The sequence below is a fragment of the Ureibacillus terrenus genome, from assembly GCF_006569205.1.
Classification (GTDB): domain Bacteria; phylum Bacillota; class Bacilli; order Bacillales_A; family Planococcaceae; genus Ureibacillus; species Ureibacillus terrenus.
This window is the reverse complement of record NZ_VIGD01000013.1, coordinates 1-104,630: the sequence shown is the minus strand read 5'-3', so window position 1 is coordinate 104,630 and position 104,630 is coordinate 1. Positions and strand designations below refer to the sequence as shown.

The 104,630-nt window shown below is 42.9% G+C and carries 107 protein-coding genes, 1 rRNA gene and 1 riboswitch; of the genes, 77 read left to right on the top strand and 31 right to left on the bottom strand.

Annotated elements, in window-relative coordinates; translation table 11 throughout:
* Positions 1-114 precede the first annotated feature (114 nt).
* The 6 genes from FKZ59_RS10895 to FKZ59_RS10870 all read left to right on the top strand — a co-directional run bounded on the left by FKZ59_RS10895 (position 115) and on the right by FKZ59_RS10870 (position 5,726).
* Entirely contained in the window at positions 115-696 is a 582-nt protein-coding gene (locus tag FKZ59_RS10895) for a hypothetical protein (protein WP_141602785.1), read from the top strand.
* A 269-nt stretch (positions 697-965) separates the two neighbouring features.
* Entirely contained in the window at positions 966-2,012 is a 1,047-nt protein-coding gene (locus FKZ59_RS10890; protein WP_141602784.1) for an iron-siderophore ABC transporter substrate-binding protein, read from the top strand.
* Positions 2,013-2,093: 81 nt separating this feature from the next.
* Complete coding sequence (locus FKZ59_RS10885) at positions 2,094-3,056, top strand: FecCD family ABC transporter permease (protein WP_408057493.1); 963 nt, start codon at positions 2,094-2,096, stop codon at positions 3,054-3,056.
* Positions 3,053-4,081: a FecCD family ABC transporter permease gene (locus FKZ59_RS10880; protein ID WP_141602783.1), complete on the top strand. Its 1,029-nt coding sequence runs from the start codon at positions 3,053-3,055 to the stop codon at positions 4,079-4,081. The genes FKZ59_RS10885 and FKZ59_RS10880 overlap by 4 nt, the downstream gene beginning before the upstream one ends.
* Entirely contained in the window at positions 4,081-4,896 is an 816-nt protein-coding gene (locus tag FKZ59_RS10875; protein WP_141602782.1) for an ABC transporter ATP-binding protein, read from the top strand. Before FKZ59_RS10880 ends, FKZ59_RS10875 begins: the two co-directional genes overlap by 1 nt.
* 251 nt (positions 4,897-5,147) lie before the next feature.
* The gene (locus FKZ59_RS10870; RefSeq protein ID WP_141602781.1) at positions 5,148-5,726 is read left to right on the top strand and encodes a nitroreductase family protein; all 579 of its coding nucleotides are present in this window, start codon (positions 5,148-5,150) and stop codon (positions 5,724-5,726) included.
* A 127-nt stretch (positions 5,727-5,853) separates the two neighbouring features.
* Here the strand turns inward: FKZ59_RS10870 and FKZ59_RS10865 are convergent, their stop codons facing one another.
* The 5 genes from FKZ59_RS10865 to bioD all read right to left on the bottom strand — a co-directional run bounded on the left by FKZ59_RS10865 (position 5,854) and on the right by bioD (position 10,265).
* Positions 5,854-6,132, bottom strand: coding sequence for a hypothetical protein (locus FKZ59_RS10865; RefSeq protein WP_141602780.1), 279 nt, complete (start codon positions 6,130-6,132; stop codon positions 5,854-5,856).
* Positions 6,133-6,651: 519 nt separating this feature from the next.
* The gene (bioB, locus tag FKZ59_RS10860) at positions 6,652-7,650 is read right to left on the bottom strand and encodes a biotin synthase BioB (protein WP_141602779.1); all 999 of its coding nucleotides are present in this window, start codon (positions 7,648-7,650) and stop codon (positions 6,652-6,654) included.
* Entirely contained in the window at positions 7,647-8,225 is a 579-nt protein-coding gene (locus tag FKZ59_RS10855; protein ID WP_141602778.1) for a biotin transporter BioY, read from the bottom strand. Before FKZ59_RS10855 ends, bioB begins: the two co-directional genes overlap by 4 nt.
* Complete coding sequence (gene bioA, locus FKZ59_RS10850) at positions 8,222-9,592, bottom strand: adenosylmethionine--8-amino-7-oxononanoate transaminase (protein WP_141602777.1); 1,371 nt, start codon at positions 9,590-9,592, stop codon at positions 8,222-8,224. Before bioA ends, FKZ59_RS10855 begins: the two co-directional genes overlap by 4 nt.
* Positions 9,564-10,265, bottom strand: coding sequence for a dethiobiotin synthase (bioD, locus tag FKZ59_RS10845; RefSeq protein WP_141602776.1), 702 nt, complete (start codon positions 10,263-10,265; stop codon positions 9,564-9,566). The genes bioA and bioD overlap by 29 nt, the downstream gene beginning before the upstream one ends.
* Positions 10,266-10,583: 318 nt before the next feature.
* On the opposite strand from bioD, the gene FKZ59_RS10840 reads away from it, so the two are divergent.
* Together FKZ59_RS10840 and FKZ59_RS10835 are read left to right on the top strand one after the other, a co-directional pair.
* Complete coding sequence (locus tag FKZ59_RS10840; RefSeq protein WP_141602775.1) at positions 10,584-11,264, top strand: DUF554 domain-containing protein; 681 nt, start codon at positions 10,584-10,586, stop codon at positions 11,262-11,264.
* Positions 11,265-11,342: 78 nt separating this feature from the next.
* The gene (locus tag FKZ59_RS10835; protein WP_246045873.1) at positions 11,343-12,566 is read left to right on the top strand and encodes a multidrug effflux MFS transporter; all 1,224 of its coding nucleotides are present in this window, start codon (positions 11,343-11,345) and stop codon (positions 12,564-12,566) included.
* Positions 12,567-12,692: 126 nt separating this feature from the next.
* Here FKZ59_RS10835 and FKZ59_RS10830 read toward each other — a convergent pair whose 3' ends face one another.
* Complete coding sequence (locus FKZ59_RS10830; RefSeq protein ID WP_141602773.1) at positions 12,693-14,447, bottom strand: B12-binding domain-containing radical SAM protein; 1,755 nt, start codon at positions 14,445-14,447, stop codon at positions 12,693-12,695.
* Positions 14,448-14,541: 94 nt separating this feature from the next.
* Complete coding sequence (locus FKZ59_RS10825) at positions 14,542-15,024, bottom strand: hypothetical protein (protein WP_141602772.1); 483 nt, start codon at positions 15,022-15,024, stop codon at positions 14,542-14,544.
* 262 nt (positions 15,025-15,286) lie between these two features.
* Between FKZ59_RS10825 and FKZ59_RS10820 the strand changes: the two genes are divergently transcribed.
* From FKZ59_RS10820 to FKZ59_RS10810, 3 genes are all read left to right on the top strand, one after another.
* Positions 15,287-16,051: a metallophosphoesterase family protein gene (locus FKZ59_RS10820; protein ID WP_141602771.1), complete on the top strand. Its 765-nt coding sequence runs from the start codon at positions 15,287-15,289 to the stop codon at positions 16,049-16,051.
* Between the two features lie 150 nt (positions 16,052-16,201).
* Positions 16,202-18,187 (top strand): ABC1 kinase family protein, encoded by a 1,986-nt coding sequence (locus FKZ59_RS10815; RefSeq protein WP_141602770.1) that lies wholly within the window; start codon positions 16,202-16,204, stop codon positions 18,185-18,187.
* A 121-nt stretch (positions 18,188-18,308) separates the two neighbouring features.
* On the top strand, positions 18,309-19,199 hold the full coding sequence (locus FKZ59_RS10810; protein ID WP_141602769.1) for a 5'-3' exonuclease: 891 nt from the start codon (positions 18,309-18,311) through the stop codon (positions 19,197-19,199).
* A gap of 31 nt (positions 19,200-19,230) precedes the next feature.
* Here the strand turns inward: FKZ59_RS10810 and FKZ59_RS10805 are convergent, their stop codons facing one another.
* Complete coding sequence (locus FKZ59_RS10805; RefSeq protein WP_141602768.1) at positions 19,231-19,749, bottom strand: C39 family peptidase; 519 nt, start codon at positions 19,747-19,749, stop codon at positions 19,231-19,233.
* Between the two features lie 290 nt (positions 19,750-20,039).
* Here FKZ59_RS10805 and FKZ59_RS10800 point away from each other — a divergent pair, with 290 nt between their 5' ends.
* The 3 genes from FKZ59_RS10800 (at position 20,040) to FKZ59_RS10790 (ending at position 23,787) form a co-directional block, all read left to right on the top strand.
* Complete coding sequence (locus tag FKZ59_RS10800; RefSeq protein WP_141602767.1) at positions 20,040-22,139, top strand: MMPL family transporter; 2,100 nt, start codon at positions 20,040-20,042, stop codon at positions 22,137-22,139.
* 142 nt (positions 22,140-22,281) lie between these two features.
* Positions 22,282-23,295, top strand: coding sequence for an NAD(P)H-dependent flavin oxidoreductase (locus tag FKZ59_RS10795; RefSeq protein WP_141602766.1), 1,014 nt, complete (start codon positions 22,282-22,284; stop codon positions 23,293-23,295).
* A 78-nt stretch (positions 23,296-23,373) separates the two neighbouring features.
* Complete coding sequence (locus FKZ59_RS10790; protein ID WP_141602765.1) at positions 23,374-23,787, top strand: hypothetical protein; 414 nt, start codon at positions 23,374-23,376, stop codon at positions 23,785-23,787.
* Between the two features lie 48 nt (positions 23,788-23,835).
* Here FKZ59_RS10790 and FKZ59_RS10785 read toward each other — a convergent pair whose 3' ends face one another.
* The gene (locus tag FKZ59_RS10785; RefSeq protein ID WP_141602764.1) at positions 23,836-24,156 is read right to left on the bottom strand and encodes a thioredoxin family protein; all 321 of its coding nucleotides are present in this window, start codon (positions 24,154-24,156) and stop codon (positions 23,836-23,838) included.
* Positions 24,157-24,471: 315 nt separating this feature from the next.
* Between FKZ59_RS10785 and FKZ59_RS10780 the strand changes: the two genes are divergently transcribed.
* The 10 genes from FKZ59_RS10780 (at position 24,472) to FKZ59_RS10735 (ending at position 34,875) form a co-directional block, all read left to right on the top strand.
* Positions 24,472-26,856: a 3-hydroxyacyl-CoA dehydrogenase/enoyl-CoA hydratase family protein gene (locus FKZ59_RS10780; protein ID WP_141602763.1), complete on the top strand. Its 2,385-nt coding sequence runs from the start codon at positions 24,472-24,474 to the stop codon at positions 26,854-26,856.
* Positions 26,857-26,883: 27 nt separating this feature from the next.
* Positions 26,884-28,059 (top strand): acetyl-CoA C-acetyltransferase, encoded by a 1,176-nt coding sequence (locus FKZ59_RS10775; RefSeq protein WP_141602762.1) that lies wholly within the window; start codon positions 26,884-26,886, stop codon positions 28,057-28,059.
* Positions 28,060-28,091: 32 nt separating this feature from the next.
* The gene (locus FKZ59_RS10770; protein WP_141602761.1) at positions 28,092-29,873 is read left to right on the top strand and encodes an acyl-CoA dehydrogenase family protein; all 1,782 of its coding nucleotides are present in this window, start codon (positions 28,092-28,094) and stop codon (positions 29,871-29,873) included.
* A gap of 498 nt (positions 29,874-30,371) precedes the next feature.
* Complete coding sequence (locus FKZ59_RS10765) at positions 30,372-30,728, top strand: arsenate reductase family protein (protein WP_141602760.1); 357 nt, start codon at positions 30,372-30,374, stop codon at positions 30,726-30,728.
* A gap of 67 nt (positions 30,729-30,795) precedes the next feature.
* Positions 30,796-31,176, top strand: a complete 381-nt coding sequence (gene gcvH, locus FKZ59_RS10760) for a glycine cleavage system protein GcvH (protein ID WP_141602759.1) — start codon at positions 30,796-30,798, stop codon at positions 31,174-31,176.
* A 114-nt stretch (positions 31,177-31,290) separates the two neighbouring features.
* Positions 31,291-31,632 carry a toprim domain-containing protein gene (locus FKZ59_RS10755; protein ID WP_141602758.1) on the top strand — a complete coding sequence of 114 codons (342 nt, stop codon included), beginning with the start codon at positions 31,291-31,293 and terminating at the stop codon, positions 31,630-31,632.
* Between the two features lie 17 nt (positions 31,633-31,649).
* Positions 31,650-31,952: a thioredoxin family protein gene (locus tag FKZ59_RS10750; protein WP_141602757.1), complete on the top strand. Its 303-nt coding sequence runs from the start codon at positions 31,650-31,652 to the stop codon at positions 31,950-31,952.
* A 51-nt stretch (positions 31,953-32,003) separates the two neighbouring features.
* A riboswitch (SAM riboswitch) is annotated at positions 32,004-32,115 on the top strand.
* Between the two features lie 160 nt (positions 32,116-32,275).
* A complete protein-coding gene (locus tag FKZ59_RS10745) occupies positions 32,276-33,298 on the top strand; it encodes a methionine ABC transporter ATP-binding protein (protein WP_141602756.1) in 1,023 nt (340 codons plus the stop codon).
* Positions 33,295-33,963, top strand: a complete 669-nt coding sequence (locus tag FKZ59_RS10740) for a methionine ABC transporter permease (RefSeq protein WP_141602755.1) — start codon at positions 33,295-33,297, stop codon at positions 33,961-33,963. Before FKZ59_RS10745 ends, FKZ59_RS10740 begins: the two co-directional genes overlap by 4 nt.
* A 57-nt stretch (positions 33,964-34,020) precedes the next feature.
* Positions 34,021-34,875, top strand: coding sequence for a MetQ/NlpA family ABC transporter substrate-binding protein (locus FKZ59_RS10735; RefSeq protein WP_141602754.1), 855 nt, complete (start codon positions 34,021-34,023; stop codon positions 34,873-34,875).
* Positions 34,876-34,912: 37 nt separating this feature from the next.
* Here the strand turns inward: FKZ59_RS10735 and FKZ59_RS10730 are convergent, their stop codons facing one another.
* A complete protein-coding gene (locus FKZ59_RS10730; protein ID WP_141602753.1) occupies positions 34,913-35,815 on the bottom strand; it encodes a LysR family transcriptional regulator in 903 nt (300 codons plus the stop codon).
* A 539-nt stretch (positions 35,816-36,354) separates the two neighbouring features.
* Here FKZ59_RS10730 and sufC point away from each other — a divergent pair.
* From sufC to sufB, 5 genes are read left to right on the top strand one after another with little or no spacing between them, the layout of a single operon-like run.
* The gene (gene sufC / locus FKZ59_RS10725) at positions 36,355-37,143 is read left to right on the top strand and encodes a Fe-S cluster assembly ATPase SufC (RefSeq protein WP_141602752.1); all 789 of its coding nucleotides are present in this window, start codon (positions 36,355-36,357) and stop codon (positions 37,141-37,143) included.
* Positions 37,144-37,161: 18 nt separating this feature from the next.
* Complete coding sequence (gene sufD, locus FKZ59_RS10720; RefSeq protein ID WP_141602751.1) at positions 37,162-38,469, top strand: Fe-S cluster assembly protein SufD; 1,308 nt, start codon at positions 37,162-37,164, stop codon at positions 38,467-38,469.
* Positions 38,466-39,692 carry a cysteine desulfurase gene (locus FKZ59_RS10715; protein WP_141602750.1) on the top strand — a complete coding sequence of 409 codons (1,227 nt, stop codon included), beginning with the start codon at positions 38,466-38,468 and terminating at the stop codon, positions 39,690-39,692. Before sufD ends, FKZ59_RS10715 begins: the two co-directional genes overlap by 4 nt.
* Positions 39,679-40,125, top strand: coding sequence for a Fe-S cluster assembly sulfur transfer protein SufU (sufU, locus tag FKZ59_RS10710; protein ID WP_141602749.1), 447 nt, complete (start codon positions 39,679-39,681; stop codon positions 40,123-40,125). Before FKZ59_RS10715 ends, sufU begins: the two co-directional genes overlap by 14 nt.
* 20 nt (positions 40,126-40,145) lie before the next feature.
* Positions 40,146-41,543 carry a Fe-S cluster assembly protein SufB gene (gene sufB / locus FKZ59_RS10705; RefSeq protein WP_141602748.1) on the top strand — a complete coding sequence of 466 codons (1,398 nt, stop codon included), beginning with the start codon at positions 40,146-40,148 and terminating at the stop codon, positions 41,541-41,543.
* Positions 41,544-41,913: 370 nt separating this feature from the next.
* Here sufB and cysC read toward each other — a convergent pair whose 3' ends face one another.
* From cysC to FKZ59_RS10690, 3 genes are read right to left on the bottom strand one after another with little or no spacing between them, the layout of a single operon-like run.
* The gene (cysC, locus tag FKZ59_RS10700; RefSeq protein ID WP_141602747.1) at positions 41,914-42,513 is read right to left on the bottom strand and encodes an adenylyl-sulfate kinase; all 600 of its coding nucleotides are present in this window, start codon (positions 42,511-42,513) and stop codon (positions 41,914-41,916) included.
* 12 nt (positions 42,514-42,525) lie between these two features.
* Entirely contained in the window at positions 42,526-43,665 is a 1,140-nt protein-coding gene (sat, locus tag FKZ59_RS10695) for a sulfate adenylyltransferase (protein WP_141602746.1), read from the bottom strand.
* 11 nt (positions 43,666-43,676) lie between these two features.
* On the bottom strand, positions 43,677-44,381 hold the full coding sequence (locus FKZ59_RS10690) for a phosphoadenylyl-sulfate reductase (RefSeq protein ID WP_141602745.1): 705 nt from the start codon (positions 44,379-44,381) through the stop codon (positions 43,677-43,679).
* A 380-nt stretch (positions 44,382-44,761) separates the two neighbouring features.
* On the opposite strand from FKZ59_RS10690, the gene FKZ59_RS10685 reads away from it, so the two are divergent.
* From FKZ59_RS10685 to FKZ59_RS10590, 20 genes are all read left to right on the top strand, one after another.
* Positions 44,762-45,826: a sulfate ABC transporter substrate-binding protein gene (locus tag FKZ59_RS10685; protein WP_141602744.1), complete on the top strand. Its 1,065-nt coding sequence runs from the start codon at positions 44,762-44,764 to the stop codon at positions 45,824-45,826.
* Positions 45,827-45,929: 103 nt separating this feature from the next.
* Complete coding sequence (gene cysT, locus FKZ59_RS10680) at positions 45,930-46,763, top strand: sulfate ABC transporter permease subunit CysT (RefSeq protein WP_141602743.1); 834 nt, start codon at positions 45,930-45,932, stop codon at positions 46,761-46,763.
* Positions 46,764-46,779: 16 nt separating this feature from the next.
* Complete coding sequence (gene cysW, locus FKZ59_RS10675) at positions 46,780-47,655, top strand: sulfate ABC transporter permease subunit CysW (RefSeq protein ID WP_141602742.1); 876 nt, start codon at positions 46,780-46,782, stop codon at positions 47,653-47,655.
* 10 nt (positions 47,656-47,665) lie between these two features.
* Positions 47,666-48,736, top strand: a complete 1,071-nt coding sequence (locus FKZ59_RS10670; RefSeq protein WP_141602741.1) for a sulfate/molybdate ABC transporter ATP-binding protein — start codon at positions 47,666-47,668, stop codon at positions 48,734-48,736.
* Between the two features lie 38 nt (positions 48,737-48,774).
* Positions 48,775-49,977, top strand: coding sequence for an acyl-CoA dehydrogenase family protein (locus tag FKZ59_RS10665; RefSeq protein WP_141602740.1), 1,203 nt, complete (start codon positions 48,775-48,777; stop codon positions 49,975-49,977).
* A 14-nt stretch (positions 49,978-49,991) separates the two neighbouring features.
* Positions 49,992-51,323, top strand: coding sequence for an LLM class flavin-dependent oxidoreductase (locus FKZ59_RS10660; RefSeq protein ID WP_141602739.1), 1,332 nt, complete (start codon positions 49,992-49,994; stop codon positions 51,321-51,323).
* A gap of 116 nt (positions 51,324-51,439) precedes the next feature.
* Positions 51,440-52,237 (top strand): ABC transporter ATP-binding protein, encoded by a 798-nt coding sequence (locus tag FKZ59_RS10655; protein ID WP_141602738.1) that lies wholly within the window; start codon positions 51,440-51,442, stop codon positions 52,235-52,237.
* Positions 52,238-53,323, top strand: a complete 1,086-nt coding sequence (locus FKZ59_RS10650; protein ID WP_141602737.1) for an ABC transporter substrate-binding protein — start codon at positions 52,238-52,240, stop codon at positions 53,321-53,323.
* Positions 53,324-53,337: 14 nt separating this feature from the next.
* Complete coding sequence (locus FKZ59_RS10645) at positions 53,338-54,102, top strand: ABC transporter permease (RefSeq protein WP_141602736.1); 765 nt, start codon at positions 53,338-53,340, stop codon at positions 54,100-54,102.
* Between the two features lie 28 nt (positions 54,103-54,130).
* The gene (gene resA / locus FKZ59_RS10640; RefSeq protein WP_141602735.1) at positions 54,131-54,652 is read left to right on the top strand and encodes a thiol-disulfide oxidoreductase ResA; all 522 of its coding nucleotides are present in this window, start codon (positions 54,131-54,133) and stop codon (positions 54,650-54,652) included.
* Positions 54,653-54,900: 248 nt separating this feature from the next.
* A complete protein-coding gene (locus FKZ59_RS10635) occupies positions 54,901-55,347 on the top strand; it encodes a riboflavin kinase (protein ID WP_141602734.1) in 447 nt (148 codons plus the stop codon).
* Positions 55,313-55,609 (top strand): hypothetical protein, encoded by a 297-nt coding sequence (locus FKZ59_RS10630; protein ID WP_141602733.1) that lies wholly within the window; start codon positions 55,313-55,315, stop codon positions 55,607-55,609. Before FKZ59_RS10635 ends, FKZ59_RS10630 begins: the two co-directional genes overlap by 35 nt.
* Before the next feature lie 79 nt (positions 55,610-55,688).
* A complete protein-coding gene (gene ssuE / locus FKZ59_RS10625; RefSeq protein ID WP_141602732.1) occupies positions 55,689-56,225 on the top strand; it encodes an NADPH-dependent FMN reductase in 537 nt (178 codons plus the stop codon).
* 37 nt (positions 56,226-56,262) lie between these two features.
* Positions 56,263-56,412, top strand: a complete 150-nt coding sequence (locus FKZ59_RS10620) for a YezD family protein (protein WP_141602731.1) — start codon at positions 56,263-56,265, stop codon at positions 56,410-56,412.
* A 117-nt stretch (positions 56,413-56,529) separates the two neighbouring features.
* Positions 56,530-57,384, top strand: a complete 855-nt coding sequence (locus tag FKZ59_RS10615; RefSeq protein WP_141602730.1) for a DUF72 domain-containing protein — start codon at positions 56,530-56,532, stop codon at positions 57,382-57,384.
* Positions 57,384-58,205, top strand: a complete 822-nt coding sequence (locus FKZ59_RS10610; RefSeq protein ID WP_141602729.1) for a sulfite exporter TauE/SafE family protein — start codon at positions 57,384-57,386, stop codon at positions 58,203-58,205. The genes FKZ59_RS10615 and FKZ59_RS10610 overlap by 1 nt, the downstream gene beginning before the upstream one ends.
* 21 nt (positions 58,206-58,226) lie before the next feature.
* Positions 58,227-59,591, top strand: a complete 1,365-nt coding sequence (locus FKZ59_RS10605; RefSeq protein ID WP_141602728.1) for a bifunctional metallophosphatase/5'-nucleotidase — start codon at positions 58,227-58,229, stop codon at positions 59,589-59,591.
* A gap of 82 nt (positions 59,592-59,673) precedes the next feature.
* Complete coding sequence (gene yunB, locus FKZ59_RS10600; RefSeq protein WP_246045872.1) at positions 59,674-60,450, top strand: sporulation protein YunB; 777 nt, start codon at positions 59,674-59,676, stop codon at positions 60,448-60,450.
* Positions 60,451-60,560: 110 nt separating this feature from the next.
* Entirely contained in the window at positions 60,561-61,460 is a 900-nt protein-coding gene (gene lipA / locus FKZ59_RS10595; protein WP_141602727.1) for a lipoyl synthase, read from the top strand.
* A gap of 28 nt (positions 61,461-61,488) precedes the next feature.
* Positions 61,489-61,827, top strand: a complete 339-nt coding sequence (locus FKZ59_RS10590) for a YutD family protein (protein ID WP_141602726.1) — start codon at positions 61,489-61,491, stop codon at positions 61,825-61,827.
* A gap of 58 nt (positions 61,828-61,885) precedes the next feature.
* On the opposite strand, the gene FKZ59_RS10585 is transcribed toward FKZ59_RS10590, so the two are convergent.
* Positions 61,886-62,152, bottom strand: coding sequence for a DUF3055 domain-containing protein (locus FKZ59_RS10585; protein WP_141602725.1), 267 nt, complete (start codon positions 62,150-62,152; stop codon positions 61,886-61,888).
* 85 nt (positions 62,153-62,237) lie between these two features.
* Between FKZ59_RS10585 and FKZ59_RS10580 the strand changes: the two genes are divergently transcribed.
* Positions 62,238-62,690 (top strand): DUF86 domain-containing protein, encoded by a 453-nt coding sequence (locus tag FKZ59_RS10580; RefSeq protein ID WP_141602724.1) that lies wholly within the window; start codon positions 62,238-62,240, stop codon positions 62,688-62,690.
* Positions 62,687-63,451, top strand: a complete 765-nt coding sequence (locus FKZ59_RS10575) for a TIGR01457 family HAD-type hydrolase (protein ID WP_141602723.1) — start codon at positions 62,687-62,689, stop codon at positions 63,449-63,451. The genes FKZ59_RS10580 and FKZ59_RS10575 overlap by 4 nt, the downstream gene beginning before the upstream one ends.
* Before the next feature lie 58 nt (positions 63,452-63,509).
* Here FKZ59_RS10575 and FKZ59_RS10570 read toward each other — a convergent pair whose 3' ends face one another.
* The gene (locus tag FKZ59_RS10570; protein ID WP_141602722.1) at positions 63,510-63,746 is read right to left on the bottom strand and encodes a YuzB family protein; all 237 of its coding nucleotides are present in this window, start codon (positions 63,744-63,746) and stop codon (positions 63,510-63,512) included.
* Between the two features lie 177 nt (positions 63,747-63,923).
* Here FKZ59_RS10570 and FKZ59_RS10565 point away from each other — a divergent pair, with 177 nt between their 5' ends.
* On the top strand, positions 63,924-64,994 hold the full coding sequence (locus tag FKZ59_RS10565; protein ID WP_141602721.1) for an NAD(P)/FAD-dependent oxidoreductase: 1,071 nt from the start codon (positions 63,924-63,926) through the stop codon (positions 64,992-64,994).
* 63 nt (positions 64,995-65,057) lie between these two features.
* Here FKZ59_RS10565 and FKZ59_RS10560 read toward each other — a convergent pair whose 3' ends face one another.
* Complete coding sequence (locus FKZ59_RS10560; RefSeq protein WP_141602720.1) at positions 65,058-65,387, bottom strand: YuzD family protein; 330 nt, start codon at positions 65,385-65,387, stop codon at positions 65,058-65,060.
* 85 nt (positions 65,388-65,472) lie between these two features.
* Here FKZ59_RS10560 and FKZ59_RS10555 point away from each other — a divergent pair, with 85 nt between their 5' ends.
* The 5 genes from FKZ59_RS10555 to FKZ59_RS10530 all read left to right on the top strand — a co-directional run bounded on the left by FKZ59_RS10555 (position 65,473) and on the right by FKZ59_RS10530 (position 69,554).
* Complete coding sequence (locus tag FKZ59_RS10555; protein WP_141602719.1) at positions 65,473-65,709, top strand: NifU family protein; 237 nt, start codon at positions 65,473-65,475, stop codon at positions 65,707-65,709.
* A 319-nt stretch (positions 65,710-66,028) separates the two neighbouring features.
* Positions 66,029-66,400 (top strand): HesB/IscA family protein, encoded by a 372-nt coding sequence (locus tag FKZ59_RS10550; protein ID WP_141602718.1) that lies wholly within the window; start codon positions 66,029-66,031, stop codon positions 66,398-66,400.
* 224 nt (positions 66,401-66,624) lie between these two features.
* Complete coding sequence (locus FKZ59_RS10540) at positions 66,625-67,122, top strand: NUDIX domain-containing protein (protein ID WP_141602716.1); 498 nt, start codon at positions 66,625-66,627, stop codon at positions 67,120-67,122.
* A gap of 173 nt (positions 67,123-67,295) precedes the next feature.
* Positions 67,296-69,098, top strand: a complete 1,803-nt coding sequence (locus FKZ59_RS10535; RefSeq protein WP_141602715.1) for a carbon starvation CstA family protein — start codon at positions 67,296-67,298, stop codon at positions 69,096-69,098.
* A 126-nt stretch (positions 69,099-69,224) separates the two neighbouring features.
* Entirely contained in the window at positions 69,225-69,554 is a 330-nt protein-coding gene (locus FKZ59_RS10530; protein ID WP_141602714.1) for a YuiB family protein, read from the top strand.
* A 46-nt stretch (positions 69,555-69,600) separates the two neighbouring features.
* Here the strand turns inward: FKZ59_RS10530 and FKZ59_RS10525 are convergent, their stop codons facing one another.
* Positions 69,601-70,086 (bottom strand): divergent PAP2 family protein, encoded by a 486-nt coding sequence (locus FKZ59_RS10525; protein WP_141602713.1) that lies wholly within the window; start codon positions 70,084-70,086, stop codon positions 69,601-69,603.
* A gap of 183 nt (positions 70,087-70,269) precedes the next feature.
* Here FKZ59_RS10525 and FKZ59_RS10520 point away from each other — a divergent pair, with 183 nt between their 5' ends.
* The 11 genes from FKZ59_RS10520 (at position 70,270) to FKZ59_RS10470 (ending at position 82,750) form a co-directional block, all read left to right on the top strand.
* The gene (locus FKZ59_RS10520; RefSeq protein WP_141602712.1) at positions 70,270-72,039 is read left to right on the top strand and encodes a helix-turn-helix domain-containing protein; all 1,770 of its coding nucleotides are present in this window, start codon (positions 70,270-70,272) and stop codon (positions 72,037-72,039) included.
* 204 nt (positions 72,040-72,243) lie between these two features.
* Positions 72,244-73,101 (top strand): 3-hydroxyacyl-CoA dehydrogenase family protein, encoded by an 858-nt coding sequence (locus FKZ59_RS10515; protein WP_141602711.1) that lies wholly within the window; start codon positions 72,244-72,246, stop codon positions 73,099-73,101.
* A complete protein-coding gene (locus tag FKZ59_RS10510) occupies positions 73,085-73,900 on the top strand; it encodes an enoyl-CoA hydratase/isomerase family protein (RefSeq protein WP_141602710.1) in 816 nt (271 codons plus the stop codon). The genes FKZ59_RS10515 and FKZ59_RS10510 overlap by 17 nt, the downstream gene beginning before the upstream one ends.
* A 5-nt stretch (positions 73,901-73,905) precedes the next feature.
* Positions 73,906-75,084, top strand: a complete 1,179-nt coding sequence (locus FKZ59_RS10505) for an acetyl-CoA C-acetyltransferase (protein WP_141602709.1) — start codon at positions 73,906-73,908, stop codon at positions 75,082-75,084.
* A gap of 13 nt (positions 75,085-75,097) precedes the next feature.
* Complete coding sequence (locus FKZ59_RS10500; RefSeq protein WP_141602708.1) at positions 75,098-76,663, top strand: class I adenylate-forming enzyme family protein; 1,566 nt, start codon at positions 75,098-75,100, stop codon at positions 76,661-76,663.
* 26 nt (positions 76,664-76,689) lie between these two features.
* A complete protein-coding gene (locus FKZ59_RS10495) occupies positions 76,690-77,115 on the top strand; it encodes an acyl-CoA thioesterase (protein WP_141602707.1) in 426 nt (141 codons plus the stop codon).
* Positions 77,108-78,763 (top strand): acyl-CoA dehydrogenase family protein, encoded by a 1,656-nt coding sequence (locus FKZ59_RS10490; protein WP_141602706.1) that lies wholly within the window; start codon positions 77,108-77,110, stop codon positions 78,761-78,763. Before FKZ59_RS10495 ends, FKZ59_RS10490 begins: the two co-directional genes overlap by 8 nt.
* A gap of 87 nt (positions 78,764-78,850) precedes the next feature.
* Positions 78,851-80,170 carry an MFS transporter gene (locus tag FKZ59_RS10485; protein ID WP_246045870.1) on the top strand — a complete coding sequence of 440 codons (1,320 nt, stop codon included), beginning with the start codon at positions 78,851-78,853 and terminating at the stop codon, positions 80,168-80,170.
* A gap of 139 nt (positions 80,171-80,309) precedes the next feature.
* Positions 80,310-81,815, top strand: coding sequence for a leucyl aminopeptidase (locus FKZ59_RS10480; RefSeq protein WP_141602705.1), 1,506 nt, complete (start codon positions 80,310-80,312; stop codon positions 81,813-81,815).
* Between the two features lie 61 nt (positions 81,816-81,876).
* Complete coding sequence (locus FKZ59_RS10475) at positions 81,877-82,086, top strand: hypothetical protein (RefSeq protein WP_141602704.1); 210 nt, start codon at positions 81,877-81,879, stop codon at positions 82,084-82,086.
* A 100-nt stretch (positions 82,087-82,186) separates the two neighbouring features.
* Positions 82,187-82,750, top strand: a complete 564-nt coding sequence (locus tag FKZ59_RS10470; RefSeq protein WP_141602703.1) for a DUF5366 family protein — start codon at positions 82,187-82,189, stop codon at positions 82,748-82,750.
* A 25-nt stretch (positions 82,751-82,775) separates the two neighbouring features.
* Here the strand turns inward: FKZ59_RS10470 and FKZ59_RS14970 are convergent, their stop codons facing one another.
* Together FKZ59_RS14970 and FKZ59_RS14965 are read right to left on the bottom strand one after the other, a co-directional pair.
* Positions 82,776-83,840, bottom strand: a complete 1,065-nt coding sequence (locus tag FKZ59_RS14970; RefSeq protein ID WP_246045869.1) for a transglycosylase domain-containing protein — start codon at positions 83,838-83,840, stop codon at positions 82,776-82,778.
* 41 nt (positions 83,841-83,881) lie between these two features.
* Complete coding sequence (locus FKZ59_RS14965; RefSeq protein ID WP_246045868.1) at positions 83,882-84,625, bottom strand: transglycosylase domain-containing protein; 744 nt, start codon at positions 84,623-84,625, stop codon at positions 83,882-83,884.
* A 210-nt stretch (positions 84,626-84,835) separates the two neighbouring features.
* Here FKZ59_RS14965 and FKZ59_RS10460 point away from each other — a divergent pair, with 210 nt between their 5' ends.
* The gene (locus FKZ59_RS10460) at positions 84,836-85,426 is read left to right on the top strand and encodes a peptidylprolyl isomerase (protein WP_141602786.1); all 591 of its coding nucleotides are present in this window, start codon (positions 84,836-84,838) and stop codon (positions 85,424-85,426) included.
* Between the two features lie 18 nt (positions 85,427-85,444).
* Positions 85,445-85,666, top strand: a complete 222-nt coding sequence (locus FKZ59_RS10455) for a hypothetical protein (RefSeq protein ID WP_141602702.1) — start codon at positions 85,445-85,447, stop codon at positions 85,664-85,666.
* A gap of 103 nt (positions 85,667-85,769) precedes the next feature.
* On the opposite strand, the gene FKZ59_RS10450 is transcribed toward FKZ59_RS10455, so the two are convergent.
* The 9 genes from FKZ59_RS10450 to FKZ59_RS10415 form a co-directional block, all read right to left on the bottom strand.
* Complete coding sequence (locus FKZ59_RS10450) at positions 85,770-86,708, bottom strand: MFS transporter (RefSeq protein ID WP_246045874.1); 939 nt, start codon at positions 86,706-86,708, stop codon at positions 85,770-85,772.
* A complete protein-coding gene (locus tag FKZ59_RS14960; RefSeq protein ID WP_246045867.1) occupies positions 86,681-86,965 on the bottom strand; it encodes a hypothetical protein in 285 nt (94 codons plus the stop codon). The genes FKZ59_RS10450 and FKZ59_RS14960 overlap by 28 nt, the downstream gene beginning before the upstream one ends.
* Before the next feature lie 64 nt (positions 86,966-87,029).
* Positions 87,030-88,301 (bottom strand): TRAP transporter large permease, encoded by a 1,272-nt coding sequence (locus tag FKZ59_RS10445; protein WP_141602701.1) that lies wholly within the window; start codon positions 88,299-88,301, stop codon positions 87,030-87,032.
* Entirely contained in the window at positions 88,282-88,779 is a 498-nt protein-coding gene (locus FKZ59_RS10440) for a TRAP transporter small permease (RefSeq protein WP_141602700.1), read from the bottom strand. The genes FKZ59_RS10445 and FKZ59_RS10440 overlap by 20 nt, the downstream gene beginning before the upstream one ends.
* Positions 88,780-88,884: 105 nt before the next feature.
* Positions 88,885-89,922, bottom strand: a complete 1,038-nt coding sequence (locus FKZ59_RS10435; RefSeq protein ID WP_141602699.1) for a TRAP transporter substrate-binding protein — start codon at positions 89,920-89,922, stop codon at positions 88,885-88,887.
* Between the two features lie 60 nt (positions 89,923-89,982).
* Positions 89,983-91,026, bottom strand: a complete 1,044-nt coding sequence (locus tag FKZ59_RS10430; RefSeq protein ID WP_141602698.1) for a DctP family TRAP transporter solute-binding subunit — start codon at positions 91,024-91,026, stop codon at positions 89,983-89,985.
* A gap of 182 nt (positions 91,027-91,208) precedes the next feature.
* Entirely contained in the window at positions 91,209-91,877 is a 669-nt protein-coding gene (locus FKZ59_RS10425; RefSeq protein ID WP_141602697.1) for a response regulator, read from the bottom strand.
* Positions 91,874-93,358, bottom strand: coding sequence for an ATP-binding protein (locus FKZ59_RS10420; RefSeq protein WP_141602696.1), 1,485 nt, complete (start codon positions 93,356-93,358; stop codon positions 91,874-91,876). Before FKZ59_RS10420 ends, FKZ59_RS10425 begins: the two co-directional genes overlap by 4 nt.
* Positions 93,359-93,633: 275 nt before the next feature.
* Positions 93,634-94,821, bottom strand: coding sequence for a MalY/PatB family protein (locus tag FKZ59_RS10415; protein WP_141602695.1), 1,188 nt, complete (start codon positions 94,819-94,821; stop codon positions 93,634-93,636).
* A 107-nt stretch (positions 94,822-94,928) separates the two neighbouring features.
* Between FKZ59_RS10415 and FKZ59_RS10410 the strand changes: the two genes are divergently transcribed.
* On the top strand, positions 94,929-95,174 hold the full coding sequence (locus FKZ59_RS10410; protein ID WP_141602694.1) for a DUF1871 family protein: 246 nt from the start codon (positions 94,929-94,931) through the stop codon (positions 95,172-95,174).
* 196 nt (positions 95,175-95,370) lie between these two features.
* The gene (yugI, locus tag FKZ59_RS10405) at positions 95,371-95,739 is read left to right on the top strand and encodes a S1 domain-containing post-transcriptional regulator GSP13 (protein ID WP_141602693.1); all 369 of its coding nucleotides are present in this window, start codon (positions 95,371-95,373) and stop codon (positions 95,737-95,739) included.
* 36 nt (positions 95,740-95,775) lie between these two features.
* Here the strand turns inward: yugI and FKZ59_RS10400 are convergent, their stop codons facing one another.
* Positions 95,776-97,077: an AAA-type ATPase lid domain-containing protein gene (locus tag FKZ59_RS10400; RefSeq protein ID WP_141602692.1), complete on the bottom strand. Its 1,302-nt coding sequence runs from the start codon at positions 97,075-97,077 to the stop codon at positions 95,776-95,778.
* Positions 97,078-97,220: 143 nt separating this feature from the next.
* On the opposite strand from FKZ59_RS10400, the gene pruA reads away from it, so the two are divergent.
* The 3 genes from pruA (at position 97,221) to FKZ59_RS10385 (ending at position 101,524) form a co-directional block, all read left to right on the top strand.
* Positions 97,221-98,774, top strand: a complete 1,554-nt coding sequence (gene pruA / locus FKZ59_RS10395; RefSeq protein WP_141602691.1) for an L-glutamate gamma-semialdehyde dehydrogenase — start codon at positions 97,221-97,223, stop codon at positions 98,772-98,774.
* Positions 98,775-99,010: 236 nt separating this feature from the next.
* Positions 99,011-100,249 (top strand): Glu/Leu/Phe/Val family dehydrogenase, encoded by a 1,239-nt coding sequence (locus FKZ59_RS10390; protein WP_141602690.1) that lies wholly within the window; start codon positions 99,011-99,013, stop codon positions 100,247-100,249.
* A 111-nt stretch (positions 100,250-100,360) separates the two neighbouring features.
* Complete coding sequence (locus tag FKZ59_RS10385) at positions 100,361-101,524, top strand: iron-containing alcohol dehydrogenase (protein ID WP_141602689.1); 1,164 nt, start codon at positions 100,361-100,363, stop codon at positions 101,522-101,524.
* Positions 101,525-101,603: 79 nt separating this feature from the next.
* On the opposite strand, the gene FKZ59_RS10380 is transcribed toward FKZ59_RS10385, so the two are convergent.
* Both FKZ59_RS10380 and FKZ59_RS10375 read right to left on the bottom strand, forming a co-directional pair.
* Positions 101,604-102,572 carry a cation diffusion facilitator family transporter gene (locus tag FKZ59_RS10380; RefSeq protein WP_141602688.1) on the bottom strand — a complete coding sequence of 323 codons (969 nt, stop codon included), beginning with the start codon at positions 102,570-102,572 and terminating at the stop codon, positions 101,604-101,606.
* Positions 102,573-102,586: 14 nt separating this feature from the next.
* Positions 102,587-103,291: an MgtC/SapB family protein gene (locus tag FKZ59_RS10375; protein ID WP_141602687.1), complete on the bottom strand. Its 705-nt coding sequence runs from the start codon at positions 103,289-103,291 to the stop codon at positions 102,587-102,589.
* Positions 103,292-103,373: 82 nt separating this feature from the next.
* Here FKZ59_RS10375 and FKZ59_RS10370 point away from each other — a divergent pair, with 82 nt between their 5' ends.
* The gene (locus FKZ59_RS10370) at positions 103,374-104,273 is read left to right on the top strand and encodes a DMT family transporter (protein WP_141602686.1); all 900 of its coding nucleotides are present in this window, start codon (positions 103,374-103,376) and stop codon (positions 104,271-104,273) included.
* A 242-nt stretch (positions 104,274-104,515) separates the two neighbouring features.
* Positions 104,516-104,630: ribosomal RNA gene (locus FKZ59_RS10365) — 16S ribosomal RNA — on the top strand; the annotation flags it as partial.

The following is a 104,630-nucleotide window of genomic DNA, read 5'->3' as shown; positions in this document are numbered from 1 at the left end:
AATAATGTGCAAATGTTCGGAAATAATCTGCAAAACCTGGAATAATTCGCAAAGATTTTGCACATTATTTCAGAATCCGTCCGAAATAATTTGAAAAAGGGATTCTGAAATAATGTGCTAATTTACAGGAAGCGGCCGGATGTGATTTTCGAAGAGCATAACCATCATTATATCCGGATGGATACTTCCATTGAAAAGAATCCCGAATATCCCATCATCCATGGCTGGTCAAATATTAACCGTTTGAATGAAATTCAGGAAACGGTTGGATATTTTCATTTTAAAATTTATAATTCCTTTTTCGCCGCCCCGGCAAAAATGTTATCGATGGCAAAAGGTTTTTCCCGCGAAGATTATCTGCTGATGGTTTCCTTCCTGAAACATTTTGAAAAAGAATTGAATGAATCCTACATTAAATTTCTTGTGGTGAATGAAATCTCTTTAAACGATCCGTATCAGAACAAAGGCATTGAAATCAAGGCACTGATCGAGCTGATTGAGTTGTGCCGCATTTTAGATGTGGATTATATCATTTTGAAAGCTTCCCCTTCGTTAAATGAAAATTTAAATGATATGGACAGAAGAAACAAAAAACAAGCGTCCAAATTGGCTTTTCCGCAGAACCGCATGATGTTTGATGTATATGCTTTGGAAGGCCGCGAACCCGTCATTGTCATCGATATCGGCCGCACATGAAGGAAGTAAAAATCGTTGCATTCATAAATAAAAACACTTTGCCGCAAGGAAACAGAGGCAAAGTGTTTTTATTATTGGATATTTTCTTACATATAATTTTTGAACAATGCCATCAATGCATAACTCTTCCGCAATCGAGATTATTTCGGGATGATTAAAAAATTTTCGTTATTAATTAAAAAAAGGGAATTGACAATCGTTTTTGCAAAATATATATTTACAATGAAAATGATAATTATTATCAAATACATAGTGAGAGGTGCAAACTTGTGAATAAAAAACATGTTTCCTTTTTATTGAAGATATTTGCGGCAATTTTAGTGTTTATTCTGGCAGCCTGCTCGGATCAATCTGCCGGCAAAGATTCCGGACAGAACAAATCGGACAATGAAAACGGTGGTTCAACATCAGAATATCCAATCGTCATCAAACATGCTTTTGGTGAAACGGTAATTGAGAAAAAACCGGAACGCGTCGCGACAATTGCCTGGTCGAACCATGATGTAGCCCTCGCTTTGGGGGTCGTCCCTGTCGGTTTTTCGGCTGCCAACTATGGCGTCCAGGATGACAGCGGCATGCTCCCATGGACGAAAGAAAAATTAAAAGAACTTGGTGTGGAAAATACAAATATTTTCCATGATACAGATGGTCTTGATTTCGAAGCGATTGCGGACAGTCAGCCGGATGTCATTCTTGCGGCATATTCAGGCATTACGAAAGAAGAATACGATCTATTAAGCCAAATTGCACCGGTTGTGGCTTATCCCGAAAAGCCATGGGTCATTTCCTGGAGGGATCAAATTTTATATAATGCCAAAGGAATGGGGATGGAAAAAGAAGGAAAGCGGTTGATTCAAGACACTGAGAACTTGATTAAGGAAAAGGTAAGCCAATATCCTGAACTCAAAGGTAAAAAAGCGGCTTTCGCTTCCATCGATGCAACGGATTTATCAAAATTCTACATTTATACGACACAAGACCCGCGCGGTGAATTTCTTGAAGAGTTGGGAATGGAATATTCTTACAGTCTGAAAAAACATATTGGCGACCAAGACAGCTTCTACATTGAAGTGAGCGCGGAAAACGCGGATGTGCTGAATGATTTGGACATCATCGTGACATATGGAACAGAAGAAACATTAAAAGCTCTTCAAAAAGATCCGATTTTAGGCAAAGTGCCAGCCATTCAAAAAGGAGCTGTTGCAGTGATTGGCGATAATACACCATTGGCTGCAGCAGGCAATCCGAATCCGCTTTCCATTGCGTACACCATTGACGAATATTTGAGTTTGCTTGCGGAAGCGGCAAAAAAATAAATTAATATGAAGAAAACCGCAGCATTTAAAGACAAACCGCAGCGTTTCATCCCCAAAAAGTTTTTTGCCCTGCTCACAGTAATGGTGCTTTTATTGGGAGGTTGCATCATTTCTTCTTTATTATTTGGTTCCAGGGTCATCAGTTGGGAGGATCTCGTGGATGGGCTGTTCCATTCCCAGGTGGACAGTCATGAAGCGAATGTCGTACGGCAAAGGGTGGTTCGGACTATTTTCAGCCTGATGACGGGAGCGGCTCTGGGGGTTTCCGGGGCCTTGATGCAATCGGTGACCCGCAATCCGATTGCGGACCCGAGCATTTTGGGCGTCAATACGGGAGCATCCCTTTTTGTCGTCAGCGGAATCGCTTTCTTGCATATCAGTGCTCCAAGCCAATATATTTGGCTTGCGATTGCCGGGGCAATGGTTACTGCCATCTTGGTATATTCGATTGGTTCCATGGGAAGCGGCGGGGCCACACCATTGAAACTTGTTTTGGCAGGGGCTGCGACAAGCGCCATTTTCTCTTCCCTTGTTTCTGCCATCATGATTCCCCGCACCAATGTGATGGACCAATTCCGTTTTTGGCAAGTCGGCAGCACAGGTTCCGGCACATGGGATTCCGTTTGGACTTTCCTTCCATTTCTTGTGGCGGGGTTCCTAATTGCCATCTTTACAGCTCCTGCCTTAAATGCGATGCTTTTGGGGGATGAAGTTGCGGCCAGTTTGGGTGTACGGATTGGCTTCATTCGGCTGCTTGCTGCATTCGGGGCGATCGTTTTATGCGGTGCTGCCACAGCCCTGGCAGGCCCGATCGGCTTTGTCGGATTGCTTGCCACTCATGTGATACGCTTAATAATCGGGCCGGATATGCGATATCTCATTCCGATGTCCGCCCTTGCCGGAGCGGCAGTTTTAACCTTGTCGGATGTGTGCGGAAGGCTTCTGGGCAGCCCCGGAGAATTGGAAGTCGGGGTGGTGACCGCCTTTATCGGCGCTCCTATTTTAATTTTCATTACCATGAAAGCGAAAGTTCGTGAACTATGATGGAGACATTGCAGTTAATTCGGAAAGCCCGATCAAGAAAACGTCGTCGTTATGCATTATTGACATTGCTACTATGCCTCATTTCCTTTGCCCTATGTTTTTTGTCGCTGATGCTGGGCAACACGATTTATCCAGTTCAAGATGTGTTGCGGGTTCTATTCGGGGAGGAAGTAAAGGGTGCCTCCTTTGCGGTAGGTACGATCCGGCTTCCCCGGATGGTGGCAGGAGTATTTGCGGGGTTTGCCTTCGGGGCGGGGGGATATGTGTTTCAAACGATGCTTCGCAATCCCCTTGCCAATCCGAATGTCATCGGAATTACAACCGGTTCCAGTGCCGCAGCAGTATTTTCCATCCTGATTCTGCACGGAAGTCTTATGGTCACTTCCATTGCCGCGGTAATTGGCGGACTGGTGACGGTTTTCGTTATTTATTTGTTGGCAAAGGGCAGCTCTTTTTCCATCGGACGGCTGATTTTAATCGGCATCGGCATTCAGGCGATGCTCAATTCCGTCATTTCCTATCTGCTTTTGATCGGAAACCAGCATGATTTGCCTGCAGCAATGCGATGGCTCAGCGGCAGTTTGAATGGCCTGAAGATGGAAACCCTTTACCCGCTGCTCATCATTGTGATTCTTTTTACGCCCATTTTGCTGGTTTATGGAAAGCATTTGGAGATGATGGAATTGGGCGATCAGACGGCGACTTCCCTTGGCGTGAATGTGAATAAAGCCAGAATCATGCTGATGCTTAGCTCCGTTTTGATGATTGCCTTGGCGACGGCAACAACAGGTCCGATTGCTTTTGTCGCGTTTCTGTCAGGTCCCATTGCCAACCGGATCATGGGTTCCGGCTATTCCAACATCGTTCCTTCAGGGCTTGTCGGAGTGATCTTGGTGCTGGCGGCGGATCTGATTGGCCAACATGCCTTTGAAGCCCGCTATCCTGTCGGGGTCATCACCGGAATCCTGGGCGCGCCTTATTTGCTCTATTTATTAGTCCGATTGAATCGAAAGGGTGGATTGTAATGAAACCTGCACACGTGCTGAAAGCTGAAAATCTTTATGCGGGGTATGAGAAAAAAAACGTTTTGCAAGATGTGACCATCACCATTCCAAGCAACAAGATCAGCGTCATCATCGGGGGGAATGGATGCGGAAAATCGACGTTGTTGAAAACGATGGCCAGATTAATCAAGCCGACCAGCGGCCAAGTACTGTTGGATGGAAAACCCCTCCATCAATTTCCGACAAAGCAATTGGCTCGTGTGTTAGGGTATTTGCCGCAATCACCCGTTGTTCCGGAAGGGATTACGGTCGCCGATTTGGTGGGACGCGGCAGATTTCCGCACCATTCGTTTCTAAAAGGATGGACCGCTAAAGACGATGAAGCAATCAGCGAAGCGATGGAAATCATGAACATTTCCGATTTGGCTGATTGTTATCTCGATGAACTTTCAGGCGGACAAAGACAGCGGGTATGGATTGCAATGGCCCTCGCCCAGCAGACCGATATTTTATTTTTGGATGAACCGACGACATATTTGGATATCACATATCAGGTGGAAATTTTGGATATGTTGACGGATTTGAACAGAAAGCGCGGCACGACGATCGTCCTGGTGCTTCATGACATTAATCTGTCAGCCCGATATGCAGACTATATTTTTGCCTTCCAAAAAGGGAAGCTTGTGGCGGAAGGAACGCCGTCGGAAGTGATCAGCAGCCAATTAATCAAGGATGTCTTTGGACTGGATTGCACGGTCATTCAAGATCCGGTTTCTTTATCCCCTTCCATTGTTCCGATTGGGAGACATCATAATCAATTGGTGAAAAGCTGGTGATGCCGGCAAGCGGCAAAGATTTTTATGCCAAAAACGGACGGATGAAAATCTTCATCCGCCCGTTTTTCATGTTTGAATGGTAACAGATTTGTGATTAAAAATTAATCTGGCAATGTATAAGAAGACTTTACGAATCCATATTGAATGATGTTGAAATCTTCATCAGATTGTCAGGCATTAGAAATGCTATTTTGGAAAAATTATGTTATTAATAGTACTAGAAAATTGAATCGAAGGAGGCAGTAACAAAAATGGAATTTTTCGAAGCAATCAAAAACCGCCGTTCCATACGTGTGTTGGAAGATGAAGCCGTTGTACCGGACGATGAAGTTGTTGAAATTGTGAAGTCAGCGTTGAACCATACACCGACTGCGTTCAATGGACAAGAAACCCGTGTGGCCGTTTTGTTTGGAGATAGCCATAAGGAGCTTTGGGACAGTGCCGAAAAAATTGCCCGCGAAAAAAATAAGGGTGACATTTCCCGGACGCTTGAACGAATTGAAGGCTACCGCAATGGTCATGGTACGATTTTATTTTTCCAAGATCGGGATGTCATCAAGGAGTTTCAAGAAAAAATGCCTCATCTTCATGATGCGTTCGAAGAATGGGGGCACCAAAACCAGGGCATGCTTCAATATGTAATTTGGACAGGCTTGGAAGCAGTGGGGTATGCCGCATCCCTACAACATGTGGAAGTGGCCATAAAACCGGAATGGAATATTCCTGAAAGTTGGAAGCTCATAGCCCAAATGCCTTTCGGAAAACAAGCGCAGCCTTTGCAGGAAAAAGAAATAGTTCCGGTTGAAAAGAAATTGATTGTGGTTAAATGAATGCGAGGCGGTTTTGCGGAAGAACATTTATTCAAGCCCAATACAGATAGATTAGTAGTATATGCCATGTTTTTTCATTAAATGAAAGCTTGCGAAAAGATCCATTAAGGCTTTTTTGCAAGCTTTTCTAATAGTTCTTTTTTTGATTTTCTATTTGCTGAGTCAAATATTGGATTTGCTTTTCAAGATTCCTGATTCTTTCATCATTGTTTGGTTGTTCCGACTCAAATTTTTCCAGTGACAAAAATTGTGCATAAATGGAGATGATCCCCCCGATGACAGAAAGAATTTGGCCGAATATGGATATTTTGGCAAACTTGATTTCAGATTGATTTCTGCTCCTGTTCTCTGAGGACGTCTGATTTTGGCGATTTGGCTGATAAAATGGATAAAAATCGTTTGTCATCCTCCTGCTCCCCCTGATCCATTATCTTTTGTAGTATATGTGTTTGCATGGGAAAAGTAACGGCGGGAACATGGGAGCAGGATATGGAACTTAAATTAATGAAAAGGGGTGTTGTGCGCAAAAGTTAACGTACTGTCTGCCGAAGGAGAATCTTTATGTGGGCAAACGGGGCATCTATCTGCCGGGGAGAGGCTTTAAGTGACCAAGTTAGGCAATTGCCCGCCCAAGAAGGAGTTGCAAGTGCCCGAGCGAATAGCAGATCCGCCCAAGAGGAAGAGCTAAATACCCATGGTAGTCATCTATCCGCCCAAGAGGAAGTGTTAAATGTCCAAGGGTGCATCTGTATGCCCGAGAGGAAGGGCTAAACGCCCAAGAGGAGATTCTATCAGCCCAACAGGAAATGCCAAATGCCCAAGAGAGTCCACCATCTGCCCGAGTGAATTTTTTTCTTAGACACAATAAAAAGCAAAGAGGATAAGAATGAATCCCCTTTGCCGATTACGTTCTATAACCATTTCATCAGGCGTTCAATAATTCTTGCTGCTTCTCTGTAAGTTCGATTTCAAATCCCAGATCCTCTAGCATTTGAAAATCCTGGTTTGTTTCTTGTCCTTCCGTTGTTAAATAGTCTCCGACGAAAATGCTGTTTGCGGCGTATAATCCCAATGGCTGCAAGGAGCGGAGATTGACTTCGCGTCCGCCGGAAATGCGGATTTCCTTCGTCGGATTCATATAGCGGAATAATGCAAGCACTTTTAAGCAATAGCGCGGATTGAGCTCATTGGTGCCTTCCAGTTTTGTCCCTTCAATGGCATGAAGGAAGTTGACCGGAATGGAATCCGCATCGAGTTCTCTTAAGGCGCGGGCAATATCAATCACGTCCTGTTTTGTTTCTTTCATGCCGATAATGGCCCCGGAACAAGGGGAAAGGCCGTGTTTTTTCACTATTTCGATTGTATTTACCCGGTCTTCGTACGTATGGGTTGTTGTAATAAATGAATGGTGTCTTGCGGATGTATTGATGTTATGGTTGTAGCGGTCCACTCCGGCCTCTTTTAGCTGCTGGGCCTGTTCTTCTTTTAAAATCCCTAAGCAGGCGCAAATTTTTAAGCCGTATTTTTCTTTGATTTCTTTAACCGCTTCGCTGACGACATCCACATCTTTGCGTGTTGGGCCCCGGCCGCTCGCCACGATGCAGTACGTCCCGATTTTATTTTCGAAAGCGATTTTTGCCCCTTCCAAAATTTCTTCTTTTGTAATAAACGGATACTTTTCAATTTTGGCGGTGGATTTGGATGATTGGGCGCAATAGCCGCAATCTTCCGGGCAGTACCCGCTTTTCGCGTTCATGATCATATTCAATTTTACTTTTTTTCCGAAGTAATGTTTACGGATGGTGAAAGCGCCATGCAATAATGGCAGGAGTTCATCATCATCCGCGTTTAAGATTGACATTGCTTCATCATTTGAAAGTTCTTTTCCGTTAATGACTTCCTGGGCCAAAGTTTGCCACTTCATTTTGTTTCCTCCAGTGCATTCACTAATTTTTTATTTAATAAGAAATAAATTCTTCTTGCAAATAGCGCTGTAAGAATTGCCAGTACAATGTCAACCCCGACCGTGCTTAAAAATGCCGTTACGAAAACGGTGGAAGCGCTTGTCGGCATATCAAGCCAGAAGTTCAACGCCAGGTAGACATATGGAGCGCCGATTGCATAGATGACGAAAGTGCCGGCCAGGTTGGCAATGACAAATCGCAGACGGGAAGGCTCTTCTCCTCCCCGCTCAATGATATATCCGATCACAAAAGCCCCGACGGCAAAACCGACCAGATATCCAAAAGTCGGCTGCAATACATAGGTCAACCCCCCGCCTTTTGTGAATACCGGAAGTCCGGCCAAGCCGACAAGGATATATACCAATTGGCTTTGCAATCCTCTTTTGCTGCCCAAAATGGATCCGGCCAAAAAGACGATGACAATTTGCAATGTGAATGGGACAATCGGCAGCGGTATTTTGATGAATGCCCCAATCGCGGTCAATGCTGCAAAAATTGCTACCAGAGTCAGTGAGTATATTTGTGAATTTTTCATCGAACTCCCATCCCTTTCTCATTGAAAAATTCAACTATTGCCTGTTTGGCGGTTTCCACCATCCATGCAATTTCTTCTTCGGAAATCACATATGGAGGCATGAAATATAAAATATTGCCGAGCGGCCGAAGCAAAATTCCTTTCTTCAACGCTTTTTTGTAAATTTGGTAGCCGATTCGCTCTTCTGCAGGAAAAGGGGTCTTCGATTTTTGATCGGCGACCAATTCAATCGCTCCGACAAATCCCGTTTGACGATACTCTCCGACATATGGAAGACCGTCAAAGGCTTCGTGGGCCAATTGTTTTAACCGCTTTTCCTTTGCCGCGTTTTTTTCCAAAACATGCTCCTCTTCAAAAATGGACAGTACTTCCTGGGCGGCCCTCAACGCCAGCGGATTTCCCGAGTAGCTGTGGGAATGCAGGAACGCTTTCATCGTGCCGTAGTCATCGTAAAAGGCATAATAAATTTTGTTTCTCGTCAATACGGCGGAAAGCGGCAAATATCCGCCGGTGATGCCTTTGGAAAGGCAAAGGAAATCAGGGGTAATCCCGGCCTGTTCACAGGCAAAAAGCGTTCCCGTTCTTCCGAAGCCGACCGCGATTTCGTCGGCGATGAGGTGGACATCGTATTTGTCGCACAAGTCCCTTAATTTTTTTAGGAAAACCGGAGGATACATTTTCATTCCTCCGGCTATTTGGATTAACGGTTCTATGATGGCGGCGGAAAGGGTGTCCGCATGATTTTCAAGCTGTTCTTCGGCAAACATTGCGCAAGGAGCATCGCAAGTATCGGGATGTTCGTTGAAAGGGCAACGGAAACAATCCGGTCCTTCCGCACGGACAACATTTAAAAGAAGGGGTGTAAATACTTTGTTATACAAATCAACGGACCCCACGGACAAAGCTCCAAGGGTCTCACCATGGTACGCGTTTGTAAAAGTCAAGAACCGTTGTTTTTCCGGTTGCCCCATTTGCGCACGATATTGAAAGCTCATTTTCAATGCGACTTCTATGGCCGCCGAACCGTTGTCGGCAAAAAATACTTTTTCCAAGCCATCCGGCGTTTTTTCCACAAGTTTTGCAGCGACATGAATGGCCGGTTCATGGGTGAAATTGGCAAAAATGACATGTTCCAATTTTTTTGCCTGGTCGCTGATGGCTTTGCTTATGCGCGGGTTGGCATGTCCAAACAAGTTCACCCACCAGGAAGACACCGCATCCAAATAGCGGTTTCCTTGTTTATCGTACAGCCAGACGCCTTCGCCCCGGTCTATCACGATTGGAGGAAAGGTTTCATAGTCTTTCATTTGCGAACAGGGGTGCCAAATATGTTTTAAATCAAGATCCTGAAGTTCGTAATAATTCACGCTTCATCAGCCTTTCAAAAATCGTTTCATCATCGAAGCTCTCAATCGTCCGGTTTCCTTCCACGATGACAAAAGGGATCGAAGGAATGAATCGCTGCAAAGTTTGGACATTGCTTTTTTCTATTGGACTATGTTCGTATTGATTGACAATGATGCCAAGCAATTCAATTCCCCGGGATTTCAGGGCCTCCAAGGAAAGCAGCGTATGGTTGATTGTGCCAAGATTGGAGCGGGTAACGAGTACGGCCGGCAGTTTTGATCGCTGAATGATATCCAATAAAGTCAGGGAAGTGTAGGGCTGCAAAGGTACATAAAGCCCGCCGGCGCCTTCGCAAATGACCACATCGTACTCTTTCGTCAAATGATCGATTTTATTGAGTATTTGCGCCCCGCTGATCCATTCCCCCTCAAGCTCCGCGGCAAAATGGGGAGAGGCGGGGGTGGGAAAAGAATAAGAATTGATGTCGTCCGGAGAAAGCGGTTGCAGGCTATAGGTTAAATATGTAGTTGTATCGGAATAATGGGTTTTATTCCCTTTTTTGACCGCACCCGTTTGTACCGGCTTATACGGCACAACTTTTAACCCTTTTCTTTGCAAGTAGCGCATCATCAATGTCGTGATAAAGGTTTTGCCTACATCTGTACCGGTCCCGACGACCCAGAAATGGTCCAACTGATCACCTTCTTTGGTGCGAAACTTTTTGTTAACCAATACAACAAATAAGTTAACATATTATTTTTTTCACGTAAATAGTATTTTTGGAACATTATATGAATTCGGATTTTTTTAGAATGGAAGAAAAAGCTGGGTGGAGGAAAATAAACAACCGCAGGCATCGTTAGTGAAATGCAGATCTTGGGAAGGGAGGAAAAAGGGAATAGAAGTTTTGGCAGAAAAATAAAATATGAATTTAAAAATCAATTATGTTACAATTCTTTATTATTGCAAAATTTTCAAATTCTAAGGTTTTGTTGACGGGAGTGTAAAGGGATGATCGGCACAATCGTAAATACCGTGTGTATTCTGGCGGGGAGTTTAATAGGAAGTGTATTAAAGAAAGGAATCAAAGAAGAGTATCAAACGGCTCTTTTTACGGCTATGGGGTTTGCAGCCACCGCATTGGGCATCAATGCGATCGTCCAAAATATGCCGCACAGCAAATACCCGGTATTGTTCATCGTCAGTTTGTCCATCGGCGGTTTGATTGGCACCATCATTGATTTTGATGGAAAGTTCAAGAACATGGTCGACCGTTTTTCCAAAACGGATCTAAGCAAGGGATTGTCCACGGCAATTTTGCTGTTTTGCATCGGGACTTTATCCATTTTAGGTCCTGTGGAAAGCGCATTGAATCATAATCATACATATTTATTTACCAACGCGACCCTTGATTTGGTCACTTCTATGGCCTTGGCCGCCACTTATGGAATCGGCATCGCTTTTGCAGCGGTCGTGCTGTTTTGTTGGCAAGGAGCGATTTATTTAAGCGCCAAATATATTGAGCCATTTCTGACGGCAGATCTCATGACGGAGATTTCCATTGTGGGTGGCATTTTGATTTTAAGTTCCGGATTGTCGATTTTGGGAATTAAGGACAGCAAATCGTTAAATATGTTGCCTGCGCTTTTTGTACCGGTGTTATGGTTTATTATTCTGGAGTTGTTGAAGTGAGATTTGCGACGAAAACCGGCTCATTTATGGCAGAGATGATGCTGTCAACAAAGTTGTCGAGAAGAAGGGGGAATGTTGATGGCTCAAAGGATGCATGGGGAAATGAATGTGAAACCGTTGAAGCTGGCGGCAATTTTGGGCGCATTGGGCGCGTTTTCGCCGCTCTCCATTGATATGTATTTGCCTGCGTTGCCACACATAGCGCAAGAACTTGACACAACTCAATCCCTTGTACAGTTGAGTTTGACTTTTTTTCTATTTGGCCTTGTTTGCGGGCAGCTTCTGATTGGTCCGATCAGTGACGCAAAAGGGCGGCGCAAACCGCTGCTCATCGGCCTTGCCGTTTATACCGCAACCTCTTTTCTGTGCATTATTGCGCCGAGTATTGGATTGTTCATCGCTTTGCGCTTTTTGCAGGGGCTTTCCGGGGCGAGCGGCATCGTTCTTTCCCGGGCAATTTTGAGGGATGTGTTCTCCGGAAAAAAATTGACGAAAGTGTTTGCGATGTTGGCTTTGGTGCAAGGGGCTGCACCGGTGCTTGCGCCGGTGCTGGGAGGAATTATTTTACTGTTTGCGCCATGGAAAGGGGTGTTCTTGTTCCTGACGCTGGCAGGTATTGCGATGTTCTTCATTGTCCTTTTTTGTTTGCCCGAGTCGTTGGAGACCCATATGAGAAGAAAAGGAAGCGTTCGACAGACATTGTCTGTCTTTAAAGGTTTGATGCTTGATCGAAGTTTTATCGGCTACGCATTCGTTATCGCCTTTATGTTTACGATGATGTTCGCGTATATTTCCGGTTCTTCTTTCGTATTGCAGGAATTGTATGGCATCTCCGCACAGCTCTATAGTTTGATTTTTGCGATGAACGGGCTCGGTATTGTGGTCAGCAGCCAAATTACTGGACGGTTGGTGGGGCTGTTCAATGAGATAAAATTATTGGTTTTCGGAATCGGGCTGGCATTTATCGGGACAGCGGCCTTGTTGGCGATGCTCAGCCTGAAAGCGAGCCTTTATTTTGTGTTGCCGCCTTTGTTTTTGGCGATTGCAAGCATGGGAATCGTCAATACGACAGGACAATCTTTGGCGCTGCAAAATCAAGGGAAAATCGCCGGAAGTGCTTCGGCATTGCTCGGCGTACTCCAATATGTGCTTTCCGGTTCCCTTGCGCCTTTGACCGGTCTTGGAGGGGACCCTTCCATCTCAATGGGGGTTGTCATGATGATTGGAAGCATCGGATCCGTCCTATCTTATCTATTCCTTGTCCGGATGAAACATAAGGATGTGTGCGGTGAGTCGAAGTAAAGGGATTAGCCGGAAAAGATGTTCAAAGGAGGCCCCTTTGGAAAGTTTTTGTTACAGCGAACCGGCACGAACAAAAAAGTAGTACAAACTTTGGCTTGTTTGTACTACTCATTTTATTTTCAGCCATTATTTTTCCGCCATGTTTTTGGGAAAGGATGCGAAGTAAGGGGTGTTCCCAGGTCTGAATACGGTCAAAAGATAATCATCGCTTTCAACGATATTCCCGTTTTGATATTGTTTGTAGTCGATGTTGAAAGGAACAATGAGGCAATGTTTCACGATTTCCTTTTCGTTCAATTGCATTTGGGCAAATTCTTTTCCGGCGATTTCAGGTTTTTCGAGCAGCAATTTGTTAATCGCTTTTAAATCTTCTTTTGAAATCCGTTCTTCCCACCAAAGTTTCCGCGGCTGGAATTGCTGTTTTGCCAAGAAATCGAGCTTCATTAAACTGTGGACGATTCCCAGGTTGACATTAGGAAGCGTACGCAAAAATTCGTCCAATCTTTTGAACAAATCTTCCAATTGATGCCCGATTCTTGACCATCCTTTTTCTTCCCAAAAAGTGCCGAAATTTTGGAAGAAGTCGAATGGCGTTTCAAAGACTTCTGTCACCAAATATTCGATGGTGTTGTCCATGCGGTGGGCATTCCAATATTTTTCGAGCACGTCTTCCGCCTGTTTGATGCGGATGATGTCATCAAAGCTCAACACATTGTTGGAAAGGATTTCGTAAGGGGCGATATCCACATATGTATACCCGAACTTTTCTGCATCATTTCTTAATCCGGTGCCGCGCAGCAATTTCAAGAAGCCGAGCTGCAACTCTTCCGGCCGCATTTCAAATACATCGTTGAAAGTTTTTCGGAAACTTTCATAGTCTTCTTCGGGAAGACCGGCGATTAAGTCAAGGTGCTGGTCGATTTTTCCCCCCTCTTTTACCATCATGACCGTTCTTTTTAATTTTTCGAAGTTCTGTTTCCGCTTCACAAGTTCATTGGTCAAATCATTCGTGGATTGGACGCCGATTTCAAATCGGAACAATCCTTCCGGTGCATTGTCATTTAAAAATCGGATGACTTCCGGCCGCATGATGTCCGCCGTGATTTCAAACTGGAACACGACGCCGGGTACATGTTCATCAATTAAAAATTGGAACATGTCCATGGCGTAACGCCGGCTGATGTTGAATGTACGGTCGACAAATTTGATCGTTTTTGCCCCATTGGCCATTAAATATCGGATGTCCTCTTTGATCTTTTCCCTGTCAAAATAACGGACCCCGACTTCGATGGAAGATAGGCAAAATTGGCATGTGAAAGGGCAGCCGCGGCTTGTTTCGATATATTGAATGCGTTTGGAAAGTGACTCCCGGTCTTCTTCAAAGCGGAATGGGCTCGGCATTTCCCGCAGGTCGATTTTTTTCGGCTGAGGATGTATTTTCATTTTCCCGTCCTGCAAATAAGCAACTCCCGGCACTTCCTCCAGAGGGATTTCCTCATGCACATAGCGGAGAAGTTGTTTAAAGGAATACTCCCCTTCTCCCATAATGATGAAATCCGCAAGCCCTTCCAAACGGCGCAGCCAATAATGGACATCATAGGATACTTCCGGGCCTCCCAGGACGATTTTTGTATGAGGACTTACTGCCCGGAGCATTTTGATCACTTTAATCGTTTCTTCAATATTCCAAATGTAACAGCTGAACCCCACCAAATCCGGTTTTCTTTGATAAAGATCGGTCACGATGTTCAACGCAGGTTCTTTAATGGTAAATTCGACAATCACCGGATCGAATTCCGGACGGGCATAGGCTTTTAAATATCGAATGGCCAAATTTGTATGAATATATTTGGCGTTCAAAGTGGTCAAGATAATTTTCATCCGTAGAACTCCTTTAAATGCGATTGATGCAAAGATTTAATATCCACATCTATTATACATGATAATGTTCGTCATTCTTCCTTAATTGAACCAACTAATAAATGATTTTAACATGGCGGGTTTCAGTATAGGAAGGATCTTCTAATGAGGAAATGAGCAGTTCCATCTCCATGTCATTTTCAAATTCCGGAAATTCGGCATCTTCAGTTTGCCGGATCGTCAGTTTGGCATTTGCCGCTTTTTGCGGAGAAATTTCTTGTTCCATTTGATAAATGGCTGCATCGACCATACGATCGTCTACAGACAGCCTTTGAGCCTGAATTTTGATGGTATCTTCGCGTTTGTTTAAAATATCAAAATGAACCGTAACGGTGGTCTTCGAATTTTTTTTGATTTTCTTCATATTTAATACGGTAATTTTTATGTGTTCATTATCCACAACCAGCTGACGGATTTCTTTATTAATCGATTCATTTTTTCCATCACCAGACTTGCCCAGATTCGCCTGGGAAGGGACACCGCAGGCAAAGAGGACAAAAATCAATAGCAGTAAAAGGAATGAATGCGTTTTTTTCATAATATCACCTTATATCATAATTCATGGGGAAAATATATCAAAATTTAGTATGAAAGCTGAAAGTTTAATCTATACCTCAGCCCAATGCCTTGGCGATTTTATCGGTTTTGAAGAAAAGCTTGCAATTATGAGTGCATAAATTGTAATGAAATCATGTGAAATTTTCACACAATTCTGTAGTATAATTGAATAAAATGTTAATGGATGAAAAAGATTCAAAAAAGCTCAACCGTATTCGATTGTTGAATAAAGAGGTGTATAAATGGACAAAGTATTTGCCATTGGAGATATACATGGAAGTTATCATTTATTGGATAAAATCTTGAATTATTGGAACCCTGAGGAAGAGTTGCTCGTTTTTTTAGGTGATTATATTGACCGGGGAAGAGACAGCCTCCGGGTGCTGCGGAAAGTGATGGAGCTGTCGGAAAAACATAAAGTCGTTACTTTAAGCGGCAACCATGAACAGATTTTTATGAATTGGCTAAAAAAACCGAAAGAAATGTCCGATTTTTATTTTGACCCGAAAGTGGGCGGCGTAAGCACCGTTCAAAGTTTTTTTTCAGCCTTAGATCAAAAACTGTCTCCGGAAGATCTAAGCGGGGAACAAATCGTCGAAATAATAAAAGAACAGTTTCCGGACGAAGTGGAGTTTATAAAAAATCTTCGCCTGTATTATTATTGGAAGCCTTATCTGTTTGTCCATGCGGGAATTAATCCGGATGTGGAGGATTTTTTGGAAACAAGTTCGGACGAATTTCTTTGGATTCGCGAGGAGTTTTCAAAAGTACCGCATCGGGCGAAGGAAATCGTGGTATTCGGCCATACGCCGACGATTTTTTTGAATGAAGATGGTTCAAGCAAAGTCTGGATTTCCCCTTGCCGCAAAAAAATCGGAATTGATGGTGGCGGAGAAATTTATCCTGATGGCAAAATCCATGGGGTCCGTTTTTACAAGAATTCTTCCCGCATTGATATTTATTCCGCAAACGACAAGGAGATTTCCACAAGTCATTTTACATTATGATTGGATTGCCCGATTGAAATGAAACCAGGATTCACCCCCGTGAATCCTTTTTTGAATGTATTGTATATTGGCGGAGACTATAGGAATGACAACGATGGAATGGAAGCCATACTAAGAATAATGGATATACAATTGGAAGTGGTGAAGTGAATGAGTACAATTAATGCCTTGTTGCAAATTCTGTTGGTATCAATCATGATTTTTTTTATTAGCGGTAGACTGATTGGCTCCAATGTGAACTTGTTCCGGAGAGTTTTGTCTGTCATCATCAGTGTCTCATTCACTACCTTTGTGTTTTGGTACACGTATATCAGGGAAAATCCCCAGTACGAAGATGGCGTGGTCAGTGTCGCCACTTTATTGTGGATCGGAAGCATGTTGTTGATTTCCATGCTGATTTATTTGTTTTTTGAACTGTTTGACCCGATTGCGTTGGATGAAGGCGCAAGGCGGTATTCACAAAAAACCATTTTCAGGAAAATGGTCAATTATTGGCGTTATCAAAAACGTTTGAGAACGGTGTTAAAAGCGGCGGTCACGAATGGCATTACCAAAACGGTGAAATACGCAAGAAACAGGGATACGGACAAACAATTGGCCATCGCTTTACGGGCGACGCTTGAAGAGAGCGGCGGCATTTTCATCAAATTTGGACAGGTGTTGTCGACACGAAAAGAACTGTTTTCACCTGTCTTTATTGAAGAATTGAAAAAGCTGCAGCAGAAAGTTTCACCGATGACTTACGACGAAGTCAAAACCGTTTTGAAGGAGAATTATAATCGGGATCCGGAGGATGTTTTTTCTTTTTTTGAGGAAAAGCCTTTGGCTGCTGCCTCCATTGGACAAGTCCATCGGGCGGTGCTGAAAGATACCCATGAGGAAGTGGTGGTCAAGATTTTGCGTCCGCAGATCAAGACCATCATGAGAGAAGATTTGAGCATATTATTGGAATTCGCGGACTGGATCACGGCGAAATCCCAATGGGCGGAGAGCATGGGATTCAAAGCGTTGGCCGAAGGGTTTGCCAATTCGATGAAAGAAGAAACGGATTTTTCCATTGAAGCCCGCAATATGATTCAAATAAGAAATGTTTTAAAGCATAGCGAGCTGAATGTGAAAATCCCGCGGGTATATGAAGAGTTCAGCAACGAAAACATCCTGGTGATGGAATATGTGAAAGGCGTCAGCATTTCCGAGTTGGACAAAGTGGATGATAAACAGGCGATAGACCGCAGGGAATTGGCTAGAACGCTCATGTACTCCTATTTGGAACAGGCATTGATTTCGGGCATTTTCCATGCGGATCCGCATCCCGGAAATATTTCTGTAAATCCTGAAACCGGCGAATTGGCCATCCTTGATTTCGGGGCGGTCTGCCGGTTGTCGGGACAGCAACAGGAAGGTTTAAAATTGTTTTTTATCGGCATCCAGCAGGGAGATGCATCCATTTTATTTGATGCCATTTCATTATTGATCAAAAACAAGGACGAAATTAATCGCCAGGAGCTGGAACAGGCGATTGGCCAAATTTTATTGAAAATCTCCTATGTCAATAAAATTCCGACGGATGAGACGATTTATTCCATTTTTACGGTAATCCGGGAATCGGGATTGCAATTTTATTCGTCCGTGAGCCTTGCCTTGCGGGTGATCATTACATTGGACGGCACCATCAACATGCTTGATCCGAAATTTAATATTTTTGATGAAGCGAAGGAATTTATGAACAATTACATGAAAGCTTCCATCCGAAAGCCGTTTAAAGAGCCGATGGAAACGATGGAAAAAATCCAGGAAGAGCTGGCTCTTTTGGTTCCGAATTTGAGGAAAATTCCAAGACGTGTTGATCAATTGATCCGGAAAATCGAAGATGGAAAAGTCATTTTGCATCATGATATTTTCTCGGATAAAACAAACGCCAAATTTGTTACCCAACTGTTTTCAAAATTTGTGCTGCTGATGGTGGGCATCACGTTCGGGTTTATATCGACGGCGCTTCTTGCGATTTCCCAATTTATCGAAACGGTCTATGCCATTTATTTAAATACGGCGGCGTATCTCGGATTGTTTTTATGTTCCATTCTCCTTGTACGATTATCGATTCAGGCCATCCGGGATATGAAGCGGAGGGATTGAAGAAAGCACTTTTCCCGCAATATTTGCGGGGAAGGTGCTTTTATTTTGAAAGCAAGACATGCAGGTTGCAGATGGATGCCGGTCTGTTATAATGGATGGGATGGAAAGCGAGGAATTATGCATGAACAAACAACATCCGCATCTTTTGGTAATCGACGGGATGGCCCTGTTATTCCGGTCCTTTTATGCCACAAGCGTGATGGGGCATTATCAATATTTGCCGGATGGAAGGCCGACAAATGGCGTGCAGGGATTTGCAAGGCATGTACTGACGGCCCAGTCCATCATCAAACCGAGCCATTTGGAGATTTGCTGGGATATGGGGAGCCATACGTTCCGGAATGAGCTGTTTCAAGGGTATAAAGCCAACCGAAGCAATCCTCCGGTGGAATTGGTTCCGCAATTTGAAATGGCAAAAGAAGTTGCAGAATGGATCGGATGGAAAAATATCGGCGAAGCGGGGATGGAGGCGGATGATTGCATCGGTTCGATCGTGGAGAAATGGAAGAAGGAAGCAAAGATTACGATCATCAGCGGTGACAGGGATTTGCTGCAATTGTTGAACCCTTCCACGGAAATCGCCTTTACGAAAAAAGGTTATTCTGAGTATGACGTGTATACAGTCCAACAATTCAAAGAGGAATATGCAATTGAACCCCATCAGTTTGTCGATGTGAAAGCGTTGATGGGGGATGCCAGCGACGGCTATCCGGGAGTAAAAGGCATTGGGACGAAAACAGCATTGCAACTTATCCGGCAATACGGGTCGGTGGAAGGGGTCCTGCAAAATCTGGAACGATTGAAACCAAGCCAGCGGAACAAAATCAAAGAGCAGATCGACATGTTAAAACTGTCATATCAATTGGCTTCAATTCAAAGAAATGTTTCCATAAAGGCAAATTTGGAAGAATTGTCCGTCCCGGATTATTCCGCAGGTCTATTTGAACAATTGGCGGCCAAGGGGTATACATCGATTGCGAAACATGCTTGCTCGTTATTTTCGTTCGTATAATGAAAAGGGCGCAAACTTGCGGTTTGCGCCCTCAATTTTTCTTTTTCGGTTCAATTTTTACAAAGCTGATGACTTTCCGGTCTTTTTCATAAGGCACCTTTCGGATTTGGCTGTCCCGATTGACGCCGCCATTGTCATGGACATACAAGAATAATTCTCCGTCATTGATTTCATAGCCGATGAGGGGAACCCAATGGTATTTGAAAGTCGGTTCCGCTTTCCACTGGAACGTAAAATATTTATCAAACTTCGTGGCAACCGGTCTGCCTTCATCAATCTGCTTCAACGCATTTTTTAAAGAACATTTTGCCACGACCCAGTCGGGGCCCAAATATTTTTGCAAACGCTTGACCAGTCTCCACCGGAACAAACCGATTTTGGTTGTTCCCAGCAATGAATAAAGGGCATTGACATCCAGCGCAAACTCTTCCCCGATTAAATATTTCAGAATCACGTAGATGGTGGTTGGCCCGCAGGCGGAGCTTCGATAAGAAGAATGAATGGACGGATGGTATTGAGAAAATCCTTCCAATTGTATGATTTTTTTCATGGACAACACCTTGCTGTGAATATTTATCAAAGAAATGTCAATGGAGGATGGGAAAATGTTATGTTAGAATAACAATTGTTAAAAGCAAATTCTTTGTTATTCAAAAATATACAATGATTTTTGATTAAAAATGAATAACTTTGCAATTCTGTAACATTTTCTAGGATATTTTTTGGTTTAAGGCCTTTTTTTACTTCGTTATAATATTAAACGTATACCGATTATTTTTTATTTCATTGAAATTCCATTTTTTTGAATAAAATAAATTCCCTAACATTAGGAGGAACATTATGAAATTCATTCAGTCAATAACAGATAAGGTGTCAACGAAAAAAGGCGCCTGGATTACGGTTGCCATTTGGCTGATCGTAATGATTGCCGTCAGCGCAGGACCAAGGCTCAGCGATTATAAAACGACAAACTTTCAGGCTCTGCCTGACGATGCCCCTTCCATCATTGCCCAAAACAAGTTGGATCAATATTTCCCTGACGAGCAAGGGACTCCGGGAATCTATGTGTTTCATAAACCGGACGGAAACATTGCGGTCGATGAAGTGGGAAAAATTATTGAGGGTATAAAAGATGCGGATATTGACGGAATCGAAATGATTCTGGATGTAACGAAAATGCCTCCGCAAGCCTTAACCTCTTTCATTTCCGAAGATCAATCGACAATGATTGTTCCGATGAGCTTGGAAAAAGATTTGGGCAGCTCCCAATATGCCGAAATCAACGACAAAGCTACCGAAGTAGGGAAGGAAATCGCGGAAGAGTTGGGTGTGGAATTCTATATCACGGGTCCGGCAGGCATCTCGGGGGATACGGTAAAACTGTTCGAATCCGCGGATTTCAAACTATTGATTGCCACGATTGTGATCATTTTGGTATTGCTGATATTAATTTACCGTTCTCCGCTGCTTGCACTGATTCCGTTGCTTGCGACAGTCGTTGTGTATCAGGTTGTCAATCAGACGGTCGCATTCCTGGGGGCTGCAGGACTTGAAATCAACAACTCGACGGTTTCCATCATGAGCATTCTGTTGTTCGCAGCGCTGATTGATTATTCGCTATTTGTATTTTCCCGCTATCGGGAAGAATTGAACTATCATGAAAACAAGTTTGAAGCGATGAAGGTCGCCATGCGTTCAACGGCAACGCCGGTACTGTTTGCGGCAAGTACGGTGCTGGCCGCGATGATTATTTTGATTTTCGCCCGCTTCCGGGAATATCAGAACTTTGCCCCAATCTTTGCGACGGCCATGATCATTATCATGATAGCATCCATTACGCTTGTGCCGGCATTATTTGCATTATTTGGACGCAAAGCATTCTGGCCTAAGGTTCCGAAATTTGGCGAAACAAGCGAAGTGAAACATGGCATTTGGGGACCGATTGCGAAGTTTGTCACAAACAAACCGGTAGTCGTTGGAGCAGCAGTGCTATTGTTTCTGGTCATCACCGCTTTGAATGTATTGAACATCAAATATGAATTTAATATGGTCAAAAACTTCCCTGAAGATTTGCCTTCCCGTGTAGGTTTTGAAATCGTGGAGGAGAAGTTCAATAAAGGGGATCTGGCGCAAACGACCGCACTTGTAACGGGAGAAGATTTGACATTTGAAGAAGTCCAGGAAATCGCCCAAAATTTTTCAGAAAATGAACATATCGGATCCGCAAGGGCATCCGGGGTTACGGAGGATGGAAAATACGGAAAAATCACGATTTCCTTAAGTGAAGATCCGTACAGCGTCGAAGCGATTGACTTCATTAAAGAATTCCGCGACGATCATCAAACCTTCCAACTATCCGGCGGAAAAGAAGTGAAATTGGAATTTGCCGGCACAACGGCCAAATTGGTCGATGAAGAGGATATTAATAAACGCGATATCAAAGTCATTTTTAGCCTGGAAACGCTATTGATTTTTGGATTATTGATCTTCCTTACACGTTCTGTAAAAATGCCGATCTATATGATGGCGACCATTTTGATTTCCTATGCGTCTGCGTTAGGTTTAGGATTATTCCTTTTGGACCATCTCTTTGGTTATGATGCGGTATCCACGCGCGCACCGGTCTATGCGTTCATCTTCCTTGTGGCGCTCGGCATTGATTACAACATCATCATGGTGAGCCGTTTCTTGGAGGAACGGAAGTATGAAACGGTGAAAAATGCATTGGAAATCGCCGTCCGTAATACAGGCGGAGTGATTTCTTCCGCAGGGGTCATCCTGGCGGCGACTTTTGCCGCTTTAACGACAATGCCGGTCATCGATTTATTCGTGTTCGGATTTATGGTCGCGGTCGGAATCTTGATCGACACCTTCCTGGTGCGCGGCATGTTGTTGCCGACATTGATATTGTTCTTTGAAAAGGATAAAAAGACGGCTTAAAGAAAAAAGGCATCTGAATCATGATTCAGATGCCTTTTTCTTGTGCTTGCCTACTTTGTTGAACAGTCTTTCTATAAATTTGGGAGAAATTTTATAATAGAGTTAAACTGATTTGATCATGACACAAAGGGGATGAAGACAAATGTTTGCCAATTTGCAGTATCCGATTATTCAAGCACCGATGGCGGGGGGAATCGCAACGGCCGACTTGGCCATTGCCGTTTCAAGATGCGGGGGGCTCGGTTTTTTGGCGGCCGGCTATAAAACACCGGAGGCAATTGAGCAGGAAATCATAAAATGCAAAGATTCCGCGTTGCCTTTCGGGGTGAATCTTTTTGTTCCCCAAAATGATGAGATGGATGAATCCTTGCATTTGTACAAGGAGCGTCTGGAAGAAGATTTCCGCATTCGGTTGGCCCTTCCGGAACCGGGCGACGATTATTGGCAGGAGAAACTGGAACTGGTGATGAAGCATAAAGTTCCATATGTTTCTTTTACATTTGGCTGTCCTCCGGAAGACATCATTGAACAACTCAAAAATAATGGCAGCCGCGTCATTGTGACGGTGACGAATTTGGAAGAAGCGAAGATAGCTGCGGAAAACGGAGCGGAAGCGATTTGTTTGCAGGGACCGGAAGCGGGCGGCCACCGGGCAACCTTCCGGAATGTGGACGAGGATACCCATGTGCCATTGATTGAGTTGATTGCCATGACGCGAAAGGTAATTCCGCTCCCCATTATTGCGGCAGGCGGAATCATGAATGGGAAGGACATTCATCTGGCATTAAATGCGGGGGCTGATGCCGTGCAACTTGGAACAGCTTTCCTTTGTACGGAAGAAAGCGGAGCCAACCCGGTTTATAAACGGGCTTTGACATCTGGTGAGTTTGCGGAAACAGCCCTGACAAGAACCTTTACAGGAAGGCTTGCGCGGGGGTTGAAAAATGAATTTATGACCAGGTATGAAAACATTGCACCCGCCATTTATCCCGCGGTCAATGCATTGACGCAGCCGATTCGGGCAAAAGCATTGAAAGATCAAAATCCTCAGGCCATGTCCCTTTGGGCAGGCACGCGTTTTCAAGAAATCCGGAAAGGCGCGGTAAAAGATGTATTTGAACAATTGATTAAAGAGTTAGAGGAATATCAATCTTAAAAAAAATGGATTTGGAAACATAGAAGGGCGCATCCGTCTCATATAATGTTGCAATTAACTTAGGGACGGAGGGCGCTTGTGGATAAATTATGGACATATGTATGGCGGATTCTTTGGATTTTTGGGCTTTTTATTTTGGCAATTGTCAGCATGGATATGAAGCAGCAAATAAGCGAGAACCTTCATTATGATAATATTCATCTGTTTTTTTGGTATATTTTTATCTGCCGCATCTTTTGGGGGATTTATTTGGCCCTCATATGCATCAAAAGTTGGAACATTTACTTGAACGGACGGCTGTTCATTTGCGTTTTTCTTCCTTGTTTCGTTTTTTCGCTGATCCTGCCGGTCTCTTCCATCACGACGGGCACATTGCCATTCGGCATCTGGTTTATTAAAGTGTATTCGACTGGATTGGTTGAAGTGGCGGCCGGACTCAGTTTGATGTTCAGCATTTTTAACGGGGAAAAAGATAAAAAACAATATGTGTAAAAATAAAAGGGACATAACTTTCATCGTAAAAGTTATGTCCAACTTTTTTCATACTGTTTGCGCTTCTAAAAAATTCGTTACATCTTCCGGAGTTTTTGCGTTTGCACTATGAAGGTGCGCAAGTTTTTCACCATTTTTAAAAATTAATAAACTAGGAATCCCCAATACCTGATATTGATCCGCGATGTCCGGGAAATTGTCGCGGTTGATTTGATACCATTCATACTGGCTGTATTTTTCAACAATCGGATCGATGAACATGTTCATGCGAGTGCAGTCGGGGCACCAAGTGGCATAAAATTTTACAATCACCGGGCGGTCTTTGCCGATAGTTTCATTAAATTGTTCAACAGTAGTAATTTCTTTCACTTTTTTCTCGCCTCCTTACCTAGTAGTTTACACATTTTGACGATTGTGGAAAAGAAATATGTTTTGGATGAAATGAGAAACTATTAATTAAATTTAGAAAATTAAAATAAAAGGATTGCGAAAAAGTGAAAAATCATCTACACTAGTTACAGGAATAGCTGTTTCATGTATTTTTTTAAACAAAAAATGAATAATCATTCATTTTTTCAATACATCTTTCCGCTATTGGTTGAATAAGTTGTATATGAACAAAGGGGATCAGGCGATGAAAATGAATGATTGTTCATTCAAATGTGAAAAAAGGGGGAATTATTTGTGGCTTACAAAATTGAGAAAGTGGCAGTGATTGGATCCGGCGTCATGGGGTCCGGCATTGCAGCACATTTAGTAAATATCGGCATACCAACATATATGTTAGATATTGTCCCAAAAGAACTGACAAAAGAAGAGGAAGCAAAAGGATTAACGCTTGAGCATCCGGCAGTGCGAAACCGCATCGTGAACAATGCTGTGCAAAAATTGTTGAAACAAAAACCGGCGCCGCTGACATCTCCGAAAAATTTGGCATTATTGACGGTCGGGAATTTGGAGGACGATTTAGACAAGCTGAAAGAAGCGAACTGGATCATTGAAGTTGTTGTTGAAAACCTTGAAGTGAAGCGTAATTTATTCGAAAAAATCGAAAAGGTAAGAAAACCGGGCTCCATCGTCAGCTCCAACACTTCCGGAATCAGCGTAAATAAAATGGTGGAAGGGCGTTCAGAGGAATTTAAAAACCATTTTTTAGGAACGCACTTCTTCAACCCGCCCCGTTACTTGAAATTGCTTGAAATCATTCCGACTGAACATACATTGCCGGAAGTATTGTCTTTCATGAAAACCTTTGCAGAAGACGTACTTGGAAAAGGGGTCGTAATCGGAAAAGATACGCCTAATTTCGTTGCCAACCGCATCGGAACATACGGATTGCAAATTACGCTTCATGAAATGTTGAAACGCGGCTATTCAGTCGGCGAAGTGGATTCAGTGACCGGTCCGATAATCGGAAGACCGAAATCCGCGACATTCCGCACCTTGGATGTTGTAGGACTGGATACGTATATTCATGTGGCCAAAACAGTGTATGACCAAACAACAGGCGATGAGCAGAAAGTGTTTGAAGTGCCTGAACTCATTTTAAAGCTGGTGGAAAAAGGGGCGCTTGGAGCAAAATCAGGCCGTGGATTCTATGTAAAAAAAGGAAAAGATATTTATGAGATTGATCCGGCTACCCTTGAGTATGTGCCTCAAAAGAAATTGCAGGCGCCGTCCATCGAACTGGCAAAACAGACGAAGGGAATTGAAAATCGCCTGAAAACTTTAGTATATGCCAATGACCGTGCAGGGGAGCTTTTATGGAACGTTTTGGCTCCGACGTTGATCTATTCCGGGCAGCTGAACGGCATCATCGCCGATAATATTGTGGAAATCGATAATGCGATGAAATGGGGCTTTGGATGGAGCCATGGACCTTTTGAAATCTGGGATGCGATAGGCGTAGAAAAATCCGTGAAGAAAATGGAAGAAGAAGGACGGGAAGTTCCTCCATTTGTGAAGAAATTATTGGAAAAAGGCTATGAAACTTTCTATAAAGAAGTAGACGGTCAGTTGGCCTACTTTAATGGAGAAAATTATGAAGCCATTCCTGTGAATGAAAAAGTCATAGATTTGAAGCGTTATAAAAAGCGTCATGGAGTGATTAAATCCAATTCAGGAGCCAGCCTGATCGATATCGGTGACGGCATTTTGCTGCTTGAATTCCATTCAAAATCCAATGCGATCGGTCTGGACATCATCCAAATGATCAATTATGCCCTCGATGAGGTCGAAGCCAACTACAAAGGGCTTGTCATCGGCAACCAGGGCAAAAATTTCTGCGTCGGTGCCAACCTCGGCATGATTTTAATGGAAGCCCAGGATGACAACATTTTCGAATTGGATTATGTGGTAAGGGCATTCCAAAAAACGATGCGCCGCATTAAATATTCGAAAAAACCGGTTGTGGCGGCACCTTTCGGCATGACGCTCGGCGGCGGTGCGGAAGTATGCTTGCCTGCAGCGCGCATTCAAGCATCCGTGGAAACATATATGGGGCTTGTGGAAGTCGGCGTTGGACTCATCCCTGGAGGCGGAGGCAACTTGGCTCTCTATGAAAAAACATTGGAAAGCCTGCCAAACGGGGTGGAAATCGATTTGCAGGCAGTGGCCAATAAAGTGTTTGAAACGATTGCCATGGCAAAAGTATCCTCTTCCGCGGAAGAAGCCCGCGAAAATAACTTCCTGGGCAAACAAGATGGCATCTCCGTCAATCCGGATCATTTGATTTATGATGCAAAACAAGTGGCGCTCCAGTTATATGAATCCGGTTATAAACCGCCGGTGAAAAAGAAAATTAAAGTCGTTGGGGCGCCGGGTTATGCAACGCTTCTGCTTGGTGCGCAAAACATGTACACAGGCGGATATATTTCGGAACATGATTTGAAAATTGCGAAAAAGCTTGCTTATGTCATTGCGGGAGGACTTGTGCCATACGGAACAGAGGTGCCGGAAGAATATTTGTTGAATTTGGAACGCCAGGCATTCCTGGAGCTTGTGGCGGATCGGAAATCACAGGAACGTATGCAACATATGCTGGTGACCGGAAAGCCGCTGCGCAATTAATCAAATATAGAACAAAGGGGGATCTACATGAGAGAAGCAGTAATCGTGTCAGGTGCGAGAACGCCGATCGGCAAAGCGAAAAAAGGATCGCTTGCCCAAATGCGTCCTGATGACTTCGGGGCAATCGTTGTAAAAGAAGCAATAAAACGGGCAGGTTATGAGGGAGAAATCGATGATTTAATCATGGGCTGCGCGATGCCGGAAGCGGAGCAGGGAATGAACGTTGCGAGAAATATCGGTGCATTGGCGGGACTCCCTGATACAACGCCGGCAATTACAATCAACCGGTTCTGTTCTTCCGGATTGCAGTCCATTGCTTATGCCGCCGAAAGAATCATGCTCGGACACGCCAAGGCCATTATCGCCGGCGGGGTGGAGTCCATGAGCATGGTGCCGATGATGGGGCATGTGATTCGTCCAAATCCGAAACTTGCCGAAGAAGCACCGCAGTATTACATGAGCATGGGGCATACGGCGGAGGAAGTGGCAAAACGTTATGGTGTGAGCCGTGAAGATCAGGATGAATTTGCCGTCCGGTCACACCAGTTGGCCCATAAGGCGATTCAGGAAGGAAAATTCGAAGAAGAGATCGTTCCAATCGATGTTGTCCAATATTATGTCGATGAAAATAATACGCTAAAAGAGAAACGATTCACCTTTTCGATGGATGAAGGGGTGCGTCCAAATACGACTAAAGAGGTTTTAAGCACATTGCGGCCTGCGTTCAGCCTGAATGGGACGGTGACAGCCGGCAATGCTTCCCAAACGTCGGACGGCGCTGCGGCGCTTCTTGTCATGGATCGGGAAGAAGCGGAAAAGCAAGGTTTGAAACCTTTGGCAAAATTCCTCAGCTTTGCCGTGGGAGGAGTGCCGCCGGAAGTAATGGGAATCGGTCCGATTGAAGCGGTGCCGAAAGCGCTGAAGCTGGCTGGATTAAAGCAGGAGGATATCGATTTATGGGAGCTCAATGAAGCATTTGCGTCCCAATCCATCCAGGTCATCCGCCACTTAGGTCTGGATCTGGATAAAGTCAATGTCAATGGCGGCGCGATCGCGCTTGGACATCCGCTTGGTGCGACAGGGGCCATTTTAACATTGAAATTGATTCATGAATTAAGGCGGCAAGGAAAAAAATACGGCGTCGTGACAATGTGCATCGGCGGAGGCATGGGGGCTGCCGGCGTGTTTGAAGTTTTATATTAATCTAGTCCGAAAAGTATAGGGGAGGAATGGAAATGGTTCAAACAACAGATTATGTAAAGGGCGGAAGCTTTTTAATCGAAGATGTGGATTTGGAAAAAGTGTTTACACCGGAGGATTTTTCCGAAGAGCATTTAATGATTGCAAAAACGACGGAAGAATTTGTGGAAAATGAAGTATTGCCAGTGTTGGATAAACTGGAAAACCACGAGTTTGAACATTCGCGAAAACTGATGGATAAAGCCGGAGAATTGGGACTGCTTGCGACAGACATCCCGGAGGAATACGAAGGATTAGGTTTAGATAAAATCACATCTGCACTTATTGGAGAAAAAATGTCCCGCGCCGGCGGTTTCAGCTTGACGCATGGCGCCCATGTTGGAATCGGTTCTTTGCCGATCGTCCTTTTTGGCAATGAAGAACAAAAGAAAAAATACTTGCCGAAATTGGCAACGGGAGAATGGATTGCGGCTTACGCGCTGACTGAGCCGGGTTCCGGTTCCGATGCGCTCGGTGCGAAAACAACCGCCAGACTGAATGAAGCGGGAACCCATTATATTCTGAACGGAGAAAAACAATGGATTACAAACTCCGGTTTTGCGGATGTATTCGTCGTTTATGCGAAAGTGGACGGCGAGCATTTCACCGCATTCATTGTTGAACGTTCATTCCCAGGGGTTTCCGTCGGTCCCGAAGAAAAGAAAATGGGGATCAAATCTTCATCCACCCGCACATTGATTTTGGAAGATGTTCCAGTTCCGGTGGAAAATGTATTATTTGAAATCGGGCGCGGGCATGTGGTGGCATTCAACATTTTAAATATTGGCCGCTATAAGCTGGGCATCGGTACTGTAGGAGCTTCCAAACGCGCGTTGGAACTTGCCATCCAGTACACAAATCAGCGCAAACAGTTCAACCGGACAATTTCCAGCTTTAATTTAACGAAAGAAAAGCTCGCGACAATGGCTTCACGGCTCTATGCGTCCGAATCCCTCAATTACCGCACGGTCGGCTATTTCGAAAATCGTTTCAACAAGCTTTCCGACGAGGAACAAAAAGATGGAAAAGCGGTGGCAAACGCGGTAGCAGAATATGCCATTGAGTGCTCCATTGCCAAAGTGTTCGGTTCTGAAACGCTGGATTATGTGGCGGATGAAGCGGTGCAGCTTCACGGCGGCTACGGTTTCATGTCCGAGTATGAAGTGGAACGCATTTACCGTGATTCCCGCATCAACCGTATTTTCGAAGGGACAAATGAAATCAACCGCCTGATTATTCCGGGCACTTTCATGAAGAAAGCCTTGAAGGGAGAACTTCCACTGCTTCAGGTGGCGCAAAACTTGCAACAAGAGCTGCTTATGCTCATGCCGGAAGAGGTCGGCGACGCACCGTTAGAGCAGGAAAAATATCTGTTGAAAAACGCGAAGAAAATTGGCATCCTTGCAGCTGGGGTAGCGGCGCAACGATTTGGAACAAAACTTGAAGAAGAGCAGGAAGTATTGGTGAATATCGCAAACATTGCCATTTTGATCTATGCAATGGAATCCGCCATCCTGCGCACGGCTAAAGCGATTGAAAGGGACGGTCTGGAAAAAGCGAAACAAAAATTGTTATACACTCAAATCTTTTGCCAGGAAGCCTTTGCGGAAATTGAAAAAGAAGCAAAAGAAACGATCATTGCTTCCGTTGAGGGAGACAATCAGCGGATCACCCTTTCTGCATTGCGCAAATTGACTCGCCACAATCCATATAATTTGATTTTGAAAAAACGTGAAGCGGCAGAGCGCCTCATTGCGGCGGAAAAATATATTGTGTAATGCCCGATGGTGTCCGGGAGCGGATTTAGATCCGCTCCCGGCATTTTTTGTTTGAATGTCAAAATTCTGTTATGTCCAAGCTGAGTAGGCAAGTGGCCAAGGTGAGGAGTCAAGCCCAAGGGGAATTTTTAAGTGCCCGAGTGTTGAACGCAAGTGCCCAAGGTAAGGAGTTATGTGCCCAAGTGGAGTAGGCAAGCGCCCCAGCTGAGGAATTATGTGCCCAAGTGGAGTAAGCAAAGCCCGAGATAAGGAATTATGTGCCCAAGGTGAGTAGGCAATTGCACGAGCTGGGGAGTTATAAGCAGAAGGTAAGGGGTTATCTGCCAAAGAGGTGATTGCAAGTGCCCAAAAAGGGAAGGATCTGCCCAAGTTTTCATGGATGAAATTCCGTATAAAGCTACAATTTTTACAAAAAATTCTGCTTGAACACATGATTTGAATCATGCATGATAAAAATAAGAGTAGTTAGAAAAATTATGAAAATGAGGAGATATCGAGATGACATTGAAATTTATTCATTATCCGAGATGTACAACTTGCAAAAAAGCGCAAAAATGGCTGGACGAGCATGGAATCCAGTATGAAGCCATCAATATTGTGGAACAAACACCAACGAAAGAAGAACTCAGATCCTATTGGGAAAAAAGCGGAGTGCCGTTGAAAAAGTTTTTTAATACATCCGGCCAAAAGTATAGATCCCTTGGTTTGAAGGATAAACTAAACGAGATGTCCGAGGAAGAACAATTAGATCTGCTTGCTTCTGACGGTATGTTGATTAAACGGCCGATTGTGACGGACGGCGAAAAAGTCACTCTTGGGTTTAAAGAGGAAGAGTTCGAAAAGAATTGGAAGTGACTTGTTTTTACTGTAGAAATATGTCAAACTGTTCTAAAGATTACATATATCAGATGGAGGTTAAAGTATGACAGTACCTAAGGAATTGCGCTATACTTCAGAACATGAATGGGTGAAAGTGGAAGACGGAAAAGTTCGTGTGGGAATCACTGATTTTGCTCAATCCGAGCTTGGAGATATTGTGTTCGTCGAACTTCCTCAAGTGGGTGACGAAGTTCAAATGAATGAACCATTCGGCAGCGTTGAATCCGTAAAAACGGTTTCTGAATTATATGCGCCTGTATCCGGCAAAGTGGTGGAAGTCAATACGGAATTGGAAGACAGCCCTGAACTCGTAAATGAATCTCCATATGAACAAGCGTGGATGATTGTGGTTGAACCGTCAGACGCTTCGCAAATCGACCAATTGCTTACTGCGGAAGAATATGAAAAAATCATTTCAGAATAATTCGGGAAACGCCAGTGAAAAAACTGGCGTTTTTTTAAAATGAAAATATAATAAATAAACAGCCTTTTTATTTCTCTTTCTTCGGTTCCTATCTTAAAATGTGGGGTGAACAATATGCATTATGAAAAATGTATCATTGTAGAAGGTCGATCGGATATGATGAAATTGGCCCCAATTTTAGCGGAAGATGTAAAAATTGTCTGCACAAATGGAACGATTAGTGAAGATGCCCTTCTTGAACTTTTAGAGCCATATGAGGATTGTGAATTATATACTTTTTTTGATGCGGATCAATCCGGTGAAAAGTTGCGGAAGCTGATGAAAAGGATCTATTCCGAAGCGATTCATCTCACCGTTCCGAAAACTTATATCGAAGTTGCCAATGTACCTAGGAAAATGTTGGCCCAATTATTGAAAGACGCAAAATTTGAGGTTCATAAAGAATATTTGGCATAGGAAAGAAATGGTGGAATATGGAAGAATGGACAATCAATACATGGAAAGAAAAAATGAAAAATCATGAAGTAACCGCTTTTTATTTATACACGCCCTTTTGCGGAACATGCAAAGTGGCATCCAAAATGTTGGAAGTGATCGAGGAATTGCTCCCAAACATCCCGATTGGAAAGGCGGACATCAATTTTTTGGAAGATTTCGCTTTCGAACAAAAAATCGAAAGCGTTCCTTGTTTAATTATTACAAAGAACGGAGAAATACGTGAAAAAATATATGCCTTTAAATCCGTACCAAACTTATATGAAAAGTTAACTTTATAGTTGACATATGATAGATTACATGTTACAGTGATTCCATAATTAAATAGGAAACTCTTATTAAGAGTGGTGGAGGGAAGTGCCCTATGAAACCCGGCAACCATCATAGTTCCATATGATAAGGTGCCAAATCACGCAAAGTATTGTTTACTTTGAAAGATAAGAGGAAGTTTTACGGATCTTTAGTGCGGGCAGTTCAACTTCCCTTCTACTTATAACAAAAAGTAGGAGGTTTTTTTATTGAAATATTCAGCTTTTATGTACATAATGCTGTAGTTGGAGTTTAAAAAATTTACATATTGCGGTTTATAAAAGGAGTACTTGGAATGATCGAGGTAAAAGATGTCACGAAAGTTTACAAAACAAAGAACGGGGAATTGACCGCAGTTGATCATGTAAGTTTGTCCATTCAAAAAGGTGAAATTTTCGGAATCATCGGATATAGCGGCGCCGGGAAAAGTACGTTAATCCGCCTTTTGAACGGGCTTGAAAAACCGACGAGCGGTTCCGTTGTTGTCAATGATCTTGAAATATCATCCATCAAAGGGAAAGAATTGCGCAAAGCCCGCCAAAAAATCAGCATGATTTTCCAACATTTTAATTTGTTATGGTCCAGGACGGTGGCTGAAAATATTGCCTTCCCATTGGAAATTGCCGGAGTTCCGAAAGCCGAAAGGGAAAAAAGGGTTAAAGAACTGATCGAGCTGGTAGGGTTGAAAGGCAGGGAAGATGCTTATCCATCCCAGCTTTCCGGCGGACAAAAGCAGCGTGTGGGAATTGCGAGGGCTTTGGCAAACAATCCGGAAGTGCTGCTTTGCGATGAGGCGACAAGCGCGCTGGATCCGGAAACGACTGATTCCATTTTGAGCCTGTTATCCGATATTAATGAGCGTCTTGGTCTCACCATCGTGCTCATTACCCATGAAATGCATGTCATCCGCAAAATTTGCCATCGCGTGGCGGTCATGCAGGCAGGACGCATTGTAGAGCAGGGAAGCGTGCTCGAGGTGTTCCGGAATCCTCAGGCGGAAATTACGAAAAATTTTGTCATGCAGGTGTCCGATTCAAGAGAAGCAAAAGAAGCCATCAAACATATCCTAAAAAATTATCCGGCCGGAAAAGTCGTAAAATTAACGTTCGTCGGAAATACTTCAGGCCAGCCCGTCATTTCTTATTTAATTAAAGAATTTCAAATCAATGTGAACATCCTTTACGGCAATATATCCGAAACAATGGACGGCCCTTATGGTACGTTGATTGTCCAGCTTGACGGCGATCCGGAAAATGTTGAAAAGGCTATGGAAAAACTGAAAACGATGAATATTCAGGCGGAGGTGATTACGAAATGATGGAAACGTTATTTCCGAATGTTAAATGGCACATCATGTGGCAGGCGACGTACGATACGATCTATATGACGGTTGTTTCCACGGCGGTCACCTTCGTTCTTGGCTTATTGATCGGCATATTGCTGTTTTTAACCAGCCCGAATCAGATTTGGGCGAACAAAATCGTTCATTTCTTGACGGGATCGCTTGTCAATATTTTCCGATCCATACCGTTTATCATCTTAATCATTCTGTTGATTCCATTTACGAAGTTTTTGCTTGGTACCATCCGCGGAGTAAATGCCGCATTGCCGGCGTTGATTGTCGGTTCGGCTCCATTCTATGCCCGGCTTGTATTGATCGCCTTCCGGGAAGTGGACAAGGGAGTCATTGAAGCGGCGAGATCAATGGGTGCCAATACTTTCACAATTATTTGGAAAGTATTGATACCGGAATCAAAACCTGCGCTTATATCCGGGATTACGGTGACGGCCGTTGCCCTTGTCGGATACACGGCGATGGCGGGCATTATCGGTGCGGGCGGTCTCGGAAACCTGGCATTTCTGGAAGGATTCCAACGAAGCCGCGAAGATGTGACATTGATGGCAACGATTTTAATTTTGATTATCGTGTTTGTGATTCAATGGATCGGAGACACGATCACCGCAAAAACGGACAAACGTTAACGGGTGATGAGGCAAAAGCCGTTCACATAAAAAATTTTAGGAAAAGGAGTAAGAGGCATGAAGAAAATCTTCTCATTCTTGTTGTTATCCGTGCTCGTTCTCGCATTGGCGGCATGCGGTACAAAAGAAGATTCAAAATCTTCATCTGATGAAGGAACAAAAGAAGATGGAAAAGAAAAAGTGACTTTAAAAGTGGGTGCTTCCCATACACCGCATGCGGAGATTTTGAAAAAAGCCAAACCTATTTTGGAAAAAGAAGGAATTGAACTGGAAATTGAAGAATATCAAGACTATGTATTGCCAAACGAAGATTTGAACAATGGCGACCTTGATGCAAACTACTTCCAACACATTCCGTATCTTGAACAAAAAGTGGCCGAAGAAGGTTATGATCTAGTCAATGCTGGCGGTATCCACATCGAACCGATCGGCATCTACTCCAAAAAATATAAATCTTTGGATGAACTGCCTGATGGTGCGACAATCCTGATTTCAAACTCAATTCCTGACCATGGCCGCATTTTATCATTGCTTGAAGCGCAAGGTTTAATCAAATTAAAAGACGGCATTGATAAAACAAAAGCCACATTGGATGATATTGTAGAAAATCCGAAAAACTTGAAAATCGAAGCAACTGATGCTCCGGAAATGATGGTTACTTACTATGAAAATGAAGAGGGAGATGCGGTTGTCATCAACTCCAACTTCGCCATCGATGCCGGCATTAATCCATTGAAAGATTCCATTGCCATTGAGGGCAGCGATTCACCTTATGCAAATGTGATTGCCGTGCGCAAAGGCGACGAAAACCGCGAAGAAATCAAAAAATTGGTAGAAGTATTGCGCTCCAAAGAAATCCAAGACTTCATTCTTGAAGAATGGGGCGGCTCTGTCGTTCCTGTAAATAAATAAAAAAAGCCTCCTAATCATGGGAGGCTTTTTTAGGCACTTATTGAAATTGATTCAATCTGGAGAAGAATGATTGAACAAATTTGAGAAACACTTGTTCGGAAGGGGCCAATTCCCGGTTGGCCGGATAAATGATGCCTACATTGCGCGTAATGCTTGGATTGTCGATTTTCATTTTGATCGTTAACCGGGGAGTAGAATCGTAGAAGGAACTTTCAGGAAGCAATGTTACGCCTATTCCCGCTGCAACAAGCCCTTTTAAGGCATCCATATCCTCCCCGACGGAAATGACTTTTGGAGAAAAGCCTGCAGATTTGCATGCATCTACTACCACTTTATGTAGAATGTATCCTTCAGGGAAAAGGACAAAGTGATCATTTCGGAGTTCATCCAATTGTATTTTGTCGCGTTTCGCCAGACGATGATTTGCCGGAAGCAAAGCGCAAATATTTTCGTTAAATAAAATCAAAGAATTGATTGTTTCATCTTTGCGCGGCACCGGTCCCAAAAAGGCGAGGTTCAGTTCCCGGTTTCTTACGGCCTCTATTAAATACCGGTAAGATCCCTGCCGCAAGTGGAATGATACATCCGGATATTCTTTCTTAAAAGCGGAGATTACTGTCGGCAAGACGTAACTTGCGAGACTGGTAGGAAACCCGATTTTGATGGATCCCCGTTCCGGATCCAAATATTCTTCCACTTGTTTTACCGCAAAATCGATGGCATTAAGCGCCGTTATGGCATGTTCCAAAAAGATTTTTCCGATCGGTGTCAGTTTTACGTTTCGCCCGACCCGTTCAAAAAGTGCCGTTCCGAGCTCTTCTTCCAAATTCGCAATCTGTCTGCTGACAGCGGATTGGGCGACGTGAAGATGCTCCGCCGCTTCCGAAATATGTTCCCGTTCAGCCACTTCCACGAAGTAACGCAATTGACGTAATTCCAGAATGCTCCCCCCTAATCATCTAAAAACGAGATGAGTCTATGTAATATATATATGCAATTTTTATATTAAAAGAAATTTATTTAAAAGTAAACGATAGAAATGTTCGATGCTGTTTGAAGTTTTAACACTTTTTTGCAAGATGGAAAGAAATAAATGCTACATTAAAAATTTATTAAATAACAATTATTCAAAAAAATTATTTGGCACAAATGATGGAATTGTACAATTCAGGAAATGCGATGATATGATTTCTAAGGTTAACGGGTCTTGCGTAAAATTTAACTTATTAATAATAATTCTCAATTAGTTTTGGTTTATTGAAAATAAATCAACCTGCTTTTTACAAATCCTCGGGTGAGATAAACTGATTGAAGATTTGGAAATCCTAATATTGGTGGGGATTTTTCTGATTTATGGGTTTTAAAGTCTAAATGTTTTGCATGCTTACTTGATTTCGGTTAAGATTAGAATGATAATAAATTAGTAATGGTACTACTTAACGATGGTACTACCAACCATAAAAAGATGGAGGTATATAGATGTCTACTTTAGTAATCAAAGATCTTCATGTAGCAATTGAAGGTAAGGAGATTTTAAAAGGCGTAAATTTAACGATCAATACAAACGAAGTACATGCGATCATGGGGCCTAATGGTACTGGTAAATCCACTTTGGCAGCGGCCATTATGGGTCATCCGAAATATGAAGTGATTCAAGGTACAATTGAAATAGATGGACAAAATGTTTTGGAGATGGAAGTGGACGAACGCGCAAAAGCGGGTCTTTTCCTTGCGATGCAATATCCATCTGAAATCTCCGGTGTAACAAATGCCGACTTTATCCGTTCCGCAATCAATGCCCGCCGCGGGGAAGGCAATGAAATTTCCATCATGCAATTTATTCGCGAATTGGACAAGACGATGGAATTCTTGGAAATGGATTCGGAAATGGCTCAACGTTACTTGAATGAAGGTTTCTCAGGCGGTGAAAAGAAGCGCAATGAAATTCTTCAAATGATGATGTTAAAGCCGACTTTTGCGATTTTGGACGAAATCGACTCCGGTCTTGATATAGATGCGTTAAAAGTTGTCGCGAAAGGCGTCAACGCTATGCGCGGAGAAAACTTCGGCTGCCTGCTTATTACGCACTACCAACGTTTGCTCAACTACATCACTCCGGATTATGTACATGTGATGATGCAAGGACGTGTCGTAAAATCCGGCGGACCTGAGCTAGCGAAAAAACTTGAAGCAGAAGGTTATGAATGGATTAAAAAGGAATTAGGCATTGAAAACACAGATGCAGTAATTGAAAAAGAAGAAGTTTAATTTGGGAGGACGATTCATATGTCGATTGAAACAAAATTGGCATTTTCAGCTAGCGAAGTCCGCTCGTTCTCTGAGTCAAACAATGAACCGAAATGGTTTGCGGACCTGCGTGCGGCTGCTATCGAAAAGGCTGCTGAACTGCCAATGCCAAAACCGGATAAAACGAACATCGAAAAATGGGATTTTATCAACTTCCCTAAACATACGGTAAAAAGCGATCTTTTCGCAATCGAAGAATTGCCTGAAGAAGTAAAGGAATTAATCGATATTGATTACCAGGAGAACCTTTATATTCAACGGAACAATACGCCGGCAGTTTTGAAACTTTCCGAAGAGCTGAAGGCTCAAGGCGTTATATTTACAGATTTCTTAACGGCCGTTCGTGAACATGGCGACTTGGTCCAAAAGTATTTCATGACAACGGCTGTCAAATCGGACGAGCATAGATTGGCCGCTTACCATGCGGCATTGGTTAACGGCGGAGTGTTTTTATATATTCCGAAAAACGTTGTCATTGAAAAGCCGATTCAAGTGGTGTTCCTCCACGATGACGAAGAGGCTTCATTATTCAACCATGTGTTGATTGTTGCGGATCAGAATTCATCCGTGACTTATGTGGAAAACTATTTATCGACGGTTGAAACTGCAAAAGGTCAGGCGAACTTGATTGAAGAAGTGATCGCATTGGATAATGCGCAAGTCACTTTCGGTGCGGTGGATGTGCTTGCCAAAGGATTTACGACTTATGTGAATCGCCGCGCCCATTTAAACCGGGATGCAAAAATCAATTGGGCATTAGGTTTAATGAATAATTCCAACACAATTTCCGAAAATATTACACATCTTGTCGGAGACGGTTCATCCGCGGATACAAAAACAGTCGTGGTCGCCACAGGTGAACAGAAGCAAAACTTCACGACTGAAGTCCGTCATTGGGGCAAAAATTCCGAAGGGTTCATTTTAACCCACGGCGTAGTGAAAGATGCTGCCCAGACGATTTTTAACGGAATCGGCAAAATCGAACATGGAGCTTCCAAATCGAATGCACAACAAGAATCCCGTGTGTTGATGCTTTCTGGTAAAGCCCGCGGGGATGCCAATCCGATTTTGTTAATCGATGAAAATGATGTCATGGCAGGACACGCCGCTTCCGTCGGACGGGTGGATCCTACTCAGCTTTACTACATGATGAGCCGAGGAATTTCCAAAGAAGAGGCAGAGCGCCTGATCATCCACGGATTCCTTGCACCGGTTGTCAATTCGCTGCCGATCGAAGGCGTTAAAAAGCAATTAACAAAGGTTATTGAAGGGAAAGTTCGCAAATGAATGAATACCGAAAAGATTTTCCGATTTTAAATCAGGAAGTAAACGGCCATCCGCTTGTTTACCTTGACAGCGCCGCCACGTCCCAAAAGCCTGTGCAAGTGCTGGAAGTTGTCCGCAAATATTATGATTTTGATAATGCCAATGTGCACCGCGGCGTCCACACTTTAGGAAACCGCGCGACAGATGCGTACGAAGGAGCGCGGGAAAAAGTCCGCAAATTTATCAATGCGAAATCAACGAAAGAAATCATCTATACCCGGGGAACTACCACATCCATCAATACTGTTGCCAGCTCCTACGGAAGACAGAATATACAGGAAGGCGACGAAATTGTCATTACCTACATGGAACATCATTCGAACCTGATTCCATGGCAGCAGCTTGCGAAAGAGAAAAAGGCCGTTTTAAAATATATTGATTTGGAAGAAGACGGTACCATTTCATTGGAAACGGTGAAAAAAACCGTTACGCCAAAAACGAAGATTGTGGCGATGACTATGGCTTCCAATGTGCTTGGCACCATCAATCCGATTAAAGAAGTAGCGGCCATTGCCCATGAAAACGGCGCCGTGATGGTGGTGGACGCGGCCCAGGCGGCACCTCATATGAAGATTGATGTGCAAGATTTGGATTGCGACTTTTTGGCATTCTCAGGCCATAAAATGTGCGCTCCTACAGGAATCGGTATTCTTTACGGCAAACAGGAACTGCTGGAAAAAACAGAACCGATCGAATTTGGCGGAGAAATGATCGATTTCGTGGATTTGTATGATTCCACTTGGAAAGAGCTTCCTTGGAAGTTTGAAGGCGGTACGCCGAACATTGCAGGAGCCATTGGTTTGGGAGCTGCCATCGATTATCTGACAAATATCGGTATGGAAAGAATCAGACAGCATGAACATGATCTGGTGGCATATGCGTTGTCTGAAATGGAGAAAATCGAAGGAATCCATATTTACGGTCCGAAAGACCCGGATAAACGTTGCGGTCTTATCACTTTCAATTTAGATGGCGTGCATCCTCACGATCTTGCAACGGTTCTTGATATGAGAGGCATTGCCATCCGTGCAGGACACCACTGTGCACAGCCGTTGATGAAATGGTTGAATGTTTCTGCAACTGCACGGGCAAGCTTCTATCTCTATAACAATAAAGAAGATATCGATGCACTCGTTGAAGGATTGCGCGCAGCGAAGGAGTATTTCAACAATGTCTTTGAATAATTTGGATCAATTATATCGCGCGGTCATCATGGAGCATTACAAAAAGCCCCGCAATAAAGGGCATTTGGATGAGAATAATGTGACGGTGGATATGAATAACCCTACTTGCGGTGACCGCATTCACCTTACATTAAAAATCAATGATGACGGAATTGTGGAAGATGCCAAATTTGACGGCGAAGGTTGTTCGATTTCCATGTCATCCGCTTCGATGATGACGGAAATCATTAAAGGGAAAAAAATTGATGAAGCTCTTGAACTGGCAGATGTGTTTTCAAAAATGATGCTTGGGCAGGAAATCGATGACGAAACTTTGGAAAAATTGGGAGATATCGCTGCTCTGCAAGGCGTTTCCAAGTTTCCTGCCCGCATTAAATGCGCAACCCTTGCCTGGAAAGCGCTCGAAAAAGGGGTAAGGAAAGAGCAAAATTAACTTTGAACGGAGGAGAAAACATGGCAAAAAACGTGCCTGATATTGGCGATTACAAATACGGTTTCCGCGACAAGGACGTTTCTGTATTCCGTTCAAAACGTGGATTAACTGAAGAAATCGTCCGTGAAATTTCCAAAATGAAAAATGAGCCGGAATGGATGCTCGAGTCCCGCTTAAAGGCTCTTGAAATATTCTATTCAAAACCGATGCCACAATGGGGCGGCGACCTATCGGAATTAAATTTTGATGAAATCACTTACTATGTAAAACCTACGGAAGCGACTCAACGTTCCTGGGATGAAGTTCCGGAAGAGATTAAAAGAACGTTCGACCGGTTGGGTATTCCGGAAGCGGAACAAAAATATCTTGCAGGGGTTTCTGCCCAATACGAGTCCGAAGTCGTTTACCACAATATGAAAAAAGAGCTTGAGGAAAAAGGGATTATCTTTAAAGATACAGACTCAGCTTTGAAAGAAAACGAAGAGCTGTTCAAAAAATATTGGGGAACAGTGGTACCGGCATCTGACAATAAATTTGCCGCGTTAAATACGGCGGTTTGGTCCGGCGGTTCCTTCATCTATGTTCCGCCAGGCGTCAAAGTGGATACTCCGCTTCAGGCATACTTCCGTATCAACTCCGAAAATATGGGACAATTCGAACGGACTTTGATCATCGTGGACGAAGGCGCATCCGTCCACTATGTAGAAGGATGTACGGCACCGATTTATTCAACAAGTTCCCTTCACTCGGCGGTTGTGGAAATCATCGTGAAAAAAGATGCCTACTGCCGTTATACTACCATCCAAAACTGGTCCAACAACGTGTACAACTTGGTGACAAAGCGTACGGTTGTTGAAGAAAACGGTACAATGGAATGGATTGACGGCAACATCGGTTCCAAATTGACAATGAAATATCCTGCCTGCATCCTGAAAGGGGAAGGCGCCCGCGGCATGACATTGTCAATCGCGTTGGCTGGCAAAGGCCAGCATCAGGACGCCGGCGCGAAAATGATTCACTTGGCGCCAAACACATCCTCCACAATCGTGTCAAAATCCATTTCGAAACAAGGAGGTAAAGTGACATACCGCGGTATTGTCCGCTTCGGTCCGAAAGCAAGCGGCGCCCGTGCGAATATCGAATGCGACACATTGATTTTGGATAACCAATCCACTTCCGATACAATTCCATACAACGAAATTATGAATGACAACGTGTCCCTTGAGCACGAAGCGAAAGTATCCAAAGTGTCCGAAGAGCAATTATTCTATTTGATGAGCCGCGGCATTTCCGAACAGGAAGCGACGGAAATGATCGTTATGGGATTCATTGAACCATTCACCCGCGAACTTCCAATGGAATACGCTGTGGAAATGAACCGCTTGATCAAGTTCGAAATGGAAGGTTCAATTGGTTAAGGCTTGAAATATCAACGTTTATAAGGTCTTTGGTCATTCGGGAAATACCGATCGACCACAAATTGGCCAACAAAATTACCGCATTTCCAAGTGTTTTTGTAAGGTCGAGTGCATTCCGCTCGACCTTTTTTGTTAAGTATCTGCGGTAGCTTTGAGTTTTCATAACCTAAACGTTCAGAAACATGTTTATTTTACTTAGCTGGAAGAATTTATTGGGATAATCTTTTGGATATATAATGCAAAAAACGGTAAGCATCTAAATAAAAGAACGTTAATTTGCAATGAAAAAAGCAGGGCAAATATTGCCCTGCTTCATCTATTTTATAGGGGAGTTTTCTGTTTGATTTATGGCGGATCATTTGTGAGCTTCTTATTTGATATAACCTTTATCAATTAAAAACTGAATCAGCTGATTTTTGCATTCCTCAACGGAATTCTTTTCGCTGTCCACGACGATTTCCGGATTGTCCGGCGCTTCATAAGGGGCGCTGATGCCCGTAAAGTTTGGAATTTCATTGTTTCTCGCTTTTTTGTAAAGTCCTTTTGGATCTCTTCGTTCACATTCTTCAATGGAACATTGAACATACACTTCGATGAATTCGCCGTCTTCCACAAGGGATCTGACCAAAGCCCGGTCTTCTTTATATGGCGAGATGAAAGCCGTCAGCACGATTTGTCCGCTTTCAACAAATAATTTGGAAACTTCACCGATGCGGCGGATGTTTTCCTTTCTGGATTGTTCGTCAAATCCCAAATCTTTGTTCAGACCGTGGCGAATGTTGTCTCCGTCAAGGACAAAAGCCTGATTGCCGCGGTCAAACAATTCTTTTGCCACGGCATTGGCAATCGTGGATTTTCCGGATGCGGATAGTCCCGTAAACCATAGAATGAAACTATGGTGTCCGTTCTTCTTGCGATAATCTTCTTTCGTGATGGATGTATCGTGCCAAACGATGTTTTTCGAACTCATTGTGACAACTCCTTATGAATGAACTTCTTCCCTTAGACCGCGAATCAACACTTCCACCACTTCCTTGCGGCTGAAAGTGCTTGGAGGGATTTCTCCGTTGCGAAGCATTTCGCGTACTTTCGTTCCGGATAAAATAATGCGGGTTGATGCATCATGAGGGCATGTTTTGGTTGTGGCCATGCCGTCACATGCTGTGCAGTAGAAGCTGTGTTCAAATTTTAGTGGAATGATGCCGATTTCTTCCGGAGTGAAGTTATCAAATATTTTTTGGGCGTCATATGTGCCGTAATAGTTTCCGACACCCGCATGGTCGCGCCCTACGATAAAGTGGGTGCAGCCATAATTTTTGCGGACCAATGCATGGAAAATCGCTTCCCTTGGACCCGCATAGCGCATTGCGGCAAGGAAGACTCCCAAGTGCACCCGATCTTTCGGATAATAATGGTCGAGCAATACTTGATAGCTCTCCATCCGGATATGGGCCGGAATATCGTCGGATTTTGTTTCTCCGACCAAAGGATTTAAGAAAAGTCCGTCAACGATTTCCAATGCCACTTTTTGGATGTATTCATGGGCGCGGTGTACCGGATTTCTTGTTTGGAATCCTACAACGGTTTTCCAGCCTTTTTTCTCAAAAAGTTCTCGTGTTTCGATTGGATCGAATGTGAATTCAGGGAATTGTTTTTTTGTTTTTTTGACAAGGGTGATTTTTCCTCCGACATATACATCCGGACGGTCAAACAATTTTTTCACGCCAGGGTGGTTCAAATCATCTGTACCGTAGACTTTTTTTGCTTCAACTGTTTTATCCGGTTTGTAAATATCCTGGATTTCAATGATTCCGTAAACTACGCCGTTGGATACCAGTTTCGCTTTATCACCGATTTTTAACGTGGCAGCAAGTTCTTCCGTTACCGGAAGCGTAATCGGAATGCTCCACACAATGCCGTTTGCAAGGCGCATGTTTTCCACAACGCTTTTATAATCTTCCTGCGTCAGGAAGCCGTCGATCGGGCTGTATGCCCCTACCCCGATCAGCTCCAAATCGCTTAACGCAATTCCATCAAGGGGGATTTCTTTTTGAAGATGTTCATACGGTTCATTCGGATCGTATGCGTTAATTAATACACCGCCATGTGGTTGAATTGTCATTTTTGTTCCTCCTAATCTGTGTGTAATCCGCATTCTGTTTTGTTTAATCCCGCCCATCTGCCTGAACGCAAATCGTCCAAAGTAAAAGCGGGCTTTGTGCAATAGGCGCATCCGATGCTCGGATAACCCTGGTCATGGAGCGGGTTGTATACAAGCTGATGTTTTCCTACATAGCGCCACACATCTTTCCATGTCCAATGAATCAACGGGCAGATTTTGATGGATTTGAATTTATTATCCTTATTGATAAAATTCACATGTTTTCTTGTTTCGGATTGTTCGCGCCGCAAACCGGAAATCCATGCTTTTGCCCCGGTCAATGTTTCCCGGAGGGGAATGATTTTCCGGAGTTCACAGCATTTATTCGGATCTTTTTTCCATAGCTCATCCCCATACAGTTTTGCCTGTTCTTCCAAAGAAAGGGACGGTTTCTTTAATTCTATATTTAATAGAGGATACCTTTCTTTTACCCTTTCAATGGTTTCATAAGTTTCTTTAAAATGCACTTCCGTGTCGAGAAAGACGATGTGGGCATCGGGCTTCACTATTGAAATCAGGTCGATGAGCACGATGCCTTCAATGCCGAAACTGCAGGCATAAATGACATCGTCGCCGTATTGGTCATAAGCCCACTGAAGCACGTTCAGGGCGCCTTTATACGTTTCATCGACTTCAAAATCGATCGTTGAATCTTGCCATGTCTCGTAAGTTAACATAACTACTCCTCCTTTCAAATGAAAGAGGGCGTTTTAATGTAACAAAAATCAAACCGATTACATTAAAACACCTCTAGTTTTCTAGTCGGCGTCATATCCAAAAAGGGAATTAAAAATTTTAATTTAAAGTATACTATTTTAATTGAAATTATCAATATTAAAATTCAAATTTATGTAATTTGTTTAATAATTTTTTAAAAACCATGTTGACTAATCGGAAATATTGGATTATTGTATTTCTCAAGAGAATCTTGGTAAACAATCAGGTAACTGATCAGACAAACTGAAGGTTGCCTACAGTTCTTCCGTTTATTTTGTTTTCAGGGGGGATTGTAGGCAGCCTTTCTTTATTCAAGATTTAAGAAAAAGGGGAGATTAAGATGAAGAAAAAGCAACGAAAACTACTTTTGCTTGGAATTATTTCGCTTTTCCTTTTCTTGGCTGCCTGCGGAAATCAGGAAGGGGCAAATGACAATGAAACATCCAAAAATGCCGGTGAAAACAAATCTTCAAAAGAGCCGGTTGAACTGTTGAATGTTTCATACGATCCGACACGGGAATTATATGAAGAATACAATAAAGAATTTATCGCTTATTGGAAAGAAAAAACAGGCCAGGATGTAAAAATCCAGCAATCCCATGGAGGATCAGGAAAACAGGCAAGATCCGTCATTGACGGAATCGAAGCGGATGTTGTCACACTGGCTTTGGCTTATGACATCGACGAGATTGCACAGACCCGCCAATTATTAAATGATGATTGGCAAAAAGAATTTGAACACAACTCTTCTCCATATACTTCAACAATTGTCTTTTTGGTCCGCAAAGGCAATCCAAAAAATATTAAGGATTGGGATGATTTGACGAAAGATGGCGTTTCAGTCATCACTCCAAACCCGAAAACAAGCGGAGGAGCGCGCTGGAACTATTTGGCGGCATGGGCGTTTGCAAGCAGAAAATACAACGGCGATGAGGCCAAAATCAAACAATTTATGAAAGATCTTTACAGCAATGTGGAAGTGCTGGATTCAGGAGCGCGCGGTTCTACGACGACTTTCGTGGAACGCGGGATCGGTGATGTGCTGATTGCATGGGAAAATGAAGCATATCTTTCCTTGAAAGAATTCGGCGAAGATGAATTTGAAATTGTAACTCCTTCTTTAAGCATTTTGGCTGAACCTCCGGTGGCCATTGTGGACAAAGTCGTGGATAAAAAAGGAACACGCGAAGTGGCGGAAGCTTACCTGAAATATCTATATGGCGAAAAAGGCCAAGAAATTGCGGCGAAAAACTTCTACCGTCCACGCGATCAAAAAGTGTTTGAAAAATATAAAGATCAATTCCAGGATTTAGAATTGGTGACAATCGATGAATTCGGCGGCTGGAAGGAAGCGCAAAAAACGCATTTTGCAGATGGAGGAACATTCGACGAAATTTATCAATAAACAAAATAGGAAATGATTTCCCTCCGGAATTTTCAAGGTCAGCATAGGGGAACGGAGCAGCCTCCTTCCTTTATGCTGAATCTTCATAATGGGGTGATAAAAAGTGGAGTTTACATTAAGAAAGAGAAAAAGTAATACAATTATTCCCGGATTTTCTCTGACCCTTGGATATACGATGCTATATTTAAGTTTTATTGTCATCCTGCCTCTGTCCATGATTGTGGTGAACACTCTTTCGATGAGCTGGGGCGAATTTTTCGAAACCATCACCCATCCAAGGGCGGTGGCTTCCTATAAATTGAGCTTTGGAAGCGCATTGGCTGCAGGGTTGATCAATGTGATATTTGGAACAATCATTGCATGGGTGCTGATCCGATATGACTTTCCAGGAAAAAAGATTATCGACGGGCTTGTAGATTTGCCATTTGCTTTGCCGACCGCGGTTGCCGGGATTGCGTTGACAACGCTTTACGCCCCAAGCGGTTGGATCGGGAAGTTTTTTGATTTTAAAATTTCCTACACACCCCTTGGAATCGTGATTGCGTTGACTTTTATCGGATTGCCGTTTGTCGTCCGGACTGTGCAGCCTGTCTTGCAAAATCTGGGGAGAGAAGTGGAAGAAGCCTCGGCAAGTCTCGGGGCAAACAGATTCCAAACCTTTGTCAAGGTGATTCTGCCTGAATTATATCCGGCGATGATTACCGGTTTTTCATTGGCTTTTTCAAGATCACTTGGCGAATACGGTTCAGTAGTATTTATTGCAGGAAATATGCCGATGAAAACGGAAATTACGCCGCTCATTATTATGACGAAACTGGAACAGTACGATTATGTGGGCGCTACAGCCATTGCGGTTGTGATGCTCGTCGGTTCCTTTATTATTCTATTGTTCATCAATTTGATCCAATGGAGAATGAACCGGAAATTCAATTATTAGGAAGGATGGCAAATGAATGACGAAACCGTTGGATGTGGACCGGAAAATGCCGATTGTAAAAAAAGCTGTCTCAAATCCTTATCCGTTGAAGGAATCGGCGATTGTGAAATGGTCGTTGATTACGATTTCATTGCTTTATATCAGCCTATTTTTAATTCTTCCTTTGATTTCGATTTTTGTGACTGCACTTGAAAAAGGATGGGAAACGTATGTCGCGTCCATTGTTCATCCCGATGCCCTCGCCGCCATCAAGCTGACCATCACCGTTGCGCTGATTGTCGTCCCGTTGAATGCGGTTTTCGGGATTGCCGCAGCCTGGCTGATCACCAAATTTACATTCAGAGGGAAAAATTTGCTTGTCACTTTGATTGACTTGCCTTTTGCCGTTTCCCCCGTCATTGCAGGTCTGATTTTTATTTTGCTGTTCGGAGCGCAAGGATTGTTTGGCGATTGGCTTTTTGAACATGACATCAAAATCGTCTTTGCTTTGCCGGGCATTATTCTTGCAACATTGTTTGTGACATTTCCCTTTGTTGCAAGGGAGTTGATTCCTTTAATGCAAACCCAAGGGATTACGGAAGAGGAAGCTTCGATTTCGTTGGGAGCAAGCGGATGGAAGACATTTTTCTATGTAACATTGCCGAATATCAAATGGGGGTTATTGTACGGACTGATTTTGTGCAACGCCCGCGCAATCGGGGAGTTCGGCGCGGTATCGGTCGTGTCGGGGCATATTCGGGGAGAAACGAACACGATGCCCTTACATATCGAAATTTTATATAACGAATACCAGTTTACGGCGGCGTTCGCTGTCGCTTCGATCATGTCCATATTGGCGATTTTGACCATCATCATAAAGCATATCGCTTCATGGAAAGCGAAAGAATTTTAGGGGGATTTTTATGGGGATTCAAATCAAAAATGTGTCAAAGTCCTTTGGTTCCGTAAAGGTTTTAAAAGATATCAGCGTCGACATAAAATCCGGGGAACTCATCGCCCTCCTCGGACCTTCAGGATCGGGGAAGACCACGTTATTAAGGATTCTTGCAGGATTGGAAGGGCTGGATGAAGGGACGATTTTATTCGATGGAGAGGACATTACCAATGTCAGTCCGAAAGAGCGGAAAATCGGTTTCGTATTTCAACATTATGCTCTATTCCGGCATATGAACGTGTTTGAAAATGTCGCCTATGGTTTAAAAGTGCGGCCGAGAAAAACGAGACCTTCCAAAAAAGAGATCGAGAGAAAAGTGAATGAATTATTGTCGCTCGTAAAATTGGAAAATTTCCAAGACCGCTATCCTTCCCAACTTTCAGGAGGGCAACGTCAACGTGTGGCATTGGCTAGGGCATTGGCCGTGGAACCGAAAGTGCTGCTTTTGGATGAACCGTTCGGAGCATTGGATGCAAAGGTGCGAAAAGAGCTCCGGAGATGGCTTCGCCAACTGCATAATGAGTTTCATGTGACGAGCATTTTCGTGACCCACGATCAGGAAGAAGCCCTTGATGTGGCAGACCGGATCATTGTCATGAACAATGGAAAAATCGAACAAATCGGTACGCCGGATGAAGTGTATGAAAATCCAAAAAGCCCATTTGTCTATGATTTCTTGGGAAATGTAAATATCTTCAGAGGGCGTTTGCAAAACGGAAAATTGAAGCAGGGGCAATTTGAAATCAACGCTCCTCATTATCTGGATTCCCATGATGATGCAGTTGGATATGCCCGCCCGCATGACATTTTAATTGAAAAGGAACAGGTGGACAATGAAACGGTTCCCGCCAAAATCTCCTTTATCCACATTGTCGGGCCAACTGCTCGGATCGAATTGAAAAGGGAAGACAACGGGGAATATTTGGAGGCGGAATTGCCAAAAGAGCAATTTAAAAATTTACAGATTCAAAAAGGCGAAGTGGTATATGTACGTCCAAAACAATTAAAAGTGTTCATACCGGAAGATTTCTCGATATAAATGGATCCGGATAGAACAAAATTGGAGGAAGATTGATCATGAACAGAAGTAATCAAACAATTCGCAATGAAAGGGATCAACAATTGGTCGATTATGCGGAACGCGTTGCAAAGCAAATCAGCGAAACCGCAGGGAAAATTGATGAATCGGGGGAATTTCCTTTCGAACATTTTGAAATTTTGAAAAAGGAGGGCTATTTGAAATTGGTCATCCCGAAAGAATATGGCGGGGATGAGCTCTCCTTATATGAAATTTTGCTTGTCCAAGAAAGATTGGCAAAGGCTTCCGGTTCAACCGCTTTGGCAGTAGGCTGGCATTTAATGACATTTTTCAGCCTCAGATGTTTCAGACCATGGAAGGAAGAAATCTTTGCAAAACTTTGCCGGGCGGCAGTGGAAGAGGGATCGGTTTTAAATGTCTATGCAACGGAACGGGCGACCGGAAATATTGTCAGAGGCGCCAACCCGTCCACGGTTGCAAAGAAAGTAAAGGGTGGCTATGTCATTAACGGGCGCAAAGCCTTCGCGACACTCGCACCTGTTGTCAAACATTTTACCGTTTTGGCCTATGTCGAGGATGAAGATAAGGTTGCAGAGTTTTTAATCGAAAAAAACGATTCGGTGGAAGTTATTGATACGTGGAATGTGCTGGGCATGAGAGGAACTGGCAGCATGGATATCCAGTTAAATAATGTTTTTGTTCCCGAAGAAAACTTGCTTGCATACTCGGAAAAGGGAAAGCCGACCCGCTTTACCGGGCTAAGCAGCGCGTACACTTTGCAATTGCCCGCCATTTATTTGGGCATTGCAACAGCCGCACGGGACTTCGTTTTGAAATATGTGAACGAAAAATATTCTCCAAGTTTAGGGGGATATATCGCGGAGGCTCCACATGTCCAACAAAAAATCGGAGAAATGGAAATCCTGATTGCCGTTTCCAGAATGGTTTTATATCATGTGGCGGAAAAATGGGATAAAAATGAACATCTCCGTGACCAACTCAGCAATGAAGTGGCCATTACAAAATATACAGTATGCAATAATGCCAAAAAGATTGTGGAATTGGCCATGCAAATCGCGGGAGGGCATTCTTTATCGAAAGACTTGCCGTTGGAAAGATATTTCAGGGATGTACAATGCGGGGCATTCAATCCGCCGTTGGATGATATGGTCATCAAGCAAATAGCAAACGAATCCATCCAACACTATAAAAATTCCGTGAAAATTGAAGAATTAGTTTGAGGAGGTATGGTGTCATGACTAACGGAAAACGGATGTTGCTAGGTTCCTTTTTCCAAACGTTTTTAGGCCATCATTTGGCTGCCTGGAGATATCCTGAAACAAAAACGGAAGAAGTGACAAAACTGTCGCTATATAAAGAGATTGCGGAAATTTCAGAAGAGGGGAAATTCGATTTTCTCTTTTTGGCAGATGTGTTGGCCCATAATGAAGAAGATATCGCCTATACTCCCCAAATCCGGCTGGAAGCGACGACAATGGCGGCACTGGCTTCCGTTACAAAAGATATCGGGTTGGTGGCGACTTTATCTACTACCTTTACCCACCCATATAATGTGGCAAGACAGTTTGCGACAATCGATCATTTGAGCGGGGGAAGAGCGGCATGGAACATTGTTACAACCGCCCATGATCATGAAGCCGCCAATTTCGGATTGGAAGAGCAATTGGACCATTCCCTCCGATATGAAAGGGCTGACGAGTTTGTACAAGTAACGAAAAAATTATGGGATAGCTGGGAAAAAGATGCCCTTTTATTTGACCGGGAAAATGGAATTTTCTTGGATGAAAAGAAAATACATCCAATTTATCATGAAGGAAAATATTATAAAGTGAGAGGACCGATTAATATTCCAAGACCGCCTCAAGGACACCCGATATTGGTGACTGCCAGCGCTTCGGAAAAGGGAAGGGAATTTGCGGCGAAACATGCGGATATCTTATTTACGATTGCACCTTCTACAGTGGAAGAAGGGAAAGCGGTATATAACAGCATCAAACAAAAAGTTTCAGCGTATGGACGCAATCCGGAGCATTTTAAAATTATGCCGGGTATCGTTCCGTTTGTAGCGAAAACGGAAAAAGAAGCGAGAGAGAAGTTTGAGCAATTCCAGGAACTGATCCTTCCGCAGTTGGGAATCGGCTGGTTGTCCAGATATGTGGACCACGACTTGTCGCAATATTCGCCTGATGATCATTTGCCTGAATTGAAAGATGTTGATCAGGTCAATGGAGAAAAGGGACGTTTCAAACTTTTATCAGAGCTGGCGAAAGAAAGAAACTACACAATCAAAGAATTGGCCCGTTATTTTGTAGGTACGCAGGGACATTTATTTATTGTAGGTTCAGGCGAACAAGTCGCGGATAAATTGAGTGAATGGTTCCTCAATGGAGCGGCAGATGGATTTAATATTAAGTTCCCTTATTTCCCAGGCGGAGTGAGAGATTTTGTGGATCACGTCATCCCAGTATTGCAGGAGAGAGGTATTGTACAAACAGAATATGCAGGAGGCAATTTGCGGGAAAATTTAGGGCTGGAATATCCTGTTTCACAAAAACTAGAAGTGTAATAATCGTTTAAATCCTACTATTTTTATTTATATAGTACACAAAAGGAGGGAGCGATTGAATCCATGCAGGTGTTGGAAAAAGAAAAGAAATCAAGCCATGAACGTCATCAGCTCCTATTAAAATCAAGGCAATAAATGTAAGTTTTGGTTATAAAGATACGGAAATATTAAAAGATATCAATTTGGAAGTAAGGGAAGGGGAATTTCTCGTCTTGATGGGCCCCAGCGGTTCAGGAAAAAGCACTTTTTTACGGCTGCTTGCCGATCTGGAAAAGCCAAATTCCGGTGAAATCATTATCAATAATAAAAACGGGATTTCCGATATAGCGGTAGTGTTTCAGGATTATTCCCTATTCCCGTGGTTGACCGCAGAAGAGAATATTGTACTCGCTTTAAAGAAGCGCTTAAAAGGAAAAAAGTCGAAAAAAGAACTTTTTCAATTGGCGGAACAATATTTGACAATGGTGCAGCTGGGGCACGCAACTAAAAAATATCCCGGGGAGATGTCCGGCGGAATGAGGCAGCGGGCAGCCATTGCGAGGGCATTGTCGGTGGGATCGGATCTGTTGTTGATGGATGAACCCTTCGGTGCATTGGATCCGATTACAAGAATACAATTGCAAGAACTGGTATTACAGATTAATCAAGATCAAAAGAAGACCATCATTTTTGTCACCCATGATGCCGAAGAAGCCATCATGTTGGCGGATAGCATAGTGATGTTTTCGCCGGGGCCGCCCGGAAAAATTTTGGAATGCATCGATGTGCCCTTCGAAAAGCCGATAAACCGCAATGAATTGTTTGAAAGCCGGGAATTTATAGAATTTCGCGATGATCTATTACAACTGATGAACAAGGGAATCTTTGAAAAGTTGAACCAGAAAGAAGCAGTAGAGGATGGGGGAGGAATTTAAGTGAAATCACGTTTCAAAGGTTTATTTTACATTGTTTTTCTGCTGATTTTATCCGTTCAATTGGCCGCCTGCAATGGAAATGAAAATTCCAATGAAAATGCAATCAAAAAAGATGAAAAGCAATATCATCTCAAAGTGGGCTATTTAAAAATGAATGGGGCCCCATTGGCGGACATCGCGATTCATGAAGGTTTTTTTGAAGAGGAAAATTTGACGGTTGAAATGGTGCCGTTTAATGCTTCAACGGACGGAATCAATGCGCTGCAAACAAATAAAATTGATATCGGATTAACATTCGGAACAACGACTCCTTTGGCTTTCATTGCGCAAGGGGCGGATTTGGACATTATCGGCGGCCATATGGAGGGAGGCCATCCCGTTTATGTTCCGAAAGAAGATGCGGACAAATATAAATCATTTGAAGATTTCAAAGGAAAAACAATAGGCGTTGTACGATTGGGAGTGCCGGATATCGTATTTAAAACGGCCTTAAAGAAAGCCGGTTTGGATTTGGAAGAGGATGTAAAATTTGTCGAATTCAAAACGAATGCAAACCTGATTGAAGCGGCGGCAGCCCGCAAAGTCGATGCGGCCTTTTCGCTTTCCGGATTTCTTTCTCAGGCGACCGAGGCAGGTTTAGTTCCATTTATATGGAGCAATGATGTACAGCCAGGCCATGTTTGCTGCCGTGTCGTCACACGAGGGGATTACACAAAAGATCAGGAAATCGCCTTCAAGAAATTTTTAAAAGGCTTGATTAAAGCGGAAAGATTAAAACTGGAAAATCCAAAAATTGCGGTAGAAGCTTCCAAAGAACGTTTCAATTTATCCGATGAAGAAATAAATGAAATTGTAAATGAGGAGCATTTGATCAATTCGGCGGATCCCCATAAACATCAAGTGGAAGTATTGTGGGAACAAATGAAAGATCTGGGTTACATCGATGGGGATGCCAAAAACATTGATCTAAATAAATATTTTAATCTAACTTTCTACGAAGAAGCGCTAAAAGAATTAATGGAAGAAAATCCGGACGATGATTATTACAAAAAAGTTTTCGAGCGCTATAAAAAGCAGAATCTATAAAATGGGGTGGGTGGATGAGAAGAAACTTGAAACATTATTCGATTACCTTGGCCATTTTCTTCTTATTGATACTGATTTGGGTATATTTTACAAATTTCAGCGATTTGTTGAACCCGGTCATCTTCCCTCCGATTTCGGAGATTGCGGGGGCATTTGTAGAGGCATTTGACGAGATGCTCAAAGGATTTGCAAGTTCAATGGCTTTGCTCATTCCTGCACTCGCATTGGCATTCATCCTGGGTGTCGGTGGAGGCGTATTCTTTGGACTCCGGCAAAATTTAAGGGAAATTTTTTCTCCGTTCTTTCACGTATTAAGCCCTTTGCCGCCGACACTTTTTATACCGTATGCGATAGCATTATTGCCGACTTTTAAATCGGCCTCGATTGCAATCCTGTTTATTGGAGCTTTTTGGCCCATTTTCCTCGGAACCATTCAGGGAGTTGTCCTTATTGATAAACGCTATTGGGATAACGCAAAAATCATTGGTTTAAAAGGTATAGATTTTATCTGGAAATTCGTGTTGCCGGCAAGTTCACCATATATTCTGAGCAGCACGGGAACGGCTCTTATATTGTCTTTTATTGTATTGATCATGGCCGAAATGTTCGGTGCCGAGGCGGGAATGGGGCATTTCGTATTGTACTATACGGATTTTTCCCAATACGATTATGTATTGGCAGGAATTATATTCAACGCCATCATTATACTGACGATCATTCTAATTTTTGAAAAGGTCAAGAAACGCATTTTGTTCTGGATGAATTTAAAGAGCGACTAAAGGCTCCCCTTTGGAGTGAAAGGCAAAGATGAAAAAGCGTTATAAGAATATTATGGGCAAAGCGATGTTAACGATCCTCTTTCTGTTATTGGGCTATTCTGTTTATGCAGAAATCGTCATTGATAAAAAGAAAGAACCTGCAGATGCCGTTTTCGATTTCACATTGGAAGACCTTGAAGGGAATCAGCTTAGCCTGGAAGATTATAAAGGAAAGGGGATGGTGGTCAATTTTTGGGCTACTTATTGCCCTCCTTGCAAAAAAGAATTGCCTTATTTTGAAAAAATTTATCAGGAATATGGAAGCCAGGGTGTCGAAGTGGTGGCCATCAATGTCGGCGAACCGGTGATTGCGGTGAACTCGTTTCTATCAAAAAATAAAGTGAGTTTCCCAATTTTGCTGGATCAGGATCAGCAGGCAACCGAGGCTTTTAAAATCATCACTTTGCCGGTTACATTGTTTATAAACAGCGAAGGAGAAATTGTGGAAAAAATCAATGGTGAAGCATCGGAACAAATGCTGAGAGAAAATGTCATGAAAATCGTACATTAGATTTGCAAATGCATCAAAGTATTGAAACTTGGAAAATTTTTAGTCAATTACTACTGTTGCCACAGTCAAAATATGAAAATAAAAAAATCTCATATAAAACCTACAAAACACACTTGACTACTCAGGTATTATGTATTATATTGGAAAAAACAAAAGAAATCGCCCGACTAGACAAACTAGAGGCCGACTAAATAGTGTTTTGCTATTTAGTCGGCCTTCATTTTTATTATTCCAATTGGAGGGTGCAAATGAGCGCTTTACGACAACAACGGCCAATATTTATTGTGGGGAAGGTAAAAAGAGGAAAGCAACTTGGCAGACAACTCGGGTTTCCGACTGCGAACGTAAATCCTTTGGGTGAAGTCCAATTAGAGGGAGGGGTGTATGGAGTCTTTGTATACTTTGAAAAGAGAAAATATGCGGGCATTATGAATATCGGAATTCGTCCAACGTTCAATGACGGCCATCATCAAACCTTTGAAGTGCACATTTTTGATTTTGACGAAAATCTCTATGAAAAATATTTGACGGTCGAAATAGCCTTTTTTGTCAGAAGGGAACGGAAGTTTCATAGCAAAGAAGATTTAATCGGCCAAATCCATAAAGACATTCAATACGCTCGATCTCAATTTCAATCAATCGCTGGGGAGGGTGGCAATTTTGAAAAAAAGCAACGAACTACTGCACTTGCCTGATTTAAAATTTTCCCAATATTGTGAGGAGCATTTTTCGGTCAATAAAGGAATTTATAATACGATCGACCAATGGTTTTACCGGAAAGGCATAACGGATATATTGGAAAGAAGAGAAAAGATTATATTGTTTATAATAGATAACTGTTCAAACAAAGGAAAGGTGAAGTTCGGTCCAGGAGGCTTAAAGAAAGCGCTGGAAGATTTTTGGAATGAACAATGTCTCGTTTCAAATAATTCTTATTTTGCCTTAAAACATAGTTAATCTGTTGAAATAATAAGAAAAAAGGTTGAAAGAAACTTTTCATAATATAATTTATTTTTTCATCAGGAGGTCATATTAAATGGTTAAAGCAGTGATTATTAATGGAAGCAATAAAAAGGCATCCCGCCTGACAGGAATACATCAGTATGTTGAAAACTATTTGAAAAAGGCGGACATTCAAACGGATTCCATTTATGTTCATGAATTGCCCGCCCAGGATTTGATTTTATTGAATTTTGCAAGCGAGGAAATCCAAAAAGCCAACAAACTGGTGGAAGAAGCGGATATTGTCGTCATTCTGACACCGATTTTTAAAGCGTCTTATACAGGAATTTTAAAAACGTTCCTGGATTTGATTCCACAAAACGGTCTTGAAAATAAAACGGTCATTCCGATTGCCATCGGCGGTTCCATCGGCCACCTGCTTGCGATTGAATATGCGCTGAAACCTGTCGTTTCCGTGTTGGGAGCAACAGAAATATTGAAGGCCATTTTTGTCCTCGATCAGCAGGTAGAACGTTTGGAAAATGGGGAATACCGCATTGCCGATGAGGCCGTTCAACGCTTGAACGACCAATTGGAAAAAGTTTCTTCCCGGGTTTATGTTCATCAATAAATTGATTGAGATTCTTGCATGAAGGGGATGAAATGCTATGAGCAAAAGGGATGAAAAGCTGGAGCAAGTGCTGCAAAATTTAAAAAAGATCATTCCGACGATCCGTTATGGTTCCATCACCCTCACAATCCATGATGACGAAATTGTTCAAATTGAGAAAAGCAAGAAGATTCGCCTAATCAAGTAAATAAAATCGTCGGGATTGAAAAAAGTTCGATTTACGTATTGCGTAATCGAACTTTTTTCGTATAATCGTTTATACTTTTTTATATATGTAAAAATGAGATAAAATGGAGAGGGAGAAATGATAAAAATTGGTCTTACTGGATGGGGGGACCATCCTTCCCTTTATCGGGAAAATTCCTCAAAGAAAGATAAACTCTTTGATTATAGCGGACACTTTCCTATTGTGGAAGTGGATACCTCTTTTTATGCCATTCCATCTGTCAAAAACGTCGAAAAATGGACGGCGGAGACACCGGAGAAGTTTCAGTTTATTGTGAAGGCCTATCAAGGTATGACGGGCCACAATAAAGATGAACTTCCTTATCAGGATCATTCGGAAATGTTTGAAGCATTCAGGGAGTGCGCCGATGCTTTCCGGCAAGCGGATAAATTGGCCATGATTTTGGTCCAATTTCCGCCATGGTTTGACTGCACTTCCCGAAATGTGAAATATATCTTATATCTAAAACAGCAATTACAAGGATTTCCGATCGCGATTGAATTCCGGAATCAAACCTGGTTTCAAAACGGCAGAAAAGAAGCAACAATCCAGTTTCTCAGGGAAAATGGATTGATACATACCGTTTGTGATGAACCGCAGGCAGGAATCGGTTCGGTTCCTTTTGTTCCGGAAGCGACAAATAAAAAAGCGCTTGTGCGCCTTCATGGAAGAAATGTTTTTGGATGGAGAAATACCGGTGCACCCAACTGGAGAGAAGTCCGATTTTTATATGACTATAGTCAAGAGGAACTGGAAGATTTGGCAAAGCATATTAAAGAATTGGAGAAAAAAGCGGAAGAGATATTTGTGCTATTCAATAACAATTCAGGCCATCATGCGGCAGGCAACGCAAAAACGCTGCAGGAAATATTAAATATCCGGTATGATGGGCTGGCACCGAAACAATTAAATCTTTTTGAAGGGGAATTTTGATGGAATATTTACTACTGGCAATCATTGCGCTATGCGCTGGAATACTTGGTTCGCTCGTCGGATTGGGGGGAGGGGTCGTGTTAATTCCCGCAACCCTCTATTTCGGCGTTCAATTGGGATACTTCCCTGATATTACACCCCAACGGGTGGTCGGCCTATCCGTTGTCATGATGATTTTTACAGGGCTGTCTTCTACGATTTCCTACATGCGTTCCAAACAAGTCGATTTTATCAGCGGATCGATATTTTTTATCGGGAGTGCGCCCGGTGCGATTCTAGGGGCGTGGCTCAATAAAGGCTTAAATATCGATTCCTTCAATCTTTACTTCGGTATTTTATTGATTGTTTTGTCAACCTTATTATTTGTCCGCGATAAACTCAAGCCGATCCAATGGTTTATGGATCATGGCATAAAGAGAAGTTTTACAGACCGGCAGGGGCAGACGTTTGAATTTGGATATCCTGTATGGTTTGCGGTCGGCTTTTCCTTTTTTGTCGGGATGATTTCCGGCTTATTCGGCATCGGGGGCGGTTCGTTAATCGTACCGGCCATGATTCTGTTGTTCCGTTTTCCTGCCCATGTTGCCGTCGCGACTTCCATGTTTATGGTCTTTTTAACATCCATTGTCAATTCCATCAGCCATATCGCTTTAGGAAATGTCCCTTGGCATTATACGGTTCCTGTCATCATCGGGGCCTATTTGGGGGCAAAATTGGGAGCGGCTTTAAACAAGCGGATGAAATCCAAAACGGTCGTTCTCGTACTGCAAATCGTTATGGTGCTGATCGGGATCCGTTCTATAATAGAAGGGCTAGTTTAAATGTGAGAGATGGTGAGCAGTTTGCTTGAGACGATTCATTTCTACCATACAAACGATATACATAGCCATTTCGAATATTGGTTGCGTTCCCAATATTTCATTCGGAATGAGCGGCTTGCCTATGCGGAAAAAGGCGAGCCCAGTTTCTTGTTTGATGTCGGGGATCACTTGGACCGTTCAAACATTTATACGGAAGCGACCCTGGGGCTCGGGAATGTGAAGTTATTGAATGAGGCCCAATACGATGTTGTGACCATCGGCAATAATGAAGGCATCACTTTGGACTTTGACGAGCTGTACCATTTATATGATGATGCCAGATTTGAAGTGGTTGTCGCCAATTTGAAGGCGGCAAATGGAGAAAATCCAAAATGGCTGAAGCCTTATACCATTTTGAGGACAAAATATGGTACAAAAATTGGGGTCATCGGTGCTACCGCTTTTTACGAACTGTTTTATAAAGAGCTTCAATGGGAGATTACAGAGCCGAGAAAAGCAATTATCTCCATTGCCAAAGAGCTGCGGGGAGAAGTGGATATTTTACTGTGCTTGTCCCATTTGGGCATTACAGAGGATGAGATGTTGGCTCAGGAATGTCCTGAATTGGATGTGATTTTTGGCGCCCATACCCATCATTTTCTTGAAGAAGGGAAAATGGTGAACGGGGTGCTGCTCACCGGATGCGGCAAATTCGGCGCATATACCGGACATTTGGTCATTCAGTATGATCATGAACGCCGGAAAATTGTCCACAAGGAAGAAATGGTGATTGATAATGCGCTGTTGCCTGAAATCGAGGGTGAATTGGAGTTTTTGGAACAGTTGTCGCACACCGGCAAGGAGTTAATGAGCGAACCCCTTTTTCAATCGGCGAAAAGCTATAATAAGGAGTGGTTCCATCATTCCCAGATTTCAAGGCTTTTCGCGAAAGCGGTTTTGGAGCATACCGGCGCCGATTGTGCGATGTTTAATGCGGGCATCTTTTTGGATGGTTTGAAAAAAGGGAATGTGAGTAAATATGATATTCACCGCATTTTGCCCCACCCCATCAACTTATGTGTGGTGGAATTGACGGGACGGCAATTAAAAGAAGTATATTTGCAGGCGAAAAATGAGGAGTGGTCACAACTCGAGCTGAGGGGATTGGGATTCAGAGGTTTGGTGTTCGGCAAGATTTTAACCTATGAATTTTCCGTCAACAAGAACCGGGAGTTGATTGTAAAAGGAGAAGTCAGCGATCTGAATAAAACCTACCAATTGGCGACCCTCGATATGTTTACGTTTGGATACTTTTTCCCTAATTTCAAATATGCAAAAAAGAAATATTATTTGCCATATTTTTTAAGAGATGTGCTGGTGGAATATTGCAAACGCCATTTTTCATAATCTGCGCAAATGCGAAAACGGTGCAGAGGGGCCTTGAATAGTCATCTCCTCCTATTCATAACATGACATAGGAGGAGATTTTTTGTTTTCGAGAAGACCCCGAAGAATGATGTTCCGCGCGCCGAGAAAAAAAAGAAGAGCGAACCGGTTTGCTTTGTTTTTTATGAGTTTTGTTTTGACTGTGGTATTATTTTTATATTTTCTTAATTCCCGTTTAATGCCTGTATATTTGGATTATGCTGAAGTGCAAACCCGTAAAATCGCTTCCCATGTGGTCAGCAAAGCTATTAATGCGAGGACATCCTCTGTGCTGGACATCAATGAAATCATAGAAGATTTGCCTACGGAATCGGATTATATGCTGACGACCAAATTTAATACAGAAATCATCAATCAGGTGCGCGCGGAAACAACCACCCTCGTAAAAGAGCATCTTGAAATGGCGGAGAAAGGAGACTTATCCCAGCTTCCGGAATTGGATAATGTGGAATATGATGTTTCCGAAATTCAAAAGGGGGATGGGATTGTCTTTCTTGTTCCGCTTGCCCAAGCATTAAATCTTCCTCTTTTGGGAAATTTGGGTCCAAAAGTGCCGATTCGTTTTCACATCATCGGAAATGTTACAAGCGACGTCGGCACAAGGATTACAGAATTCGGTATTAATAATGCCCTGGTAGAAGTGAGCATTAACTTTAAAGTAAATGTCCAAATAATAGTTCCTTTTGCAAGCAAAACGACTACGGTGGAGCAATCCATCCCTGTAGCGATCGGTCTGACGAGAAGCCAGGTCCCAAATATTTATACAAACAATGGAGATGGGGCACAGCCTTCCATTGAGGTCCCTGTACCGATAGAATGATCGGAATTTTTCCTCCCCATATTTTTGTCAGTTGTTACAAAAGCGTGAACATGTTATATTGACAAGTAGATGGTTCTATTTTTTCTTAAATTGATAGGGGCTGATACGTAGTGAGCAATAAAGAAATTTTGAGAAAACCCGAATGGTTGAAGATAAAATTTAATACAAATGAAGGATATAGAGATTTAAAGAAATTGATGAGGGAAAAAAACTTGCATACCGTCTGCGAAGAAGCGCGCTGTCCCAATATCCATGAATGTTGGGGCGAACGGAGAACCGCGACGATGATGATTTTGGGGGCCGTTTGCACCCGCGCATGCCGGTTCTGCGCGGTAAAAACCGGGCTTCCGACAGAATTGGATCTGCAGGAACCTGAAAGGGTCGCGGATTCCGTCAAATTGATGAATTTAAAACACGTCGTGATTACCATGGTTGCGCGGGACGATTTGAAAGACGGCGGTGCGGGCATTATGGCGGAAACGATCCGGGCAATTCGTCGAAAATCGCCGCAAACATCCATTGAAGTGCTTCCATCGGATTTGGGAGGGGTGGAAGAAAACTTGCGCATCATCATGGATGCAAGGCCGGACATTTTAAACCATAACATTGAAACTGTACGGAGACTTACTCCACGGGTCCGCGCCCGCGCCACTTATGACCGTTCATTGGAATTTTTGCGAAGAGCAAAAGAGATGCAGCCGGATATCCCGACAAAATCTTCGTTGATGATCGGCCTCGGTGAAACATGGGATGAAATTTTGGAAGTCATGGATGATCTGAGGGCGAACAATGTGGATATCATGACCATCGGCCAGTATTTGCAGCCGACAAAAAAACATTTGCCTGTAAAAAAATATTATACGCCTTTGGAGTTTGGAAAATTGCGTAAAATCGCAATGGAAAAAGGTTTCAAACATTGTGAAGCGGGTCCTTTGGTCCGGAGCAGCTACCATGCTGACGAACAAGTAAATGAAGCAACGAAAACTGGACAGTTCCAAGCCGAATTGTAGTTCCGGTTTTGGAATTGGAGGTGTTTGGATGATTGTAGTGGATGGAATTGCTTATGAATTAATCGAGAATTATCGGGACGGCTTCCAAAATGAAGCCTTCATCAACCGATATACGGATGTGCTGGCAAAATATGATTATATCGTAGGAGATTGGGGATACGGGCAATTAAGATTAAAAGGATTCTTTGATGACCGGAACAAAAATGCCACTTATGATAACAAAATCAGCACGGTACAGGATTATTTGTTTGAGTACTGCAATTTTGGATGCGCCTATTTCATATTAAAGAAAATTGGCCGGGTATCCCAGGATAAACATGTATCAGCTCCGAACGGTCAGGTTCGCGAAAAAATGAAACAGCAATAAATATAAATGCAAGAAAATAGGAAGGCCATCTCCCAACCGGAGATGGCCTGTTTGAACTTTAAGATAATAATTCCATTAAATATTCTCTCAAATCTTCTGCTTCCTCTTCCGTTTTATTAAAAACATACTCCAGATAACCCGGCTCTTCCAAATCATCGGGACCAATGATGGCAAACCGTCCAAATTGCATATCCAAAACGAGCACTTTTCCGTAAAAGCGCGTCGACTGGATAATCGCCAAATCGTAGCGCAGCTTTTTGCCGGTGAAGCTGACGAATCTTGTCTTTGTATCTTCTATATCATCATATAAGAAAAAACGTTCCATCGTTTTTTGTTCTCCTTCCAATACTACACAATATGTTACTATAGATACGAAAGAACAATCAACTTTTGAATTGGAGGCATTGGACATGTATTTTGTGGATCGAAAGAAAATCGTGAACACTTTAGCATATTTGGACGAAATGATTGCCGTTTTTGAACAGGAACAAAATTGGCTTGAAAATGATATAAAAAAATTGGCGTTGGAACGCATCGCCCATAATGCCCTTGAATCCGTCATCGATGTCGGAAATTTGATGATTGACGGGTTTATTATGCGGGATCCGGGCAGCTATGATGATATTATCGATATTTTGATCGATGAGAAGGTCATTCCCGCAGAAAAAGAACAACCTTTCAAAGAATTGATCAGTTTGAGAAAAAATCTCGTCCGCGAATTTATTCAAGTGGATATTGAAAGGGTATATGAAGTATTGAAAAATACAGTGCCGTATTTAAAAACCTTCTCCAAAGAAGTGACGGAGTATTTGGAAAATGAATTGGGGCCTGTTTCCGCATTCCTGCCGGAGGACCGTGAATGAAACAGTATCGCGCCTTCTGTTTTGATTTAGACGGCACCGTGTATCGAGGCAAAGAAGCCATCCCGGCCGCCATCAAATTTATCCGCACATTGCGGGAAAAACAGCTGGATTATTTTTTTGTTACGAATAATTCTTCGAAAACTCCGTCCCAGATCAAGGAAGCGCTGCTGCGGTTCGGGGTGGAAGCGTCAGAAAAACAGATTTACTCCAGCGCTTTCGTGACGGCCAAATATGTCAAAGAACATTTCGGACAGGCCAAGGTGTTTGTGATCGGCCAGGATGGAATCCGTTATGCCCTTGGGCAACACAACATACACATCGTTGAAGAAAATCCGGATGTGGTTGTCATGGGAATTGACCGGATGATCACTTATCAAAAGTTGGCGAAGGCATGTCTGGCTGTCCAAAATGGCGCAACACTGATCGGAACAAATGAGGATATAAGGGTCCCGACTGAAGCAGGATTTCAGCCCGGAAACGGATCTTTCGTAAAACTGGTCGCCCAGGTATGCAATGTGGAACCGATTTTTTTGGGGAAACCGTCACCGGCCATTTTGGAGATGATTCGGCAGGGACATGGGTATCAAAAAAGCGAGATGGTAATGATCGGGGATAATTACGATACGGACATTTTGTGCGGCATCCGTTTCGGGTGCGATACCGTTCATGTAAACACCGGGGCCGTAAGCACGGAGAAGGTGAAAGAAAAAGAATTGCAGCCGACTTATTGTGTCCAGGATTTAAGCGAGTTCGAACTATAACCAAATAGGTTGAAGAAAGCGATGCAGGGGCTGTTGATCGTAAACAGCCCCGGATCTATTAAAAAAGAGGATTTTCCTCGATATATGCATAAATTTTTTTCGTCAGTTCTTCGGGAGTATCAGCCTCCACAATTTCGCCATTCACAAGAGCGTATAATTTTTCGGCACATAAAGAGCAGTGGCTTAGGCAATCATATTCAAGGACATCGATATTTGGATCGTTTTCCAATACATCATATGTTTCATAAGCTCCCATCGCCAAATTGGACATGCAAAATTCCACCAAAGGATTCAAGTTTGTTCACCTCGCTCAATGAAATCCTACTCTGAAAATTCACTTTCGTCAATGAATTGATTTTTTGTGAATCTTTTCACAAAAATCTATTGTGAAAGCTCTCACAATATTATATACTACTATTGATTGTGTAAAATTTGTGAACAAATTGGACAAACTAATTTAGGGGAGTTTTCTATGAAAAATCTTGTATTACTTGGCGGCGGTTACGGAAATATGCGAATTTTGCTCCGTTTATTGCCTAACCAGTTTCCTGAAGATACGAAAATTATTTTAGTCGACCGAAATCCATTCCATAGCTTAAAAACGGAATTTTATGCACTGGCGGCAGGAACAACGACCGATAAAAAAGTGCGCGTCGATTTTCCGGAACATCCGAGATTGGAAAAAGTGTACGGTGAAATAACAAAAATTGACCGCAAAGAAAAAAAGGTTTATTTGCAAGATGGCAGAGAAATCCCTTATGATGATTTAGTCATCGGCCTTGGATGCGAAGATGATTACCATAACGTTCCCGGCGCGGCGGAACACACATTGAGCATACAGACAATCGCCAACTCACGCAAAACCTTTGAAACGTTGTGCGGTCTTCCGGCAGGTTCTGTTGTCGCGATTGTCGGAGCAGGATTGAGCGGGATTGAAATTGCAAGTGAATTGAGGGAGAGCCGCAAAGATTTAATAATTAAATTGTTTGACCGTTCTCCTCGCATTTTGCGTTCTTTCCCTGAAAAGTTAAGCAGATATATACAAGAATGGTTTGAAAAAAATAACGTTGAAGTGATTCCGGAGTCAAATATCACAAAAGTGGAACCCGGAAAAATTTACAACCATGATGAAGTCATCGAGGTGGATGCGATTGTTTGGACGGCAGGCGTTCAACCGGTAAAAATTGTCCGGGAAATGGATGCACAAAAGGACAATAAAGGCCGTCCGCTTGTGAATCAATATTTTCAACTGGTCGATGACGAGCATGTATATGTTGTGGGAGACTGTGCGTCATCCGATTTGCCTGCAAGCGCCCAGCTTGCGGAAGAACAGGCGGAACGGATTGCGCAAGTGTTGAAATTGCGCTGGAAAGGCGAAAAGTTGCCTGAAAAAATGCCGCCAATTAAATTGAAAGGTTTTATGGGATCATTAGGGAAAAAACAAGGATTTGTTTATATCGCCGATAAAACGATGACCGGAAGAATTGCCCGGCTTTTGAAGTCCGGATTGCTATGGATGTATAAACGGCAAAATGACAATTAAAGGAAAATTCGCAAGTAACCCTTTTGTTACTTGCGAATTTTTGGTTTTTTTGGGACGGTCTAGCTATTCGGCAGGGACGAATCCCAATTTTTCAAGCGCTTTAAATATAGGCTGAATTTGGATATACCCTTCTCCTACCACTTCATCATTGATCAGGACGAGGGGATAAAAAAATTCATCATTATGAATGCGTTCGGCATACTTTTTGTCCCGCTCATCGGTTAACGGCTGATTGATATCTATGTAGCGCATGAAAAAAGGCTGATTCGGATATTTGCGGGTAATGGCGGCTTCCAGCCATTCATAAGTATCTTTGGAAGATGGGGCATTTACGCAGCTTGCGCAAATTTGATCAGCACCGTAAACTTCTATTAGCGGTACCAGTTTAATCATTTTTCAACCCTCTTTCGCAACATTAATAATGGATTTTTTCTCTTATTCAGATTATAATGATTTTAATGAAAGGAGTCGAGAGGATATGACAAATGCTGAGCAATTTGAACAAGTTAAAGAAGTTTTAGATAAATTGCGCCCGTTTCTGCTTCGCGACGGCGGAGATTGCGAACTCATCGATGTGGAAGACGGCGTAGTAAAATTGCGTTTGTTGGGCGCTTGCGGTTCATGCCCAAGCTCCACGATTACGCTTAAAGCAGGCATCGAGCGCGCATTGTTGGAAGAAGTGCCTGGCATTGTCGAAGTAGAGCAAGTATTCTGATTTAACAAGGCATGTTTGATTGAAAACGGTGTACTCTAAATGAGAATGGAGAGTACACCGTTTTTTATCATTCTTTATATTTCCTGATTTTCATTCATTGCCAATGGTATGAACATGTTCTTTAACCCATTCTGCTCAATTCCCAATGACTTCATGCAATTAAAATCATAAGTTCCCTTTTGAATGGGTTTAGTGATTCACATAAACAAGTATAGATTTGCAATGTTCCAATATATTAATACCATACCGGATTAAGAGCAGTTTCATTGTCAAAAATAGGTTTTCACTGCTATTATATTGTTTAAGGAAGGTGATACGGTTGACTACGGAAAAGAAAGTCATTGAGCTGACAGAAGCTGCCGCTTATCGCATTAAGGAAATGGCGAAGCATAACGAAGAAGAAGGTTCCTGCTTGCGTGTGGCCGTTCACGGCGGAGGTTGCAGCGGACTTACGTATGGCATGAATTTTGATCGGAACATCAATGAAGACGATTATACCGATGAGCAGCATGGTATTAAAATTCTGGTTTCCAAAGAAGATGCGCCGATTCTGATGGGAACAAAAATCGATTATAAACAATCCTTGATGGGCGGAGGCTTCACGATCGACAATCCGAACGCCATCGCCACATGCGGCTGCGGTTCATCCTTTAGAACGGCAAAGGTGGCCGGTACGCCGGAAGAATGTTAAAAAAATCGGATGAAAGATGGCCAAACAGCATATGCTGTGGACCTGCATCCCCCTGATTTTTCAAAATCGGGGGGATTTTTTTTATACAAAAATGAATCATTTGCAGGTGTTTTAAAACATCGTTTTCATGAATCACCTTTTGCGGGTTTATATCTTTCTCGATATGTTCAAAAACTTTTAAAAAATGTAAAATAGTGATGAGTAAGGACTGAGGGGGAGTATGTGTGAAGAATGAGCGTGGTAAAGTTTGGTTGGGAGCAGGGGCCGTTGTGGTCAACTCCGATGGCAAATGGCTTGTGGTAAAAAAGAAATATAGCGGCTTAAAAGGGGTATGGTCGATTCCCGCCGGATTTGTGCAATATGGGGAAACGGCGGATGAAGCGGCTCTCCGGGAAGTAAGGGAGGAAACCGGAATTCACTGTATCGTCACCGGAATGGTCGGTTTCAGAACCGGGGTCATCCGGGGAGAAGTAAGCGACAATATGGCCATTTTTGCCTGCAGACCGATCAATGAACATCAGCCGATACGGATTCAGGAGAAGGAATTGTACGATGCGAAATGGCTTTCGGTAAATGAATTATTAACTTGCGGAGAAGCTTCCGTCATGCTGCAGGAGATGGCAAGCGATTCATTGATCCGCCACCAGCTCTCAAAAAACGACGGGATCAATCCGGGAGACTGGTTCCAATACACGTCCTACCGCGTGTTTTTTAACAAATAAAATATATTTTTTTTGTTTCGGACATACATTAAAAATAATAATTTTATAGAAAAAGAAAGGGGGATTTTCCGCTTACGGACTGAGATTTCAGAAAATTTCAATAACGAAAGTGGACGCTGATTCTTGTTTGAAGCAATCTGATAAATTAGGAAAAAAGTGGATGGGGGAAATGTATGAACGGACTTTCGATTGTAATCGGGGCCATTTGTATACTTGTCATCGGCTACCGGTTCTACGGCTATTTTTTCACGAAAAAAGTATTGCTGATTAACGACAAAAAACCGACGCCCGCCCACGAACTGAATGACGGACAAGACTATGTGCCGACAAATAAATGGGTCGCTTTCGGCCATCATTTTGCCGCGATTGCAGCGGCTGGCCCTTTGGTTGGTCCTGTACTTGCGGCCCAATTCGGCTATTTGCCGGGGCTGCTTTGGCTCTTGATTGGCGCGGTGATCGGGGGAGCGGTGCATGATGCCGTAGTATTGTTTGCATCCATGCGCCAAAAAGGGAAATCGCTTTCAGAAGTGATGAAGGAAGAACTCGGACCGGTGGCCGCATTTTGTACGGGACTTGCCATGCTATTCATTATTACCATTACAATGGCCGGGCTTTCGATGGTTGTTCTCGGAGCTCTGGAAAGAAACCCGTGGGGTACATTTGCGGTTGCCATTACGATTCCGATTGCCATGCTTGTCGGAGTCGCATATAAGAAAACAGGAAATTTACTCGTGACGTCCGCCGTTGGATTTATTTTGCTGTTGATTGGCGTCTTTGCAGGGCCTTATATCCAGGATACGGTGTTGGGACAATGGCTGACGCTGGACCGCCAAACGCTTGCACTGATCTTGCCGATTTATGCATTCTTCGCGGCGGCATTGCCTGTATGGTTCCTGCTTGCTCCAAGAGATTATTTATCCAGCTTTATGAAAATCGGTGTATTTATTGCACTGATTGTCGGCGTATTTTTTGTTAACCCTGTAATTCAATTTCCTGCGGTGACGGAATTTGTACATGGCGGAGGCCCAATCATTGCCGGTCCTGTATGGCCGTTTGTTTCCATTACCATCGCTTGCGGCGCCATTTCCGGTTTCCATGCATTTATCGGTTCCGGCACGACACCAAAGATGCTGGATAAATGGGAAGATATTCGCGTCGTAGGATTTGGAGCCATGCTTGTGGAAAGTTTGGTGGGGGTCATGGCGCTTATTGCGGCGACTTCCCTGCATCCGGCCGATTATTTTGCCATCAATGCAGCCCCGGCAGTGTTTGCCACATTGGGCATGGAAGTGGTCAACCTGCCCCAATTATCCCAGACAATCGGGATTGACCTGGAAGGAAGAACAGGCGGTGCGGTATCTCTTGCCGTAGGTATGACGCAAATCTTTACGGGCGTTCCTTGGTTTGCGAATTTAAGCAGCTATTTTTATCAATTTGTCATCATGTTCGAAGCCGTATTCATTTTGACTGCGATTGATGCAGGCACACGGGTGGCGCGTTATCTGATCCAGGATTTCCTGGGGGATGTCATCAGGCCGTTGAAGCGGACGGATTGGATGCCGGGCACGATCTTTGCAAGCGCATTGGCTTGCTTCATGTGGGGATACCTATTGTACACCGGCGAGATTGGTCCGATTTGGGCGCTCTTCGGGGTATCCAACCAGCTGATGGCGTCCATCGGTTTAGTCATCGGCGCAACAGTGATTTTAAAGATTGCGACAAAGCGAATTTATGTGCTAACATGCATCATCCCTTTGGTGTATTTATACATTACGGTCAATGTCGCGGGCATCTGGATGATCAAAAATGTATATTGGAATTCCGCATCCAGCGGCTATTCGGTGTTAAACGGCATTCTATCCATCATTATGCTGATTCTTGGACTCGTGGTTGTGATAACCGCATTAAAATCATGGGTCAAATTATGGAACAGTCCGAGATTTGTGAGAGGAAAAGCGGTGGGAGAAGCGGTTTAAGCAAAAGTCCGGCATTCCGGAAACGGAACGCCGGACTTCTTTTTTCAATATTGTTTCCATTTTTCCATTTGAAAGGACAACTCAATTAGGTTAAACTAATGGGAGGAAAATGGAGGTTATACTTATATGGGTGGCTCAGTTTCGATTGTACAGTTAATCATTTCAATTGTTTTATTTTTTGTGATGTTTTTTGGTATCGGTTTCTTATTAAATATGCTTCTTCGCATGACCTGGCTGATGACCATTATTTATCCGGTTGTCGTCATCTTTATCATTGATGAAGTAAGTTTTTTCGATTATATATTTAAACCTGGTTATGCATGGCCCGCTTTATGGGACAAAATTTTATCCCTCCAATTCGTGGATATTGCCATTTTATCGGGCGGATTCCTTGGCACCATCGTTGCCGGAATCGTTATGATCATTTTAAGGAAACAAGGCTATCGGATGTTTTAAAAAGGATCTATCCAAAAGAGAATGCGGCTTTTGGATAGATCCTTTTTTACCGAATGAACGTGTAAAAAATAACAGCAATGGCGATTCCGGTAATCGCTCCTGTTAATACTTCATTGGGCTTATGTCCCAATAGTGTTTTTAGTTCTTCCTGTTTTTCATTTCCGTCTTTTTCATTCCAATGTTTCATGTCCCGGAAAAAGACGGTTAATTCTCTGCGGATTTTATTTAGCATGGCCGCATGCTGGCCTGCCTGATAACGGACGCCGCTTGCATCATACATGACAATTCCCGCAAATAATGCGGCCACCGCAAAAATGGGGGAGTCAAAACCGGTTTCATATCCGACGGCTGTAGCGAGGCTTGTCACGGCAGCGGAATGGGAACTTGGCATGCCGCCGGTGGAAGTAAACAATGACCAGTTGATTTGCCCCGTAAATAAGAAATGAATGGGGACTTTAATGATTTGCGCAAAGATGATAGAAAATAGCGCCAGGATTAATGGAGCGTTTTGAAAAATGGCCAAATTTTCCATACCCTTTCTTTCATATCTTTCCATTAGTATAGCATAACTGTATTTTCTATTTTTAGTCGTTTGCATGGGATTGCTTACGTGGTTATTTGGAAATTTTTCATTTAGGATATTGGAAACTAACGATGAATTTGTAAAATTAGTATATAAATAGTATGAAAATTATGAATAAAGGCTGTGAACGGAATGAAAAAGGAACAAAAAAAAGAAAATATCGTGAAAAAGTTAGAAAGGCATTTAAAATCGACTTCCCGGCAGCTTGTTCAATTCGATTCCGAAGAAGAGACTCTTCAATACATTTCGGACTCTTTCCGGGAAAAACTGTCCGCGGATTTCGTGGGAATCGTTGTTAAATCGGACGGGCAATTAACCGTGAAGTCATGGAGCGGGGCAAAGAGGGCTTTCATCAATGCTTTTCCGTTAAATGTCGATCAGTGTTCCCCAAACCTGTTTTTATCCAGCTTAACCCACGAGCAGTTGGCCAGGGAAAAAAATTGCGCATTCACGAAATTGCTCCAGGATGAGAAGATTCCTACCTGGTTTACTTTTCCTTTAAAAAATGAGTTGAATCTGTTTGGCTTTTGCATCATCGGTTATTTCCAAAAAGTGATGTTGTTCGAGGAAATGGAAAGCGTTTTTGACGAATTTGGCAAAGACGTGGCCATTGCAATGTTATTCCAAAGGGAAAAACAGCATAAGCATAAGCTGCACCAATTGCTTCTGTATCAACAAACCCTTGTGAAAGAAACGATTCATGGCAGTTCCATCGATGAAATCACCGAAACATTGAATCAGGCTTTGAACAAGTCGGTCATTCTGTTGGACCGTTTTTTGAGGCCAATCTCTTATAAACTGTCGCCAGAAGACGAAGGATTGTTGGATGAATATTTGGAGCTGGCCACTTACGAAATCGTTCAGAAGCGTGCATCGAAGGCCTGGAATCCGAGTGCGTTGTCCGGGAAAACGATCGCCTATTGGACGATTGATGTAGGAGGGGATTTCTTTGGATACCTGGTGCTGGATGTTTCAAACGCCAAAATGGATGATTATTTCCGGCTGACGATTGATGTTGCCCGCAATATTTATTCCATCCAATTCATGAAGCAAAAAATTATTCTTGATACGAAAGAACAAGTCCGGGACAGTTTTATCAATAAAATATTGTCCAATCATCTTGACGAAATAGAAAATGTTTACCAATACGCAAATCTTTTCCGTTGGGATATTGAACGCCCCCATTATGTGGCCATATTATCTTTGACCATATTGGATGAAAAACTGGATATATTGGAACAGGAGTCCTGCAAGTCGCGGATATTGGAAAAGCTCAAAACCAATCTTTCGAATTATTTTCCGGAAGTATTCATCGTCAACAAAGAAGGGGACATTGTTTTGATCGCCCCCGCATCGTCGATGAACGGGCAAGTAAAAAGCTATTGGAGCAAAATGTATGAAAATCTAAAAAAGTGGGTCAAAAATGAATGCGAAAAAGTTCTGGTTTTACTGGCAGTGGGGGGGAAAACGAATCAAATCCCGGATTATTCGGTTTCATATTTGCAGGCGAAAAAATGCTTAAATGTGGTGAAGTCGCGATTCAATGATGCGGGTTTTGCATTGTTTGATGAATTGGGGGCCTATGCGCTGCTCCATGAAATCGACGGTGAAATCGCCTCCATTTTCATCCAGGATCATATCGGGCCACTATTAAACAGCGAAGGCAAAAACATGGATCTGCTGCAAACCCTTCAAGTGTATTTATCCCATAACGGGAACATGAAAGAAACGGCAAACGAATTATTCATTCACCGAAGCACACTTCAATACCGTCTGGAAAAAATCGAAGATCTTTTGCAAGTGGATTTAAATAATGCGGAACACCGGTTTAATTTGAATATGGCCATTAAATTGTATAACCTTTTTGGGAATGAAATTCATGTTCAATCATTGAAACTGTAAAAACTGCCTCTGAAACGTTTGTTTCAGGGCAGTTTTTTTTATTATTGTCAAGTAATTTAATATTCCGGAATTGACTTGTTCATTCTCCGCAAAAATGATGAAAATTCATTGAATTGTTCCTACACGGTATAGGTACAGTCGAAAAAGAAAATGGCTTATAGTTAATTACAGAAAATTTTAAAAAATGAAAAGGGGATCGAAGTGATGGCTATAAAAACAGTTGGTGTTATAGGCGCAGGCACTATGGGAAGCGGAATCGCAAACTTGATTGCCAGCAGCGGATTCCAAGTAATTCTGCACGATGTGGAAACTAGATTTCTAGATAATGGTTTGTCCCGCATAGAAAAATTTATGCAAAAAAGCGTTGAAAAGGGAAAAATCACAGAGAGCGAAAAAGCGGAAGTGCTTGAAAGAATCCGTCCGACGACAAATTTGGAAGATTTGAAGGAAGCCGATCTTGCCATCGAGGCGGTTATTGAAAATTTGGATGTGAAAAAAGAAGTCTTTTCAAAATTGGATGACATTTTGCCGGAAGGCGCAATCATTGCCACAAATACCTCTTCCATGTCCATTACCGAGCTCGCGGAAACAACAAAACGCCCGGAAAGGGTCGCTGGGATGCATTTCTTCAATCCGGCCCAAATCATGAAGCTGGTGGAAGTGGTGCGCGGGCTTAAGACGAGCGATGAAACAGTCGCTGAAATAAAAGCGTTTTCAAAACAGTTGGGAAAAGAACCGATAGAAGTGAAAAAAGATGTTCCAGGATTTATTGTCAACCGGATCATGATTCCACAATTTATCGAAGCGATCCGTCTGCTCGAAGAAGGGGTTGCGACTGCGGAAGACATCGATAAAGCGGTGACCCTCGGTTTGAATTATCCGATGGGGCCTTTCACATTGCAGGATTATGCAGGCGTCGATGTCGGCTACTACGTGATGGAATATATGAAAAATGAATTGAATGACAACCGTTTTGCGCCGCCTTTGCTGCTGAAACAATTAGTAAGGGCGGGAAGATTAGGAAAAAAGACAGGAGCTGGTTTCTATGACTATAACAAATAAAAAGTTGGAGGACGCTTTTGTTAAATATGAATCATTACTTTATGAAGTAGAGAATAAGATTGCTATTGTTACCATCAATCGTCCGCCGGTCAATCCATTGAATACTGCCGTTTTTAAAGAACTCACCCAACTGATGACGGAACTTGAGAGCCGGGAAGATGTCCATGCCATTATTCTGACGGGCAGCGGCGAAAAGGCTTTCGTCGCAGGTGCGGATATCCGTGAAATGCTGGAATTGGATGCAGTCGACATGTTGGAGATGAATCAAATTTCAAGAAAAACCTTCTCGACAATTGAAAACTTGGCGAAGCCTGTCATTGCCGCCATCAACGGACTTGCCCTCGGGGGAGGTCTGGAATTGGCGCTCTCCTGCGATTTGCGGATTGCTTCAGAAAAAGCAAAATTCGCGTTTCCGGAAATCAATCTCGGCATCATACCGGGCGGAGGAGGAACGCAAAGATTACAAAGGATTGTCGGCCAAGGAATTGCAAAAGAGCTGCTTTATTTCGGAGAAATGATCACGGCGGAGCAAGCTTTGGAATGGCATATTGTCAATAAAGTTGTTCCATCCGAAAATCTATTGGCAGAAGCAAAAGCTTGGGCTGCGAAATTGGCCGAAAAACCTCAAGTGGCATTAAGAATGCTGAAATTGGCGGTGAATTCCGGAGCAAATGTTGATATAGAATCAGGTCTTACGATTGAAATGGCCTGCTTTGGCAATACCTTTGCAACAAAAGACCGAAAAGAAGGAATGCAGGCATTCGTGGAAAAAAGACAGCCGAAATTTACAGGGAGATGATTTTTGTGAAACAAGATATCGTTCTGTTAGAAGGCGCACGGACAGCTTTAGCCGAATTTTGCGGTTCATTCCGGGATGTCCCGGCGACCGATTTGGGCGCATATGCGTCTGTTGAAGCGATCAAAAGGTCGAACATTGCCCCTGAAGAAATTGATCATGTGGTATTCGGAAATGTCCAACAGTCCAGCAAGGATGCCCATTTCCTGGCCCGCCACGTCGGATTGAAAGCGAAAGTGCCGATCGAAGTGCCGGCCGTTACCATCAATCGTTTATGCGGTACCGGCATAGAAGTGATTTTAACCGCTGCCAGGTTCATCCAGACAGGGGAAGCCAATGTGGTGCTGGCCGGCGGTGCGGAAAATATGAGCCAGGTTCCCCATGTCATCCGGGGAATGCGTTGGGGCACAAAATTGGGATCGCCGGTCATTGAAGATTGGCTATGGGATGGATTATATGACACATACGGCCAATGTTCCATGGCGGTCACTGCGGAAAATTTAGCGAAAAAATATGAAATTACACGGGAAGAAGTGGATTTGCATGCGCTTACAAGTCATGAAAGAGCGCTTGCGGCCATGGACAAAGGATATTTCAAGAAAGAAATTGTACCTGTCGAAGTGAAAAAGAAGAAAGGTTCCGTACTTATTGATACCGATGAACATCCAAGAAAAACAAGTTTGGAAGAATTGGGAAAATTGCCTCCCAGATTTATAGAAAACGGTGTTGTCACACCGGGCAATGCAAGCGGAATGAATGATGCAGGAGCGGCTGTTGTCCTTGCTTCTTCCGATTATGCCGAAAAAAGAGGATTAAAGCCGATTGCCAGACTGGTGTCATGGGACGTTGTAGGAGTGGAACCGAAATATATGGGAATCGGTCCTGTTCCGGCAATTCAAAATGCTTTGAAAAAAGCGGGATTAAAGCTGCATGATTTGGACTTGATCGAAATCAACGAAGCCTTTTCAGCCCAGTATCTGGCATGTCAAAAGGAATTGGGCTTTGATCCGGCAATCGGAAATGTCAATGGCGGTGCAGTAGCTTTGGGGCATCCTTTGGCAGTTTCAGGGGTAAGAATTTCATTGACGCTCATTTATGAACTGGCCAGAAGAGGAAAGAAATATGGCGCATCCGCGGTTTGCATTGGCGGCGGACAAGGAATTGCAGCGATTTGGGAGAGATTATAAAGGGGGTTGAAATATGACGACAGTTTTTGAATTGCTGGAGAAGGCTTCTGAAAAGTACCCTGACAAAGAGGCGGTCTTTGACGGTGCCAATCGTGTTACGTACCGGCAATTAATCGAAGAAGCCCGGTTAATTGCCGCGGCTTTGGCACAAAAGGGTTATCAAAAAGGCGACAGGGTCATGGTTTCCCTTCCAAACTGGTATGAAGGAGTCGCCATTTACTTTGCTTTGGCGCGATTGGGAGCGATTTTAATCCCTTGCAACACGAGATACAGCAGGGAAGAACTGCTCTATATCCTGGAAAATTCCGGCGCCAAAGGAATGTTTGTAGGAAAGGATTTTCAATATTTCGATACCTTTGAACAATATTTAAAATCCAGAAATGAAGATCATCATTTGGAAGATATTATCACAGTGCGCTCTAAAAAGTCAGAATATTCATCTTATTCCGATTTATTGAAAAAAGGAAGGGGGTATCCTGTTCCTTCTCCTTCAATCACCCCATCGGAAGACGTTTATACAATCCTGTACACATCCGGAACGACCGGCAGACCAAAAGGTGCCATGTTGACACATGAAAACGTGGTGTACTCCGCGACCATTACTGTGGATGCCCTGAAATGCTCAAAAGATGATGTGTATTTGATTCCGGTTCCGATTTTCCATGTATTTGGATTAGTGCCTGGCATTCTATCAGTGGTCCTCAAAGGTTCAAAGATGGTGTTCCTGGAAGAATATAAAGCCATCAATGCACTGCGGCTGATTGAAAGCGAAAAAGTGACGGTCCATTATGGTGTACCGACGATGTTCATTCTGGAACTCAACCATCCTGAATTCCACAAATTTGATTTGTCCTCGTTAAGAACGGGGATTATCGCGGCGGCTCCATGTCCTGAAGAAATTGTGCGGAAAATCCGGACGGAAATGGGGTGCGACATCCAAGTTTCCTATGGCCTTACAGAAACTTCCGCGCCTATTACCTTTACAAGTTTTGAGGATGACGACTATTTAAAATCGACAACGGTGGGTAAATTTTTGCCGGGCTATGACGGTAAGATCGTGGATGCCCAAAGACAAAAGGTCGGCATCGGAGAAATAGGGGAAATCGCGGTAAAAGGGAAAGGCGTCATGAAAGGGTATTACAAAATGCCGGAATATACGCAAGCGGCGTTCGATGACGACGGCTACTTCTATACAGGCGACCTGGGAACAATGGATGAGCAGGGGTATGTCCGCATTGTCGGGCGCAAGAAAGAAATGATTATCCGGGGAGGATATAATATTTATCCACGCGAAATCGAAGAGCATTTCTACAAGCATCCTAGCATTTTGGAGGTGGCCATTATCGGGTTGCCTGATACGGTGCTGGGCGAAATCAGCTGCGCGGTCATCAAACTGAAGCCTGGACATGAGGAGGACGAACAGTCCCTGAAAGAATACATCAAAGACAAAGTGGCGGATTTCAAAGTGCCGGACCGGATTATTTTTGTTGATAAACTTCCGATCACTGCAAGCGGAAAAATCATTAAACATGAACTGAAAAACATCATTACGGAAAAATTGAAAGCGACTCTGCGATAATTACGGAATTAAAGGCGGGTGGGAATATGCATAAATATGAATTCAAAGTGCGGTGGGGAGACACGGATGCCGCGGGAATTGTGTTTACGCCGAATTTTTATAAATGGATGGATGAAGCGACCCATGAATATCTTGCGGAACTGATTAAACCTTCCAGCAAGCTGTACCGGGAAGATAAACTGGCATTGCCCATCCTGGAAGCCTTTTGCCAGTTTAAGAGACCGCTTTTCTTTGAAGATCATGTGGTGATTGAAACAACCGTGTTGGAAATCCATAATAAAACCTTCAAATTGAGACATGTGTTTAAAAGAGGGAACGAGATTGTCGCCCATGGCTACATGGTGCGCGCATGGACGTCCTTTTCCGATACACCGAAAGCACAGCCGATTCCAAAAAATGTCGTCGACAAATTAACTTTATCTCTTGAAAGAGAGGTTGTCGCCCATGACTAGCTCTACGAAAAGTTTATTGTCCTTTTTGAACAGAACAAGCCGGCCGAATGATGTATTTACGGTAGAAGATTTTACCGATGAACATCTCATGCTTCGGCAGACGGTTCGCAAATTTGTCGAGCGGGATGCGTTTCCGGTTCTTCGCCTCATCGAACAGAAACAATTCGAAGAAACGAAAAAATTGATGTTAAAGGCGGGGGAGCTGGGATTGATTGCGGCGGATATCTCTGAAGAAGATGGAGGTCTGGGGCTCGGAAAAGTAAGCGCTGCCATTATCGCGGAAGAAATGGCAAAATCAAGGTCTTTCAATATCACTTTTAGCGGCCAGACAGGTATCGGAGCCCTTCCAATCGCGCTTTTTGGAACGAAAGAGCAGAAAGCCCGCTATTTGCCGAAGCTATTGACCGGAGAGCAGATTGCCGCATATGCGTTGACAGAGCCATCCGCAGGGACGGATGCTTTAGGCATAAAGACTTCCGCCGTTTTATCCCCATGCGGCAAATATTACATTTTAAATGGCGAGAAGCAGTGGATTACCAACTCCGGATTTGCCGATATCTTTATCGTCTATGCAAAAGTGGATCGAAAGCACTTTACCGCTTTCATCGTTGAAGCGGACCGTGAAGGTTTATCGACGGGCCCTGAGGAAAACAAAATGGGTCTGGATGGTTCATCTACCCGCTCGCTCATTTTGGATCAAGTCCATGTACCGGCGGAAAACGTGATTGGCGAAATCGGGCGGGGACATATCATCGCATTCAATGTATTGAATTTCGGAAGACATAAAATTGCGCTGAGTTCTTTAGGCACTGCAAAAAGGGCAATGGAACTGGCCATTGATTATGGCAAGACCCGTCAACAATTTAATAAGCCATTGACGAGTTTTAACCTGATCAGAGAAAAAATTGCCGATATGGCCGTTCAAACATTGGCCGTCGAAAGTGTTGTCTATCGCACGGCAGGAGAATTGGAAGAAGCCTTTTCAGAGCCGTATGATTCCATTGCGAAATTGGTTGCCAGATTTGCGGTGCATTGCTCCATCAACAAAGTGCTGGCGACCGAAGCGGTATGGAAGATTGTGGATGAAGCGCTGCAAATTCATGGCGGCTATGGTTATATGCGGGAATACGAAATCGAACAATTGTATCGGGATGTACGAATCAACCGGATTTTTGAAGGAACAAATGAAATTAATCGCATTCTCATTGCCGGCCATATTGTGAAGGAGTACGAACCCGCTATTGAAGAAGAAAACAATTTAAATGGCTCATTCGGGGAGGAAATGCAAAAAATCACAATGGCGAGAAACATATTTAAAGAATTGATTGAAAGCGCTCGCAGTAACAAATCCGATATGAATGAGGAACAGGAATTGGCGGCGGCCATTGCCGATATGGTAATCGGTTTATATGCCATGGACAGCTTGTTGGCAAGGGCGCAAAAAGCGGAGGCAGATCAGCGCATCAAGATTGCAGCCAAAATCTATGTCCATGAAACATTGCAGCATTTTATCCGGCTGTCGCTCTATTTGAAAAATTATATCGGAATTGGACAACAAACGATTCAGAAGGCGCAGCAGGTTGTTGCAAATAGCCATGATGATTATGTCGGATTGAAGCGTCAATTGGCAGAAATCGTTATTCCATAACGATTTCTGGCCATTTCTTATTATTACAATTTGTACTCGTTTTTTCCTATTCACATTGTGAAAACGATTAATCTGGGGGGAGCATTATTGAAAGATATTCAATTAATCGAACAGACGACGATCAGGAAAACGATGTTCAGGATTTTGCCGTTTATCTTGATTCTTTACATTGTCGCCCATCTTGATCGGGTGAATTTAGGATATGCCGCATTGGAGATGAATGCGGATCTAGCATTGACATCGGAAGTCTTCGGTTTGTTGTCGGGAATTTTCTTTATCGGCTATTTCTTGTTCGAAATTCCGAGCAATATGATATTAAATAAAGTTGGCGCAAGACTTTGGATTGCCCGGATTATGATTACCTGGGGAATCATCGTCGTATTGACGGGATTTGTTCAGGATGCATCCCATCTATATATTCTGCGGTTTATTTTAGGCGTTGCCGAGGCTGGATTTTTCCCTGGAGCCGTTCTTTATTTGACGTATTGGTTCCGGAAAAAGGAGCGGGGCAGGGCGACAGCGGTTCTGCTTTTGGCGCTGCCGATTGCGGGACTGATCGGAGCTCCGGTCTCCACGTGGATCATTGACCATATTTCCTGGTTTGGATTGGCAGGATGGCGCTGGATGTTTATATTGGAAGGTCTTCCTGCGATTGTGCTCGGAATTGTGGTGCTGTTCTATTTAGTCAATCGTCCCGGAGAAGCGAAATGGCTGTCGCAGGAGGAAAAGGATTGGCTGGAAGCCGAGCTTCAAAATGAACTGAAAGAAAGCAACAAACTGAATAAAAAATACATCGGTGAAATGCTGAAGGACGCAACGGTTTGGAAATTGGCGTTCATCTATTTTTCAAATTATACTTGCATGTTCGGATTGTCTTTCTGGCTGCCGACGATTTTAAAGAACTTGTCGGCGGAAGGTACGACAAACGTGGCGATCGGTTTGCTGGCGATGATTCCATCGATTGTCGGAATCATTGCGATACTCTTGGCAGGATGGAACTCAGATCGTACAGGAAAATATCGTGAGCATCTGATTGCCTCTTTTGTCATCGCATTCGTCGGATTTGCGTGTGCAAGTTTCATGAGTTCCCCTGGGTGGATGGTTGTCTGCCTGGCAATCGCTTCCTTTGGTCTGTATATCTTTGCGGGATGCTTCTTCGCCTATGAAACCCACTTTTTTACAGAAAGAACGGCACCGGTCGGCATAGCATTGGTGAATTCAATGGCATCCCTTGGAGGATTTTTGGGACCGTATATTTTAGGGGTATTGAGTGTAAAAGTGGGCATGTTGTTCCTGGTGGGATTAGGAATATTGGGAACTGTAGCTTTAATCACCTTAAAACAAAAGGCGGCTGAAAATGTGTCTGCGGAAGAAATCAAGCAAATGGAAAGTGTCGGAGAGGGTTAATATAACAGGATATTTTTCCTTTTCTTTGTTATAATTTGTCACTTCCCTGGTTATACGATAACCTATAGTTGGAAGTGACTTTTTTATTTATTCGATACAAATTTGGGCCTATTTTTATTTGGCATGGAGGTTCTGGACGATGATTCGAAAAGAGAAAATATCCTTTGCACAAATACCGACGGAATTATTGATTGTCGGCGTACAAAAAAATTGCGACCATATTCAAGGATGGAAAGATTTCGTATCCTTTTACGGCGAGCAGGTTGAAAAATGGATTCGCACCGGTGATATTGATACGGATCGGAAAAAATTAACGAGAATCCCGTTTATCGGCACCCATGATCATTTGCAGAGGGTGTTGTTTGTAGGATTGGGAGATCCGAAGACTTTGACGCGGAACGAATTGAGGGAAACTTTCGGACTTGTAGGCAAACAGCTCCGTGAGATGAGGGCAAACAAGTTTACGATTTGGTTGGAATCCTTCACGGCAGCTCCGATTCATGAAAAAGATGCCGCTTTTTTGTTTGGGGAAGGATGCGGAATGGGATTTTATCAAGTTCCCCATTATAAAACCACTTCGAATGTTCCGGATGTCCATTTGGATGAAGTGTATTTTGTCACTGATGAAGATGTCGACGAAATAGCGGAAAGCTACAAGTGGGGATCCGTTTATGCGGAGGCGGTTAACGAAGCGAGAACATTGGTGAATTTGCCTCCAAATATATTAAGAGCTGCGGATTTGGCGGATTATGCGGTTGATTTGGCCCACCAATACGGCTTTGAAGTGGAAATACTGAATAAAGCGCAAATCGAAGAACTGGGCATGGGCGGTATTTTGGCGGTAAACCGCGGATCGACGAATGAACCGAGAGTCATAACATTGAAATATAAAGGAACCGATGAGTGGAAAAACGTCATTGGTTTGGTGGGGAAAGGTGTTACCTATGATACGGGCGGCTATTCCATCAAGTCGAAAACCGGAATGGTCGGCATGAAAGGCGATATGGGGGGAGCAGCGGCCGTTCTTGGCGCAATGAAAATTATCGGTGAAAGGAAACCGAAAAAGAATGTTGTTGCGGTTATTGGAGCAACGGACAACATGATTTCAGGCGATGCCTTTAAGCCGGACGATGTGATTACGACATATAGCGGCAAAACGGTGGAAATCAAAAATGCCGATGCGGAAGGGCGCCTCATTTTGGCGGATGCCGTTACATATGCAAAACAACACGGGGCAAATTATTTGATTGATGTGGCGACTTTGACAGGCGGGGTGATTACCGCTTTGGGGTATGATAAAACCGGTGCATTGACAAATCATGAAGGCTTTTTCGATAAGTTTATGGAAGCGAGCATCAAAACAGGCGAATTTGTTTGGGGCATGCCATTGACGGAAAGGGACAGAAAACGCATTCGCGATTCCCAGATCGCCGACTTGAACAATTCTCCTGGAAGCGATGGACATATGATTTTTGCAGGGGGATTTGTCGGAGAATTTGTGGAAAAGACCCCATGGATTCATTTGGATATTGCAGGAACATCCGACGCATCAAAGCCTTACGATTTGGGTCCAAAGGGCGGCACGGGCGTAATGGTCCGCACCCTGGCGACATTTGTTGAAGATTTCGCATTTAACATAGTTTAGGCAATTAACATAAGTGAACCTCCTTTTCTTACATATGTTACTAAAGAAAAGGAGGTTTACTATGTCTCATTACCGATATCACCATCGTCCGGTACCATATAACAGAGGGGGATTCAATTTCTTTGGCTATCCTTTTCTAGGAGGGTTTTTAGGGGGATTATTGGGGAACGTGATTTATCCTCAAGGATATTATTATCCTAGATTTTATCCACCATTCAATCCATATTATCCAATCTATCCTCCATTCTATCCACCATACGGCCGTTACTAATGGGTGCGGATTTCCGCACTCTTTTTCTTTTCTTCTCTTGATAGATTGAGAAATTTTGCTATGATAAGTTAGGAAAAATACAGTAAACGGGGCAAATATGATGAAAAATCCGTACTTATACAGTTATTTACCTTTATTATCCATTTTGCTTTACAGTTTAACCTTTGGCATTTTTGCCGTAAGCAGGGCGGTCGAATTGTTCCAATCCATCGGTTTATATGCCGGCCTGCGGGAATTTTTCACGGATATGGAAATCCGGGTGCTTCTCTTGTTCGTCATTTTCCTATGCTTTTTCATGTTGTTTTCCGCTTTAAAATTAATAGGGGAAACGATTTATGAAACGGGCATGTATTTTTTCTCGAAAGATGCCGAGGGGAAGGCGGTGAAAGCGGGCCGTGGAGGATATGCGATTTTTTTCATCGGGGGGCTCGTCAGCACCATTGCCGTCCAATCATTGCCTATGCTGCTGATCATTTTCGCATTATCATTATTTTGTTCCTTTGTTTATACGATATACAAAATGAGCCAATATACGTCATTGCCGGGGATGGTCGGGTTTATCGTATTTGAAGTTCTTTTTTGGGCGATCTTCTTGGCAGCCGTCCTATTTGTTTGTTTAAAACTGTATAACGGGATTTTGGCGAGCCTGCCTTTTGTCCAATAAAAAAGATGCCTTGAGGGCATCTTTTTTATTTGCTGATGATTTGGTTAAATATTTTGAAATGGATTTTCGCCTTTTCAAGCGACTGCATGGATCTCGGCCGATCATAGCCGATCCAAACGGCGGCGGTATATTCATTCGATAAACCGGCAAGCCAAAAATCCCGGTAATTGTCCGTTGTTCCTGTTTTTGCTCCGATGTAAGAGGAATTTGCACGTATCCCCACACCCGTCCCGCTTTTTACCACTTCGCTTAAAAGAGTGCGCATATGCTTTACGGTTTTATCTGACCAAATTGTTTTCCGCTCCGTCGGCCAGCGGTACAAAACGTTTCCTTGCCGGTCGGTGACTTTGCGGATGGCATGGGCTTTTATGTATGTTCCGTCGATGAAGCTTGTGTAAGCATCGGCCATTTCAAGCGTTGTCACGCCGTATGTAAGTCCCCCTAATGCAGCAGGATAGGTCTTATCCTGGTCCACGATCGATTGAAAATTGAACTGCTGCGCATATTGAAAGGCTCTTTCAATCCCCACTTTGGAAAACAGCCGGACAGCCGGGGTATTCATACTATGTTTAAACGCATCCGTAATTGATACATTCCCGTAAATAGCACCCCCGTAGTTTTGCGGACAGAAATTGCCTATGCAAATCCTTCCTCCGTTGACAAGGGAAGAAGGTGTATAGTCCGTTGTTTCGAAAAGAGGCGCATAAACGATGATCGGTTTAAAGGAAGAACCCGGTTGTCTCGGTGCCTGAAATGCCCTGTGAAAATCATATTTTTTATAGTTTTTTCCGGCGTACATGCCCACAATTTCCCGGGTTTCATTGTCTATGACCGCCGCGCTTGCCTCAAGGTCGGGAACCGATAAAAGCGCGTTGATGGCCTTTTCATCTCTCTCCTGTTTTTTAGGATCTAATGCTGTATGGATAATGATGCCGGACTGGAGAACCTCATTCACTTTTTCATCCAATTCCATTTGAATGATTTTTTTTGCCTGGGGAGTAGCTTTCCGGATTTTTTCCGTATATCCTTCCGCATCAGAAATGATTTCTTTCAGTTCATGCATCACATAAGTGCTATAAGCAGGGAACATTTGCGTCTTTTTTTTGATGTTCAGCCGTATCGGCTGTTGTTTTATGTATTTGCTTCCTCAAGGGTGATCATTTTTTCTTTGGCAAGAATGTCGATCAGCCGCTCCTGGCGTGCTTTTGTATTTTCAAAATGGACGAGCGGATCGTACAGGGACGGATTATTTGGAATCGCCGCCAAAAATGCGATTTCCGCAACGGTGCATTCCTGCAAAGGTTTGTTGAAATAATAGGTCGCGGCTCCTCCAATTCCGTACACTTGATTGGCGAAATACATTTCATTTAGGTACATTTCCAAAATCTTGTCTTTGTCATACAGTTTTTCTAATTCATAGGCATAAAATATCTCCATTAATTTCCTTTCATACGTTTTTTCTTCAGATAGATACAGCATCCGGACAAGCTGCTGGGTGATGGTGCTCCCTCCTTGCTGGATGGAATTTTGTTTTGCGTTCTCGGCAACCGCTCTTATAATACCGCTGATATCAAAACCGATATGTTGATAAAAGTTCCGGTCTTCGCTCAAAATAAAAAGCTGTTTGGCGATTTCAGGAACTTCTTTATAGGATACAGGGTTTCTCCATTCGACATAATCTTCGCTGAACAGATTCCCATTCCGGTCCACCATTTTGACAGGAAGCGGCTTTTTTATCTCCGTCAGCTGTACCTGTTCCCGGAGCTCTTGTTCATGGGTCCGGCTTTTTTCAACTTCTTCCCAAATTTGATCGCCCAACCAATAGAGGAGAGGGAAAAAGCAAAGAATGACCAGATACCCCAAGGATCGCTTCATTATATATCCCTCCTCATACAAGAAAGAATATCATAGATTTTAAAAAAACTGTCTTTTTTTTATCCCTGCTCTATTTTCGAAGATGATGAATGACGGTTAAACAATGGAGTAAATGTGAAATTAGAAGAAAAAAATATCGTTTTATGGTAAACTGAAACGGGGAAAAGCAGTATGAAGGCATTCATTAATACGGTTAAAGGAGAAGAAGCGATGTATCCACAATTGACGAAAGAATTAAATCCAGGGGAAATTTTAGTTGAAATGAAGACGACAATGGGTACGATTAAAATAAAATTGTTCCCGGAGCATGCCCCAAAAACGGTTGAAAACTTTTTAGGCCACGCAAAATCCGGTTATTATGAAGGGGTTATTTTCCATCGTGTGATCAAGGATTTTATGATTCAAGGAGGAGACCCGACTGGTACAGGAATGGGAGGGGAATCCATCTGGGGCGTTCCTTTTGAAGATGAATTCCATCCTGAATTGTTCAATTTGCGCGGCGCGTTGTCAATGGCCAATGCAGGCCCTAATACGAACGGATCCCAGTTCTTTATCGTCCAAATGCCGTATGTGCCAAGCGAAATGATTGGACAAATGGAACAGGCGGGATTCCCGAAAGAAATTATCGAGGAATATGCCCGCATAGGGGGAACTCCTTGGTTGGACTATAAACATACTGTATTTGGTCATGTGGTGGAAGGCATGGATATAGTGGACAAAATCGCCAATGTTGAAACGGATTTCCGTGATAAACCGACAGAAGATGTGAAAATCTTATCCATCACAGTGCTTGAAGAATAGAAGAAAGAAGTGGTTTCGATGAATCACCTATTGCTTTACGGAGATTTTTTATATTTTCCGGAAGACAAAATGGCGTACATTCCTGCGGCCATTGAAATGATTTTTCTGTTTCTTTTGTGCTTTGCCGTCTTTTTTGCCGTGAAAAATCTGTCAAAGAGACAAGAACTGAAAACAAAAGAGCTGGAAGAACGGATTCTGAAGCAAAAAGAACAAAACAAGGAAAAACATACAGAACCATAACCGTTTGCAGGCTGTCCGGAGGGCGTCGTTCCGGACAGCCTGCTTTTTTCTAAACAAACTATTCATAATATGAACTTGCATTTGAGAACAGGGGAAATTCTTTTCAGTTCTTTCTTTGAAGATGTTTGAATGAAAGGTTTAAAAAAATCAGGTAAGTGATGGTCAAAGCCGCTGTAATATAAATGAACCCATTCCACCCAAAATGGTTATAGATCGGAGCCACAAGCGTGCTTCCAGATGCGACGCCGATATAATAGGCTACCAAATAAAGGCTGGATGCACTTCCTTTTAAATAAGCAGCAACTTTGCCGACATTGGCGGCCGTCAAAGAATGGGCTGTAAAAAAACCGAAACAAACCATGCATAAACCGGACAGGACGATCAGAATCGAAGAATGCAAGGTGCATAATACCCCTAAAGTTAGTACAACGATGGCTGCAGTCCGCACTTTTTCCAACGTAAATTTATTGGAAAACCAGCTCGAAACAGGCGCCCCTATAATCCCGAAGGCATATGCAAAATACAAAAAGGAGACGGAATCGAGGGGCATGGAATAGGGAGGGTTTCCCAAATGGAACGGCAGGTAAGTCCATGTCCCGGTAAAAGTGATTTGTAATACAATTCCTAATCCGAACAAGACAAGCAAGGCAGGATTTTTTAAGTGAAATCCAAATCCTTTTAAATCATCCCAAAAACTGGCGCTATTTGGGACGAAATGGTTGGATTTTGGCAAAGTCATTAGAACAAAAATGAATACGGCCATTCCAAAAAACATAATAATGGAAATCGTCAATTGCCAACTGTAAGTTTCAGAAAGAAAACCTGCAAGAAATCGGCCGATCATGCCCCCCAGCGCATTTGTGGAAATATAGATGGAAGTGGCAAGATTTCTGGCTTTTGAATCGATTTCTTCCCCGATATACGCAAGCGATGCGGCAGGCACACCGGCAAGAGCAAATCCTTGGATAAATCTCAATAAAGAGATGATCCAATATTTTTCCACGAAAAGCATGATCAGAAAAGGAAGAATGGATAAAAGAATGGAAAGGTGGATAAAGATGACCCGTCCCTTCCGATCCGAAAAAAACCCAGCACTATCAGCCCCATCATCAATGACAAGGTGGCCAGTGACATGGTTAAACTCGAATAAGTGACGGAGATGGAAAACTCTTTTTCAAAAACAGGAATAAGCGGCTGAAAAGCATAAAAGGCCGCAAAAATAAAAGTGGACGCGAGCCCGAGACTGGAGACGATCCGCCAATATCCCGGCTCGTTGATTTGATACCCCTTTGTTTCCATACGTGCACACCCTCTTATATATATGAAACTATAACGGACACTTCAGAAAATGTCCGTCTGTTTGTCATTTCTCCATTCCAAATGGCAGCCAAAGTGATAGCTGAGGGAAAAGAATAACGATGACTAGATAGGCAATCATTAATGCGATGAACGGAATGACACCCCGAACGACCATTCCAAGTTTCTCCTTCGCGATTCCTGCAACAACGAACAAGTTCAATCCGACCGGCGGCGTAATCATGCCAAGTTCCAAGTTGATGACCATGATGATCGCGAAATGGTATAAATCGATGCCAAAGTGCTTTAAAATCGGCAATAAGATTGGTAATGTAATTAAAATAATGGATACAGCTTCCAGGAACATGCCCAATATGAAGAAAAGAATGTTGACGATGAACAGGAACACCCATTTGTTCATGTCGCTTTCCGCAATCCATTGACCGACCTTATGCGGCACTTGTTCGTTTGTAAGGTATAATCCGAATAAAGACGCGGCGCCGATAATCAAGAAAATCATCGCGGTTACGTTAATGGATTCCACCAACACTTGCCGGAAATCTTTCCAGCTTAACTCACGATATATAAATATAGAAACGATGAGTCCATATACAACCGCAATGACAGCGGATTCGGTCGGCGTAACCACCCCGGTGTAGATGGTTCCCAGGATTAATACCGGCAACAATGCACCCCAAATCGCTTTCAACGATTTTCTGCCGCGTTCTTCCCAAGTGGCTCTCTCTTCACCCTGATATCCTTGTTTTTTCGCATAAACGATGGCAGCGGCGATAAGAACTGCCAGCAATCCTAAACCGGGGATGACGCCGGCCATAAATAATTTTCCGATGGATTCTTCAGCCGTAATTCCGTAAATAATTAACGGGACACTTGGAGGGATCAAAATGCCGAGCGTTCCTCCTGCTGCAACCAAACCGTAAGCGTATTTTTTATCATAACCGGCAGCGATCAGGGCCGGAATCATGATTGATCCGATGGCGGCCGCCGTTGCCGGAGATGACCCCGAAATTGCCGCGAAAATCCCGCAGGCAAGGATGGTTACAACCGATAGCCCGCCAGGCAAGTGGCCGACCCAAGCCCGCAAAGCTTCAATTAAATATTTCGAAATGCCGCCCCGGGCCATAATGGCTCCCGCCAATACAAATCCAGGAATCGCCATCATCGGAAAGGAGTCAAGGGCCGTAAACATCCGTTGAGGCACCATGTTCATATTAAAATCGGACATAAATAACATGAAGATGGTGGATAAAGCCAAACTGATGGCCACCGGAACCCGCAAGAAAACCAATATAAAGAAACTAAGTAAGAGGGTTAGCATATTCCTCATCCTTTCTGCGCAGAATGTTTATCAACCTTTCGATGAATCGGAGCAGGAAAAGCACTCCGGAAATTGGAAGGATGAGGTAAACGATCCACATCGGGATGCCTACTTCCAGGGATACCATTCCGGAATGGAGGCGGGCAGCGACCAGATTCCATCCGTAATATGTATAGATGATACAGAAGATGATGCTGAGCGCTGTCGCTGCAAGGTTGAGAATATACTTTCCGGTGTCATTTAAGCGGTCGTATAAAATGTCCACCTGGATATGCTGGTTATGTTTCAACGCCATGCCGAAGCCTAAAAAAGTCCCCCAAATGATTGAATATCTTGCCACTTCTTCTACCCAGGCCTGAGGATGGTTCAATACATAGCGCATAAAGACCCCATAGAAAATCAGGAGCACGCCGGCGCCGAAAAATAGACTGGCCAAGATTTCTTCCAACCAAGTCCAAAGTTTGATTAACCCTTTCACTCACAATCACTCCTTTTTATTGAAAGTTAAAAAAAGGGGAGTGCCGATTGAATCGGCACTCGAAAGTTTGGGGAAAAGATTGTGTTGCAATTGCTGATGATTTATTTATTCTGCTAAGGCATTGATGCCATCGATTAACTCTTTTGTAATGACATCTTCAAATTGATCATAAACAGGCTGCAATGCTTTTTTGAGAGCTTCGCGCTCTTCATCCGTCATTTCATAAACTTCCACTGTACCTAAGCTCTTGATTTTTTCGAAAGATTTTTGGTTTTCTTCAGCCGCCAATTTTTGGGCGTATTTTGTCGCTTCATCGAGAGCTTCTTCCACTAATACACGCAAGTCTTCAGGCATTGATTCCCAGAAAGATTTGTTAACGAAAATTGCATAGTCAAGGCGTCCGTGTTGAGTAGTGGATAAATATTTTTGAACTTCATAGAATTTCATCGTGTCAAAGTTGTTGAACGGATTTTCCGCACCGTCCACTGTACCTTGTTGAAGGGCAGCATAAGTTTCGCCGAAGGAAATGGTTGCAGAACCTGCTCCAAGCGCTTCAAATTGCGCTTCCAATACCTGGCCGGCCTGTGTGCGGAATTTCAATCCTTTAAAGTCTTCCGGTTTGACTAACGGACGCTTGTTATTTGAGAAATGTTTGAATCCGTTTGGCCAGAACGCCATACCTTTGATGTCGTTGGCCGCCAATTGTTTGGAGTTGAACAACTCTTGCGCCAACTCGGAATCAAAGAATTTTTGGACATGTTCCTCATCTTTGAACAAATAAGGCATGTCGACATATTGCCAACGAGGGTCGATTTTTACCATTTTTGTGACAGACGGGGCAATCATATGTACGTTGCCTGATACCAACGCGTCAAGCTCGTCTGCATCACCGTACAATTGTGAAGACGGATAAACTTCGACTTTTACTTTCCCATCTGTTTTTTCCTTTACCAAATCAGCAAAATAATTTGCCGCTTTCCCTTTTACACTGTCCGGCGCCGTAACGTGGGAAAATTTGATGATCAGCGGGTTGTCAGCAGTATAATCATCGCCGGATTTTTTTTCATTGCCGGAGTTTCCTCCGCAAGCGGCAAGCGCCAGCGCCAACACCCCTAAAATTGTGACAAAAAGCCATTTCTTCATTTGTATCCCCCTTATGCGATGTTAAATTTATTTGTTATAGAGCAAAAAGCTCTTATTAACCTATTGAACTTTCAGGTTTTTTGGAAGATTCCGGATGTAGTACTCCCCGTATCGATGAGCGTAGTAATCGTATACTGGGGAAAAGCGTTTCTCCCAATCTTTTTTCTCTTCTTCCGACAGGTAATAGATATCGATGCATTGGCAATCTTCAATTTCCCGAAGTTTTTGATCGTTTAATTCTTTTGCAAGATTCCATTGCCATTCTTGCACTTCCTTCAATGTATCGATAATCAGCTGCTGGTCTTCTTTCGACAACTTTTTCCAAAAATCATAATTAAATAAGAGGAAATATCCTAAATAACCATGATCGGAAATGGTTAAGTATTTTTGCAATGAATAAAGATTTTTGCTCGTGATATTGGTTAATGTATTTTCCTGCCCTTCTACATCACCTTTTTTCAAAGATTGAAAGACCGTGTTAAAATCGATTTTCCTCGGTATGGCATCAACTACGTGATATTGTTCCGCCAAAATATCGCTCTGCATGATGCGCATACGGATTCCTTTTAAATCTTTGTAATGCTCAATCGGTCTCGTGTCGTTGCTGATCTGTTTAAAACCGCTGTCCCATAATCCGAGGGCAATCAGATTATGTTTCTTTAACAAGTTTTTCAACCGGTTTCCTGCTTCGCTTTCTGTAAACTCATGGACTTCTTCCAATGAGTCGAAGGCGTAAGGCAGATCGTAAATCGAAAGTTCAGGCACCAAATCGGTCAATTTGGATATGGCGGGAGCGATTAATTGGACATCTTCTCTCATGAGAGCATCCAATTCCTCCATATCTTTATAGAGAGTTCCGTTTGAAAATACTTGAACTTCGATTCGGCCGTTTGAGCGTTCTTTGATGAGTTCGGCGAATTTTCTGGCAGCCATTCCTTTCGGAGTATCTTCACCGACTACGTGGGAAAAGCGAATCACCAGCCGTTCCTCTTCGCTTAATTGTTCCAAATCAATTGGGTAATCTTCATACCGGGCACATGCCGCTATGAAGAATGGGACGGCGAGCAGGATGCCGAACATTACAATTTTTTTTAAATTTTTCATTGCAATCCCCTTGAATGATGGTTTCATAAGGTTAATTTCATAGTAAATCAAAATCGAAAATTCGCAATATTGTGGTATTATTGGACATTTTGTTCTTTTTGGTATATAACAGTTTTTCCTGAAAAATAACTGTTATATCACATTTGGGGAGGCAAAAAAAAAAGAGCCATACAGCTCTTGGATCAGAGGGAATAGTATTTGGTTGGACGTCCAACTGTACCGTATTTTAAATCGATTTTTACTTCGCTGATGCTCGCAAGATAATCCAAATATTTTCTTACCGTGACCCTTGCCATGCCCGTATTTTGCGCCAATTGTTCGGCTGTGACGGGCTGGTTGATTTCCTTCAATTTGTCGGTTATTTGTTTCATTGTAATTTCATTCAATCCCTTTGGCAGTTCCTTTTGCTGCTCAAAAGTATTTCGATAGTATTCATCGATGTCATTTTGCTTCAATTCCGTCTTGTTGGTTAATTTTTTCCGGGATCGGGCATAATTCTCCAACGCTTGTTGGAACCGTTCAAAGCGAAAAGGTTTGACCAAATAATCAAAAGCCCCTAAACGCGTCAATTCCTGGACGGTTTTTGCATCCCGGGCTGCGGTAATCATAATGATGTCGACAGGGAGGCGGTCATTGCGGATTTTGTAAAAAAGTTCAAGCCCGGAAATATCCGGCAAATACATGTCCAATAAAATTAAGTCGGGCTTTTTATCCTTGATTGCATGATAGGCATGTTCGCCCGATTGCGCTTCACCAACAAGTGAGAACCCCTTTGTTTTCAATAAAAAACTTTTGTTTACTTCCAACACCATCGGATCATCTTCCACGATTAATACGCGGATATCGTTCATGATACATTCCCCCCAACTTTTACTATAATTGTTGTACCAACCCCTGGTTCCGAGAAGACTTTAATCTTTCCGTGATTCGAATCGACAATCTGCTTTACCAAAGCAAGTCCAATTCCATGGCCGTCCTTATTTTTCGTCGTGAAGCCGTAATCAAAAATCCGCTCCACCGGTTCCGGAATGCCTACTCCGTTATCTTGCACTTCGATGTATAGATAATGTTTGTCTCCCTGAATGAGAATATCGACAAACTTTTCCTCTTTGGAAAGGCAGGCTTCCATTGCATTATCGAGCAGATTGCCGATGATGGTGATCAGGTCGCCGCTGGAAAATCCGGTGACATAATCAAATAAATATGAATCATCACTTAAAGTCAGTTCGACTCCCAATTCCTTGGCTCTGGAAAATTTGCCGATCAGCAGGCCTTGAATGGAATAGTCGTGGATTTTGTCTTTAATTTTTTGAAAGACGCTTTCCTCATCCGTAATTTCATCCAGAATGAGACTGACGGCTTCCTCATTCCGGTTCAGTTGGATCAAACCTGCAATGCTATGCAGACGGTTGAGAAATTCATGATGTTGCGCCCGCAAGGTATCAACAAGCGTTTTTACGCCGGTTAATTCTTCCGCGAGCGTATGGGCCTCCTTCCGGTCGGTAATGACAATCAATGAACCGGCATTTTTCTCGCGGATTTTTAACGGAAAAATGCGGACCAGATACATTTGGTTAAACAGGGACAGCGGCCGGTAGCCTTCCTGTTTTTCCGATTGTTCTTCCGCCAGCCAAGTATCTTTGAACACTTCTTTCAGGGTTCCTTTTTTATCGAAAAAATGGGCATATTTTCTTGCCAAATGATTTGCATAAGTAATATTTCCATGGCCATCCGTAGCGAGGATTCCCACATCCATCGCCTGCATCATGGCGGAACGCTCTTCCACGATGCGAGCAATTTCGGATGGTTCCAAATTTAATGTTTGACGTTTGATATGGTTGGCGATGAAAATAGAGCCGACAAGACCAATGCATAATCCCCAAAATAACGCGATGAAAATGTCGGATTGATATTCTTCCACCAAACTCTTCCACTTCGGGGTAATGATTCCGACGGTGATGACTCCGACCTGTTTGGTGGCTTCGGGATTCATAATCGGAACGAATGCCCGGATGGAGAATCCCTGCACGCCGATCGCTTTGGAAATATATTCGTGCTGGGAATATGCTTCATTGTTTTTTATTTCCTCATTCACCGTTCCGATTTTGCTTTCGGAAGGATGGGAATATCGGACGCCTTTCATGTCGAAGATGACGATATAGTCGACATCCGTAGCCAACCGGATGCGTTCGGCGATCGGCTGGATGACTTCGAACCCTTTTTCCGTGCCAACCGATGTTTGAACTTCCTCCAATTGGGCGACAGTCCTGGCAATGGCGATGGCTCTTGAACCGAATTCCTTTTCAAAGGCGCCCGCAATATTATGGATCATAATAAAACCGCTCGTAGAGATAGAAAAAAGTACAATCACAAAAGAAAATAGGAACATGGTCAAACTGAGAGGAAGCTTCTTTTTCATCACTTTTTGATATTAACAACTCCATTTTCGTATCATTACGAATATATTTTTTTAACATTATATTATAAATAGAAGTTTGAACAAAAGTAGCAAAAAGCATAGGTATAAAAGAAAAAAAGCATCATTTTCCCGAAAGGAAAATGATGCTTTGGTTTTTGGCCATTATTATAACGGAAATAATTGTTATTTCACAATAGTGCTTTTTTAAACCGTTCAACGCCCTCTTTTACCGTTGCAAACGGACATGCCAAATTCATGCGCAAAAATCCTCTGCCGGCTTCGCTATATTTTGTGCCCGGTTCCAGCGCCAATTTCCCTTTGTTTAATAAACGGTCCATCATTTCTTTTTCCGATAGTCCCGTTCCACGGTAATCGATCCATACCAGATAAGTCGCATGAGGACGGATCACACGAACCCCATCTATTTGATTTAACTCTTTCTCCAAATAATCAATATTTTTGTCAACATATTGAATCATTTCATCGAGCCATTCGTCGCCTTTTTCATAAACCGCTTGAACGCCCGCGGCAGCAAGCGCGTTCCAATCGTCCAAACCGTGAGCGTTCTTATTCTGGATTAATTTTTTGCGCAATTTTTCATTTTCGGCAACGATGATGGCCGCATGAAGTCCCGCCAAATTGAAGGTTTTCGTCGGAGCAATGCAGGCAACGATTTTCGCCTGATCGGCCCCTTCCACTGTCATTGTAGGGATATGTTTGTATCCGTCAAAAACGATATCGGCGTGGATTTCATCCGAAATGAGCAGCACATCGTATTTGATGCACAGCTGGATCAATTTTTTAAGAGTTTCTTCCGACCAGACAACCCCGCCGGGATTATGAGGGCTGCACAGAATATAGGCCTTTACGCCATTTTTGAATTCTTCCTCCAATTTTTCAAAATCATATTCATAAATATTCTCTTTGCTTTCTGCCAGATTACATTCAACCACTTTCCGCTTCAATCCTTTTGGAATATTGAAAAACGGCGGATATACAGGAGTCGAAATGCATACTTTGTCTCCAGGCTCCGTGAAGGTTTCAAGAACGGTTGCGATGGCAGGAACGACGCCGCTGTGGAAAAGCAGGGCCTCCTTGCTTATATCCCAATTATGGCGGCGTTTGTACCATTGCCGGATCGCCTCTTTGCAATCGTCGCTGATGTAGGAATATCCGAAAATCGGGTGGTTCAGGCGTTCTTTAATGGCATCAATCACCACTTGAGGGACGGCGAAATCCATATCCGCCACCCACATCGGCAAAACATTATCCGCATCTTCCACATTGTATTTCGCGCGATAGCGGTCTTTGAATTTGTCCCATTTCAAACTGTTCGTATTTCTTCTTTCGTATATCTCATCAAAATTGATCGTCATCTCAATCACTCTTTTCCTTTTGATTTTTTCTTTAAATATGATGATAATATGATATCATAAGAACAAAAATCTGGAATTTGCAAGGTGAAATCGTGGAGAGCGCATGCATGAATCAAAAAGCCCATTCCGTTTTAAAGAAACGGGATCCTTTACAATTGGGCGAAGATGCTTATGATTTTGAAGCAGGCGATGTAGCCGCTGCGTTAGAGACCATAAATGATCCGACAGAATTGGCCAAGGTTATTCAAAGGGTGTACGAGCGCTCCTTTGAGATATGGATTCCCTTTGAAAAATGTGTAGAAATAGCTTACCAGTTGATTGCCATAAAATTTGAGGCTAAGAGTATTATATAAAAAAGTATCCTTTGTTTTAAGGGATACTTTTTACTTTTGTGTTTTTTGGCCATCCCTTCGCGGTTGTGAAAAGCGCTGGAATTGTTCATGAAAGTTGGAAGTTTTTTTCAAAATAGGGTGATTCTTTGTTTCGGTTTCATTCATTATGTTATAATTTAACATGAGACATATGCAGTGAAAGAAAGTAGGAACAAAAATGAAAAAAAAATACAAAGTGGGTGACGTTGTAACGGGAAAAGTAACCGGGATTCAACCATATGGGGCTTTTGTGGCATTGGATGAGTCGACGCAAGGCCTTGTGCACATTTCTGAAATCACTTATGGTTACGTTCGGAATGTGGAAGATTTTTTTAAAGTAGGGGACGAAATACAGGTGAAAATCCTTGATATAGATGAACGTAACGAAAAAATCAGTTTGTCTACACGCGCATTGCAAGATCCGCCACAAAAGAATATGGAAAAGAATCCGAAAAAAACTTTACAGGAACGTGTCAATGAACAGGATGCAAACGGTTTTCAGATGCTGAAAGAAAAACTTCAAGATTGGATTGAAAGAAGCCAATGAAAAACCCAAAAGCAAAATCGCTTTTGGGTTTTTTTTTTAGCTTTTTAATTTTCTTATGCGGTATTGCAAATTTTGTCTTGTCATTCCGAGCGCTTTTGCCGTTTTCGTAATGTTTCCGTCGTTCATTTTTAATGCATGTTGCAAGTAATATTTTTCCGCTTCTTTTAAATACTCATTTAATGGCAGCAATTCCTTTTCCGGCTGAAGAAGGAAAAATTCCGGTTTTTTCGTTTGGTCATTTTGTTGTTGCAGTTTAAAGCGAAAATGGAGCGGCAGCATTTCGTACGTAACATACTTTTCGTTTGTAATCATTGAGGATATTTCATCGAGCAACAGTTCCAGTTCCTTCAGATTTCCAGGCCAGTCGTATCGGAGAAAAAGTTCCATCACATCATCCGATAATCCCTGAATGTTGGAATTGAAGCGGTCCCGATGACGCGCAAAATAATCATCGATGAATGGTTTAATATCTTCTTTCCTTTCGCGCAAGGCGGGTATAGAAATGCTCATGGAGGCAAAATAATAATATAAGTCTTTTAATAATTGATGATTGCTGATCAAATCTATCGGGTCTCCGCCGACGCTGCCGATGATCATATGTTTTTCGGGCGGAAGGCTTTTTAAAATATTCAGTAATTCTTTTTGGACGGAAAGAGAATAAAATTCGAGCCGTTCGAAGAAAAAAGTATAACTTTTCTCTTGCGCTAAATATGTTTTGAGCCTTTCGATCTGATTCGGCCTGCGGCTAAAAAGCGTAACAAATTCATCGTTTTTCGGTTGCAGTTCATGGTGGATGCCTTCAGCAATCATGTCTTTTCCGGTCCCGGGTTCCCCGATTAACAATACGGGAATGCGGGCCCGGGCAGCCTTTTTGGCTTTTTCTTTCACGATTTGTATCGGCTTGGATATGGCTGTGATGACGTCGAATGTCAAAGGTTCACCGTATCTCCGCAACGGCTGATAGATCAATTTTTCCAAGGAGGTAATGTCGCGGGCAAATTGGATGGCGCCAATCAGTTTTTTTCCGTCGAAAATCGGGTACGTATCATTAATAGTAGTAATTTCATGGCCGTATTTGTTCCAGTAAGTTTGTTTTACATTCAACTCTTTCATGCCCGTTTTTAATACGCGCATCAATGAGCTGTCATTCAAACGAAAAGCAAAAAGCTCCAAAATGGTGCGGTCGGATATATCTTCAACATCAAAACCTTCTATTTCTTTCATTTTCCGGTTGTATAAAATCGTTCTTCCTTCCGCATCAACGGCATGAATGCCGACGGAAGCATGTTCAACTGCAAATTGATATAGATTCAGCAGTTGTTCTTTTGTTAAAGCCATAGGCAACACCTCAAAAATTTTTATTACGATTCTGTAATAAGTGTTGAAAAACGCAACAATATTTTGCATTATTATTATATATAAATCTGAAATGCGTGCAAATATTTTTTGCACTTATGGAATTAAAAAAGGAGGAGTTTCAAATGATTCCCTACAAACATGAGCCGCTAACAGATTTTTCGATTGAAGAAAATCGTCAAAAGTATCTTGATGCACTGAAAAAAGTGGAAAGTGAATTGGGCAAGGACTATCCGTTGATTGTGGGCGGTGAAAGAATTACAACAGAAGATAAAATCGTTTCTTATAATCCCGCGAATAAGACGGAAGTTGTCGGCCGAGTTTCAAAAGCGAATAAAGAAATCGCAGAAAAAGCGATGCAGGTTGCGGATCAAACATTCAATACTTGGAAAAAAGTCGATCCTGTAATTCGTGCTGAAATTTTGTTCAAGGCTGCAGCTATCGTTCGCCGCCGCAAGTTTGAACTTTCTGCCTGGCTGACGAAAGAGGCTGCAAAGCCATGGGCTCAAGCGGATGCTGATATTGCAGAGGGTATCGATTTCTTGGAATATTATGGACGACAAATGTTGGAATTGGCAAAAGGAAAACCGGTGGAAGAACTTCCTGGAACAATCAATAAATATGTTTATATTCCATTAGGTGTCGGCGTTGTCATTTCTCCTTGGAACTTCCCGTTCGCCATCATGGTAGGTACTACAGTAGCAGCGATGGTTACCGGAAACACGGTGTTATTAAAACCTGCTTCCGCCACTCCGGTAATTGCTTATAAGTTTATGGAAATCCTTGAGGAGGCGGGAATGCCGCCTGGAGTTGTAAACTATATACCTGGCTCAGGCGCAGAAGTAGGGGATTATTTGGTGGACCATCCTCGAACTCGTTTCATCAGCTTTACGGGTTCGCGCGAAGTGGGCGTTCGAATTAATGAACGGGCAGCCATCATTCATGAAGGTCAAATTTGGATTAAGCGAGTGATTGCCGAAATGGGAGGCAAAGATGCGATCGTAGTGGATGATGCGGAAAATGCCGATTTGGAATTGGCGGCCCAATCCATCGTGGCGAGCGCCTTCGGATTCAGCGGACAAAAATGTTCTGCCTGCTCCCGTGCAATCATTGTCGGTGACGAAGCGTACAATAAAGTGGTTGAGCGGGTTGCGGAATTGACAAATGAGCTAGTTGTAGGAGATCCTGCGAATCCGGAAACATATGTAAACCCTGTAATTGATGCAGGAGCATTCAAGAAAATCACAGAGTACATTGAAATCGGCAAGAAAGAAGGACGCCTGGTTGCCGGTGGACAGTATGATGATTCAAAAGGATATTTCATTCATCCGACGGTGTTTGCGGATGTGGATCCGAACGCAAGAATCATGCAGGAAGAAATCTTTGGTCCTGTTCTTGCGATGACAAAAGCAAAAGATTTTGATGAAGCATTGGAAATCGCCAATAACACAGTATATGGTCTGACAGGCGCGGTGATTTCAAATAACCGTTTCCACTTGCAAAAAGCCGCTGAAGATTTCCATGTGGGCAACCTTTACTTCAACCGCGGTTGTACGGCGGCCATTGTCGGATATCAGCCATTTGGAGGATTCAACATGTCCGGTACAGATTCCAAAGCGGGCGGTCCTGACTATCTGCTTCTTCATATGCAAGCAAAATCGATTTCAGAAACTTTATAAAATCAGCAAAAAAAGCAGACGTTTTTTGCGTCTGCTTTTTTTATGGAAAAGGTATTCTAAATCGTATTTACGGTAAATAAATTAATAAGTGAGGCTTGCAAGAAAAAATGGTTGTATAAGTGAACGGACATTATTAAAATGGAAATTACCTAGTACAATTAACACGATTTGCTTTTTTGTTGTGTTACTACAGAATTAAGAATAATAAATAATTGAGTTAAAAGAGGCGAGAGCGTATGGCTGAAAATCTTCTTGTTTCAACACAAGCAGTCATTAAAGAGGCATTATTCAGGCTTGGATATGATGAAGCGATGTATGAATTATTAAAAGAGCCGATTCGCATGTTGAAGGTGCGCATCCCCGTCAAAATGGATGACGGAACAACGAAAGTGTTTACCGGATACCGCGCGCAACATTCCGATGCGGTTGGTCCGACAAAAGGAGGCATCCGTTTTCATCCGAATGTCACTGAAGATGAAGTGAAAGCGCTTTCGATGTGGATGACATTAAAATGCGGCATTGTTGATTTGCCATATGGCGGCGGGAAAGGTGGAATCGTTTGCGATCCCCGTCAAATGTCAATGGGAGAGCTGGAGCGGTTAAGCCGCGGCTATGTCCGGGCGATTAGCCAAATTGTTGGTCCAACGAAAGATATCCCTGCTCCTGATGTCTTTACGAATGCGCAAATCATGGCCTGGATGATGGACGAGTACAGCCGGATTGATGAGTTCAATTCCCCTGGATTCATTACCGGGAAACCGATTGTTTTAGGCGGATCCCAAGGACGCGACCGGGCAACGGCGGAAGGGGTAACAATCGTCATTCAGGAAGCTGCGAAAAAGCGGGGAATTGACATAAAAAATGCCCGGGTAGTGATTCAAGGCTTTGGAAATGCCGGCGGTTTCCTTGCCAAATTTATGAGCGACTTGGGGGCAAAAGTCATCGGAATTTCCGACGCTTATGGCGCTTTATATGATCCGGAAGGGTTGGACATCGATTATTTGCTGGATCGCAGGGATAGTTTTGGCACGGTGACAACGCTGTTTGAGAACACCATTACAAATAAAGAATTATTGGAACTCGATTGTGATATCCTGGTTCCGGCAGCCATTGAAAACCAAATTACCGCTGAAAATGCACCAAATATCAAGGCAAAAATCGTCGTTGAAGCCGCTAACGGCCCGACGACTGCCGAAGCAACGAAAATCTTGACTGAGCGGGGCATTTTATTAGTGCCGGATGTGCTTGCTTCCGCCGGCGGGGTAACCGTTTCCTATTTCGAATGGGTTCAAAATAATCAGGGCTATTATTGGTCAGCGGAAGAAGTGAAAGAGAAACTGCGCGAACGGATGGTCAAAGCATTCGAAAATGTATATCAAACTGCCGAAAACCGGAATGTGGACATGAGGTTGGCAGCCTACATGGTAGGAGTTCGGCGCACTGCGGAAGCTTGCCGGTTCCGTGGTTGGGTGTAAAAATCAATACAAAGGAAAAAAACACCATTTTTCTTATATGAAAAATGGTGTTTTTTGTTTATGATAATAGTCAAGGGGGAGTAATAACGCAGAAAAGAAGGGAGAAGTTGCATGAATAATTTTACATTTTCCAATCCTGTGCGGTTGTATTTTGGAAAAGGGGAAATCATCAAATTAAAAAAAGAGCTGCCTAAGTATGGAAGGAACGTTCTGTTAGTCTATGGAGGCGGAAGCATTAAAAGAAACGGCATCTATGATGAAGTGATTTCAATCTTGAAGGAATTGGATTTGAACGTTTTTGAATTGAGCGGCGTGGAACCGAATCCCAGGGTGGAAACGGCGAGAAAAGGAATCGACATCTGCAAACGGGAATCCATTGATTTCGTTCTTGCGGTTGGTGGAGGTTCCGTCATTGATTGTTCGAAATTAATTGCCGCAGGGGCGAAACATGAAGAAGATCCATGGAAAATTGTCACAAACCAGGTGCATGTAAAAGATGCATTGCCATTGGGGACGGTCATTACCCTTGCAGCGACAGGCTCCGAAATGAATGCCAATTCTGTGATTACGAATGGTGAGACAGAAGAAAAATACGGTTGGTCCAGCGGAAAGGTATATCCGAAATTTTCGATATTAGATCCTGCATATACGATTACCGTGCCCAAAGAACAAACGGTCTATGGAATTGTGGACATGATGTCCCATGTCTTTGAACAATATTTTCATAATGCCAAAAATACATTGATTATGGATGAATTATGTGAAGGCGTGTTGAGGACCGTCATCGAAACGGCACCGAAGCTATTGGAGGATTTGGAAAACTACGAATTGAGGGAAACCATTTTACTGTCCGGAACAATTGCTTTAAATGGGATGCTTTCAATGGGATCGGATGGAGATTGGGCTACCCATCAAATTGAACATGCGGTTTCGGCGGTTTATGATATTCCGCACGGCGGAGGTCTCGCCATCCTTTTCCCGAACTGGATGAAACACGTTGTCCATGTTAATCCTGACCGTTTTGCCAGACTTGCTGCCAAAGTGTTTCAAGTCGATCCGTCCAATAAGTCGGCAGAAGAAGTGGCTTATGAAGGCATCGAACGCTTGCGGGCATTTTGGACATCCCTGGGAGCGCCAAGCCGTTTGAAGGATTATGGCATTGATGATTCGAAGCTGGATGTTTTAGTGGAAAAAGCGATGGCGAATGGTCCGATTGGCAGGTTTAAAGTTCTGCAAGAGAGCGATGTGCGGGAAATTTATAAAATGTCTTTATAAAGTGGAACAGGCTGTCCAGAAGCGCGACTTCTGGGACAGCCATATTTTTTATCAGAGTTCGGGAGTTTATTAAGTTGAATTAATTTGTTTCATGGTGATTCCATTCGGTAATATTGTCCTCTTTATCAAAAGCGATCATGACTTTTGTAACGCCTTTTTGGGCCAAAATCAATTCAACAAGATGGTCGCGCACCTGATCCAAATATTCAAGGGAAAGTGTCGGATTTGTTTCTGCAATCAGTTCAACATGGAGGAACTCGCCCTCTTTTACCACTTCAAGCCGTTCGATATCTTTGACATGGGGATCTTTCATGACCAGGTTTCCAATATGAATCAGCATTTCTTCATCGGTTTCCCCGATGGCTCCACGGGCATTATCAAGAAAGACCCTTCCCACGACAAAAAACATCATCGTCCCGATGATCATTGATACAATGCCTTCCAATTCATGAAATCCGGTAAAATATGCGATGACGATGGCCAGAAAAGCAAGCACGTTCCCTGAAGTCGCCACCGCATCCTCCATCCATACCAATTTTGTTGCCGGTTTTGCCCGTTTCAAATATACAGCCGATTTTGGTATTGATCCAAAAACGGAAGCAGATACTCCCGTTTCATGTAAAATTTCCTTTGCTGCTTTATGCAGAACAAAACTTTCCATTATAATTCCTATCAATAGGACTCCAAGGGCCAATAAAATCCCATCCGATTGTTTGACGGGATGTAGCACATGATGCAATCCTTCCCGGACGGTTTCATATGAAAGGATGCCGACAATGATGACAGCCCCTAAACAAACAAGGTTTACGACGCGGCCAAAGCCGTTGGGGAACTGTATTGTCGGGGCTTTTTTCGATAATGCTGAACCGACAAAAACGAAAAATTGGTTGGCGGCATCCCCCAATGAGTGCATCATTTCGGCAAACATTGCCACATTTCCGGTGAAAAAGTAGGCTATTCCCTTGATTATTCCCAAAAATAGGTTGACTAATGCTGCTATGAAAGATGGTTTGTTGCCGTTTTTTAGCAGTCTGGCTAACTCTCTCATCTATTTCCTCCAAACTACGACAATATTTCGATTTCGATTTTTTGAATGTATGGAAGGGCATGGAAAGTCTCAAAGATGGAATAAGTATTCTTTTTTAATAAAGTAGAAAAGCGAATATTCACCTCATAATTTAAATTTTCTCCGCTGATCCGAATATTATCAATAACCATACCATTATTTTCCATAAACTTCAATAAATCTTCGATATTTTCTTTTTTTGCAATGCCCGCTTTTAGCGAAAGTTCCCGCATGCGAATCCTTTTGGGCCCGATTTTCATCAGGAAAGGTGCGACAACTTTTATTCCCACTACTACAATGAGTACCGTAACAATCGCTTCCAAATAAAATCCTGCCCCAACCGCAATCCCGATTCCCGCGGCACCCCAGATGATTGCTGCGGTTGTCAGGCCTGTGATGCTGTCATTTCCTCTCCTTAGAATGACCCCGGCTCCTAAAAAGCCGATGCCGCTCACGATTTGGGCTGCAAGTCTCAACGGATCCATCGTTATATTAATTTCATCCCTTGGAGGGGTATTATATGCAGTATCAATCGAAATAATCGTCAACAAACAACTAAATGTGGATATTACCAAACTTGTTTTTAATCCCACAGGTTTTTTCTTTAGTTCCCTTTCAATACCGATAATTAAACTCAGCATTGCGGCGATGGCCAATTTCAGAAGATCTTCCTGCCGTATCATCATGATCAAAGTGTGCATTGTTCTTCCCCCTTTTCTATTGCGCATTCGTATTAAGCATGTAAAAATAATAATAAAAAAGAAACATCAGGAGCCTATATTGATGGAAAAACCTCCAGTTCATCCATATATCCCGATTGTCATCGGGATGATATCAATTTCATTCTCTGCGATTTTTGTCAAACTTGCACAAGCCGAATCGGGAGCCATTGCATTTTACCGGATGCTTTTTACGGTATTGATTTTGCTTCCGGCTTTTATTAAAAATCGCCTGCATGAATTAAAATTGTTATATCAAAGAGATTGGCTGTTTTCAACGGTTGCGGGCATTTTTCTGGCATTCCATTTCATTTTCTGGTTTGAATCTCTCCGTTACACTTCTGTTGCAAGTTCCACGGTTCTTGTGACAATGCAGCCCCTATTTGCTTTTATAGGAACTTATTTATTTTTTAAAGATTCTATCACCATGAAAACCCTTTTGTCCGGAGTTATCGCAATTTTGGGGAGCGTTTTAATTAGCTGGGGGGATTTTCGCCTAAGCGGCAACGCTTTATTTGGGGATATACTTGCCCTTATCGCTTGTGTATTGGTAACCGCATATTTTTTATTCGGACAAGAAGTCCGGAAGAGGGTATCTTTAATTACGTATACGATGGTGGTATATTCAATTAGTACAATATGTTTGTTTTTTTATGTATTCATAAAAGGAGAGTCCTTTGGCCCTTATCCTTTAATGACATGGGTATGGTTTTTGCTTCTCGCCATCATTCCGAATTTATTGGGCCATTCTTTGTTTAATTGGTCCATCAAATGGGTCAGCACCAATGTCATTTCCATCGCGGTGCTGTTTGAACCCATCGGCGCTTCCATATTGGCGCTATTCATTTTCGGTGAAAAATTGACTGCTTCACAAATCATTGGCGGACTTATTGTCATCCTGGGACTCATGTTGTTTGTTTTTGATTTAAAAACGTTGGTAAAATTTTTTAGAAAAAATGATTGATTTCTTCAGAAATATGTTTTATACTATTCCATGTCTTTAGCGGATGAGATTGTCTGTAAAACAAATTATAACAAACTGTTGACAAGAATATATGTTATATTTATAATTTAATAATTGTGTGAGTATTGATGGTTTGAACCTTGAAAACTGAACACCAAAGCGTTGATGCCAGAAACAATTCCGGTTTGCCGGCCCCGTCGGCGGACCGGATTCGGACAAACAATTTGAGTGAAATCAAATTCTTTTTGGAGAGTTTGATCCTGGCTCAGGACGAACGCTGGCGGCGTGCCTAATACATGCAAGTCGAGCGGACCTCATAGGAAGCTTGCTTTTTATGAGGTTAGCGGCGGACGGGTG

Excerpts from the sequence above, each read along its gene's own strand:
- FKZ59_RS10635 (WP_141602734.1), top strand. The coding sequence starts at position 54,901 with ATGAGCGCTTTACGACAACAACGGCCAATATTTATTGTGGGGAAGGTA.
- FKZ59_RS10420 (WP_141602696.1), bottom strand. The coding sequence starts at position 93,358 with ATGATCCATAATATTGCGGGCGCCTTTGAAAAGGAATTCGGTTCAAGA.
- sat (WP_141602746.1), bottom strand. The coding sequence starts at position 43,665 with ATGACAATTCAACCACATGGCGGTGTATTAATTAACGCATACGATCCG.
- FKZ59_RS10585 (WP_141602725.1), bottom strand. The coding sequence starts at position 62,152 with ATGGAACGTTTTTTCTTATATGATGATATAGAAGATACAAAGACAAGA.
- yugI (WP_141602693.1), top strand. The coding sequence starts at position 95,371 with ATGAAAAAAAAATACAAAGTGGGTGACGTTGTAACGGGAAAAGTAACC.
- FKZ59_RS10425 (WP_141602697.1), bottom strand. The coding sequence starts at position 91,877 with ATGAACGATATCCGCGTATTAATCGTGGAAGATGATCCGATGGTGTTG.
- FKZ59_RS10830 (WP_141602773.1), bottom strand. The coding sequence starts at position 14,447 with ATGAAAATTATCTTGACCACTTTGAACGCCAAATATATTCATACAAAT.
- FKZ59_RS10460 (WP_141602786.1), top strand. The coding sequence starts at position 84,836 with ATGTATCCACAATTGACGAAAGAATTAAATCCAGGGGAAATTTTAGTT.
- FKZ59_RS10530 (WP_141602714.1), top strand. The coding sequence starts at position 69,225 with ATGGGTGGCTCAGTTTCGATTGTACAGTTAATCATTTCAATTGTTTTA.
- FKZ59_RS10755 (WP_141602758.1), top strand. The coding sequence starts at position 31,291 with ATGCATTATGAAAAATGTATCATTGTAGAAGGTCGATCGGATATGATG.
- FKZ59_RS10435 (WP_141602699.1), bottom strand. The coding sequence starts at position 89,922 with ATGAAGAAATGGCTTTTTGTCACAATTTTAGGGGTGTTGGCGCTGGCG.
- FKZ59_RS10770 (WP_141602761.1), top strand. The coding sequence starts at position 28,092 with ATGGTTCAAACAACAGATTATGTAAAGGGCGGAAGCTTTTTAATCGAA.
- FKZ59_RS10565 (WP_141602721.1), top strand. The coding sequence starts at position 63,924 with ATGAAAAATCTTGTATTACTTGGCGGCGGTTACGGAAATATGCGAATT.
- FKZ59_RS10555 (WP_141602719.1), top strand. The coding sequence starts at position 65,473 with ATGACAAATGCTGAGCAATTTGAACAAGTTAAAGAAGTTTTAGATAAA.
- FKZ59_RS10455 (WP_141602702.1), top strand. The coding sequence starts at position 85,445 with ATGAATCACCTATTGCTTTACGGAGATTTTTTATATTTTCCGGAAGAC.
- FKZ59_RS10410 (WP_141602694.1), top strand. The coding sequence starts at position 94,929 with ATGAATCAAAAAGCCCATTCCGTTTTAAAGAAACGGGATCCTTTACAA.
- cysC (WP_141602747.1), bottom strand. The coding sequence starts at position 42,513 with ATGAGTTCGAAAAACATCGTTTGGCACGATACATCCATCACGAAAGAA.
- FKZ59_RS10825 (WP_141602772.1), bottom strand. The coding sequence starts at position 15,024 with ATGAAAAAAACGCATTCATTCCTTTTACTGCTATTGATTTTTGTCCTC.
- FKZ59_RS14960 (WP_246045867.1), bottom strand. The coding sequence starts at position 86,965 with ATGGAAACAAAGGGGTATCAAATCAACGAGCCGGGATATTGGCGGATC.
- FKZ59_RS10400 (WP_141602692.1), bottom strand. The coding sequence starts at position 97,077 with ATGGCTTTAACAAAAGAACAACTGCTGAATCTATATCAATTTGCAGTT.
- FKZ59_RS10810 (WP_141602769.1), top strand. The coding sequence starts at position 18,309 with ATGAACAAACAACATCCGCATCTTTTGGTAATCGACGGGATGGCCCTG.
- FKZ59_RS10855 (WP_141602778.1), bottom strand. The coding sequence starts at position 8,225 with ATGAAAAATTCACAAATATACTCACTGACTCTGGTAGCAATTTTTGCA.
- FKZ59_RS10665 (WP_141602740.1), top strand. The coding sequence starts at position 48,775 with ATGAACAGAAGTAATCAAACAATTCGCAATGAAAGGGATCAACAATTG.
- FKZ59_RS10510 (WP_141602710.1), top strand. The coding sequence starts at position 73,085 with ATGACTATAACAAATAAAAAGTTGGAGGACGCTTTTGTTAAATATGAA.
- FKZ59_RS10875 (WP_141602782.1), top strand. The coding sequence starts at position 4,081 with ATGAAACCTGCACACGTGCTGAAAGCTGAAAATCTTTATGCGGGGTAT.
- FKZ59_RS10865 (WP_141602780.1), bottom strand. The coding sequence starts at position 6,132 with ATGACAAACGATTTTTATCCATTTTATCAGCCAAATCGCCAAAATCAG.
- FKZ59_RS10745 (WP_141602756.1), top strand. The coding sequence starts at position 32,276 with ATGATCGAGGTAAAAGATGTCACGAAAGTTTACAAAACAAAGAACGGG.
- FKZ59_RS10475 (WP_141602704.1), top strand. The coding sequence starts at position 81,877 with ATGTCTCATTACCGATATCACCATCGTCCGGTACCATATAACAGAGGG.
- FKZ59_RS10470 (WP_141602703.1), top strand. The coding sequence starts at position 82,187 with ATGAAAAATCCGTACTTATACAGTTATTTACCTTTATTATCCATTTTG.
- FKZ59_RS10500 (WP_141602708.1), top strand. The coding sequence starts at position 75,098 with ATGACGACAGTTTTTGAATTGCTGGAGAAGGCTTCTGAAAAGTACCCT.
- FKZ59_RS10415 (WP_141602695.1), bottom strand. The coding sequence starts at position 94,821 with ATGACGATCAATTTTGATGAGATATACGAAAGAAGAAATACGAACAGT.
- FKZ59_RS10840 (WP_141602775.1), top strand. The coding sequence starts at position 10,584 with ATGATCGGCACAATCGTAAATACCGTGTGTATTCTGGCGGGGAGTTTA.
- FKZ59_RS10795 (WP_141602766.1), top strand. The coding sequence starts at position 22,282 with ATGTTTGCCAATTTGCAGTATCCGATTATTCAAGCACCGATGGCGGGG.
- FKZ59_RS10525 (WP_141602713.1), bottom strand. The coding sequence starts at position 70,086 with ATGGAAAATTTGGCCATTTTTCAAAACGCTCCATTAATCCTGGCGCTA.
- FKZ59_RS10495 (WP_141602707.1), top strand. The coding sequence starts at position 76,690 with ATGCATAAATATGAATTCAAAGTGCGGTGGGGAGACACGGATGCCGCG.
- FKZ59_RS10645 (WP_141602736.1), top strand. The coding sequence starts at position 53,338 with ATGAGAAGAAACTTGAAACATTATTCGATTACCTTGGCCATTTTCTTC.
- FKZ59_RS14965 (WP_246045868.1), bottom strand. The coding sequence starts at position 84,625 with ATGAAGCGATCCTTGGGGTATCTGGTCATTCTTTGCTTTTTCCCTCTC.
- FKZ59_RS10685 (WP_141602744.1), top strand. The coding sequence starts at position 44,762 with ATGAAGAAAAAGCAACGAAAACTACTTTTGCTTGGAATTATTTCGCTT.
- FKZ59_RS10800 (WP_141602767.1), top strand. The coding sequence starts at position 20,040 with ATGAAATTCATTCAGTCAATAACAGATAAGGTGTCAACGAAAAAAGGC.
- FKZ59_RS10880 (WP_141602783.1), top strand. The coding sequence starts at position 3,053 with ATGATGGAGACATTGCAGTTAATTCGGAAAGCCCGATCAAGAAAACGT.
- bioB (WP_141602779.1), bottom strand. The coding sequence starts at position 7,650 with ATGAAGTGGCAAACTTTGGCCCAGGAAGTCATTAACGGAAAAGAACTT.
- FKZ59_RS10765 (WP_141602760.1), top strand. The coding sequence starts at position 30,372 with ATGACATTGAAATTTATTCATTATCCGAGATGTACAACTTGCAAAAAA.
- FKZ59_RS10580 (WP_141602724.1), top strand. The coding sequence starts at position 62,238 with ATGTATTTTGTGGATCGAAAGAAAATCGTGAACACTTTAGCATATTTG.
- FKZ59_RS10445 (WP_141602701.1), bottom strand. The coding sequence starts at position 88,301 with ATGCTAACCCTCTTACTTAGTTTCTTTATATTGGTTTTCTTGCGGGTT.
- gcvH (WP_141602759.1), top strand. The coding sequence starts at position 30,796 with ATGACAGTACCTAAGGAATTGCGCTATACTTCAGAACATGAATGGGTG.
- FKZ59_RS10620 (WP_141602731.1), top strand. The coding sequence starts at position 56,263 with ATGAGCAAAAGGGATGAAAAGCTGGAGCAAGTGCTGCAAAATTTAAAA.
- sufB (WP_141602748.1), top strand. The coding sequence starts at position 40,146 with ATGGCAAAAAACGTGCCTGATATTGGCGATTACAAATACGGTTTCCGC.
- FKZ59_RS10735 (WP_141602754.1), top strand. The coding sequence starts at position 34,021 with ATGAAGAAAATCTTCTCATTCTTGTTGTTATCCGTGCTCGTTCTCGCA.
- pruA (WP_141602691.1), top strand. The coding sequence starts at position 97,221 with ATGATTCCCTACAAACATGAGCCGCTAACAGATTTTTCGATTGAAGAA.
- FKZ59_RS10740 (WP_141602755.1), top strand. The coding sequence starts at position 33,295 with ATGATGGAAACGTTATTTCCGAATGTTAAATGGCACATCATGTGGCAG.
- FKZ59_RS10520 (WP_141602712.1), top strand. The coding sequence starts at position 70,270 with ATGAAAAAGGAACAAAAAAAAGAAAATATCGTGAAAAAGTTAGAAAGG.
- FKZ59_RS10590 (WP_141602726.1), top strand. The coding sequence starts at position 61,489 with ATGATTGTAGTGGATGGAATTGCTTATGAATTAATCGAGAATTATCGG.
- FKZ59_RS10820 (WP_141602771.1), top strand. The coding sequence starts at position 15,287 with ATGGACAAAGTATTTGCCATTGGAGATATACATGGAAGTTATCATTTA.
- FKZ59_RS10690 (WP_141602745.1), bottom strand. The coding sequence starts at position 44,381 with ATGTTAACTTACGAGACATGGCAAGATTCAACGATCGATTTTGAAGTC.
- FKZ59_RS10815 (WP_141602770.1), top strand. The coding sequence starts at position 16,202 with ATGAGTACAATTAATGCCTTGTTGCAAATTCTGTTGGTATCAATCATG.
- ssuE (WP_141602732.1), top strand. The coding sequence starts at position 55,689 with ATGGTTAAAGCAGTGATTATTAATGGAAGCAATAAAAAGGCATCCCGC.
- FKZ59_RS10490 (WP_141602706.1), top strand. The coding sequence starts at position 77,108 with ATGACTAGCTCTACGAAAAGTTTATTGTCCTTTTTGAACAGAACAAGC.
- FKZ59_RS14970 (WP_246045869.1), bottom strand. The coding sequence starts at position 83,840 with ATGTTCCCTGCTTATAGCACTTATGTGATGCATGAACTGAAAGAAATC.
- FKZ59_RS10480 (WP_141602705.1), top strand. The coding sequence starts at position 80,310 with ATGATTCGAAAAGAGAAAATATCCTTTGCACAAATACCGACGGAATTA.
- resA (WP_141602735.1), top strand. The coding sequence starts at position 54,131 with ATGAAAAAGCGTTATAAGAATATTATGGGCAAAGCGATGTTAACGATC.
- FKZ59_RS10390 (WP_141602690.1), top strand. The coding sequence starts at position 99,011 with ATGGCTGAAAATCTTCTTGTTTCAACACAAGCAGTCATTAAAGAGGCA.
- sufC (WP_141602752.1), top strand. The coding sequence starts at position 36,355 with ATGTCTACTTTAGTAATCAAAGATCTTCATGTAGCAATTGAAGGTAAG.
- FKZ59_RS10380 (WP_141602688.1), bottom strand. The coding sequence starts at position 102,572 with ATGAGAGAGTTAGCCAGACTGCTAAAAAACGGCAACAAACCATCTTTC.
- cysW (WP_141602742.1), top strand. The coding sequence starts at position 46,780 with ATGACGAAACCGTTGGATGTGGACCGGAAAATGCCGATTGTAAAAAAA.
- FKZ59_RS10370 (WP_141602686.1), top strand. The coding sequence starts at position 103,374 with ATGGAAAAACCTCCAGTTCATCCATATATCCCGATTGTCATCGGGATG.
- FKZ59_RS10515 (WP_141602711.1), top strand. The coding sequence starts at position 72,244 with ATGGCTATAAAAACAGTTGGTGTTATAGGCGCAGGCACTATGGGAAGC.
- sufU (WP_141602749.1), top strand. The coding sequence starts at position 39,679 with ATGTCTTTGAATAATTTGGATCAATTATATCGCGCGGTCATCATGGAG.
- FKZ59_RS10385 (WP_141602689.1), top strand. The coding sequence starts at position 100,361 with ATGAATAATTTTACATTTTCCAATCCTGTGCGGTTGTATTTTGGAAAA.
- FKZ59_RS10885 (WP_408057493.1), top strand. The coding sequence starts at position 2,094 with ATGGTGCTTTTATTGGGAGGTTGCATCATTTCTTCTTTATTATTTGGT.
- FKZ59_RS10610 (WP_141602729.1), top strand. The coding sequence starts at position 57,384 with ATGGAATATTTACTACTGGCAATCATTGCGCTATGCGCTGGAATACTT.
- sufD (WP_141602751.1), top strand. The coding sequence starts at position 37,162 with ATGTCGATTGAAACAAAATTGGCATTTTCAGCTAGCGAAGTCCGCTCG.
- FKZ59_RS10835 (WP_246045873.1), top strand. The coding sequence starts at position 11,343 with ATGGCTCAAAGGATGCATGGGGAAATGAATGTGAAACCGTTGAAGCTG.
- FKZ59_RS10660 (WP_141602739.1), top strand. The coding sequence starts at position 49,992 with ATGACTAACGGAAAACGGATGTTGCTAGGTTCCTTTTTCCAAACGTTT.
- FKZ59_RS10775 (WP_141602762.1), top strand. The coding sequence starts at position 26,884 with ATGAGAGAAGCAGTAATCGTGTCAGGTGCGAGAACGCCGATCGGCAAA.
- FKZ59_RS10575 (WP_141602723.1), top strand. The coding sequence starts at position 62,687 with ATGAAACAGTATCGCGCCTTCTGTTTTGATTTAGACGGCACCGTGTAT.
- FKZ59_RS10870 (WP_141602781.1), top strand. The coding sequence starts at position 5,148 with ATGGAATTTTTCGAAGCAATCAAAAACCGCCGTTCCATACGTGTGTTG.
- FKZ59_RS10670 (WP_141602741.1), top strand. The coding sequence starts at position 47,666 with ATGGGGATTCAAATCAAAAATGTGTCAAAGTCCTTTGGTTCCGTAAAG.
- FKZ59_RS10430 (WP_141602698.1), bottom strand. The coding sequence starts at position 91,026 with ATGAAAAATTTAAAAAAAATTGTAATGTTCGGCATCCTGCTCGCCGTC.
- FKZ59_RS10560 (WP_141602720.1), bottom strand. The coding sequence starts at position 65,387 with ATGATTAAACTGGTACCGCTAATAGAAGTTTACGGTGCTGATCAAATT.
- FKZ59_RS10805 (WP_141602768.1), bottom strand. The coding sequence starts at position 19,749 with ATGAAAAAAATCATACAATTGGAAGGATTTTCTCAATACCATCCGTCC.
- FKZ59_RS10615 (WP_141602730.1), top strand. The coding sequence starts at position 56,530 with ATGATAAAAATTGGTCTTACTGGATGGGGGGACCATCCTTCCCTTTAT.
- FKZ59_RS10750 (WP_141602757.1), top strand. The coding sequence starts at position 31,650 with ATGGAAGAATGGACAATCAATACATGGAAAGAAAAAATGAAAAATCAT.
- FKZ59_RS10375 (WP_141602687.1), bottom strand. The coding sequence starts at position 103,291 with ATGCACACTTTGATCATGATGATACGGCAGGAAGATCTTCTGAAATTG.
- FKZ59_RS10535 (WP_141602715.1), top strand. The coding sequence starts at position 67,296 with ATGAACGGACTTTCGATTGTAATCGGGGCCATTTGTATACTTGTCATC.
- FKZ59_RS10715 (WP_141602750.1), top strand. The coding sequence starts at position 38,466 with ATGAATGAATACCGAAAAGATTTTCCGATTTTAAATCAGGAAGTAAAC.